We start from the raw sequence: 103,437 nt of genomic DNA, 5'->3' as shown, positions 1-103,437 counted from the left end.
TTTGACCGATGTGGAGGTCTTGCAGGCCTCTTTGGCGACCTGCAGTTTGAAACGCGCGTCGTATCTGTTCATGTATCCCTCGGGGTTGGATCTGATGTCCAACTCCCGGGGGTCACTTCACCATGGGGGCTTGGCCGCGGCATCCATGCCGTGGACACCCCCACAACCTGACCCACCCCGCCTTCGACAGTTTCCTGCGATCTGTCGGAACGGCTTTCTGCTCTCGTCGGCACAAATGAATTCATTCGATATCTGACAGATGTACCGACCAACGGTCGGCACCTACCAACAGCCGAGTGAACCTGTCAGAGGCGGGGCGGTGTGGGTTGGCAGGACCGTTGGCGCCATGGATGGCGCCATCGAGCCCCCATGGACGGGTTTACGGCGTGTCCTGCCAACCCACACCACCCCGCCATCCCAAGGATAGCCCGCTGTTGCTATTGCTGTTGCTGTTGCTTCGGCCCCGGCAGGTGCAGGGCTGCAAGCCCTGCCGACCAGCCCCTTGATTTCGGGACAATCATCCCTACCCCTTGGCGAGGCCGCACGCGCTGGCGCGGCATTGCACATGGAGCCCTATCGATGACCGAGACCACCCAGACCGAAACCCTTGGCTTCCAGACCGAAGTCAAGCAGCTGCTGCAGCTGATGATCCACTCGCTGTACTCCAACAAGGAAATCTTCCTGCGCGAGCTGGTCTCCAACGCTGCCGACGCCGCCGACAAGCTGCGCTTCGAGGCCCTGACCCAGCCGGCGCTGCTGGAAGGCGACAGCGAGCTGCGCGTGCGCGTCAGCTTCGACGCCGCCGCCCACACCATCACCATCGAAGACAACGGCATTGGCATGAGCCGCGCCGAAGCCATCGCCCACCTCGGCACCATCGCCAAGTCCGGCACCGGCGACTTCCTGCGGCAGCTGTCCGGCGACCAGAAGAAGGATTCGCAGCTGATCGGCCAGTTCGGCGTCGGCTTCTACAGCGCTTTCATCGTCGCTGACGAAGTGGAAGTGACCTCGCGCCGCGCCGGCCTGGCTGCAGCCGAAGGCGTGCGCTGGAGCTCGCGTGGCGAAGGCGATTTCGAAGTGGCCACCGTCGACAAGGCCGAGCGCGGTACCCGCATCGTGCTGCACCTGAAGGACGGCGAGCACGACTTCGCCGATGGCTGGCGCCTGCGCAGCATCCTCAAGAAGTACTCGGACCATATCGGTCTGCCGATCCAGATGCCGAAGGAAGGTGGCGAAGAAGGCACCGCCGTCGAGTGGGAGACCGTCAACCGCGCCAGCGCGCTGTGGACCCGCCCGCGCACCGAGATCAGCGACGCCGAGTACACCGAGTTCTACAAGCACGTAGCGCACGACCATAGCGACCCGCTGGCGTGGAGCCACAACAAGGTCGAGGGCAAGCTGGAGTACACCTCGCTGCTGTACGTGCCCGGCCGCGCGCCGTTCGACCTGTACCACCGCGATGCGCCCAAGGGCCTGAAACTGTACGTGCAGCGCGTGTTCGTGATGGACCAGGCCGAGCAGTTCCTGCCGCTGTACCTGCGCTTCATCAAGGGCGTGGTCGATTCCAACGACCTGTCGCTGAACGTCTCGCGCGAGATCCTGCAGTCCGGCCCGGTCATCGATTCGATGAAATCGGCGCTGACCAAGCGTTCGCTGGACATGCTGGAGAAGCTGGCCACCGACAAGCCCGAGCAGTACGCCACGTTCTGGAAGGAGTTCGGCCAGGTGCTGAAGGAAGGCCCGGCCGAGGACTACAACAACCGCGAGAAGGTGGCCGGCCTGCTGCGCTTCGCCTCCACCCGCGGCGACGGCGATGCGCAGAGCGTGTCGCTGGCCGATTACATCGGCCGCATGACCGAAGGCCAGGACAAGATCTACTACCTCACCGGCGAGAGCTACAGCCAGGTACGCAACAGCCCGCACCTGGAAGTGTTCCGCAAGAAGGGCGTGGAAGTGCTGCTGCTGACCGACCGCATCGACGAGTGGCTGATGGGCTACCTGACCGATTTCGACGGTAAGGGCTTCGTCGACATCGCCCGTGGCGATCTCGACCTGGGCGCACTGGAAACCGATGCGGACAAGCAGGCACAGGAAGCGGCAGCAAAGGACAAGCAGGGCCTGGTCGAGCGGCTCAAGACGGTCCTGGGTGACGAAGTGGCCGAGGTGCGCGTCTCGCACCGCCTGACCGATTCGCCGGCGGTGCTGGCCATCGGCGAGCAGGACCTGGGCCTGCAGATGCGCCAGATCCTGGAAGCCAGCGGGCAGAAGGTGCCGGACAGCAAGCCGGTGCTGGAGATCAACCCGGGCCATCCGCTGATCGCCAAGCTCGACGCCGAAGCCGATGGCGCGCGCTTCGACGACCTCGGCCGGGTGCTGTTCGACCAGGCCGCACTGGCCGCCGGTGACAGCCTGAAGGACCCGGGTGCCTATGTGGCGCGCCTGAACAAGCTGCTGCTGGAGTTGTCGGCCTGATCGACAGATCGGGTGCCGGGCAGCGTCCCGATGGAGGCCAACCCTGGTTCACGCGCATTTGTAGAGTCGAGCCATGCTCGACTGCTCCATGAGTGCCGACCAAGGTTGGCACCTGCCAGGGGCAGCGGTTGGCACCGGCCAAAGCGGTGTTGCTCAGGTCTCCCGATCCAGCAGCGAGCCCAGCATCTGATCGTGTCGGCGGATCACCGAGGCATTGGCGGCGAAGGCCACTACCTCGGCTTTCGCCGCCAGCAGATCTCCCAGCAGTGCACCGACATCGACGCCGGCGGCAGTCACCGAGGCCTGCACCCCGCCCTGTCCAGTGGCACCGCGCTGCAACTGCAGGCGCTGCGCATCGGGGGTCGCCAGATTGGCCACGTTGTGCGCTGCAACCTGCACGCCCTGCTGGGCCGCACGCATGCCGCCTAGGGCGATTCCCATCACGTTGTTCATGGCGGTCTCCGGGCCGCTCCGCGCAACCCTCCGGACCGGTTAGCGGCCGGCCGGCCGCGATCTTGAGTCCACATCGGCCCGACAGGCCCGAGTGGTAGCATATCCCTCTGATTTCAGCGCCTTTTGCCAATGCTCAGTTTTTTCCGCCGCAAGAAGCCCCAGGATGCCCCCACCACGGAGGCGCCCAAGACCCAGCACTACTCGGCTGAAGAGCTGGCGGCGGCGTTCCCGCCGGCCGCCCCGGCCGAAGACGCACCCACCGCCGCGGTGGTCGAAGCCAAGGCACCGGAACCGGCCACCGTCGCCGTACAGCCCCCCGTCGCCGAAGTGCCTGCCGTGCCAGCTGCGCAGCCGGCCATTGCGCCCGAGGACGTCCAGGCTGAAACGCTCGCCGCGGCCGCTGTGCTGGCTCCTCTGGCTCCGGTCATTCCGGTCGAGGAACCAACCGCCCCGGCCACCGATCTGCCGGCGCTGGTGGATGCCCTTCCGGCGCCCGCCGGCAAGCCCGGCTGGCGCGAACGCCTGCGCAACAGCGTCATCGCGCGCAGCTTCGGCGGCCTGTTCTCGCGCAACCCCAAGCTCGACGACGATCTGCTGGACGAGCTGGAAACCGCCCTGATCACCGCCGACGTCGGCGTGGGCGCCACCACCGATCTGGTCGAGGGCCTGCGCAAGCGCATGAAGTCGCGCGAGTTCGCCGACGCCAATGCGCTGCTGGCCGCGCTGCGCGCCGAGCTGATCGCAATCCTGCAGCCGGTGGCCAAGCCGCTGGTGATCGACCGCAACGCCAAGCCCTTCGTGGTGCTCACCGTCGGCGTCAACGGCGTCGGCAAAACCACCACCATCGGCAAGCTGGCCAAGCGCTTCAAGGATGACGGCCACAGCCTGATGCTGGCTGCCGGCGATACCTTCCGCGCCGCCGCCGTGGCCCAGCTGCAGGCCTGGGGCGAGCGCAACGGCGTGGCCGTGGTCGCGCAGGGGCAGAACGCCGATGCCGCTTCGGTGGCATTCGACGCACTGCAGGCCGGCAAGGCCCGCGGCACCTCGGTGCTGATCGCCGATACCGCCGGCCGCCTGCACACCCAGTCAGGCCTGATGAACGAGCTGGGCAAGATCCGCCGCGTGCTCGGCAAGATCGATCCCACCGCCCCGCACGAAGTGCTGATGGTGATCGACGGCACCACCGGCCAGAACGCGCTGTCGCAGCTGCGCCAGTTCAATGCCGCAGTGAACGTGACCGGCCTGGTGGTGACCAAGCTGGACGGCACCGCCAAGGGCGGCGTGGTATTCGCACTGGCCCGCGAGTTCGGCATTCCGATCCGCTTCGCCGGCATTGGCGAGCGCCCGGAAGACCTGCGCGTGTTCGACCCGGAAGCCTTCGTCGACGCCCTGCTGCCCGAAGCATTGGGCGCCTGATACACCGTGCAGCCACGCATGGCGTGGCTCTACTGCGATCTGGTAGAGCCACCCCATGGGTGGCTGCCTCCTTCCGGAACACTCATGCCCCGCCAGCCGCACGCCAGCGCCGACACTGCCAAGGAAGACGACTTCGTCGCCCGCCTGCTGCACTGGTTCGACGACCACGGTCGCCATGACCTGCCCTGGCAGCACCCGCGCAGCCCCTATCGGGTCTGGCTGTCGGAAATCATGCTGCAGCAGACCCAGGTGGCCACGGTCATCCCGTACTTCCAGCGGTTCCTGCAGCACTTCCCGACCCTGCCCGACCTCGCTGCCGCCAGCAATGACGCAGTGATGGCGCAGTGGGCCGGGCTCGGCTACTACGCCCGCGCACGAAACCTGCATGCCGCGGCAAAGCGCTGCGTGGAACTGCACGACGGCGACCTGCCGCGCGATTTCGATGCACTGCATGCCCTGCCCGGCATCGGCCGCAGCACCGCTGGCGCCATCCTCAGCCAAGCCTGGAACGACCCGCTCGCGATTCTCGACGGCAACGTCAAGCGCGTACTCAGCCGCTATCACGGCATCGACGGCTTCCCCGGCCTGCCGGCCATCGAGAAACAACTGTGGGCGATTGCCGACGCGCACGTCACGCAGGTGCCGGCCGGGCGCATGGCCGATTACACCCAGGCGCAGATGGACCTGGGCGCGACGGTATGCAGCCGGGCCAAGCCGGCCTGCGTGATCTGCCCGCTGCAGGACGCATGCGTGGCGCGGCGCGAAGGCCGCACCGCTGAACTGCCCACGCCCAAGCCCAGCAAGACCCTGCCCGAACGCGAAGCAGTTGCACTGCTGCTGCGCGACGCCCAGCAGCGCGTGCTGCTGCAGAAGCGGCCGGACACCGGCATCTGGGCGCAGCTGTGGACGCTGCCGCAGGCCGAGGCCGGCAGCGACCTGCAGGACTGGTTCGACGCACATGTCGACGGCTCGCTGGAAGATGCAGAGGAACTGCCGGTGCTGCAGCACACCTTCAGCCACTACAGGCTGCACCTGCAGGTACTGTCACGGAAGGTGCGCGGCCTGCGCGTGGAAGAACCCACGCTGCGCTGGGTCGCCAACGACGAGCTACCCGCATTGGGCCTGCCGGCACCGATCCGCAAACTGCTCGACGGCGCCACGATCAAGACGCCGAAACGAAATTCCAGCAAACCCCGCAACCACGAGTGAATGCCATGCCCCGAACCGTCTTCTGCCAGTACGAACAACGCGATGCCGAGGGCCTGGACTTCGTGCCCTACCCCGGCGAGCTGGGCCAGCGCATCTTCAACAACATCGGCAAGCAGGCCTGGGCCGCGTGGCTGGCCCACCAGACCATGCTGATCAACGAGAACCGGCTGTCGCCGCGCACGCCGGAACATCGTGCGTTCCTTGAAGGCGAACTGGTCAAGTTCCTGTTCGAGAAGGACGCGGAAAAGCCGGCCGGCTTCACCCCGGAAGCCTGACAGGCAGGTCGTGCAGGCCGCTGGCCGGCAATCTGGCATCTGCGCGATGCCGGCCAGCGGCCGGGACTACCGCGCTATTTCGCGTTTTCCTCGCGCTCCTGCACCTGCGCCTGGCGCAGCTCCTGCTCGGACGCGCGCAGCGCCTTCACATCCAGCTTGCGGATGCTGTTGATGAAGCACGGCAGGCGCGGGCCGCCGGTGGGGTCGCGCACCAGCACTTTGTCAAAGCGCGACGACACACGGCCCATGCTGCTGGTCAGGCCGATGGCGGTCGCATATGGCAGGTCCTGGCAGGGGCCATTCAACTCCAGCAGATAGGCTTCGCTGGGACGGGTCCACACCGCCAGCGCACTGTCGCCCAGCTCGGTCCAGCCATTGAGGCTGCCAAAGAACTGCATGTCATTCTGCGGCGCGCCGGCGTGGGCACGGTACAGATCCAGTTTCTCGGTACTGCTGAGCCGGCCGGTGGTCGCACAGGCGGCCAGTGCCAGGCAGAGTCCGGCCATCAGGATCGGGGTCTTCATGGCGATCTCCTCGGGGAACTGTCGCCATCATGCGCCTGGGCTGGCAACGCCGGCGCGACGGCTCGCGCCCCATTCAGCCGCCGGTCGGCGGCTACTGGCCGGACCACGGTAGACGCCAACCTGGTTGGCGCTTGCCCTGCAGGAGCAGCCGACCAAGGCCGGCCTCTACCAGAGCGGTCCCAGCGCTCAGACGTCGGCGTGGGCCAGTGCGTGCAGGCGCCCTTCGCGTAGCTCCAGCACCCGGTCCAGGCGCCGTGCCAGGCTGCGGTCGTGGGTCACCAGCACCAGGCTGGTATGACGCGCGCGGTTGAGTTCCAGCATCAGCTCGAACACGGTGCCGGCAGTGCGGTCATCCAGGTTACCGGTCGGCTCGTCGCCGAGCACGCAGGCCGGATGATTGACCAGCGCGCGCGCCACTGCGGCACGTTGGCGTTCGCCGCCGGACAGCTCGCCCGGCTTGTGGTCCAGGCGATGGCCGAGGCCGACCGCTTCCAGCAGCGTGGTGGCCCGGCTGCTCGCCTCGGCCACGGCGGTGCCGGCCAGCAGCACCGGCATCATCACGTTTTCCAGCGCGGTGAACTCCGGCAGCAGGTGATGGAACTGGTAGACGAAGCCCAGCGCCTGGTTGCGCAGCAGGCCGCGCGCGGTATCCGACAGCGCCGACATGCGCTGGCCGGTCACATACACTTCGCCGGCAGTCGGAATGTCCAGGCCGCCCAGCAGGTGCAGCAGCGTGCTCTTGCCGGCACCGGAGGCACCGATGATCGCCACCGTCTCGCCAGCAGTCACGGTCAGGTCCAGCCCATCGAACACCGGGGTCTGCATGCGCCCTTCGGCATAGGTCTTGCCCAGCGCTTCGGCGCGGATCACTTCATCGCCGCGGTTGACGACCTTATTCATAACGCAGGGCCTCCGCCGGCTGGGTGCGTGCTGCCCGCCAGGCGGGATACAGGGTGGCCAGGAAGCTCATCAGCAGCGCGACCACGGTGATCGCCACCACGTCGCCGGTCTGCATGTCGGTCGGCAGGCCGGTGATGTAATAGACATCCTCCGGCAGCAGCTTGACGTTGAACACGCTCTCGATGGCGCCGAGGATGCGTTCCAGGTTGAGGGTCAGGGTGATGCCGCCGATCAGGCCGGCCAGCGTGCCGAAGATGCCGATCAACGAGCCCTGCACCATGAACACCTGCATCACCCCGCCCGGGGTCAGGCCCAGGGTGCGCAGGATGGCAATGTCGGCCTGCTTGTCGGTCACCAGCATCACCTGCGAGGACACCAGGTTGAAGGCCCCCATGGCGATGATCAGCGACAGCAGGATGCCCATCACCACCTTCTCCATGCGCAGCGAGTGGTAGAGGTTGGCGTTCTGCTGCGTCCAGTCACTCACGCGGTAGGCACCGCCGAGGCTCTGCGCCAGGTCCACGCCCACTTCCAGCGAACGGTCCATGTCGTGCAGCTTCAGCCGCACGCCGGTGGCGCCGTCACTGCGCAGAACACGCTCCAGGTCCTGCATGTTGGCGAAGCCGACGCCGCGATCGACCTCGTTGTACCCGGCCTCGAAGATGCCGCTGACGGTGAAGCGCTTCATCCGTGGCACCGCACCGGCCGGCGTGCCCTGCACTTCGGCAAAGGTCACCAGCACCTGGTCGCCAACGTCCACGCCCAGCCAGATCGCCAGCTCCTTGCCCAGCAGCAGGTTGAAGCTGCCCGGCTTGAGGCTGTCATAGCTGCCCTTGGTGACCTTCCTGTCGATCACCGAGACGTTCGGCTCCAGCGCCGGATCGATGCCCTGGATGATCGCGCCCTGCACGCGCGGGCCGCTGATCATCGATTGGATCTCGATGTACGGCGCGGCACCCGCCACGCGCGGATCCTTGCGGGCGACATCAACCACCCGCATCCAGTCCGGCATCGGCTCGCCATCGCGGCTGATGGTGGTATGGGCGGTCATCTGCAGCAGGCGGCTGCGGATTTCCTTCTGGAAACCGCTCATCACCGCCAGGGTGGTGATCAGCACCGTAACGCCGAGCGCGATGCCCAGGATCGATGCCATCGAGATGAAGGAGATGAAGCCGTTGCGGCGCTTGGCGCGCAGGTAGCGCAGGCCGATGGCCACGGGAATGGGTTTGAACATGCAGGCACGCCGGTCAATTCAGCTTATGGTGCCATTGACCGGGGCCGACGGGAAACGCTGCGTGTGGCCACGGCCAGTCGCAGTTCACGTCGCTGCCCTGAATCGAGCACATCCGGCCAGAACAGCAGGCGCCGGCGGCGCCGATCCTCCCGCCACAGCAACAACAACCATGGGCCACGCACCACCAGCCGTGGCGTATCGACATCCCGTCCGGCCACCTGCAATGCCTCGGGAAGCGGAGGCAGAAGCACCTGCACGCGCGGCCTGCGCTGGCGCCAGGCCAGTTCGGCCAAGCCGACGCCCCAGGCCAGCAGCAGCGCGGGCATCAGCAACCGCGCAGGCAGATCCGAGGCGCGCAACAACCAGGGCGCGGCCAGCAGCACCGCCAACTGGGCGGCGGCCTGCAGCCGCGAGGGGCGCCACTCAAGGCTTGAGGGCGAGGATCTTCTGCATGAGGGGGATCGCGTGCGCATGCGGGCAGGCCTCATAGCCCATGAACCAGCGCCACAACTTATCGTCCTCGCAGTCGAGCAGGAACAGGAAAACCTCGCGCTCTCCGGTCGGTGCAGTGCTCCACTCACGGTCCAGGTAGCGGCCGAACAGCTGGTCCAGTTCGCGCATGCCGCGGCGGCAGCGCCAGCGCAGCTTCTTCAGCAGGACATCGTCTTCCATCGTGCTTCTCCAGATACAGCAAAGCCACGCATGGCGTGGCTCTACTGGGTGGTGCAGCCTCACGTGACGTGGCTCCACCGGGTACTGCCAGGCCTGTATCAGGCGCGGCGCTCCATCATCAGCTTCTTGATCTCGGCGATCGCCAGCGCCGGGTTCAGGCCCTTCGGGCAGGTCCGGGCGCAGTTCATGATGGTGTGGCAGCGGTACAGCTTGAACGGATCTTCCAGATCGTCCAGGCGCGCGCCGGTGTCCTCATCGCGCGAGTCGATGATCCAGCGATAGGCCTGCAGCAGGATCGCCGGGCCCAGGTAACGCTCGCCGTTCCACCAGTAGCTCGGGCAGCTGGTCGAGCAGCAGGCGCACAGGATGCACTCGTACAGGCCGTCGAGCTTCTTGCGGTCTTCCGGCGACTGCAGGCGCTCGCGGTCCGGCGGTGCCGGGGTCTGGGTGCGGATCCACGGCTTGATCGAGGCGTACTGCGCGTAGAAGTGGGTCAGGTCCGGAACCAGATCCTTGACCACGTTCATGTGCGGCAGCGGGTAGATCGGCACTTCCTTCTTGCCGCAGTCCGAGATGGCTCGGGTGCAGGCCAGGGTGTTGGTGCCGTCGATGTTCATCGCGCACGAACCACAGATACCTTCGCGGCAGGAACGGCGGAAGGTCAGGGTCGGGTCGATCTCGTTCTTGATCTTGATCAGGGCGTCCAGGACCATCGGGCCACAGGCGTCCAGATCGACTTCATAGGTATCGGTGCGCGGGTTGCTGTCGTCGTCCGGACTCCAGCGGTAGATCTTGAAGGTGCGCACGTTCTTGCCGCCGTTCTTGACGGGGAAGTGCTTGCCCTTCGTGATCTTGGAATTCTTGGGGAGTGAAAACTCGGCCATGGCTGCTCTCGTTGGCTCAGGCGGCCCGCGCCCGTGGGCGCGGATTGCATGGTAGGCGGGGTCGGATCAGTACACGCGCGGCTTCGGCGGCACCACGGACACGTCGTCGGTCAACGTGTACATGTGCACCGGACGGTAGTCGAAGCTGCACTTGCCCTTCTCGTCGACGCTGACCAGGGTGTGCTTCTGCCAGTTGACGTCGTCGCGGTCCGGATAGTCCTCGTGCGCATGCGCACCACGGCTTTCCTTGCGCTGTTCGGCCGAGTTGATCGTCGCCACCGCGTTGAGCAGCAGGTTGTTCAGCTCGTAGGTCTCGATCAGGTCCGAGTTCCAGACCAGCGAACGGTCGGAGACCTTCACGTCCTGGAACGAGTCGAAGATCTTGTCCATCTTCTCGCAGCCTTCCTTCAGCGTCTGGCTGGTGCGGAAGACGGCCGCGTCAGCCTGCATGGTGCGCTGCATGCGATCGCGGATGACCGAGGTCGGGGTATCGCCGTTGGCGTGGCGCAGCTTGTCCAGCAGGCCCAGCGCCTTGTCGCAGGCATCGGCCGGCAGCGGCTTGTGCGCGGCACCCGGCTTGATGGTCTCGGCGCAGCGGTTGGCCACCGCACGGCCGAACACCACCAGGTCGAGCAGCGAGTTCGAGCCCAGGCGGTTGGCGCCGTGCACGGACACGCAGGCCGCTTCGCCGATGGCGTACAGGCCCGGCACCACGGCGTTGTCGTTGTCGCCGACCTTCTGCACCACTTCACCGTGGTAGTTGGTCGGGATGCCGCCCATGTTGTAGTGCACGGTCGGAATGACCGGGATCGGCTGCTTGTGCACGTCGACGCCGGCGAAGATGCGGGCGCTCTCGGCGATGCCCGGCAGCTTCTCGTCGATCACGCCCGGGCCGAGGTGGGTCAGGTCGAGCAGGATGTGGTCCTTGTGCTCGCCGACGCCGCGGCCTTCGCGGATCTCGATGGTCATCGAACGGCTGACCACGTCGCGCGAGGCCAGGTCCTTGTAGTGCGGTGCATAGCGCTCCATGAAGCGCTCGCCGCTGCTGTTGCGCAGGATGCCGCCTTCACCGCGGACACCCTCGGTGATCAGGCAGCCGGCGCCGTAGATGCCGGTCGGGTGGAACTGCACGAACTCCATGTCCTGCATGGCGATGCCGGCACGCATGGCCAGGCCGCCACCGTCGCCGGTGCAGGTGTGCGCCGAGGTGGCGCTGAAGTAGGCACGGCCGTAGCCGCCGGTGGCCAGCACCACGCCCTGGGCGCGGAACAGGTGCAGCGTGCCATCGGACATGTCCAGGGCCAGCACGCCGCGGCAGGCGCCTTCGTCGTCGAAGATCAGGTCGAGCGCGAAGTACTCGATCATGAAGCGCGCATCGTGCTTCAGCGACTGCTGGTACAGGGTATGCAGCATCGCGTGGCCGGTACGGTCGGCCGCCGCGCAGGTACGCTGCGCCGCCGGGCCTTCGCCGTACTTGGTGGTCATGCCACCGAACGGACGCTGGTAGATCTTGCCTTCGGCGGTGCGCGAGAACGGCACGCCGTAGTGTTCCAGTTCGATGATGGCCGGGATGGCCTCACGGCACATGTACTCGATGGCGTCCTGGTCGCCCAGCCAGTCCGACCCCTTGATGGTGTCGAAGAAGTGGTAGCGCCAGTCGTCCTCGCCCATGTTGCCGAGTGCGGCCGAAATACCGCCCTGGGCGGCAACGGTGTGCGAACGGGTCGGGAAGACCTTGGTCAGGCACACGGTCTGCAGGCCCTTGGCGGCCAGGCCGAACGTGGCGCGCAGGCCGGCACCGCCGGCGCCGACCACGACCATGTCGTACTTGTGTTCGGTGATCTTGTAAGCGGACATCTAATCTGGATTCCTGTGTAGGTGCCTGGGCTCAGGCAACGCCGAGGGCGATGCGGCCCACCGCAAACACACTGACGATCATGCCGAGCACGGCGACGAACTTCACCGCGGTCTGCAGCACCAGGGCCAGCAGCGATTCGTGGATGTAGTCTTCCAGCACGACCTGCATGCCGAGCTGCGCGTGCCAGAACATGGCGATCAGCAGGCCGATCAACGGCACTGCATTCCACGGCTTGGCCACGGCGGCGGCGGCGGTCGCGTAATCCGAGCCCAGCAGGCCCAGCACGAAGACCAGGAACCAGATGCCCAGCACCACCAGCGCGGCGGCGGTCAGGCGCTGGTGCACGAAGTGCTCGGTGCCGGTCTTGGCCGAGCCCAGGCCGCGCACGTTCTTCAGCGGGGTACGGAACTTGCTCACGCGGCACCTCCGAACATCACATAGGCCCACACCAGCAGGGTGATCACCAGGCTGCCGATGACCGACAGCCAGCTGCTGCGGATGAAGGCAGGGATGCTGAAGCCGATGGCGAAGTCCTGCACCACATGGCGGATGCCATTGCACAGGTGATAGGCGAACGACCATGTCCACGCGAACAGGAACACGCGGCCATACCAGGCCCCGGCATGGCCGGTGAAGCAGTTCCAGGACTCGGGCCCCATCATCAGGGCCAGCAGGCCGGCAGCGATGATGAGGGCACCAACAGACAGAAAGATGCCGGTGGCTCGATGCAGGATCGAGGTGGCCATCTGAATCTGCCAGCGATACACCTGAAGGTGCGGGGAAAGTGGGCGTTGTCTGGTCGCCATTCGCTGGGCTCGTTGTCTCGGCTGGGCGGCACGCGGCCGCGTTGGCTCAATGCTGATCAGAAATCGATGCAGCGTCCGTTTTTCTCCCAATCGCCATACCGCACCGGATCAAGTCCGCCGCGGCCGCCGAATTCCTCTGCTTTTTCCTGTTCCACGGGCACGGGTGCCGCGGGGACCAGCGGGGCTTCAGATTCGTCGTCGGGAGTGGGGGTTGTTTGGCCTATCATGTTCGGTCTCGCAACGCACAAATTTTAGACCTCGTTCACGTGCCTGACAACCTGCCCCCTGCTTTCGTCGGATATCCGCGCCTGCCCGGCCACCAGCTGCTGAGCCTGCAGGGCCCGGATGCGGCCGCCTTCGCCCACGCCCAGTTCAGCAGCGATGTCACCGCCCTGCCCCTGCTGCACTGGCAGTGGAGCGCCTGGCTGAGTGCCAAGGGCCGCACCCTGGCAGTGTTCCAGCTGCTCCGGCTGGCCGACGATCACGTGATGCTGGTGCTGGCCGACGGCGATGCCGATGCGATTGCGTCGCAACTGCAGCGCTTCGTGTTCCGTCGCAAGGTGAAGGTACAGGTGCGCAGCGATCTGGCCGTGGCCGGTGCGTTCACTGCACCCGAGGCTGCCAGCGGCGCCGCGATCGCGCACGCTGCAGGTGACGGCTGGGAGCTGGACCTGGGCAGCGACGCCCTGCCGCGCACCCTGCGCATCGGGGCGGCGGATGCCGTTGCATCCGGCAGCGAAACCGATGAGGCCGCCTTCGCCCTCGCCTGGCGCCAGGCCGACCTGCGCTACGGATTGCCGCGCTTGGACGAAAGCCAGCGCGAAGTGTGGACCCCGCAGCAGCTGGGCCTGGACCGCCTGAATGGCTACAGCGTAAAGAAAGGCTGCTACCCAGGCCAGGAAATCGTCGCCCGCACCCACTTCCTCGGCAAGGCCAAGCGCGCGGTGCAGCTGCTGCATACCGCGGCACCGGCACAGGCCGGCGATGGCGTGCTGCAGGACGGCGCGACGCTGGGCACGGTCGCCAGCGTGGCCGGCAACCTGGCGCTGGCGGTGCTGCCGCTGGAAGCCAGTGACGCCGACCTGCAGGTGGGCGGCGCCACCGCCCAGCGCGTGCCATTGCTGGACGGGCTGGCGCGCTGAATGAGTGGTAGTGCCGGTCGCTGGCCGGCAACCTCAACCAGGTGTGGTTGCCGGCCAGCGGCCGGCACTACCGGTTACAGGCGCTCGCCGCTCTCTGCGTTGAAGAAATGCAGGCCCTGCGGGTGAATCGCCACGCGGATCTGCTCGCCCACTGCTGGCAGCGACTGCGGTGCCACGCGCATGGTCAGCGCATGCTGGCCACTGCTCAGATTGACGAAGATCTCGTTGCCGACCGGCTCGATGCCTTCGATGCGCGCGGTGAATGCATGCGCATCATCGGCAGCCGCCGGCTGCAGGTGCTCCGGGCGCACGCCCACCGCGATCGGCTTCTGCAGCCATGCCGGATCGATCGTCGCCTGGCCCAGGGGGGCACGCCATTCGCCGTCGACCACGCTCACGCCGCCGGCATCGCCCTGCAGCGTGCCGCGCAGCACGTTCATCGCCGGGCTGCCGAGGAAACCGGCCACGAACAGGTTGGCCGGGCGGTCGTAGAGCGCCATCGGCGTATCGATCTGCTGGATGATGCCGTCCTTCAGCACCACGATGCGCTGGCCCAGGGTCATCGCTTCGACCTGGTCGTGCGTCACGTAGATCATGGTGGTGCCCAGCTTGCGGTGCAGCTGCGCGATCTCGGTACGCACGCTGTGGCGCAGCTTGGCGTCGAGGTTGGACAGCGGCTCGTCGAGCAGGAACACCGCCGGCTCGCGCACCAGCGCCCGGCCCAGTGCCACGCGCTGGCGCTGGCCACCGGACATCGCCTTGGGCAGCTTGTCCATCATCTCGGTCAGGCCCAGCGTCTGCGCCGCCTCGGCAATGCGCTTGTCGATGGTCGCCTTGTCATGCCCGCGCAGCTTCAGGCCGAAGGCCAGGTTCTCGGCCACGGTCATGTGCGGGTACAACGCGTAGCTCTGGAACACCATGGCGATGTCGCGATCCTTCGGCGCCACGTCGTTGACCACGCGATCACCGATGGTCAGCGTGCCGCCGCTGATTTCTTCAAGGCCCGCCACCATCCGCAACAGGGTCGACTTGCCACAGCCGGACGGACCGACCAGCACCATCAGCTCGCCATCGGCGACCTCGAAGCTGGCGTCCTTCACCGCGACCTGGCCGTTGTCATAGACCTTGCGCACACCCTGCAACTGCACTTTTGCCATATCACCTATCCGGTCCGCCCGAAGCCGGGCTGTCTTTTGGGACTGCCTCGGCCCTCCCGATGGCAGTGATGATTGCGCGCTTGCCGCATGACGGCGAGCACTGCAATCGAATACAGTTGCCCATTCTGCCATGTAAACGTTTTCACGTGGCACTATCCGATGATCGGTGCGCACCGATCTGCGTCGGCGGTTGAACGAAGGTTCCGCCGAGGTAGTGGTTTCGAATGGAACGGTCTTCCGCAACACCGGAGATCGCCCCTGACGAACCTCGGACAGGCAGTTGCGCGGATGTCCCCCGAACCCAGCCATGAAGCGATTGACAACGATGTCACCCGGATCTGAAACTCGAGCGATGCACGACACCCTCTTCCTGTTCGGTGCCACAGGTGATCTGGCCCAGCGCTACCTGTTCCCTTCGCTGCTTCGCCTGCTTGGCGACGGCCTGCTGCCGGAGGACTTCCGCATCCGCGCACTGGCCCTGTCCGGGCATGACACCGAAGCCTTCCATGACATCCTGCGGCCGCGCCTGCAGCAGGCCATGCCGATGGCCACGCAGGACGACATCGCTGCCCTGCTGCGCCGTATCGACTACCGTTCGGTGGACCTGCGCGACGTCGACTCGGTTGCCGCTGCGGTCTCCGACCTGGTGCACCGCAAGTGCGTCAGCTACCTCGCCATTCCGCCGGGCCTGTACATTTCCACCTGCGAAGGCCTGGCCAAGGGCGGCGCCCTCGCCGCGCCGGCACGCCTGATGCTGGAGAAGCCGATCGGCAGCGACAGCGAGAGCGCCGAGGAAATCATCAGCACCATCGGCCAGTGGATCGACGAGGACCGCGTGTTCCGCCTCGACCACTACCTGGGCAAGGCGGCAGTGCAGAACCTGATCGCGCTGCGCTTCGGCAATACGCTGCTGGAAGCGGTGTGGAACCGCAACTACATCGAATCGGTGCACATCCTGGTGGCCGAGAGCGAAGGCGTGGACGGCCGTGACGCCTACTACGCCCGCTCCGGCGCGCTGCGCGACATGGTGCAGAGCCACATCCTGCAGCTGCTGTGCATGGTGGCGATGGAGCCGCCGGCGTCGCTGGAAGCCGACCGCATCCGTGACGAGAAGGTCAAGGTGCTGCGCGCCCTTCGCCCGCTCGACGCGAAGCACGCCGCGCGTGACAGCATCCGCGGCCGCTACACCGCTGGCACCATCAACGGCCAGCCGGCGCAGGCTTACCAGCCGCCGGAAGGCAGCGACGTGGAAACCTTCGCCGGTGTCACCGCGCATATCGACAACTGGCGCTGGAGCGGCGTGCCGTTCCATCTGGTCACCGGCAAGCGCCTGCCCGAGCGCACCACCCGCGTGGTGGTCACGCTGAAGCCGGTCACCCATTGGCTGTTCGAGCGCCCGCAGCGCGCGCAGGCCGCACCGAACCGCCTGGTGTTCCAGCTGCAGCCGCAGGAAAACATCGAACTGGGCCTGATGAGCAGCCTGGCCGGCCCGGAATGGGGCGCGCTGGAACTGCATCCGCTGGAACTGGAACTGTCAGTGCCAACCGGCCTGCATCGCCGCATCGCGTACGAGCGCCTGTTCCTGGATGCCTTCAATGGCAATCACACGCTGTTCGTGCGCGACGACGAGGTGCGTGCAGCGTGGGCCTGGATCGACAGCGTCGCCGACGCGTGGAAGGACGCCAAGCTGCCGCTGGAGCCCTACCCCGCCGGCCAATGGGGCCCGAGCAATGCCTGCGAGTTCCTGCCGCAGGACGTGGACGCACCGGACAGCGGAGCGTCGGCATGAGCGCCAGTTCGCAGCCGGTGCTGGTGGCCGACATCGGTGGCACCAATGCCCGCTTCGCCCTGGCTGACACCTCGCAGGACGCACCTCTGCAGAAGGACAGCATCCGCGAGTACGCGGTGGCGGAGTTCCCTTCGCTGGGTGATGCCGCGCGCCACCATCTGGAACAGATCGGTGCCACCACAAGCCGCGGCGTGTTCGCAGTGGCCGGTCGCGTTGATGGTGATGAAGCACGCATCACCAACCATCCGTGGGTGATCTCGCGCAGCCGCACCGCAGCGATGCTCGGTTTCGACGAACTGCACCTGATCAACGACTTTGCCGCACAGGCGATGGCGATCTCACTGCTGCAGCCCGAGGACGTGGTCCAGGTCGGCGGTGCCGCCTGGGTACCGGGCAAGCCGGGCCAGCCGCGCAACTACGCAGTGATCGGGCCGGGTACCGGCCTCGGCGTGGGCGGCCTGATCATGCGCCACGGCCGCTGCTACCCGCTGGAAACCGAAGGCGGCCATGTCAGTTTCCCGCCGGGAACCCCGGAAGAGATCCGCATCCTCGAGATCCTGTCCGAACAGTTCGGCCGCGTCTCCAACGAGCGCCTGATCTGTGGCCCCGGCCTGGTCAACATCCACCGCGCCGTGTGCGAGATGGCCGGTATCGACCCGGGCCAACTGCAGCCGGTGGACGTGACCGCCCGCGCCCTGCACGGTGATCCGCAGGCAATGCGCACCGTGGACGTGTTCTGCGCCGTGTTCGGCGCCATCGCCGGTGACCTGGTGCTCACCCAGGGCGCCTGGGATGGCGTGTTCCTGACCGGCGGCCTGACCCCGAAGATGCTCGATTCGCTGCAGCACTCCGGTTTCCGCCAGCGCTTCGAACACAAGGGCCGCTTCTCCTCCATCATGGCGCGCGTGCCCTCATTGGCGGTGATGCATCCCCACGCCGGATTGCTGGGCGCCGCCGCCTATGCCACCGACGCCGAACGTGACGCACCAGGAGTTGCCGCATGAACCCCAGCTTCCACGACGATCGCATCGAGTTCATCCAACACGGCGACGCCGACGGCTGGATCGAAGCGGTGGCCGCTGAGATGGCACGCACCCTCAACCACGACATCAATGAAGTGGGCCGCGCCCGCATCCTGCTGTCCGGCGGCACCACGCCGGCCCCGGTCTACCAGGCACTGGCCGAGCTGGACGTGCACTGGGACCGGGTTGAAGTGAGCCTGGCCGACGAGCGCTGGCTGTCGCCGCAGGATCGCGACAGCAACGCCTGGCTGGTGCGCGAGCACCTGCTCAAGCGCACCGAGGGCGCCCACTTCGATCCGCTGGTACGGATCGGCAAGCCACTGCCCGAATGCGTGTACACCGCCAACCTGCAGGCGCAGCACAGCCAGCCGCCGAGCCTGGTAGCGCTGGGCATGGGCAACGACGGGCACACCGCCTCGCTGTTCCCTGGCTCGAAAGACCTCGCACGTGCACTGGAAAGCACCCTGCCCTATGCCGCGCTGGATGCCACCGGCTGCCCAGGCGCGAACCAGTGGCCGCTGCGCATCACGCTGACCCCGCACGGCCTGCGCCAGTGCCGCCAGCGCCTGCTGCTGCTGCGTGGCAAGCAGAAGCTGCAGGTACTGCGCCAGGCGCTGGACAGCAACGACGCCCAGCAGTACCCGATCCTCAATGCGATCAACCTGGAAGGCGCGCGCCTGCGCGTCCACTGGGCTGATTGATGTCGGCGGCGGCGCCGTGCCGCCGCTTGCCTCTCGCCACCACGAACGCCGGTAGCCAATGAGCCTCCATCCTCAACTGCAAGCCATCACTGAGCGCGTCATCCGCCGCAGCGCCGCCTCGCGCGCCGCCTATCTGGCCGCGATCGATGCCTCCCTGCGTGAGGGCCCGTTCCGCAGCCGCCTGAGTTGCGGCAACCTCGCCCACGGGTTCGCCGCCTGCGGCGGCACCGACAAGGGCCGCCTGCGCGGCGGCGTGACGCCGAACCTGGGCATCATCACCGCCTACAACGACATGCTGTCGGCCCACCAGCCGTTCGAGACCTATCCCGAACAGATCCGCGACATCGCCCGCGAGCTGGGCGCCACTGCACAGGTCGCCGGCGGCGTCCCTGCAATGTGCGACGGTGTCACCCAGGGCCGTGGTGGCATGGAGCTGTCGCTGTTCTCGCGCGATGTCATTGCCCAGGCCACGGCCATCGGCCTCAGCCATGACATGTTCGATACCACCGTCTACCTCGGCGTGTGCGACAAGATCGTGCCGGGCCTGCTGATCGGTGCGCTGGCCTTCGGCCATCTGCCGGCGGTGTTCGTACCGGCCGGCCCGATGACCCCGGGCATCCCGAACAAGCAGAAGGCCGAAGTGCGCGAGCGCTACGCCGCCGGTGAGGCCACCCGCGAAGAGCTGCTGGAAGCCGAGTCCGCGTCGTACCACGGTGCGGGCACCTGCACCTTCTACGGCACGGCCAACTCCAACCAGGTGCTGCTGGAAGCCATGGGCGTGCAGTTGCCGGGCGCCTCGTTCGTCAATCCGGGCACGCCGCTGCGCGACGCCCTGACCCGCGAGGCAACCGAACGCGCGCTGGACATCACCGCACTGGGCGACGACTTCCGCCCGCTGGGCCGGATCATCGACGAGCGCGCGATCATCAACGCGGTCATCGCGCTGATGGCCACTGGCGGTTCGACCAACCACACCATCCACTGGATCGCAGTGGCGCGTGCGGCCGGCATCGTGCTGACCTGGGACGACTTCGACGAACTGTCGCAGCTGATTCCGCTGCTGGCCCGTGTCTATCCGAACGGCGAGGCAGACGTGAACCGTTTCGCGGCCGCTGGCGGCCCGGCCTTCGTGTTCGGCGAGCTGATCAAGGCGGGCCTGATGCACGGCGACCTGGTCAGCGTCGCGCGTGGCGGCATGGCCGACTATGCGCGCGAGCCGCAACTGCGTGACGGCCGGCTGGTCTACCTGCCGGGCCTGGAACGCAGTGCCGATGACGAAGTGGTGCGTGGGGTCGACAATCCGTTCGAGCACCAGGGTGGCCTGCGCCTGCTGCGCGGCAACCTCGGCAAGTCGCTGATCAAGCTGTCAGCGGTGAAACCGCAGTACCGGACGATCGAAGCACCGGCGGTGGTGGTCGATGCACCGCAGGTATTGAACAAGCTGCACGCCGGTGGCCTGCTGCCGCAGGACTTCGTGGCGGTGGTGCGTTACCAGGGCCCGCGTGCCAACGGCATGCCCGAACTGCATTCGCTGGCACCGCTGCTGGGCCTGCTGCAGAACCAGGGCCGGCGCGTGGCGCTGGTCACCGACGGCCGCCTGTCCGGTGCGTCGGGCAAGATCCCAGCGGCCATCCATGTGACGCCGGAAGCGGCGCGCGGTGGCCCGCTGGCCAAGGTCCGCGAGGGCGACATGATCCGCCTCGACGGCGAGGCCGGCACGCTGGAAGTGCTGGTGGACGCGGCGGAATGGGCAGCACGTCCGCTGGCGCCGAACACCGCGCCGGCCGCGCATGACCTGGGCCGCAATCTGTTTGCGATCAACCGTCGCGTGGTGGGTCCGGCGGACCAGGGGGCGATTTCGATTTCGTGCGGGCCGGCGGCGGCCGATGGCGGGCCGTGGGACTACGACGCGGAGTATGAGCTGGGGCACGATGCGGCAGCGGCGGCGGCGCCGCATGAGGCGAAAGACGCCTGACGCGAAAAGCCGCGGCAGGCTCCCGGCTTGGGCAGTAGGGCGCCCTGGCCGGGACACGCCGTAAACCCATCCATGGGGGCTCGATCGCGGCATCCATGCCGCTCACGGTCCCGGCCAGGGCGCCCTACTGCCCTTGGACAATTCCCGGCGCGTCATTTGCGCTGCGGCCACTGAATCAAGAAGAGCAAAGGCAAGGGCAAAAGCATGGGTATCGAACAACATCAGGTGAAGGCGGCGGAGCTGTTGCATGCGGCGGGCATCCTGCCGGTGGTGACGATTCATACGCTGGACCAGGCGCGGGCGGTCAGTGCGGCGCTGCTGGAAGGTGGTCTGCCGGCGATCGAGCTGACGCTGCGCACGCCGGTGGCGATGGAAGCGCTGGCGATGCTCAAGCGCGAGCTGCCCGATGTGGTGGTGGGTGCCGGTACGGTGCTGACCGTGGAGCAGATGCAGCAGTCGATCGATGCGGGTGCGGACTTCCTGGTGACGCCGGGGACGCCGCCGGCGCTGGCTGATGCACTTGCCGCTGCGCCGCTGCCGGTGGTGCCAGGTGCGGCGACGCCGACCGAGCTGCTGTCGCTCTACGCCCGCGGCTTCCGCGTGTGCAAGCTGTTCCCGGCCACGGCCGTGGGCGGGCTGGCGATGATCAAGGGACTGGCCGGCCCGGTGGCGGACCTGAAGCTGTGCCCGACCGGCGGCATCACCGAGAACACCGCCGCCGAGTACCTTGAACAGAAGAACGTGGTCTGCATCGGCGGTTCGTGGATGGTGCCGGGCAACTGGATCGCCGACGGCGAATGGGACAAGGTGCGCGCCAGCGCCGCCGACGCGGCGAAGATCATCAAGCGCGTGCGCGGCCACTGAGCCCGAAGCAGGTGTAGAGCCGAGCCCATGCTCGGCTCCACTCCAGCGGAATGGAGAGCAGCCGAGCATGGGCTCGGCTCTACACAGAAGGCCGAAACCCTTACAACGGCCGCGCCGGATCCACCAGCCCGTACTGGCTGGCCATGCGCGCCAGCGCGATGTTGTCGTGGATCCCCATCTTCTCGAACAACCGCGCCTTGTGCGTGTTCACCGTCTTCGCACTCAGGCTCAGGCGCCGCGCGATGTCTTCCTGGCGCAGGCCCTGGGTCAGCAGCAAGGCTACTTCCAGTTCGCGCGGCGACAGGCTGTCGAACGGCGATCCATTGCCCTCCACCGTCGACAGGGCCAGGTTCTGCGCGATGCTGGTGCCCAGGTAGCGACGGCCCATGGCCACATCGCGCACCGCGCGCAGCAGCTCCTGTGCATCGCAGCCCTTGCCGATGTAGCCCGCGGCCCCCGCCTCCAGCAAGCGCTTCGGCAGCGGCCCGTCTTCCAGCACCGATACGATCACCACGCGGGTGTTGCGGTGGCTGCGGACGATGCGCTCGGTCACTTCCATGCCACTCACACCGGGCAGGTGCAGGTCGCAGAGCACCACGTCCGGCAGCAGCTGGCGGACGTCGCGCAGTGCGTCTTCACCGGTCTCGGCTTCGCCCACCACCTCGATGTCGGTCTCCCCCGACAGGATCATCTTCATCCCGGTGCGGACCAGCGCATGGTCATCCACCAGGTAGACTCGAATCGTCATTCACGTACCTCTTCGAATGCGGCCATTGCAGGTCAAGCTAGGCAGGACGCCGATACCCCTGCAAGCGCGTCCGGGACGCGATCCGGGCGTTCTGCCTTGCGCATCACAGTAACGCGCGTTGTGCTTGCCCCCTGTCTTGCAGAACCTGCTGCAACGAAACAACTGATCTATTACGTAGACGCCCCGGAAGGGTCATCCACGTCACCCCCCTGTGATGATGCTTCGCTGGCCGTCGCTGGCGGCGAATCCCGACGTCGCCAAGGATGCCGGCGACTGAACATGACCAGATAGCACCCTACCACCCAAACCAGCGCGGCACACCATCCGGCCAGGATGTCCGAGGGATAATGCACGCCCAGATAGACCCGTGAGACGCTCACCAGCAGGCTGAACGGGGGCGCCAGCAGCAGTACCGGCCAGCGCCAGCGTGTATTCCAGGCCAGCAGCACCAGGGTCACGGCAAGGGTCATCGAGCCCATGGCGTGCCCGCTGGGGAAGCTGAACGTCGATTCCGGCGCAATCGACTCCCACAGGCTGGGGCGCTGGCGCTGGAAGAAGTGCTTGCTGCCCATGTTCAGCAACGCCGATCCCACGAAACTGACCGCGACGAAGGTCGCCTCGCGCCAGCGCCGGTAGCCCAGCAGCGCACCGATGATCAGCACGTCAGCAGGGATCAGGAACCACTCGTAGCCCAGTTTCGAGATGAGCACGAAGAAGCGGTCCAGCCATGGCGAATGCAGGCCATGCATCTGCCACAGCAGCGGCGCATCGAAATGGAACGATTCAAATTCGTGCCCTTCGTCAGCCAGGGCGACGAAGCCCGCCAACGGCAGCAGTACGCCACCGAACAGCAGGACCAGGCGCCAGGCGTTGCGCGCCATCCAGTGGCGGAAACCGGAGGCCGACTCCGGAGCGGCGAGGATCGCAGGCTTATCCGGCGCTTCGGACATATTTGTGTTCGACGTAATCGTCGATCAGGGCGACGAACTCCTGGGCGATGTTGTCGCCACGCAGGGTCACCTTCTTCTCGCCATCGACGAATACCGGTGCTGCCGGCGTCTCGCCCGTGCCCGGCAGGGAGATGCCGATGTTGGCATGGCGCGACTCACCCGGCCCATTGACGATGCAGCCCATCACCGCCAGGGTCATGTTCTCCGCCCCCGGGTGGTGGATCTTCCACAGCGGCATCTTCTCGCGCACATGGTTCTGCACCACTTTGGCCAGTTCCTGGAAGAACTCGGAGGTGGTGCGGCCGCAGCCCGGGCAGGCCGTGACCAGCGGCGTGAAGGCGCGCTGGCCGGTGGTCTGCAGCAGTTCCTGGGCGACGATCACTTCCTGCGTGCGCGACTGGCCCGGTTCCGGGGTCAGCGAGATGCGGATGGTGTCACCGATGCCTTCCTGCAGCAGCACGCTCAGCGCTGCCGACGAGGCGACGATGCCCTTGCTGCCGATACCGGCTTCGGTCAAGCCCAGGTGCAGGGCGAAGTCCGAGCGCTGGGCCAGGTCGCGGTACACCGCGATCAGTTCCTGCACGCCACTGACCTTGGCCGACAGCACGATCCGATCGCGCGGCAGGCCCAGTTCCACGGCCTGCTCGGCCGAATCCAGCGCCGAACGGATCAGCGCCTCACGCAGCACGCGGCCGGCGTCCCAGGGCTGCTCGCGCAGGCTGTTCTCGTCCATCAGCCTGGCCGCCAGGGCCTGGTCCAGCGAGCCCCAGTTGGCACCGATGCGCACCGGCTTGTTGTAGCGGATCGCGAACTCGATCAACTGGGCGAACTGCAGGTCCTTCTTCTTGCCGAAGCCGACATTGCCCGGGTTGATGCGGTACTTGGCCAACGCTTCCGCACATGCCGGCTCGGCGGTGAGCAGCTGGTGGCCGTTGTAGTGGAAGTCACCGATCAGCGGTACATCGATACCCATCATCGCCAGCTTGTCGACGATGCGCGGAATGGCCGCAGCGGCTTCCACGGTGTTGACGGTCAACCGCACCATCTCCGAGCCGGCACGCCACAACTCGGCCACCTGCTTCACGCTGGAGGCCACATCGGAGGTATCGGTGTTGGTCATCGACTGCACCACCACCGGCTTGCCGCCGCCTACGGTGACCCCGCCGATCTGGACGGCATGGGTCTGGCGACGGGGCCAGGCGGTGGCATCGGAGGGGGGAGTCGGGCGGGTGACGGCGTCGTGCATGGGCGCATTCTACCGCCCACTCCCGCATTCGGGGTGACTCGCATTCAGCCTGCGGCACGGCTGCGGCCGATTGTCGCAGGCATGTACACGCATGAACGCATACGATGAGCGTGAATGACCGGTCCCGACGCCCCGTTTCTCCGTACCCTGTGCAGCCTGCGCTGGCTTGCCGTAGGCGGCCAGGCCGCCACCATCCTGGTCGCGACCTGGGTGCTGGGCCTGCCGTTGCCGCAGCTGCCGTTGTGGGCCGGCGTGGCGGTGCTGGCCCTGTTCAACGTCTACACCCAGCTGCGCCCGGAAGCGGCCGACACTGCGCCGCTGACCGCATTCGGCCATATCCTGGTGGACGTGATCATCCTGACCTGGATGGTGGGCTGGAGCGGCGGCATGGCCAACCCGTTCAGTTCACTGTTCCTGATCCTGATCGCGCTGGCCGCCTTCGCCCTGCCCCTGCGCTGGGCACTGGCGGTCGCGCTGGCCTGCCTGCTCGGCTACGCCGCCAGCGGCATCTTCGGGCAGGCGCTGCCGGACGGCTACTTCCGCGCACAGGACCTCAATCGCTGGGGCGTGGTCGCCAACTTCCTGATTTCCGCCACAGTGGTGCTGGCCTTCTCCACCCGCCTGGCACTGGCCCTGCGGGAGCGCGAACTGGAACTGTCGGCACTGCGTGAGCGCTTCGCCCGCAACGAGGGCATCGTCGCGCTGGCCACCCATGCCGCCTCGGTGGCACATGAACTGAACACGCCGCTGGCGACCATGACCCTGCTCGCCGACGATGTCGCCGAGCGCAGCGAAGAGCCGGAAGTGCGCGAAGACATGGAGACCCTGCGCGAGCTGCTGGTGCAGTGCCGTGAGCGCGTGCTGGCACTGGCCGCCCCGGCCTCGGCCGACGCGCCGGGCCGCAGCCATTCCAGCGCCCAGCAGGTGCTGGAGCAATGGCGCCTGGTGCGACCGACCATCGACCTGCATCGCAACGACGATGCGCCGCTGCGGCTGCCGCTCGACCCGGGCGTAGGCCACCTGCTGATGGTCCTGCTCAACAATGCCGCCGATGCCGGCGAGAAGGCCGGCCGGCCGCGCGTGGACCTGGACCTGCGCATCGAGGGCGACGACCTGATCGGCGAAGTACGCGACTACGGCCATGGTTTCGACGCCCGTGCCGCCGTGCTGCCGGGCAAGCTGTTCGGCAGCAGCAAGAGCGAGGGCATGGGCGTCGGCCTGGCCCTGTCCCATGCCACCATCGAACGCCTCGACGGCGAGATGTGGATGCGCCCGGCCCAGGGGGCCGGCAGCCGCGTCGGCTTCCGCCTGCCGCTGGCCCCACGCGAGGAAACCCCATGAGCGCCTCAACCCTTGGTCTGCTGGTCGACGACGACGAGCTGTACCTGCGTACCCTGCAGCGCAGCCTGGCCCGCAAGGGCCTGGAAACACAGACCGCACAGGATGCCGCCAGTGCCCTGGCACTGGCCCGCCAGCATCCGCCGGCGTTCGCGCTGATCGACCTGAAGCTGGGCAGCGATTCCGGCCTGGCGCTGATCCAGCCGCTGCGCGCACTGCGCGCGGACATGCGCATCCTGCTGGTGACCGGCTATGCCAGCATCGCCACCGCAGTGGAGGCGATCAAGCTGGGCGCGGATGATTACCTGCCGAAGCCGGCCACGGTGCCGATGATCCTGCGCGCGCTTGGCGAGGAGGACGACGGCCCGGCCGACGACGGCGAAATGGAAGTGCCGGACGCGATGACGCCGATCAGCCGCCTGCAGTGGGAACATATCCAGCAGGCGATGCACGAGACCGGCGGCAACGTGTCAGCGGCCGCACGCCTGCTCGGCATGCACCGGCGCTCGCTGCAGCGCAAGCTGGCCAAGCGGCCCAGCCCGGAACGCGATCCGAGCCGGTGAGACGCCACGTCGTGCACCGGTAGTGCCGGCCGCTGGCCGGCAACCTCGTGAACGATTGAAGCATCGCCTGGATGCCGGCCAGCGGCCGGCACTACCCGGGCATCAGCCCTTCAACTGCGCCAGGATCTCGCGGGTCATCGGATCGGCAACCGCCACATCCTCGCCCTGCAGCGCCGGCAGCAGGCCACTGGCCAGCTGCTTGCCCAGCTCGACACCGAACTGGTCGAAGGCGTTGATGTTCCAGATCACCGACTGCACGTATACAGCGTGCTCGTACATGGCGATCAGTGCACCCAGCGCCTGCGGGGTCAACGCGTCGAGCAGGATCAGCGTGCTCGGCCGGCCCCCCGGGTAGTCGCGGTGCGGATCTTCGCTGCCCTGGCCATTGGCCAGCGCTTCGGTCTGCGCCAGCAGGTTGGCCAGCAGGGCCTGGTGATTGATCGTATACGGATCATCGTTGTGCACACAGCCGATGAAGTCGGCCGGAACGATGCTGGTGCCCTGGTGCAGCGCCTGGAAGAAGCTGTGCTGCACGTCGGTCCCTGCCCCGCCCCACCACACCGGCACGGTGTCGACGGTGACCGGCTGGCCGTCGCGCTGCACGCGCTTGCCCAGGCTCTCCATCACCAGCTGCTGCAGGTAAGCCGGCAGCAGCGCCAGGCGCTGGTCGTAGGTCATCACCGCGTGCGTGGCATGGCCCAGCAGGTTACGGTTCCAGATGTCGGTGAGGCCGTGCAGCACCGGCAGGTTGCGCTCCAGCGGTGCATCCAGCGCATGCGCATCCATCTGCGCGGCGCCTTCCAGCAGCTGCTCGAAACGCTCGAAGCCGATCGCCAGTGCGATCGGGAAACCCACCGCCGACCACAGCGAATAACGGCCACCGACCCAGTCCCACATCGGCAGCACGCGATCGGCGGCGATCGCGAAGGCCTTGGCGGCGCGCTCCGGATTGGCGCTGACCGCATACAGGCGCTCGCTGCCACCCAGCCAGTCGTGCAGGATCTGGCCGTTGAGCAGGGTTTCCTGGGTACCGAAGGTCTTGGAGATCAGGATGCCGGCGGTCTTCGCCGGATCCAGCGTGGCCAGCGTGCGCTGCATGGCGGCGCCGTCCACGTTCGACACGAAATGCACGCGCAGGCGCGCACCGCTGACCGGGCGCAGCGCATCGGCGACCAGGCGCGGCCCGAGGTCGGATCCCCCGATGCCGACACTGACCACATCGGTCACGCCGCTGTCTTCCAGCGCGCGCACCAGCACGCCCATGCGCTGGCGGATGCCGCGCGCGGTGGCATAGGCCTCGGCCGCCACCGGCGCATCGACCACGTCGCCACGCAGCGCGGTATGCAGCGCGGCGCGGCCTTCGGTCAGATTGACCTGCTCGCCGCGGAACAGGCGGGTGATGGCGCCGCCGACATCACGCTCGGCAGCCAGCGCCAGCAACGCCTGCAGCGCCGCGGCATCGTACTTCTGACGGGCGAAGTTGACGTACAACGGACCGACCCGCAGCGCCAGGTCCTGCACGCGGCCGGGTTCGGCGGCGAGCAGGCTGGGAATGCTTGCGCCCTTCAGGCGCTGGGCGTGGGAATGCAGCGAGTCGAATCCGTTGTTCGTTGTCATGCGGCCTGGGTCGGGATCGTGTCGTTGGTGTGGGTGATCTGGTTGTTGCCATCAACGTACACCAGCTTCGGCTTGAAGCTGTCAGCTTCCTGCTCGGTCATGCTGGCGAACGCGGCGATGATGATGATGTCACCGACCTGCACGTGGCGCGCGGCGCCACCGTTGAGCGAGACAACGCCGCTGCCGGCTTCGGCGCGGATGGCATAGGTCGAGAAGCGCGCACCGTTGGTCACGTCCCAGATGTGCACCTGTTCGAACTCGCGGATGCCAGTGGCAGCCAGCAGGTTGTCATCGATGGCGATCGAGCCTTCGTAGTTCAGCTCGGAATGGGTGACGGTGGCGCGGTGGATCTTGGTCTTGAGCAGGGACAGGTGCATGGGGGGCGCTGCAACGGCAAAGGAAAGAGCGGATTCTAGCACCCGCACAGCGCCGGGCATTACGGCCGGCAACCTGTTCAGGTAGGCGGTGAAACCGGGGTCGGATCCCTTTTCCCTGGGAAAGGGATCTGACCCCATGCATCGCGCGGCACCGCCGGAACTCAGAACTCCAGGTTGTCGATCAGCCGGGTGGTACCCAGCCGTGCGGCGATCAGCGCCACCCGGCCGCCGCCGTCGAAGGTCGGCTCGGCCAGCTCCGGAGTGCGCAGCACCGCGTAGTCAACCTGGAAACCGGCCGCCTGCAATGCGGCAGTGGCCTCGGCCTCGATGCGTTCACGAGCCTGCCCGGCCACGTAGCCTTCGCGCATGCCCAGCAGGGTCCGGTGGATGGTGGTCGCGACCGGACGCTGTTCAGCGCTCAGGTACTGGTTGCGCGAGCTCTTGGCCAGGCCATCCTCGTCGCGCACGATCTCGGCGCCGACGATCTGGACCGGGAACGACAGCTCGGCCACCATCTGCTTGATCACGGCCAACTGCTGGTAGTCCTTGCGACCGAACACGGCCACGTCCGGCTGCACCTGCAGGAACAGGCGTGCCACCACCGTGCAGACGCCATCGAAGTGCCCCGGACGGCTGGCACCTTCCAGCACTTCACTCACGCCCGGCGCGTGCATGCGCGTGGTCTTGTCCACGCCCAGCGGGTACATCGCCTCGACGCTGGGCAGCCACACCGCATCACAGCCAGCCTGCTCCAGCCCGGCCACGTCGGCCTCGGGCGTGCGCGGGTAGCGGCTGAAGTCCTCGTTCGGCCCGAACTGGGTCGGGTTGACGAAGATGCTCGCCACCACCTTGTCGGCGTACTGGCGGGCCAGCGCCACCAGCGAATGGTGGCCCCCATGCAGGTTGCCCATGGTCGGCACCAGCGCCACGCGCAGGCCCTCGCGCTTCCACTGGGCGATCTGCCCGCGCAGCGCGCCGAGCTCGTTGAAGGTCTGGATCATTGGGCGTACGCGTGCTGTTCGTCGGGGAAGCTGCCGTCGCGCACGGCGTCGGCAAATGCGCGGGTGGCACCGGCCACCGAGCCGCCTTCGGCAAGGAAATCCTTGACGAACTTGGGACGGCGATGGCCACTGTCCAGGCCGAGGAAATCGTGCAGCACCAGCACCTGGCCATCGCACTGCGGGCCAGCACCTATACCGATGGTCGGCACATCCACCGCAGCGGTCACTTCGGCGGCGACGGGGGTCGGCACGCATTCAAGCACCATGATGCTGGCGCCTGCGGCGGCCACGGCCCTGGCATCCTCCACCAGCTGGCGCGCAGCATCGCCGCGGCCCTGGATCTTGAAGCCGCCCAGGCGCAGCACCGATTGCGGGGTCAGGCCCAGGTGCGCGCAGACCGGAATCTCGCGCTCGACCAGGTAGCGGATGATGTCGACCTTGAAGCCGGCACCTTCGATCTTGACCATCTCGGCACCGGCCTGCAGCAGCTGCAGCGAGGCATCCAGCGCGCGTTCCGGGGTGGCATCGGCGCCGAACGGCAGGTCGGCCACCAGCAGCGCACGCTGCAGCACGCGGGCCACGGCGCGGGTGTGGTAGACCATGTCGGCCACGGTCACCGGCAGGGTCGAATCATGACCCTGCACGACCATGCCCAGCGAATCGCCGATCAGGATCAGATCGACGCCGTTGGCATCGAAGGTGCGGGCGAAGCCGGCGTCGTAGGCGGTCAACATGACCAGCTTCTGGCCATTGCGCTTGGCCTCGGCCAGGGCGGGAACGGTCCAGGGCTTGCTGTCTGCGTGGGTGCTCATGTGCTGATAACCGGGGGAGATAACCCGGTCATTATCACCCTATCGGCGCAATCCCGCAGGCATCCACCCGCACCACTGCATCCCGCACGCTGCCATGACCGGGAATGGCCAGATCAGGCGCGATTTCGGCCAGCGGCACCAACACGAAGGCGCGCTCGTGCAGGTAGGGATGGGGTACCTGCAGACCGGGCTGATCGAGGACCTGCGTGCCATACAGCAGCAGGTCCAGGTCCAGCGCGCGCGGCCCCCAGTGCACCGCCGGATCGCGCACGCGGCCAAAGCCCCGCTCCAGCGCCAGCATGGCATGCAGCAACTCATCGGCCGCCAAGGTGGTTTCGACCGCAGCCACGGCATTGACGAACGGCGGCTGGTCTTCATTGCCCCAGGCCGGGGTTGCATAGAGCCGCGAGGCCTGTCGCAGGCGCGTTCCCGGCAGGCCGTCCAGCGCGGCAATCGCCGCGCCCACGGTCGCGGCCGCGTCGCCAAGGTTGGCGCCGAGGCCGATCCAGGCGAGGGTCATCGCTTACTCGCCCGCCGCAGCAGCACCGGGACGTCGACGGCGACGGCGGCGCTTGCGCGGTGCCCCGCTCTCGTCATCGCCGTCTTCACTGTGCATCGCATCCAGCGACGACTCCAGCTCGCGACCGGACTGCGCCTGTGCTTCGCGCCAGAACTCGACATCCACTGCATGCTCGGACGAAGCGACCTGGCGCAGGCTGAGGAAATCGAACGCGGCGCGGAAGCGCGGGTGGGTCAGGGTACGGAACACGCGCTTGCGCTGGCGCGAGCTGAAGCGCGACTGCAGCAGCCAGATCTCCTGCATCGGCAGCGAGAAGCGGCGCGGCAGCGCGATGGTGCTGAGCTGCTGCACGGTGACCCGGTCGGCGGCGCGGCGCTGCGCCTCTTCCGGTGCCACCCCCTGCTTGAGCAGGGTCGCCTGTGCGCGGCAGAACGCCGGCCACAGCAGCAACGCGAACAGGAACGCCGGCGAGACCGGCTCGTCGTTGGCCACGCGGGCATCGGTGTTGGCCAGGCCTTCGACCAGCATGCGGCGCAGCGCGCCGGTGCGGTTGGACTTCAGCGCCTTGGCGCTCTCCGGGAACAGCACGTCGAGCAGGCCGTAACGCTCAAGGCCTTCGAAGCTGGCCACGCCGTGCCCGGACAGGAACAGCTTGAGCACTTCCTCGAACAGGCGCGCCGGCGCGGCTTCATTGAGCAGGCCGGCCAGGTGCGGGATGGGCGCAGCGGTCCCCTCTTCGATCTGGAAGCCGAGCTTGGCCGCCAGGCGCACCGCACGCAGCATGCGCACCGGGTCTTCCCGATAACGCTGCTCGGGATCGCCGATCAGCTTCATCAGGCGCGCCTGGACGTCTTCGAAGCCGCCGGTGTAGTCGCGCACCGAGAAGTCCTCGATGGCGTAGTACAGGGCGTTGCAGGTGAAGTCTCGGCGGACCGCGTCGTCTTCGATGGTGCCGTACACGTTGTCGCGCACGAGCATGCCGTTTTCCATCTCGCGGTCGCCGCTGCCGTCATCGCTGTTGGCACGGAAGGTGGCGACTTCGATGATTTCGCGGCCGAACACTACGTGGGCGAGGCGGAACCGACGACCGATCAGGCGGCAGTTGCGGAACAGCTGCTTGACCTGTTCGGGCGTGGCATCGGTGGCCACGTCGAAATCCTTGGGTTGGCCATTGACCAGCAGGTCGCGCACCGCGCCGCCGACAAGGTAGGCGCCGAAGCCGGCATCGCGCAGGCGATAAAGCACGCGCAGGGCGTTCGGGCTGATGTCCTTGCGGGAGATCGTGTGCTGGTCGCGCGGGATGACGCGCAGGCTGAACGGTGATGTAGCAGGGGAAATGATGTTGGCGCTTCCGGTTGAAGTTTCGGGATTGCCCAATGGCATCGAGGTGCATATACTAGCGCTCCTGCCTCGGCAGCGACACAGTTACGCTCCCTTCGTCTAGTGGTTAGGACGTGGCCCTCTCAAGGCTAAAACAGGGGTTCGAGTCCCCTAGGGAGCGCCAGTCGCCGCAGCAGGAACCGAAAAAGCCCGCCTTGTGCGGGCTTTTCTGTTTTCCGGGGTTGCAGTGATTGCGGTCGGATTGGCCGCTTGTGCGCCTCTCTGTTCCTGCGTGGGAGGGGGCGGGCCACCCTGGCCTGGACACGCAAAAGCCCATCCATGGTGCTCGATGGCGCCATCCATGGCGCCAACGGTCCAGGCCAGGGTGGCCCGCCCCCTCCTGACAGTTTCCCGCGAAGGCGGCACGAACAGCCTCGCTCATCCGCAGCCAATTCAATCCCGACGTGCTGTCTTGGATCGGCTGGCCTGCCGCCTCCCCATGAAGAAAGCAGGCGCTGAAACACAGGCCGGCCGTCAGCCTTCCATCTGCTCCAGCTCCTTGCCCTTGGTCTCGCGCACGTAGCGGACCACGAAGACGATCGAGAGGATCGCCGCGACGGCGTAGATGCCATAGGCGCCGGCCAGGCCGATGCCGGCCAGCAGCATCGGGAACGTCACGGTGATCGCGAAGTTCGAGGTCCATTGCGCCGCACCCGCCACCGCCAGCGCCGGGCCGCGGATCTGGTTGGGGAACATCTCGCCCAGCATCACCCACATCACCGGGCCCCAGGACATGTTGAAGAACACCACGTAGACGTTGGCTGCCACCAGCGCCAGCCGCCCCATGCCATCGGACAGCTGCAGGCGCCCATCGACAAGGCTGCCGCTGGCAAACGCCACCACCATCAGCACCAGCGCCACCGACATGCCGACCGAACCGATCCACAGCAGCGGCCTGCGCCCGATGCGGTCGATCAGCAGTACCGTCAGCAGGCAGGCACCGATGCTCAGCGCGCCGGACAACACGTTGATCAGCAGCGCGTCGCTTTCCGAGAAACCCACCGCCTGCCACAGCACCGCGCCGTAGTAGAACACCACGTTGATGCCGACCAGCTGCTGGAAGATGGCCAGGCCGATACCCACCCAGAGAATTGGGCGCAGCTTGCCGGTGGTCTTGTTGCGCAGGTCGCCGAAGCGCGGCTTGTGCTGGTCCTGGGCAAGGCTGGCTTCGATCTCGGCCTGCTTGGCGGTGGCCGCGGCCTCGCCGTACAGCCGCGTCAACACCGCCCTCGCCTGCCCCTGCCGCCCCTTCAACACCAGGAAGCGCGGGCTTTCCGGGATCACCAGCAACAACAGCAGGAACAGCCCCGAGGGCAGCGCCTGCATCCAGAACATCCAGCGCCAGGCCTCATGGCCCAGCCACAGGGGCGCGGTCGAGGCGCCGGCGGCACGCGCCAGCAGGTAATTGCTGAGGAAGGCCGCAAACAAACCGCAGATGATCGCCATCTGCTGCACCGTGGCCAGCCGGCCGCGGTAACGCGCCGAGGCGACTTCGGCGATGTAGGCCGGTGACATCACGCTGGCCGCGCCCACCGCGAAACCGCCCAGCACGCGGGCGGCGATGAACAGCCAGGACGCGTGGGCCGCGCCGGCACCGAGCGCCGAGACAAGGAACATCAGCGCTGACACGATCAGGACACCGCGGCGCCCCAGGCGATCACCCAGCCACCCGGCCAGGAAGGCGCCGATCGCGCAGCCCAGCAGCATCGAGGCGACTTCGAAACCGAGCGCCGCCTCACTGGAGTTGAAGGCCTGGCGGAGGCCATCGACCGTGCCATTGATGACACCACTGTCGAAACCGAACAGGAATCCACCAAGGGTGGCCACGCAGCTGATCAGGACGATGAATGCAGTGTTCTCACCGCCATGCGGCGCGGTGCTGGGCTGGGTTTGGGACATGGACGATCCTGCTGGGAAGGGAGTCCGGCCACGGTGGGCGACCGAGTGCCCCGCAGCGTCGCACAGCCCCCGCCGTGCCGCCAATGACTCCCACGGTCGCGCCTGCCAGACGCCCGTTTTCCGCCCCGCGCCGACACCGGGGGCCAACCTGTTCTAGAATTGGCGGGTTCAGGAATCGATCCACCCCCAAGCCCATGCCCTTTGTCGTCACCGAAAACTGCATCAAGTGCAAACACACCGATTGCGTGGAAGTGTGCCCCGTGGATTGCTTCCACGAAGGCCCGAACTTCCTGGTGATCGACCCGGATGAGTGCATCGACTGCACCCTCTGCGAGCCGGAGTGCCCGGTCAATGCGATCTTCCCGGAGGACGACGTTCCTGCCGGACAGGAAGGCTTCGTTGCCCTCAACGCCGAGCTGGCGAAGGAGTGGCCGGTGCTGACCGTGCGCAAGGACCCGCCCGCCGACGCCGGCGAATGGGATGGCAAGCCGGACAAGCTGAAGCTGCTGGAGCGCTGAGAAGCGCCCACGGCGGTAACGAAAAGGGCGCCCATGGGCGCCCTTTTCTGTTCTTCGGCAGACCCCAACCGTGCGTTCCGGCCGGTGCCAACCGCGCGACCTGGTAGGTGCCAACCTTGGTTGGCACAAAAGCGCCGACCAAGGTCGGCCGCTACCAGAGCGGGTGCGGACCAAGGCCCGCAGCCACCCGACCAGCCCTTACTGGGCGAGCTTCGCCTTCAGCGCGGCGATCAGCTTCACCGGCGCTTCGGCGGTGGCCGGCAGGCCACGCGGGTCAACCGCGGAGATGTAGGCGCCGGCATCGACGGCCACTACGCGGACCAGGAAGTTGCTGCCCTCGTAGGCCACGTCGTACGAACCCAGCAACTGCGCGCGGCTGGCGATGGTCACGCCCTCCACGCCTTCCAGTGCGGTACCGACCTTGGCGAAGGCTTCATCCTTGCCACCGGCAATGGTGAAACCGGTGCTGCCGGCTGCCGGAGCCGCAGCAACCGGCGCCGCCGGCTTGGTGGCCGAGGCCAACGTCGGCACCTTGTTGTCGGTGGTGGCATTGGGCAGGTTCAGGTCCGGCGGCACTTCCAGCGGACGCATTTCCGGGGCCAGGGCGTAGTCGCCCTTGGCGCCGCGCTTGAAGCAGCCGGTGGTGCCGGCAGCGACCGCCACAGCAAGCAGGGCATAGGACAGCACGCGGACGGTGGAAACGGATTGACGCATGTGAATCTCCTGGGTCAGACCAAGACGGAAGGTCAGTGGCTGGAAAGGGCTTCGAGGGCGGCGATGTCGCCGGCAAGATGGTCGGCAGCCGGATGATGCGCTGCCGACAACGGCAGCAGTGGCAGGCGCAGGTCGTGACCGATGCCGATGCGGCGCAGCAGCGCCTTGACCGGGATCGGGTTCGGTTCGACGCCGCAGAAATCATGGAAGGGATGCAGGCGCGCATCCCACGACGCGGTGGCTTCGTGGTCGTGTGCGGCGGCCAGCTCGCACATCCGGCGGTAGGCACCGGGAAGCACGTTGGAACCCACTGAGATCAGGCCGTCGATACCGGCCTGGATCGAACGCGCGGCCGTACCGTCGTCCCCGCTGAGCACGGCGAACTGTGGGCTGCGCAGAGCGAGCAGCGCCTGCACCCGGCCGGTGTCGCCCACCGCCTCCTTGATGCCGACGATGTTGGGGTGGCTGGCCAGCTCGGCCACAGTCTCAGGCTGCATGTCGCAACCGGTACGGCCGGGCACGTTGTACAGCACGACCGGCAGCCCGCCCTGGTCGGCCACCGCACGGTAGTGCGCGATCAGGCCGGCCTGGGTGGGGCGCACGTACGGCGGCGTGACCACCAGCGCGTGGCTGGCGCCGAGGGCGGCGGCACGACGGGTCTGTTCGATGGTCTTGGCAGTGCCCGAAAGGCCGGTACCGGCCATGACCGGAATGCGACCGCCGATGCGCTCGACCGCGCTGGCCAGCAGCAGGTCGTACTCGGCGTCGGTGAGGGTTGCCGCTTCGCCGGTAGAGCCGGCTACGACAACGCCATGGACGCCACCTTCCAGTTGCAGGTGCAGCAGGCGCTGCCAACCGTCGGGATCGAGGGCGCCGTCGGCCCGGAACGGGGTCGCCAGCGCGGTGATGAGGCCGGAAAGGGACAAGGACGTGCTGCTCTTGGCTGGGAAGGGAAAACGCCCGCCACGAAAGGCCGGGGGCGACTTGAATGTTACTTGCGGCGCGAAAGCACGGGCAAGTATGCTGGACACCGGTGAATCCCCGCCTCTGGCGGGCATTCAGACTAACGCATGCATTACCCGGAATCGCCTTGACCGACACCACCCCGCGCCCCGCGCCGAGCGAAAACCACCTCCTGATCAACGCCTATACGACGCATCCGGAGTCCCCCCTGCTGTCCGTCACCCGCCGCATCGCCGACAGCGGCTGCAATCTGGTGGATGCACGCCTGGCCACGGTCGGCCGCGATGTCTCGGTCACCGCCCTGGCCACCGGCTCCTGGGACTCGGTGGCCAAGCTTGAGGCGATGCTGACCCGGCTGGAGCGCGAGGAAGGCCTGAAGCTGGTCTGGTACCGCACCGCCGCCAAGCAGGCGCAGTCCAACCTGCTGCCGTACATCGTCGAAGTGATCGCCGCCGACAAGCCGGGCATCCTGTTCCAGCTGGCCGACTTCTTCGACCGCCAGGGCATCACCATCGAGAACCTGCAGAGCACGCGCTACCGCGCCATGCAGACCGGCGCGGAAATGTTCAGCGCACAGGTCACCATCGGCGTGCCGGCCAACATGCACATCGCCGCGCTGCGCGACGATTTCCTCGAGTTCTGCGATCACCTGAACCTGGACGCGATCATGGATCCGATGAAGTTCTGATTCTTCGCGCGTCTCTCACGGGCGCGTGGCGTTTCATGTAGCTGTAATGGCAAGAACCCAGGCTCGACAGAAGGACCTCATGAACAACGGCGACACCCTGGACAGCACCACCCTCTCCCTGCCACTGGCCCTGTCCGGCGGCGACCAGGCCACCCTCGGCGACTATGCCGGCCAATGGCTGGTGCTGTACTTCTATCCCAAGGACAGCACCCCGGGCTGCACCACCGAAGGCATCGACTTCAACGCCCTGCTGCCGAAGTTCAGGAAAGCCGGCGCCGTCGTGCTGGGCGTCTCGCGCGACTCGGTGAAGTCGCACGACAACTTCTGTGCCAAGCAGGGCTTCAATTTCCCGCTGGTCAGCGATGGCGACGAAGCGCTGTGCAGCGCCTTCGACGTGATCAGGATGAAGAACATGTACGGCAAGCAGGTACGTGGCATCGAACGCAGTACCTTCCTGATTTCCCCCGACAGCCGCATCGTGCAGTCCTGGCGCAAGGTCAAGGTTGCCGGCCATGCCGATGCCGTTCTCGCCGAACTGAAGGCCTCCCAGTCCAAGTGAGTCCCACTGCCTACTGTGTCTGCCATCACCCTGCCCCGCAGCAGGCCGTGGTGGTTTTTCCCTGTCCGTAACCAGGAATCGACGATGACCCGAGGCAAGCGCATCTACGTGCTGGATACCAACGTGCTGATGCACGATCCGACCGCGCTGTTCAAATTCGAGGAGCACGACATCTACCTGCCCATGCAGGTGATCGAGGAGCTGGACAACGGCAAGAAGGGCACCTCCGAAGCGAGCCGCAACGCCCGCCAGGTGAGCCGCTTCCTCAACGAGCTGGTGCAGGAATCGGGCCTGGACAACCTGGCCGACGGCATTCCGCTGCAGCGCCCCAACGGCCTGCAGCTGCGCGGCAAGCAGAGCGCCGGCAAACTGCGCTTCCAGACCAGCCATTTCGACGCGGGCAAGAGCTTTGGCAAGGTCATTCCGGACAATGCCATCCTCGGCGCGATCCTGGCCCTGAAGGAAGAAACCCCCGACCTGCCGGTGGTGTTCGTCTCCAAGGACATCAACCTGCGGATCAAGGCCGCCATCGCCGGCATCGTGTCCGAGGACTACGAGAACGATCGCGCGCTGGACGATTTCAGCCTGCTCTACACCGGCGCTACCGAGCTGCCGGAAGACTTCTGGAAACGCCACGGCGACGACCTGCGCAGCTGGAGCGACAAGGGCCGCTCGCATTACGAAATCCAGGCGCAGGACGGCGAGGAGTGGTATCCGAACCAGTACGTCTACCTGCCGGGCGAGGATGAAGTCGAGCTGCGCGTCAGCCGCGTGGTCGGCGATGGCAAGGTGGTGCTGTCGCTGGTCGATGATTTCCGCCACGGCAGCCACGCCGTGTGGGGCATCAGCGCACGCAACCGCGAGCAGAACTTCGCGCTCAACGCACTGATGGACCCGGAGATCGACTTTGTCACGCTGCTGGGCACCGCCGGCACCGGCAAGACCCTGCTGGCACTGGCCGCCGGCCTAGCGCAGACAATGGACCAGCAGCGCTACCGCGAGATCATCATGACCCGCGCCACGGTCAGCGTCGGCGAAGACATCGGCTTCCTGCCCGGTACCGAGGAAGAGAAGATGACGCCGTGGATGGGCGCGTTGACCGACAACCTGGAAGTGCTCACGCACAACCAGGAAGGCGGCACATGGGGCCGCCAGGCCACCAACGACCTGCTGGCCAGCCGCATCAAGATCCGCTCGATGAACTTCATGCGCGGCCGCACCTTCCTGTCGCGCTACCTGATCCTGGACGAGGCGCAGAACCTCACCCCCAAGCAGATGAAGACGCTGATCACCCGCGCCGGCCCCGGCACCAAGATCGTGTGCCTGGGCAACGTCGAGCAGATCGACACCCCGTACCTGACCGAGACCACCTCGGGCCTGACCTACGCGGTGGACCGCTTCAAGAACTGGCCGCATAGTGCGCACATCACCCTGCGCCGTGGCGAGCGTTCGCGCCTGGCCGATTACGCTTCGGAGGTGTTGTGAACCGCTGCACGCGCCTGTTGTTGCCCACGGCTGCGATCACCCTCGCCGCCGTGCTCGGTGCCTGTACGACCACGCGCGGCCCGGCCAGCGTGCCCACCGCCGAGCGCACCGGCCAGTCCTGGGTGGTCACCCGCCCGATCATCGCCGCGCAGGTGCTCGACACCTGCTCGCGCCCCAGCCCCGGCCGCGAGGCCGGGCGGGTGTCGGGCTACTGGGCGCCCAGCCGGCAGCAGGTCGACCAGCTGGAGGCGAAGCTGTCGTCGCTGGAAGCGCAGGTCCCGAAGGTGCTGGGCTTCGACCGCCAGTACGTCGGCATCGAAAGCGCCGGCAAGCGGCTGATCTACATCAACGCCTTCCACCTGCCTGACGACAGCGGCGTCAATCCGGCCCGCGAAGCGATCCGCGTCTGCGATGGCGGCGCACAGTTCTGGGGCGCCGTGTTCGACCCGGCCAGCAACACCTTCAGCGAGCTGCAGTTCAACGGCGGCTTCGGCGGGCCCTGAGGGGCCTCGCCGATGGGAATACGCCTGCCCACCTGGGTCTGGATCGGCGCGGTCGCACTCTCGTGCGTGGCCGGCATGGTCAACGTGGTCGGCTTCCTCGGGTTCGAGCATCAGGCGGTCAGCCACATGACCGGCAGCACCAGCCAGCTCGGCATGGCATTGGCCCAGGGCGACTGGCGCGCGGTCGGCCACCTGTGGGGCCTGCTGATCGCGTTCTCGCTGGGCGCGATGCTCAGCGGCCTGCTGATCCAGGACAGCACCCTGCAGCTGGGCCGGCGCTACGGCGTGGCACTGGCGCTGGAATCGGCTCTTTTGCTGGTGGCCATTCCGCTGTTTGAAGAGCACCAGATCTGGGGCGCACTGGCCGCCGCCATGGCCTGCGGCCTGCAGAATGCAATGGCTACGACCTTCAGCGGCGCGGTGGTACGCACCACCCATCTCAGCGGCATGTTCACCGATCTCGGCATCGGCCTGGGCCACCTGCTGCGCGGGCTGCCGTTGCAGGTACGACGACTGACCCTCAGCGGCCTGATCATCAGTGGCTTCCTCGCCGGCGGCGTGATCGGCGCCTGGCTGTTCGCGCGCTGGCAGTACGACGCCCTGCTTGCTCCCGCCCTGCTCACCGGCCTGACCGGCCTGGGCTATGTGGTGTACCAGCAGTGGGCGCGTTGGCGGCATTGAGGGCCGCGCTGCGGGGGCCAGATCCCTTTTCCTGCTGAAAAGGGATCTGACCCCGCCTGACGGATCAAAGGCATCCACGCATGGCGTGGATCTACCCTCCCCTGCGGGACCACGGCACAATCGCCTGATGAGCCCGACCACTCCCGTATCCGCCCTCACCATCGCCGGCTCCGACTCCGGCGGTGGCGCAGGCATCCAGGCCGACCTGAAGGCCTTTGCAGCACATCGCGTGCACGGACTCTCCGCGATCGCCGCACTGACCGCACAGAACACCCGTGGCGTCATCGCCGTGCACGTGCCGCCGATCGATTTCCTGCGTGCACAACTGGATGCCTGCTTCGATGACTTCGACATCCATGCGGTGAAGCTCGGCATGCTGGCCAACACCGAGGTGATCAATGCCGTCGCCGATGCGTTGGAGCGCCATCACCCGCCACACGTGGTGCTGGACCCAGTGATGGTCGCCACCAGCGGCGCGCGCCTGCTGGAAGACAACGCTCTGCAGGCAATGCGTGAGCGGCTGATCCCGCTGGCCACGCTGATCACCCCGAACACGCCGGAAGCAGAGCTGCTGGCCGGACGGAAGATCGGCAACGGCGATGACGCCGAACAGGTGGCCTCCGCCCTGCTCGACCTGGGTGCCGATGCGGTGCTGCTGAAAGGTGGCCACCTGCAGGAAGGCAACCGCGTAATCGACCGCTACTTCGACGGCGTGAGCAGCGAAGAATTCATCCACGCCCGCCTGCCGCTGGATGCACACGGCACTGGCTGCACGCTGGCCTCGGCCATCGCCGCGCAGCTGTGCAACGGCCTGAGCCTGGCCAACGCCTGCGAAGCCGGCATCGACTACGTTGCGCGCGGCCTGCAGCAGGGCTATGCCCCCGGCCGCAGCGAGGTACGGGTGCTCGACCACTTCGGCGCGGCACCGCACGCATGAACCTGACGCCGGCCCTCCTTCCAGTGCAGTGCAGCGACGGGCATCGCTACGAAGTGATGGCCTGCATGCCCGCACAGCCCATCGCCCGCTTGTTGTGGCTGCCAGCGCTGGGTGTGGCCGCGCGCCACTACCTGCCGCTGGCACAGGCGCTGGCAGCGAAGGGCGTGGCGGTCTACCTGCATGAGTGGCGCGGCAACGGCAGCAGCTCGCTACGCCCGTCGCGCGCGCAGGACTGGGGCTACCGCGAGGTACTCGAGCAGGATCTGCCGGCCAGCCAAGCGGTCATGGCGGCCGCAGACGAGGAAGCAGGCCCCCTGCCCTGGATCATCGGTGGTCACAGCCTGGGCGGGCAGCTGGCCTGCGTGCATGCCGGCCGCAACCCTCTGCACTTCCATCACTTGTGGTTGGCGGCCAGCGGCTCACCGTTCTGGCGTGGATTCCCGCCACCGCGGCTGGCTGCTGCCACTGGTCTACCGCTTCCTGCCGTGGATCGCGCAGCGCCAGGGCGTGCTGCATGGCCGTCGCCTCGGCTTCGGTGGCACCGAAGCACGCGGACTGATCGCCGACTGGGCACGCGTCGGGCTGAACAACCACTACGCTGCCGCGGGCATGGGTGAAGACCTCGACGCACAGATGGCGCGCGTGCACGGCAGCGCACAGGCCGTACTGATGGAACACGATTGGTTGGCTCCGACCGGATCGATGCAGGCGTTGCTCGCAAAGCTGCCGAATGTGGACGCGAAGCTGCGCGTGCTGTCCGCGCAGGAACTGGGCACGCGCGCCGATCATTTCGCCTGGCTGAAGGCACCGGATGCCGTGGCGGACAGCTTTTTCATTCAGTTGGATGAAAATTTTCACAAAACTGTTGACGGTGTGCGCCGACATCCGCATAATTCCGCTCCTGTCGCAGGGCGCCCGTAGCTCAGTTGGATAGAGTACCTGGCTACGAACCAGGCGGTCGGGAGTTCGAATCTCTCCGGGCGCACCACTCGACAGGTTTTCAGCATCCGCCGCTGGAAATGTTTTAAAATTTGATTGTGTACCGCGCGCCCGTAGCTCAGTTGGATAGAGTACCTGGCTACGAACCAGGCGGTCGGGAGTTCGAATCTCTCCGGGCGCACCATACACAGTCGGCACAACAAGTTTATGTAATTGGCGCCCGTAGCTCAGTTGGATAGAGTACCTGGCTACGAACCAGGCGGTCGGGAGTTCGAATCTCTCCGGGCGCACCATTACACCGAAACAGCAGGCCTCGGCCTGCTGTTTTTTTATGTGTGTTTTTCGGCAGGGCTGCGCCCTGCACCTGCAGAAGCTACGGCCGGAGCAACAGCAACAGCTGGCATTCCGAGGGATGGCGGGGCGGGATGGGCAGGCAGGACACGCCGTAAACCCATCCATGGGGGCTCGATGGCGGCATCCATGCCGCCAACGGTCCTGCCTGCCCATGCCGCCCCACCTCTGACAGATTTCAGCGATCTGATGGATCCACGCCATGCGTGGATGAATCTCCGTCGGAATCGAATATTTCGAATCAAGATCGAAAAGCATCCACGCATGGCGTGGATCTATCGTGTCGACCAAGGTCGACACACACTAACAGCCCCAGGAATGTGTCGAAGGCGGGGTGGGTCCGGTTGCAGGAGTGTCCGCGGCATGGGTGCCGCGGCCAAGCCCCCATGGGTGAGGGCGCTTTGCTTGCGAAGCACTGCTTCGCAAGCGCCCGAACGCACAGCCGCCAGCGGCTGGGCCGGACCGCGGAGCGGGGTCTACGGCGTCTCCCGCAACCGGACCCACCCCGCCATCCCTCAGCAAACCAGCTTCTGCTGTTGCTGTTGCTGTTGCTGTTGCTCTGGATCGTAGCGGGTACAGGGCGCAGCCCTGCCAATCCCCTACCCCTTGGCCATCGCCTGCCACCACTGCGACAGCAGCTCCGGCCTGCGTAGGCGCTCGCGCCACCAGCGCAGTGCCGCGCCATCCTCACCGGTGCGCCAGGCCAGCCAGAACGTTTCCTCCGGCTTGTGTTCCTCCACCTCGCGGATCACCAGCTGGCCACGCGCCACCGCAGCACGCGCGCATGGCTCGGGCAAGAAGCCGAAGCCCACGCCTTCGCACTGCAGCTTCAATTTGCTGGCCATGTCGGGCACGGTCAGCATCTCCTGCCCCATCAACAGGCCCACCGTGCGCGGCAGCAGCCTGCGCGCCGAATCGGAAACGGCGATCGCGCAATGCTCGACCAGCTGCTCACGGCCCAGCACGCCCTGCACGTTGGCCAACGGATGATCGGGTGCCACCGCGAACACGAACGCCACCGTGCCCAGCGGCTCGACCACATAGCCGCCACCACTGGGCCCTTCGCCCGGCGCGCCGACCAACAGGTCGGCACGGCGGTCGAGCAGGGCCTCCCAGGTGCCGGACAGGGCCTCGCCGATCAACCGCAACCGGGTTGGTGCCTCGGCCTCACGGAATGCGGCGATATCCGGCCCAAGCAGCCAGGTCGGGAACACCGAATCCACCGCCAGGGTCAGTTCGGTCTCCCAACCCGACGCCACCCGGCGCACCCGCAGCTCCAGCTCGCGGGCCGCGCGCAGCAGGTGTCGGCCTTCGTCCAGCAGCGCGCGCCCGGCCTCGGTCAGCTCTGCACGTGGGCCGACCCGGTCGAACAGCTGCACGCCCAGATCCTCCTCCAGCTTGGCCACGGTATAGGAGATCGTCGAGGGCACCTTGTGCAGGGCCTTACCGGCGGCGGCAAAGGAGCCACGGCGGTCGATGGCATCCAGGATCTGCAGGGCATCGAGGCTGAGCTTAAGCATTCGAATTTTTCGATGATGGTCGTCAAAACTATCCGTTTTTCAAACCCCGGACGCAAGCGGATACTTCTCTCCAACGGGGAAACACAGCGGTCACTGGTCCACCCCGCCCCATCGAAACCATCGAACAAGGAGATTCCCTCATGCTGCAGATCCGCAAGAGCGCTACCCGTGGCCTGGCCGAGCATGGCTGGCTGTCCTCGCGCCATACCTTCTCCTTCGCCAACTACTACGACCCCCGTTACGTCAGCTTCGGCCCGTTGCGGGTGATCAACGAAGACAAGGTGATCGGCGGCCAGGGCTTCGGCACCCACGGCCACAGCAACATGGAGATCATCTCCTACGTGCTGGGCGGTGCACTGGAACACAAGGACTCGATGGGCACCGGTTCGGTGCTGCGCTACGGCGACGTGCAGCGCATGAGCGCCGGCAGCGGCGTCACCCACAGCGAGTTCAACCACTCCGCCGACGAGACCGTGCATTTCCTGCAGATCTGGATCTTCCCGGACACCGAGAACATCGCGCCGTCCTACGAGGAGACCCACTTCACGCCGGACAGCAAGCGCGGCCAGCTGCGCCTGATCGCTTCGCCGGACGGTGCCGAGGGCTCGCTGCGCATCCACCAGGATGCCCGCATCTTCGCCACCATTCTTGATGGCGGCCAGAAGCTGCACCATGCGCTCGGCAACGGCCGTGGCGCCTATGTGCAGGTGGCGCGTGGCCAGCTGCAGGTCAACGGCATCACCCTGGAAGCCGGTGACGCGCTGCAGGTCAGTGACGAAGCCCAGCTGACCCTGGAAAACGGCAACGACGCCGAAGTGCTGGTGTTCGACCTGCCGCTGTAAACACGCCCTGTCCTGAAGACGTGGCCCGGCGATGCGGAAAGGCATCGCCGGGCCCGCTGCGCCTGATGGACGGCCCGCAATCGTATTCGGCCTTCGGTGACCCGAATGCCCCTTGCCCGATGCGACTGGAAACGCTTTCATGACAGTGTTTATCCGGACCCGCTCTCGCATGACGCCTTCATCTCCGCGTGCCCAGCAGCACGCCACCCGTGCCGCCTTCTTCATTCCTGGATTCGCCACCGCCGCGTGGGCGCCGATGGTGCCTTACGCCAAGGCCAAGGCCGGGCTGACCGACGCCAGCCTCGGCGCCGTGCTGCTGTGCCTCGGGCTCGGCTCGCTGCTGGCGATGCCGCTGGCAGGTGCACTGACGGGGCGGTTGGGTTGCCGCCGGGTGATGGTGATCACCTGCGCGATGATGCTGTGCGCCCTACCCTTGCTGGTGCTGGCAACCTCGCCGGTGTCGCTGGGCGCGGCGCTGTTCGTGTTCGGTGCCGGCGTCGGTGCACTGGATTGTGCGATGAACATGCAGGCGGTGGCGGTCGAGCGCGATGCCGGGCGCGCGATGATGTCCGGCTTCCACGCCTTCTACAGCATCGGTGGATTCGTCGGTGCTGGCTGCATGACCGGGCTGCTGATCCTCGGCACGCCGCTGTGGCTGGCCGCGCTGGTTTCGGTGGTGGCACTTCTGCTGGTTGCGATGCTGTCGGCGCCGCATTGGCGTCCGCAACGGATCCTGCACGAAGGCCCGCTGCTGGCACTGCCGCATGACGTGGTGCTGTTCATCGGCGTACTGGCCTTCGTGGTGTTCCTCGCCGAGGGCTCGATGCTGGACTGGAGCGCCGTGTTCCTGGCCGAAGTGCGGCAGGTGCCGCGTGACCAAGCCGGCGCCGGCTTCGCGTTGTTCACCCTGGCGATGACGGCAATGCGCCTGTTCGGTGACGGCATCGTCGAGCACCTCGGCCGCACCCGCACCCTGGTCTTCGGCGGTATCACGGCCGCGGCCGGCTTCACCCTGGCCACGCTGGTGCCCTCGTTTCCGGTGGCGCTGGCCGGCTACGTACTGGTCGGGCTGGGCTGCGCCAACATCGTGCCGGCGCTGTTCTCGATGGCAGGCCAGCAGCGGGTGATGCCGGAAAGCATCGCCATCACTGCCGTGACCACACTGGGTTACGCCGGCATCCTCGCTGGCCCGGCTGCGATCGGCGCAGTGGCGCACGCCACCAGCCTCGGCTTTGCCTTCCTGTGCGTCGCCGTACTGCTGCTGGGCGTAGCCGCCTCCGCCCGCTCACTGGCCCGACGCGTGGCCTGACAGAAAAAGGGGACGGAGGGGATTAAGTCGCACCTGCCCCGAGTGTGCTGCAAACGACTTAATCCCCTCCGTCCCGTTTTTTCAGCCGTGTGCCAGCCATTCGGCCTGGGCCGGCAGCTGTGGGGCTGGGCACGCGCTCTGCGGGTGGCGCTGGTCGCGCGCCATCCAGTCATCGACCACGCCGGCCAGCAGGTCCAGCCGCAGCGGCAGGGTGATGTGGTCCTCTCCACGCATTTCGATGTAGTGCGCGCGCGGGTTGGCCTGCGCAAGCTGCCGGCCCTGGCTGACCGGAATGTGCTGGTCACCCTGACCGTGCAGCAACAGCACGCAGGCGCGGGTATCGGCCAGCGCACGCGCGACGTCGACGCGGTCCAGATCGACATCGATACGGCGGCTGGCGGCGGCGATCACCTGGTTGATGTCCTGGCCCCCATAGCGCCAGCGTGCGTACGACGCCACCGCCTGCGCCTTCAGCCCCTCCGGCTGCAGTCCCATCAGGTGCGGGATCATCGTGCGGATCGCCGCACCGGCATTGGCGAACGATTCCATCGCCACCACACCGGCTACCTGGTCACCCAGCTTGTCGGCGGTGAACACCGCCGTGGCCGCACCATAGGACACACCGAACAGGTACAGCGGGCCGGTCACTTCGCCGCGCGCGCGCAGCTCGCCGATGACATCGACGACGTCATCCGATTCATAGGTGCCATAGCCGGACGGACCTGCACCGGACTGGCCATGGTTGCGAAGGTCGAGCGTGACCACGCGGTAGCCGGACTCGGCCAGCTGCAGCGACCATGGCAGCATCGAATCACCATTCATCATCCACCCGTGCAGCAGCACCACGGTGCCGCGTGGCGCCTGCGCGCGGAACGGCTGCGGCACGGCCAGACTCAGGCCGGTATCAAGAGGCAGGCCGTTCTCATGACGCTGCGGAAGGTAGTGGTAGTGCGCGCCGTAGTCGCCGGGGTCGAACGCGCGCCAGAAGATCGGCACGCCATCGCGACCCGCTGCGAAGCCATGGCGGTTGGGCAGCCCGGCAATGGCCGCGGCGATGCGCGGGCGATCGAGCAGGGTCGACACGCCGCCTGGCGCGATCAGCCGGTCGGCAAGCGAGGTGGACGAGGCGTTGATCGAGGATGAGCATGCAGCCAGCCACAGGCCGGCGCACGCCAGCAACAACAGCAGCAGGCGCTTCATGGGCAATCGGGAAAGGATGCGACAGCGTGGCAGGTTAACGACGCGGGCGTGGGCCATCTATCGCGCGTGGATGACGGCTTGATGACAATGCGGGATCGATTCAGGTTGTCACAATGGCGCGATCGACCTCGGCATTGATCCGGATCAATGAATACGCCGGCATGCTTGTCCACAGTGCCCCCATGCGCACCTCGTTCAAGCTCGCCATTGCCCTGGCCGCCGCGCTGGCCGCCGCCTATGGCATCGCCCGCAGCACGCCCTACTGGTTCGCACCTCGGCAGGCCGCGCAGGTCGACATCCACGACCCGGCGCTGATCGCACAGGGGCAGTACCTGTCGCGCGCCGCCGACTGTGCGGCCTGCCACACCGCGCCGGGCGGCAAGCCGTTCGCCGGTGGCCTCGGCATGCAGACGCCGATGGGGACGATCTACTCGACCAACATCACCCCCGATCCGGAAACCGGCATCGGCGCCTACGACTATGCCGACTTTGAACGCGCGGTGCGCCGTGGCATCCGCCACGATGGCCAGCCGTTGTATCCGGCAATGCCGTACGCCTCGTACGTGATTGCCCGCGACGCCGAGATCAAGGCGCTGTACGCCTATTTCATGGGCTCGGTGCAGCCGGTGAAGCAGGACAACGCCGACAGCACGATTCCATGGCCAGCCAACATGCGCTGGCCTCTGGCATGGTGGCAACTGCTGTTCGCACGCCCACGCAGCTTCAGCCCGGATCCGTCGCTGGACGCCGGCCAGCAGCGTGGTGCCGAACTGGTGGAAGGCCTGGCGCATTGCGGTGCCTGCCACACGCCACGCGGGCTGGCGTTCCAGGAAAAGGCGATGGCCGATGATGGCAGCCGCCAGTTCCTGTCCGGTTCGGTGCTGGAAGGCTGGTACGCGAAGAACCTGCGCAACGAATCGACCGGCCTGGCCAGCTGGAGCGAAGGCGAGATCGTCGACTTCCTGCGCACCGGCCGCACCGATCGTTCGGCGGCTTTCGGCGGCATGGCCGATGTGGTCGAGCACAGCACGCAGTACCTGTCCGACGCGGACCTGCTGGCGATGGCACGCTACCTGAAGCAGCTGCCCGCCCGCGAAGGACGCAGCGCACAGTGGTCGCCCGGCACCGACACCACCACCGCCGCACTGCGCAGCGGCGACTACCGCGTGGCCGGTTCGCTGGCCTATGCCGAGCACTGCCAGGCCTGCCACCGCGCCGACGGCCGCGGCATGCCTCGCGTCTATCCGGCCCTGGCCGGCAACTCGATCGTGTTCGCCGACGATCCCAGCTCGCTGGTGCAGGTGACCCTGATCGGCGGCCGCACGCCACAGACCCCGCACGACCGCATGGCCTTCACCATGCCAGGCTTCGAGCAGCTGCCGAATGCGCAGCTGGCACAGATCCTGACCTTCATCCGCAGCAGCTGGGGCAATCAGGCCAGCGCAGTGAGCGAGGTCGACGTGGCGCGCATGCGCCGGGTGGTGCGCGACAAGCCGGTGCACTACGTTCCGCAGGAGGCCGCACAATGAAGCGTTCGCGCACGCGTTCCCGCCTGCTGATCGGCAGTGCGATCACCCTGGTGCTGCTGGCCGGCGCCGGTACCCTCGCTTACCGTCATCTGTACCCGGATCTGGATGCCGCCGTGACCGGCACGATCGATATCCTCGATGCACAGGGCAAGGTGGTCGGCGCCTACCATGCGCCGAGCGCCGAAGAAATCGCCGGGCTCGGCAATGCCGAGTCGGTGATGCTCGGCCGCCGCATCCTCAACGAAACCGCACGACTGCTGCCGGACAACGTCGGCAACGATCTGAACTGCAATTCGTGCCACATGGCCGAGGGCAAGCGTCCCTTCGGCAACCACTACTTCAACACCGGTGGCGGCGCCTATCCGCGTTACATGCCGCGGCCTGGCAAGGTGATCGGCCTGACCGAACGCATCAATGGCTGCCTGCAGCGTTCGATGAACGGCAAGCCGCTGCCGAAGGACGCGCCACAGATGCGCGCGATGCTCGACTACATGGCGTGGCTAAACAGTGCAGTGCCGGACGGTGCAAAAGTCGCCGCGCCAAGCGAAGGGCCCATCGACAGCACGCTGGCCCCGGATCCGATCCGCGGCCAGGCGCTGTACGCCGCGCAGTGCGCTGCCTGCCACGGCGACAACGGCGAAGGCCGGCGCGACGCCAGTGGTGACATCGCTTTCCCGCCGCTGTGGGGCGACCACAGTTTCAACATCGGCGCCGGCATGGCGCGCCTGTACAAGGCGGCCGGTTTCGTCAAGCACAACATGCCACCGGCAGTGACCCGCGAACCTCCGCTGGGGCAGCAGGTGATGCTCGACCAGGATGCGGTGGACATCGCCAGCTACTTCATCAACCAGCCGCGGCCGGACTTCGCCAACAAGGGCAAGGACTGGCCGCGCGACCCGAAACCCAAGGACGCGCGGTACTGATGCAGGCAGCAGCTGCGGGCCGTCACACAACACGGTTCCTGCATCTTCGCGTCATGCCGATGTCATTGGCGCTGCCGACACTCCGGGGCTTCCCTCTGCTGAAGGTCCGGTCTCGATGCGAACGTCTGCGCGCTTTCCCCGTGTCTCGCTGCTTGCCCTGCTGATCGCCCCCGCACTGGACGCCCTGGCCGAAGCACCGCAGGGCGAGACTGCCGAAGCGCGCAGCAGCGATGCGCGAACCCTTGACCAGGTACAGGTGATCGGCCAGGCCACCAGCTACGCCAAGACGGCGGTGCGCGCGGAAACGCTGAACCGGCAGACCGTGATGAGCAGCGTCAACGACGCGCTCAATGAAGTGCCCGGCGTGGTGGTCAGCGAAGCCGATGCCACCGGCTCATCGGTGTGGGGCACGCAGATCAGCATGCGTGGCTTCGTCACCAACCGCGATACGCAGCAGATCGGCACCACCATCGATGGCCTGCCCAACGGCGGTTCCGGTTACGGCGGCGGCTCGCTGGCCAACCGCTACATCGACACCCTCGACCTGGAAACGGTGGAAGTCAGCCAGGGCACCGCCGATATCTCCTCGCGCTCGAACGAAGCGCTGGGCGGCACGCTCAACTTCCTCACCAGCGACCCGTTGCAGGACAGCCGCCTGCGCTTCGTGGTCGGTGCCGGTGACAACGATGCGCGCAAGTACTACGTGCGCTACGACACCGGCCTGCTCGGCGGCCACACCCGCGCCTGGGTCAGCGCCTCCTCGTCGAAGGTGCACGACTGGATCGACGGCACCGGGCACGCCAGCAACGACCACATCGCCGGCAAGTTCATCACCGAACTGGACCGCTGGACGCTGACCGGCTACCTGTCCTACAACGATGCGGACGAGCCGGAATACACCAGCGTCTCACCGAAGGGCTTCGCGACCAATCCGGATCGCGACAACCTGGTCGGTACCCTCACCGGCATTCCCTACCTGGACCAGAACTACCGTTCCGGCTCGCGTGCGTTGCGCGCGAACACCTTCGGCTACCTGCGCGCGGCCTTCGACGCTGGCAACGGCTTCAAGGCCTCGGTGGCCGCCTACGGGCACCGCATGCAAGGCCGCGGCGACTGGCTGCCACCGTACCTGGCGCAGGTCAGCGATGACGGTGCCGGCCGCCCCGAATCGGAGTACATCGGTGGAAAGACCGTGTACGGCGGCAGCAATCGTGGCCAGATCTTCTTCGTCAATCCCGACGGCAGCGCCGCGCAGCGCCTGGCCAACTGCACACCGCGGCTGGGTTTCACTGCCGAATATGATCCGAACTGCTACGCCGGCAACGTGCTGGGCGCGCAGTCGTATCGCCACACCCACTACGACAACGACCGCATGGGCGTGACCGCCGACGTCGAGTGGCGGCAGACCTTCGGCACGGTCGACAACACGATCCGTGGCGGCCTGTGGGTGGAGAAGCTGGACCGATCGGCACGCCGCGACTGGCATCGCCTGCTCAACGTCGGCCAGGATATCGCCTTCGACCATCAGCCGTACTGGGTACAGTTCGAGGACAAGTACAAGGTTGACGAGCAGATGTACTACGTCGAGGACGTGGCGAGGTTCGGGCCGTTCAGCGCACGCCTGGGCGTGAAGCAGTTCTTCGTCGACCAGTCGCGCCGCCGCGTGATCGGTGCCAGCGAGCACGTCAGATCCGATTCCAGGTCCGACCCGCTGCTGTCCACCGGCTTGACCTGGGCGCCGGGCGTGGAAGGCATGGAGCTGTTCGCCGGCTTCTCGCAGAACTTCGCCGCGATTCCTTCCGGCGTGCTCGGCGAGACCGACCCGCAGCGCTTCCGCAACGTCGAGCCGGAGACCGCCGACAACATTGAAGTGGGCATGCGCATCAGCCGCTGGCCGCTGACCGCCTCGGTCACGCTGTACAACATCAAGTTCGACAACCGCATCGTCTACCTGCCGGCCGGCTTCGTCAGCGGCATTGACTACCTGGGCGAGACCGACGGTGTCTACGAGAACTTCGGCGGCGTGGAAAGCAACGGCCTGGAAGCGGCGTTCGGCTATGGCTGGGACAACGGCTGGCGCCTCAACGCCGCCTATACCTACAACCGCTCCAAGTACCTGGGCAGTGGCGATGCCGCGCGTGATACCCAGCTGGGCATCGTCGACGGCGCCAAGGTGATCGGCCAGCCCGAACAGACCCTCGTCCTGTCGGCGGACTGGCAGGGTGAGAACTGGAACTTCGGCCTGTCCGGCCGTTACCTGGGCACGCGTTATCTCGACGCCGCCAACGTCAACAAGCTGCCGTCGGCCACCGTGTTCAACGCCAACATCGGCTTCGACCTGCAAGGCCTGTCGCCGCGCCTGAAGGGCATGGGCGCCAACCTGGTGGTGAGCAACCTCACCGACAAGCGGTATCTTGCAGGGGTGGACGGCCGCGACAACGCCTTCATCGGCGCTCCGCGCACCGTCGGCATCTCTTTCCGCGTGGACCTGTGAGTGAGCCCGTGACCGATATCGGCCGACGCCGGTTGTTGCAGGCCGGCGTTGCCGCCGGCTTTTCTCCACTGCTGCCCAGCATCGCCCGGGCCGCCGCGAACGCCCCCGCCGCGCAGACGCGCAGCCTGGAAGACCTGCAGCACATCGTGGTGTTCATGCAGGAGAACCGTTCGTTCGACCACTACTTCGGCACGCTGCCGGGCGTACGTGGCTTCGGTGATCGGTTCGTCGCCCCGGCCGCCGCGCTGCAAGCTGGTGGCCGCGTCCGCAGCCTGTGGCTGCAGCCCGATGCCAGCGGCAAGCGCGCGATCGCGCCGTTCCCGCTGGATACCGCCGCGCATTTCGGCTACATGCGCGTGGAAGGCACGCCGCATACCTGGCCCGATGCGCAGCGCGCCTGGGACCAAGGTCGCATGGGGCAATGGCCGAAGGCCAAGCAGAACCATTCGATGGGCTACTTCCAGCGCAGCGACCTGCCGTTCCAGTGCGCGCTGGCCGATGCCTTCACGATCTGCGATGCCTACCACTGCGCAATGCAGGCCGGCACCAACCCGAACCGGGTGTTCCTGTGGACCGGCCACAACGATCCGCAGGCCCACGCTGGTGGCCCGGTGATCGCCAACTCGCACGACAATTTCCCTGAACAGGGTGGGCACCCGGCGTCGTACCGCTGGACCAGCTATGTCGAGCGCCTGCAGAGGGGCGGCGTGTCCTGGCAGATCTACCAGGACATGGCCGACAACTTCACCGACAACCCGCTGGCGGGTTTCGAGGCCTTCCGTCAGGCACACCGCGCGGCGCCAGGGCATGACCCGCAGCTGCGCGCTCGCGGGGTCAGCACGCGGGGCCTGACGCAGCTGCGCCAGGACGTCATTGACGGGCGCCTGCCGCAGGTCAGCTTCATCATCGCCGACGCGGCCGGCAGCGAACATCCCGGCCCGTCCAGCCCGGCACAGGGCGCGGCCTATACCGCACGCGTGCTGGATGCGCTGACCGCCGATCCGGACGTGTGGAGCCGCACCGCCCTGCTGCTGATGTTCGACGAGAACGATGGCTTCTTCGACCACATGCCGCCCCCTGCCCCGCCTTCGCCGGTGGACGGTGGCTGGGCGGGTGTATCCTCGGTCAGCACCGAAGGCGAGTACCACCGGCACCCGGCACCGGGTGACGAAAAGTACGATCTCGCCGAACTGCGCGGGCGCCCGTACGGTCTGGGACCGCGCGTGCCCCTGTACGTGATCTCGCCGTGGAGTCGCGGCGGCTGGGTCGATTCGCAGGTGTACGACCACACCTCGGTCATACGGCTGATCGAGCGCCGCTTTGGCGTGGCCGCACCGGACATCTCGCCGTGGCGCCGCGCGGTCTGCGGCGACCTCAGCACTGCGTTCGACTTTGCCCAGCGCGATACCCGCCCGTTCGTCCGCGGCCTGCCCGACGTGAGTGCGGTTGCCGCACGCGCCGCTGCCTTGCCGGGACGCACCGTGCCCACGCTGCCAGAGGGGCTGAAACCAGCGAAACAGGAAAGCGGTGTACGCCCGGCGCGCGCCCTGCCCTATCGTCCGCAGGCATCGATTGCCGCAGTCGATGCCTCGGGTGTGGATCTGACGCTGTCCTGCGAAGGCGCGGCGGCCGTGCTGCATGTCTACGATCGGCTGCGGCTGGATGCGGTACCACGCCGCTACACGCTGCTGCCAGGTACGCCACTGCGCGAGCGCTGGCCGCTGGACGCCCAGGGTCGCTATGACCTTTGGCTGCTTGGTCCGAACGGCTTCCACCGCCACTTCCAGGGTGCGGTCAAGGCGCCTGCCGTGCAGGCTTCGATCGAGCGCGCGGACGGCCAGCTACGGCTGCAGCTGCGCAATCTGCACAACAGCGCGCAGAATGTGCGGGTGCAGGCCGGCGCCTATGCCGGGCACATGCCGGAGCAGGCGCTGGTGCTGCCGGCGCATGCTGAGGCCACGGTGGCGTGGGACGCGGCGCCCACCGCAGGGTGGTACGACCTGCGCATCGGTGCGGGCGACAGTGCACTGCGACTGGCCGGCCGCGCCGAGGATGGGCGCCCCGGCACCAGTGACCCGGCAATGGGCAGCGAGCCATTGCGGTTCGAGCACGATTGAGGAGCCCTCTGTAGAGCCGAGCCCATGCTCGGCTGCTTTGTCGGGGCAATGCGACCAGGGCGAGAAGCAGCCGAGCATGGGCTCGGCTCTACGGGGCAGATCGGCAGATTCAGGCCTCCTGCAGCCCCGGCCGGCCGTGCTCCACCGCATAGCGCTTCCAGCTCTGCAGCGCGCCATTCGGCTGCATTACGGTATCCAGCGTCTTCATGTCGCCGATCCACGCATCGCGGGTGACATCGCACAGCACGTAGCCACGCTTGTCGGTGGTCGCCTTCAGGTAGGGACTGTGCGCAAGCTGGTTCATGGCATACGCGTCCACGCCCTGGCCGTCGGCACCGGAAGTGATCGAGGTGGCGAGGAACTCGCTGGAGACCACACCCGAGTCACGGTGGTCCTGTACCAGATCGCTGGCGTAGTGGCGATGCGCGTCGCCGCAAGCGGTCACCACGTTGCCGAAGCCCACCTTCTGGATGTGATCGAGCAGGCGTCGGCGGCTGTCCAGATAGCCCGACCACTGGTCGTCGGACGACTGCACTACCCCGTCCTTCTCGCGCATGTAGTTGCCCAGCGCCACCTGGTGGGCGATGGTATGCCAGCGCGGCGCCGCATCGGCCAAGCCGTCGAACAGCCAGCGTTCCTGCTTCGCCCCCACAATGCTGCGCTCCGGCGATTCCACCTCCTCACGCAGCGCCATGTTCACCTGCTTGCTGCGGTACTGGCGGGTGTCGAGCAGGTGCAGATCCATCAGCGTGCCGTAGCGTGCGCGCCGGTACATCTGTATGTGGCCATCGCGCGGGAATGCCGTACGGCGCAGCGGCATGTTCTCGTAGTAGGCCTGGAACGCCTGCGCGCGCCGCAGCAGGAACACTTCGCTGGGCGTATCGTCCTGGTCTTCGGCGCCGGCCCAGTTGTTGTCCACTTCGTGGTCATCGAAGGTGACGAACCAGGGGGCCGACGCATGCGCGGCCTGCAAGTCGGCGTCGCTCTTGTACTGGGCGTAGCGGCGGCGGTAATCATCCAGCGTATAGATCTGCGGGCCGACGTGGTTGCGCAGGTTGGTGAACGGCTGGCCGTTCATCTTCCGCGGGCCCGGCTGGCTTTCGCCTTCGTAGATGTAATCGCCATAGTGGAAGACGAAATCGAGCGGTTCCTCGGCGATGCGTCGCCACGCGGTGTAGTGGCCTTCTTCGTAGTGCTGGCAACCAGCCACCACAAAGCGCACCCGGTCCACCGCTGCCGTGGCTGACGGCAGCGTGCGCGTACAACCCACTGCGCTGGCGTGGCCGCCTACGGTGAAGCGGTACCAGTAGGGCCGTCCGGGCGCCAGCCCGTCCAGCTCCACGTGCACCGCGTGGCCGAGTTCGGGATGCGCGAGGGCCGAACCCTGGCGTACCACCTTGCGCATGCCTTCGTCTGCTGCCAGCTGCCACTCGACCACCATCGGCCGGGCCGGCATGCCACCACCGAACACCAGTGGCTCGGTCGCCAGCCGTGTCCACAGCACCATGCCATCGGCCGAGGGATCACCAGAGGCCACGCCCAGGGTGAAGGGCGTGCTGGCAAAGCGCGGCGAGGCCAGCAGGTTGCGTGGGTTCAGTGCAGTGGCGTCGGTCTGCGCGGCCAGTGCGCGCGCCGTGCCCATCCAGGCCCCTGCGGCCGACAGGCCGGCCAAGGCCAGGAATCGCCTGCGATTGATCGTCTCCACGGATGCCCCCTCAGTTGTAGATGATGTGGAAATAGAAGAAGCGGCCGTAGTCGTCGATCTCGGTTCGGAAACGCCCGTTCGGACCGGTGCTGTAGGTTGGCTGGGTGTTGAACAGGTTCTTGGCCTCGTACTTCAGCGTTACGTGCTTGCCGACCTTGTGGCTGAAAGCCATGTTGAACGTCATGTATGGGTCGTAGTACGAATCCAGCCATTCGGTGTCACCGAAGTCGACCAGCATCCGGCTGCGGTAGGTTCCGGACAGGCGCAGTTGCGAGCTCTTCCACGGCATGCGCCAGATCACTGACCCATTGAGCGACCAGTCCGGCTGGTACAGCAGGCGGTCCAGGCGCCGCTCGGTGCCATCGGTGATGCGGTAGTTGGTCTGGCCTTCCAGACGCGTCGCGTTGAAGTACATGTCGAAGCGCTGGCGGCCCCACTGCAGATTGCGATTGGCCACCGCGAACTCAACGCCACGCAGCTTCGACTCGTCGGTGTTCATCGGCTGGGTGACCCGGTAGCGGGTGTCCCCCACGTTCTCGAACGTGGTCAGGGTGTAGATATCGTCCTTGATCACCTTGTCGAACAGCGCCACCGAGACCAGGCCATTGTTGCCGTTGAAATACAGGTCCCACGCCAGGTCGACGTTGGTGGAACGGCGCGGCTGCAGGTTGGCGTTGCCCTGCTTGATGGTGCAGAAGCCCCTGCCCTCCTCGTCATCGCCACAGCTGGTGCTGGTGGCCTGGGCGATGTTGCTCGGCGTCGGCCGGCCCAGCGTACGGCTGGCGGAGAAGCGCAGGCGCTGGTCCTCGCTCAGCTTGAACGTCGCATTCAACGAAGGCAGCAGGTTGTTGTAGCCACCGCTCGTGTTGCGGAAGGCGGAGGTATACGTACTGCCGCCATCATCGCTGAACGGGCTGTAGGCATTGAAGCGGGTGTGGTCGTAACGCAGGCCGCCGATCAGCAGCAGCCGGTCCCAGGCGTAGTGAGCGGACACATAGGCATTGGTGATGTCCTCCACGTACTTGTAGTCGCTGGTGAAGTTGGCATTCGGATACGCCGCATTGTTGTTGCCCAGCTTCGGCAGCAGTTCCTCGTTCCACTTGCGGTTGTCGATCAGCGGGAAGCCCGGCACGCTGCCCAGCAGCGTCGAACCCGGATACAGGTAATCGTTGAGCGTGGCACTGCTCTTGAAGTAGTCGAAGTCGATGTCCTGCCAGATCTTCAGGTGGCGGTACTCGGCGCCGGTGGCCAGGCCGAAGCCACGCGCATCGGCGTCGATGTTGTAGCTGAAGTCCGCGCGCAGGTTGTCGATGCTCTCCTTGGCATCGCGTGGGGAGACATAGGCCTGCGCCGGATTGAGCTTGAACGCGGAGCTGGTCAGCAGGCTGGAATCAGAAACCGCTACCGCGTTTGGGAACCCGTGACTGTCATTCTCGTAGTCGACGAACAGATTGCTTGGATAGGCGCGCACGCCCCAGTAGACCTGGTTGTTGTGGAAGGTCTCTTCGGTGTGGCCACCACGCAGGGTCAGGCGCGAACGGTCGCCGATGTCCCAGTTGAAGCTGGCGATGGCGCCACGGTTGCTGCGGTCCCAGCGGTCGTGGCGGTTCTTGATGTAGATGCTGTTGATCTGGGTGGTACCGCTGTCCTCGGTCTGGTTGCGGATCGGAAACTTGGCGTTGCCATACAGATCCGTCTTGTTCATCGTCGAGTTCTCGTAGAACCGGTACGAGTACAGCAGCAGCGATGCGTAGAACGGATCATCCGAGGGCTTCCACTCAAGCTTGGCGGAGCCACCGAAGTTGGTGATGAAGTTGGTATAGGTGCCGGTACTGAAGTTGCCAGGCGCACGCAGGCCGTTCCAACCCTTGGCCTCGTCCGGACCCGTGGTGCCGTCGGTGAGGTATTTTCCAGCGTCGTTGTAGTAGTAGTTCGACTCCACCCAGCGCTTGACGCTGTTGCGTGAACGCTGCTCATAGCGTGCCACCGCAACGATGCCGAATTCCTGGTCGGCGCCGAACTGGTTGGAGAACACCATCTTGGCACTCTTGCCGAAATGGCCCAGGGTCTCGTGGTTGCCGCCGGCACTGCGCTCGACGTTGGTCTCGGCTGTGGAATAGATGCCTGCCACATCGGCAAACACGTACCTGCCCGACCGGTCGAAGGCGCTGCGGCTGATGATGTCGATCACACCGCCGATCGCATCCGGTGCCTGCTCCGCGCTGAAGCTCTTGTAGATGTCGGTTCGGGTACCGATGTCGCTGGGAATCAGCTGCAGATTGTTCATGCGCTCCCCGGAGCCACTGCCCCCCACGCTGGCGATCGCGATGCCATCGATGGTGGTGTAGTTGAGGTTGGCCTGCACGCCGCGCACGGTCACATAGCGTGGTTCGCCGGCATCCTCCACTGCACTCAGGCCTGGAGCGGCCATCAGGCTCTCGGCCAAGGTCTCGTCGCCGTAGCTGTCCATCTCGTCGTAGACCACCGAATCCTTGATCACCGGCGACGACTTCTTCTGGTCGATGACCTCATGCGCGGCAATCACCTTCACCGTGCCCAGGGTCGGCGCCAGCACCGCCCCGGCCTCGCGCGGCATCGGCGCGGCTGGCTTCGGCGCATTGCGTGCGGGTGCCGGATCGATGGCGATGACATTGCCATCCACCACGGTGTAGCCAAGGCCGGTACCCGCCAGCAGTGCGTCCAACGCCTGCTTGACGGTGGCGCCCCGCGGCACAGCCCCGGCCATGTGCGCTTCACCGCTGCCCGAGTACAGGAACTGCACGCCGGAACTGCGCGACAGCTGCTCAAGCGCACGTGCCAGCGGTTGCGCCGCGATCGCCGCCGACACGCGGGCTTCAAGGCCATCGGCAGTGGCCGCGGCCGCGGCCGCCATTGGCACGCTGCAGGGAGACAGGGCGAGGATGATCGACAGGTAGAGCGTGTTGCGCATCACGGGTCCTTGGAAGAGAAAAGGCTGCGAGGTCGCCGCGTGACTTGGCAGCGGCTTCTCCCAAGTAAGAGCCCGCATCCACCGAAGTGGAGAACAGGGATTCGATGAATTTTTTCTGACAGTCCACGACCACACGGGCCTCAGCGACTGCCGACCCGCACTGTGTCGCCTTCGCGCCTCACCACGAAGCGTGGGTCGCGTTCAAGGAAGGCCTGCAGCGCACCGATGCGATGCGCATCAAGGCTGCCGGACAACCGCGCCGATGCTGCGCCTTCGTCCAGCACGCGCACCTGCACCTGGTTGTGCCGGTTGAAGGCAGCTGCCACCTCATCGAGCCGCTCATCGAGGAAGGAGACTTTGCGCTGCTGCCAGTCCAGCAGCATCGACAGCGGCATGTCCACTGGCTCGACGGCATGGCTTCGCGCGTCGACCTGCACCACCCGGCCCTGCTCCAGCTGGGCCAGGCGGCGGGCACCCGCGCCCTGGCTCCAGACCTCGACCTCGCCGGAGACCACGCCGATGCGGGTGCTCTGCAGCCGTCGCGATACATCGAATACAGTGCCGATATCCCGGATCTCCAGGCCGTTCACTTCCACCTCGAACGGACGGCGGTCGCGGGCGATGTCGAACGTGGCCTCCCCCTGCAGCAGCTCCACCCTTCGACTGAACCAGCTCATGCGTACCCGCAGTCGGCTGTCCGCGTTGAGCCGCACCTGGGTCTGGTCGGGCAGCACCAGGTCGCGGAGTTCACCATGCCCGGCACTGTAGAGCTGCTGGGTGGGCATCATCTGCGAAACCAGGCCCACGCCGAGCAGGGCAACACAGGCCGCGGCAGAGACCGTCCACCAGCGCACGCGACCGCGACGCAGCGCGGCGCGGGGCGGCGCGTGCGCACGACCGAACAGCGGCACCACCTTGGCGGCGACCTGCTGCGGTGGCACCAGCGCCGCATCAGCCAACGGCGATTGCAGCGCCTCGCCCACCTGCCGGTGCAACGCGAGCGCGCGCATGTAGGCGCGAACATGCTCGGGCGAGCGCTTCATCCAGTCGAGGAACGCGACACGCCCGGCCTTGTCCAGCCCCCCCTCGCGATTGCACAGGAACCAGTGCGCCGCCTCACGTTCGATCGCGTCGTCAGGCCTGCGTGATGGATACCGATTCATGTGAGCTCCCTGGCGCCCAGCGCCTTCCTGCAGGCCTCCAGCCCCTTGCCGATATGCTTGCGCACCATGTGCACCGACACCTGCAGCTGCTGGCTGATTCCCGGGCAGTCCAGCCCGTCGCGGTAATGCAGCTCCATCACCCGGCGCGTGGTCGCCGGCAACCGCGCGATGGTGCTGCGGATATCGTTCCAGCGCTGCGCACACTCGAATTCGCCCTCGATGTCTTCTTCGCTTTTCAGCACTTCGGCCAGCAGATCGACGTCCTCGAGCGGCGGTAGCGACGACCGCGCTCGTGCATGTTCGCGCGCCAGGTTGGCCGCCACGGTGAACAGGTAGGCTTCCGGGTTCTCGACCGCGTCGGCATCCTCGCCGGTGCTGCGCAGCAGCCGCAGGTAGACCTCCTGCGCCAGGTCTTCGGCATCCTCGCTGGCCGAACCGCGACGCAGGAAGAAGCCACGCAGCAGCCGGCGCCGCAGTTCGTAGCTCTTCTCCCAGATCCTCACGCTGTTCACGGCCGGCCAACCACCCCGAGGCTGGAAAGCCCAGCAGGGTGACGGCCATTGATGACAGGGGCGTTGCAGCAGACGAACGCACCAGGCATTCCCCGCCCGGCACGTCGGCGCACGATACGGCGCGCTGCTCCAACTCTTGCTTGCCAGAAACCGAAGCCGGGCCCGCCTATCGAAGGCGCGAGGACGGGCCTACGCTTGTCTCCTCGGTGGCTGCCACGTCCGCCCTTCGCGTCACGGCATTGCCGTGGCGACCCCGCTCCAGTGCTGTGCGCCCTGATGGTGTTGTCGCCTAGGCAGACGTCCGAGCGGCGCCCTCCGGAGACAGTCATGAACCAATTTCTGATCCCCTTCGATACCGACCCGCTGGAAACGCGGGAGTGGCGTGAATCGCTGCAGGCGGTGATGCAGGCCGGTGGCCGGCCACGCGCGCACTACCTGATCGATCAGCTGAGCGGGCTGGACGCCCCGCAGCACGGCGACCTGCATACCTGCGCATGGACGGCCTACGTCAATACCATCCCGCCCGAACGCCAGCCGGCCTATCCGGGCGACCTGGCCGTCGAGCGCCGCCTGAACGCGATGATCCGCTGGAACGTGATGGTCATGGTGCTGCGTGCTGGATGCAGGACGCCATGGGCAGGTATGGCATCGACACCGGCAAGCGCGACCCGGCCCCGGTGTAAGGCGGCGGTGTTCACCACGCCCGTTGTGCGGGCGTGGTGAACGCAGGATCGCTACGGCATGCGTTTGAACAGGTTGGTCTGCAGGATCGGCGTCCCGTCGTGAGCGTAGAACGCCTTGGTCTCGGTCATCGTCGCCTGGTCATCGGCCACGGTGTAGATACGGGTGGAGGCCGGCGTACCGTGGTCCACCAGCTGCATCACCAGGGTGTTCGGCGCCGGCAGCTTCAGGTTGGCCTTGTCCGCGCCATAGGTACCGGACAAAGGGCCCGGCGTACCGTCCAGCGCCAGCGTGCCGTCGGACTTCATGGTATTGCCATCATGCAGGACGATATCCACGTGCGAGCTCCAGCGCCCACCACCGGCGTCCTTGAACTCCAGCACCACCCGCTTCGGACGCTGCGCCTCGGGCAGTGCCGAGGTCGCGGTGTCCAGCGACCAACGCCCCAGCAGCGGCGACGGGGACGCTTCCACCGCCAGCGCCAACCCGGCCGGCAGCGAACACGCACACAACAACACAGCGGACAACAGCTTCATACGTTGCTCCGTTCCAGTGAAGAAGGTGCTGCGTGACGCGTTGTGGGGCGCAGCGCTTCGGATCGTGCACAGCATCGGGGCCCCGCACAAGGCAGGGCGCTGAACGCGCGGCAACCTCGTTCGCGCCTCCCGCGATTCAGGTCTGGCGGCAAGGCCTCATCACGTCCTTGTCGATACAGATCGTTACGTTATAACATTTCACGCCTATTTCACGAGTCCTGCTATGCGTCGCCACCTGCTTGCTGCCGCCATCCTGCTCGCTGTCCACACCGCCCACGCTGCGGACGCGCCTACCCTTCCCACCCTCCAGGTCCAGGCCTCCCCGCCCTCGCGCGTCGACAGCCGGGTCACCGTCGACAATCCACAGGCGCAGAACCGTACCCTCGGAAGCCTGCTCGAACATGTCTCCGGCGTGCAGAGCAGCGCCTTCGGGCCGAACGCGGGCGCCCCGGTCATCCGCAGCCTCAGCGGCAACCGCGTGCAGATCCTGCAGGATGGCCAGTCCATTCTCGGCATGAACGCGATCAGCGGCGACATCAACATTCCGTTCGATCCACTGTTCGTGCGCAGCGTCATCGTCAACAAGTCCTCCGATACCGTGCGCTATGGCGGCAATGCGATCGGCGGCAGCGTGGAGATCGATTCGGGCCTCATCCCGCGCAGCCTGGAAGACACGGAGCAGTCGATGGAGCTGGTCCTGCGCAAGGGCTTCAATGCCGCCGACGCGCAGGGCTTCCGCATGAACTTCAACAACCAGCGCAACCTCTCGACCAACCTGCAGGTCTCGCGCCAGCGCATCTCGCACTACGACATCCCGGGCAACAGCAAGGCCGACGTCTGCAACACCCGCCTGTTCCCGCCGACCGGCGGCGTCAACTCGGCGCTGGCCGACAGCTGCCAGAAAGAGGCGCGCGTCCAGCAGATCTACAACAAGGCCTCGCAGCCCTACATCGACCAGTTCATGAGCGAGAATCCGGACTGGGCCGATGGTGACTTCTCGTTCTACACCAACCATCCGACCTCGGTCTGGCAGCACCGCACCTACATCAATCCGGCCAACCCGGCCTACGTGCCCGGCACGCCGTCGTACGTGCAGAAGCAGATCAACAACGATGTCACGCCCGACTACCATCACCGGCTGGGCAACAGCTACGCACGCAACTCGCAGGTGGCCTTCGGCTCGACGCTGTTCTTCGACCGTGGCTACGTGGGTGTCAGCATCGATGCCAAGGACAGCGAATACGGCGTGCCGGGATTCTCGATGCAGAACCTGTCGTTCGGTTCGAACTATGCTGATGGCCTGCCGGTGGGCGTGGTGATCAAGCAGGAACGCTACGCGCTGGACGCCCTGCTGCGCGATCCGCTGCCGTGGTTCGAGCGCGCGGAGCTGCGAGTTTCCAGGCTGGACAACACGTCGGGCGAGCGCCTCGGTGCATCCAAGGCCAATGACTACGACTTCGAAAGCTCCCAGGCCGAGCTGCTTCTGAGCCATCAGCGCATCGGTCCGCTCAGCGGCCTGCTCGGCTTCAGCCACCAGTCGCGCCAGGTCACCGGCAGCGGTTCACTGCGCTACCTGCCCGACGTCGACACCCGCAGCAACGCGGTGTTCCTGAAGGAGACGCTGGACTTCGGCTGGGCCAGTTTCGATGCAGGCGTGCGCCACGAGCGCGTTGACCATGACCTGCAACCAAGCCGCTTCAAGACAGCGCGCAATGCCGCCAACACGAAATTGCAGGACCGCGACTACCGGCTCAACAGCTACACCCTCGGATCGTATGTCGAGCTAGGCCCCTTGTTCGCCGCCAAGGTGCGCTACGCATCCTCGCAGCGCGCACCGGAGATCAACGAGCTGTATGCCAGCAACGCACACTATTCGGTGATGACCCAGGAAGAAGGCAACCAGAACCTCAAGCCTGAGCGCGCGAAGAACCTGGAGCTGACCGGCCTGTTCCACATCGGCGGTTTCGAGCTGTCGGCCACCGCTTACCGGATGAAGTACGAGAACTATCTCTACCTCGGCCATTCCGGCCTGCAGACCGCCAACCGTCTGCCGCTCAAGTACTGGAAGCAGACCGACACCACGGTGAAGGGTTTCGAGATCGACGCATCTCAGGTGCTGGACTTGGGCCGGTATGGCACGTTGAACATCTCTGCCTTCGCCGATCTGGTGAAGAACAAGGCCGACCACCCCGATCCGCTGCGCGCCCACAACGATGGCGAGTACCTCCCGAACATGCCGACCAACCGCTACGGTGCCAACCTGCAATGGCAGCGCGAAGGTTGGAAGGCGCAGCTGTCGAGCACCTACTACGACACGCAGAAGTACCTCGGCCGCAACGTCAGCGAGGAAATCCCGCTGGACGCGTTCAACCTGGTTGATCTGCAGGTCAGCCGCGAACTGCCGGTGCGCAGCAGCTACATCGCCGGCATGGAAGTGTTCGTCAACGGCAGCAACCTGCTCAATGAGGAAGCGCGTCCACACAACTCGCCGCTGAAGTACATCGCGCCGCTGCCGGGGCGGGGCTTCCAGGTGGGTGTGACGCTAAAGCTCTGAGGAGAGCCTGATTCGGTCGCCATCAGCGATCTATGATCGCTGGATGGCACGCCGGGACCCTGCATCCGCGCAAAGAAAAACGCCTGCAGATCGAGGATCTGCAGGCGCTTCTTTGTATCTGGCGGAGTGAGAGGGATTCGAACCCTCGATAGAGCTTTTGACCCTATACTCCCTTAGCAGGGGAGCCCCTTCGGCCACTCGGGCATCACTCCGGGGTTTTCTCCGCGTCTGGTGCGTCGCACCTCAGCGGGGCGTGAATCATAACGTTAATCGAGTGCGAAGGTAAAGCGTTATTCGGCAGAATTTTCGCTACCGGTGCCACCGGCTTCATCACCACGCTGGATGCGCTGATAGATCTCTTCGCGATGCACAGCGACGTCCTTCGGCGCGGTGATGCCGATACGCACCTGGTTACCCTTGACGCCAAGCACGGTGACGCTCACCGAGTCTCCGATCATCAGGGTTTCGCCGACGCGGCGAGTCAGGATCAACATTTTTGTAAGTCTCCATGGAACCGTGTGGAAGGGTATCCCCCACCGGCTTGACGCTCCGTCAAGAAGCGCTACCACGACAAAGGGAAAAGATTCGCAATGGTACCGTCAGCCGTCCCGCTCCTACAAGGAGGGGGACGGCCAGGTTCATCACAGGCGGGGGCTGACCCATTCGACGACGGCAGCCAGCGCAGTGGCAAGGGCGGGCCCGTCCTCGCCACCACCCTGGGCGAGGTCCGGGCGTCCGCCGCCCTTGCCCCCGATCTGACCGGCGATATGGGACAACAGTTCCCCGGCCTTGACCTTGCCCATTGCGCTGCCGTTCACGCCTGCGACCAGGGCCGCCTTGCCGTCCTGGGCGCCGGCCAGCACGATCACCGCGTCGCCCAGCTGCTGCTTGAGGCGATCCATGGCGTCACGCAGGGCCTTGGCGTCGAAGCCCTCCAGGCGGGCAGCCAGCACCTTCACGCCAGCGACCTCGACGGCCTGGCCGGACAGGTCGGCCGTGGCACCCGCAGCAACCTTGGCCTTCACGGCCTCCAGTTCGCGCTCCAGCTGCTTCTGGCGCTGGCCGAGGGCACGGATCTTCTCGACCACGTCGGCGGCGCTGCCGCCGAGCAGCTCAGCGGCCTCGGCCAGGCGGGCCTCTTCGGCGTCCACGTAGTCCAGCGCGCCCTGGCCGGTGACGGCCTCAATGCGGCGCACGCCCGCGGAGACGCCGCCCTCGGAGGTGATCTTGAACAGGCCGATGTCGCCGGTACGGTTGACGTGGGTACCACCGCACAGCTCGGTGGAGTAGTCACCCATCTTCAGCACGCGCACGTGCTCGCCGTACTTCTCGCCGAACAGGGCCATCGCGCCGAAGTCCAGCGCTTCCTGCATGCCCATGGTGTGCACTTCGGCGGCGTTGTTGGCGCGCACCTGCTGGTTGACCTTGCGCTCGATCACCGCCAGTTCGTCGGCACTGATCGGCTGGAAGTGCGAGAAGTCGAAACGCAGGCGGTCCGGGGCGACCAGCGAGCCCTTCTGCTGCACGTGGGTGCCCAGCACTTCGCGCAGGGCGGCGTGCAGCAGGTGGGTGGCCGAATGGTTGAGGATGGTGGCGCCGCGGCGCTCGCCATCAACCTGGCCGGAGAGCACGTCGCCGACCTTCAGGCCGCCGCCGGACAGGGTGCCGACATGGCCATGGAACTGGCCGGCGAACTTCTGGGTGTCTTCCACCACCAGGCGCACGCCGTTGCCGGTCAGCACGCCGGTGTCGCCGACCTGGCCGCCGGACTCTGCGTAGAACGGGGTCTGGTTGGTGATGACGATGACTGCGTCACCCGCATCGGCCGACTGCACCGGACGACCGTCCTTGAGCAGGGCCAGCACGCCCAGGCCGTCGGCCTGCAGGCGGTCGTAGCCCAGGAACTGGGTCGGGCTGAGGGTCGCCACCAGCTCGGCTGGCAGGGTCACGCCGCCACCGAACTTGCCGGCCGCGCGCGCGGTCTCGCGCTGCTGCTCCATCGCGGCATCGAAGCCGGCGATGTCGACGGTCAGGTCGCGCTCGCGGGCGATGTCCTGGGTCAGGTCGAGCGGGAAGCCATAGGTGTCATACAGGCGGAAGGCGTCAACGCCCGGGATCACGCCATTGCTGGCCTTGCCGGCCACGTCTTCGAAGATCTTCATGCCGGCATCGAGGGTTTCGGCGAAACGCTCTTCCTCGGCCTGCAGCGCACGGGTGACCGTGTCCACCGCCGCCGGCAGTTCCGGATAGGCCTCGCCCATCTGCTCGACCAGCGTCGGCACCAGCTTGCTGAAGAACGGCTGGCGCACGCCCAGCATCCAGCCGTGGCGCAGGGCGCGGCGGATGATACGGCGCAGCACGTAACCCCGGCCTTCGTTGGACGGCAGCACGCCGTCGACGATCAGGAACGAGCAGGCGCGGATGTGGTCGGCAATCACGCGCAGCGACTTGTTCTCCAGGTCGGCGGTGCCGGTCAGCTCGGAGGCCTTGCGGATCAGCGCCTGGAACAGGTCGATCTCGTAGTTGGTGTGCACGTGCTGCAGGATCGCAGCCAGGCGCTCCAGGCCCATGCCGGTATCCACGCACGGCGCCGGCAGCGGCACCAGGGTGCCGTCGGGCTGGCGGTCGAACTGCATGAACACCAGGTTCCAGATTTCGATGAAGCGGTCGCCGTCTTCATCCGGCGAACCCGGGGGGCCGCCTGCGATATGGTCGCCGTGGTCGTAGAAGATCTCGGTGCACGGACCACACGGACCGGTGTCGGCCATCTGCCAGAAGTTGTCCGAAGCGAACGGCGCACCCTTGTTATCGCCGATGCGCACGATGCGCTCTTCCGGCACGCCGACCATGTCGCGCCACAGCTCGTAGGCTTCGTCATCGGTCTGGTAGACGGTGACCAGCAGGCGTTCGGCCGGCAGCTTCCAGACCTGGGTCAGCAGTTCCCAGGCCCAGGCGATCGCGTCCTTCTTGAAGTAGTCGCCGAACGACCAGTTGCCCAGCATTTCGAAGAAGGTGTGGTGGCGTGCGGTGTAGCCGACCTGGTCGAGATCGTTGTGCTTGCCGCCCGCGCGCAGGCAGCGCTGCACGTCGGCCGCGCGCACGTAGCTACGCTTCTCCGCGCCGAGGAACACGTCCTTGAACTGCACCATGCCGGAGTTGGTGAACAGCAGGGTCGGATCATTGCCCGGCACCAGCGGCGCCGAGGGCACGATGGTGTGGCCTTTGCCCTTGAAGAATTCAAGGAAGTCGCTGCGGATCTGGGATGTCGTGAATTTGGCGGATGCGTTCATTGGGGGCTGGCAGTCTGCGGGCCGGCGGACCCTGACCACCGGCCGTGTTGGCCAGAGTCGCGAGGGACCGCCGAAAACCTAAAGGGTATCAGGCCCGGCGCCGCCAGTCTCAGTCATCCGGGTCGTAGCGGGTCGCACGGCGGATGCTGTCGCCGTCGAAGCCCCGTCGGGCCAGCAGATCGGCGGCCTTGCGCCGCTGCGTCAGGTCCTGCGGACCGGCCTCGCCAAAGCGTCGGCGGACCAGATCACGGGCGTTCTCCTGCCAGTCGCCTTCGTAGCTGTCCATCGCTGCAGCAATCGCGGCACTGTCCAGGCCGTGGGTCCCCAGCTCGGCGCGGACATGGATCGGCCCATAACCGGTGTTGGCGCGCATCCTCACCAGGTTCTCGGCAAAACGGGTGTCATCCTGCCAGCCCGCCTCGGTCAGCTTGGCGACAGCGGCCTGCGCGGCTTCGTCTTCGATGCCACGGGCGGTCAGCTTGCGGGTGAGTTCCTTGCGCGAGTGCTCGCGGCGGACCAGCAGGCCCAGCGCCCGTTGGACGGGAGTCTGCTCACGCTGCCGGCGCTTGCGGCCGGTGGGAATGTCTTCGGCGTCGGACATCGGTGCTCCAAGGGTGGCGCCGTCCTTGGCGCCCTGCCCATCCCTGGGCGATTCGAACCTGCGGGACAGGGCGACGTCACTGACGGCGCCGCCCTGCCCCACAGCAAGCCTTACTCGTCGTCGCCTTCGTCGTCGCCTTCCTCGCGGGCCGCTTCGGCCGGCTGGAATTTCTCACGCAGCTCGGCCTCGAGCTTGGCGGCGACGGTCGGGTTGTCGCGCAGGTAGCCGCGGGCATTGTCCTTGCCCTGGCCAATGCGCTCTTCACCATAGCTGTACCAGGCGCCGGCCTTCTCGACCAGCTTGGCATCCACGCCCATGTCGATCAGTTCGCCCTCGCGGCTGATGCCTTCGCCGTACAGGATCTCGGTGATGACCTGCTTGAACGGAGGCGCCAGCTTGTTCTTGACGACCTTGATCTTGGTCTGGTTGCCGATGATCTCATCGCCCTTCTTGATCGCACCGATACGGCGGATGTCCAGGCGGACCGAGGCGTAGAACTTCAGCGCGTTGCCACCGGTGGTGGTTTCCGGGCTCTGGCCCGGCATCATCACGCCGATCTTCATGCGCAGCTGATTGATGAAGATCACCAGGGTGTTGGAACGCTTGATGTTGCCGGTCAGCTTGCGCAGCGCCTGGCTCATCAGGCGGGCCTGCAGACCCGGCAGCTGGTCACCCATTTCGCCTTCGATTTCGGCCTTCGGGGTCAGCGCGGCGACCGAGTCGACCACCAGGATGTCGACCGAGCCCGAACGGACCAGCATGTCGGCGATTTCCAGCGCCTGCTCACCGGTATCCGGCTGCGACAGCAGCAGGTCGTCCACGTTCACGCCCAGCTTCGCGGCGTAGATCGGGTCAAGCGCGTGCTCGGCATCGATGAAGGCCGCGGTACCGCCCATCTTCTGGCATTCGGCGATGGCCTGAAGGGTCAGGGTGGTCTTGCCCGAGGATTCCGGCCCGTAGATCTCAACGACACGGCCCTTCGGCAGACCGCCAATGCCCAGTGCGATGTCGAGCATCAGCGAACCGGTCGGGATGGCTTCGACGGGCTCGACCACGCGGTCGCCCATGCGCATCACCGAGCCCTTGCCGAACTGCTTCTCGATCTGGCCCAGAGCAGCAGCCAAGGCCCGCTTCTTGTTCTCGTCCATCGTATTGGTCCTTGCAGAGGTCATGTCGTTGGGGGTGCTGTCTTTGGGGGTCTTCTTTGCCATGGGTTCACTTTAAGTCGGACGTATCGCACAGGCTGAGATTCTGCCCGGCGCTCTGAAAAGAATTATCGGACATCCGTACCAACCTCAGTGGAACCAGAGAATCGCCACAAAAGACCGCGGGGTAATGCACTATGGAGCGGGTCAACGATTGGGCCGAAGCAGGCCGCAATAGAGGCCTTCGATCGCAAAATCCTGGTCCGGCAGCACCTCGATCGGCTTGTAATCGGGATTGCGCGGCAGCAGGCGGATGCGGTCCTTGGCGATCTTCAGCAGCTTGACGGTGATCTCGTCATCGATGCGGGCCACCACGATCTGCCCGGAACGGGCGTCGCGGGTACGGTGCACGCCGATCAGGTCACCGTCGAAGATGCCCTCGTCGATCATCGAGTCGCCCTGCACTTTCAGCAGGTAGTCCGGCGCTGGCGAGAAGAACACCCGGTCCAGCACCACGAAATCGTCGGAGCCGATGTCGGCACCGATCGGCAGGCCGGCAGCGACCCGGCCCAGCACCGGCAAGCGCAGCACGCTGTCCGGAAGGCCCGGCTCGGCGAGCTTTTCGACCGGCGGTGCCTGCACCAGACGGATGCCGCGAGCCTGGCCCGGGATGCGACGGATCGCACCGGCCTGCTCCAGGGCTTCCAGGTGGTACTGGGCCGCGCGCACGCCCTTGAAGCCGAACGCACGTGCGATTTCAGTCTGCGACGGCGGTGCGCCTTCGCTCTCGATACGCTCGGCGATCAACTGCAGGATCGCCTGCTGGGTGTCGGTCAGGTCCATGATTAGTAGTATTACTACTAATGCGCACAACTGCAAGTGCCGGGTCTGTAGTGCCGCGCCATGCTCGGCAGTTGGGCCAATGGCCGGGCGGCAAAGGCAAAAAGCAGCCGACCAGCGATTGGCCCTACCGGAATCGCGCAGCGATTCCGCGGTTCCAGTGGGGAACCGCTGCGGCAAGCACACTAGGTATGCTTGCCGCTCCTCCATATCGAGTACAGGATCCACACGCCACAGAAGCCGGCGCCGATGAACCCGCACACCCCCAGCGCCAGCAGCCAGCGACTGGAGACCCCGCCAACGCTGTGCATGACGATCGAGGACCCGATGATCAGCGCGGCGGTGACGATACCCATCACCAGCCGGTTCGCTGCCCGATTCACCTGTTCGCCGAAGCCCTGCAGCGCGGTGGTTTCCACCTTCAGCTGGAGGCGGCCGCGGCGTGCGGCCTGGACCAGCTTGCGCAGGTCGCGCGGCAATTCCCCGGCGAAGTCGACCAGGCCCAGCAGGCTGCGTCGGCCACGCTTGAGCAGCGCATTGGGCGCATAGCGCTGCAGCACCACCCGTTCAAGGAACGGGCGCGCGGCACTGGCCATGTCGAAATCCGGGTCCAGCTGGCGGCCCATGCCTTCCAGGGTCAGGAAGGCCTTGATCATCAGCGCCAGATCGGCCGGCAGGGTCAGGCTGTAGCTGCGCAGCAGCTGGGTGATATCGCCCAGCATCAGGCCGATGCGCAGGTCCTTCAGCGGCACGCCGCGATACTGGTCGACGAACTGGCTGATGTCGTGCTGCAGGCGGTTCTCGTCAACTTCCACGCCGCCGGCCCAGTCCAGCAGCACATCGGCCACGCCCTGCGGATCCTGCTCGACCAGCCCGTGCAGCAGCTGCGCGACCTGGAAGCGGCGCACTTCGGACAACGCGCCGACCATGCCGAAATCAATCACGCCGATGCGGCCGTCACGCAGGTAGAGGATGTTGCCGGGGTGCGGGTCGGCGTGGAAGCAGCCGTCCTCCAGCACCATCTTGAGCACGATGCCGGCACCGCGCCGAGCCAGTTCGCGCCGGTCCAGGCCCGCCGCATCGACGCCGGCCAGGTCACGGCCGGGAATGCCGTCGACGAAGTCCTGGACGTTCAGGCTTTCACAGGTCCACTGCCAGTGCACGCTGGGGATCAGGATGTCGTCACGGCCGTTGAAGTTGCGCGCGATGCGCTCGGCGTTGCGGCATTCGGCGGCGAAATCCAGCTCGCGTCGCAGCGACACGGTGAACTGCTGCACGACCTCGGCCGGACGATAGCGGCGCAGGTCCGGCAGCCGCGCCTCGACGATTTCGGCCAGGCGCGCCAGCAACCGCAGGTCGGCTTCAACCACGTCACGGATGCCGGGGCGGCGCACCTTCAGTACTACTTCGCGGCCGTCGTGCAGCCGTGCACGATGGGCCTGCGCCAGCGATGCGGCGGCCATCGGGATTTCATCGAGGAAGGCGAACACGTCTGCAGGCGAGGCACCCAGGTCGGCCTCCAGCTGCTCGCGGATATCGGCATACGGCAGCGCGGGTACCGCGTTCTGCAGCTCGGACAGTTCAGCGATCCATTCCGGCGGCAGCAGGTCAACGCGCGTCGCCAGCACCTGCCCGAGCTTGACGAAGGTCGGGCCGAGATCCTGCATCGCGCTGCGTACGCGCACCGGCGCGGTCATCCGCAGCAGTTCCTGGCGATCCTCGTTCCAGTGCAACAGGCGCCCTGCGCGCTCCAGCGTGGTGGCCAGGCCGATGCGCCGCACCACGTCACCGAAGCCATAGCGGATCAGGACGACCGCAATTTCCTGCAGTCGGCCCAGGTCGCGGACCGTGCCCAACGTTTCCCACATCATGCGTGCTCCGGACGATTACCGGAGCAGCATGTCACAGCTGGGCGTCGATGCCGCGCAATGCCGCCGCTACGGTTTGCCGGCGGATGGCTTCGCGGTCGCCCTCGAACTGGAACAGCTCGGCGCGGGCGTAGCCGCCGCGCCGCTTCCAGCCGATCCAGACGCTGCCGACCGGCTTGCCAGGGCTGCCACCGCCGGGACCGGCGATGCCGGTCACCGCCACCGCGATGCCGGCACCCGAGTTGACCAGCGCACCGGAAACCATTTCCAGCACGGTTTCGCGGCTGACTGCGCCAAACTGCTCCAGCGTTTGTGCGCGCACGCCGAGCAGGCGCTGCTTGGCTTCGTAGCTGTAGACCACCATGCCGCAGTCGAAGAATGCCGACGAACCTGCGATGTCGGTCATGCACTTTGCAATCCAGCCACCACTGCAGCTTTCAGCGGTCACCAGCTGCAGCGAGGCCTGCTCCAGGCGCTGCCCAAGCGCGGCGGACTGGCTATTGAGTTCAGCGTCGGTGGGGATGGACATCGGCATGACGGTGGGGTGAAGAACCTGCACGTTGTACCGCAGATGACAGCCAGATGTCGCGCCCATCCGGATGGTTGCGCTGCCGGCCGGCGGCCGGCACTACCGGGCATCGGCCGCTACCTCACCACTCCGGCGGTTTTTCCGGCAGCAGCGCCCGGATCGGGGCGCCATCGGCACTGGCGGCCAGCTTCTCAGCTTCGGCGATCGGCAGGTCGACCTGCAACAGCCAACCGTCTTCATCAGCCTGCTCGCTACGGATCACTTCCAGTTGGTGCAGGCGCGCGCGCAGGCGGCCGGCATCCGGCGGCAGGCGCAGTTCGCCGGAGACATGCTGCAGGCCCAGGCGCTTGCCCAGCACCGCCTGCAGCAGCTCCAGCCCCCGCCCGTCACGCGCGGAAATCCAGACCCGCTCACGACGCGACTCATCCGGGATACCGTCCTGGCCGTCGTGGCGCACGTCGGCGCCGTCAATGCGGTCGATCTTGTTGAACACCAGCAATTGCGGCAGGTCACCGGCACCGACTGCGGTCAGCACCTCGTCGACCTGGGCGATGCGCTCCTCGCGGTGCGGGTCGGCAGCATCGACCACGTGCAGCAGGAAATCGGCCTCGCGCGCCTCGGACAGGGTCGAGCGGAACGCAGCGACCAGGTCATGCGGCAGGTCGCGGACGAAGCCAACGGTGTCGGCCAGCACCACGTTGCCGCCCGGCACCGCGATGCGGCGCACGGTCGGATCCAGCGTGGCGAACAGCTGGTCGGCGGCATAGGCCTCGGCGCCGGTCATGGCGTTGAACAGGGTCGACTTGCCGGCGTTGGTGTAGCCCACCAGTGCCACACGGGGCAGCTCGCTGCGCACACGCGCACGACGCATCTGGGTGCGCTGCACTTCCACCTTTTCCAGGCGCTTCTGCAGCTGCTCCACCCGCTTCTGCAGCAGACGGCGGTCGGTTTCCAGCTGGGTTTCACCCGGGCCGCGCAGGCCGATCGAACCGCCGCGCTGGCGCTCCAGATGGGTCCAGCCGCGCACCAGCCGCGTAGCCAGGTGGCGCAGCTGTGCCAGTTCGACCTGCAGCTTGCCTTCGTGGCTGTGCGCACGCTGGGCGAAGATGTCCAGGATCAGGCCGGTGCGGTCGATCACCCGGCGCTCGAGGAAACGTTCCAGGTTGCGCTCCTGGCCCGGGCTCAACGCATGGTTGACCAGGATCAGGTCGGCCCCGCTGGCGTCGGCCGCAGCCTTGATCTCGTCCAGCTTGCCGCTGCCGATCAGGGTCGACGGATTCGGACGGTCCAGGCGCGCAGTGATCGTCGCGGCGATGCTGGCCCCGGCCGAGCGGGCCAGATCACCGAATTCTTCGAGCACATCGTCTTCCAGCTTGCCGAAATGGGGCTGGATCAACAGGGCGTGTTCACCCTTTTTCGAGCGGTCAAACATTCACCGCTCCGGTATTACTCGTCTGCTTCATCACCTGCCTGACCGCCTTCACCCGACTGCACGTAACCGCCGCCCGGACCGACCTTCACGTTGCGTGCCGGAACGACGGTGGAAATGGCGTGCTTGTAGACCATCTGACTGACCGTGTTGCGCAGCAGGACCACGAACTGGTCGAACGACTCGATCGTGCCCTGCAGCTTGATGCCGTTCACCAGGTACACCGAAACCGGCACGCGTTCGCGCCGCAGTGCGTTCAAGAAAGGATCCTGCAGCGATTGCCCCTTGGACATTGCACACTCCTGATTATTGTTCTTATTGGGTTGCCGACGGTTGCCGCGGCCCCCGAGCCGCCCGCCGACCGATGATGTTACACGGCTGGCGGGGATTCAGCGTGCGACGAAGGTCGACACCGCGCTGGCCAAGCGCTCACCATCAACATGGGGGTCGAACCAGCGCGCATCAAGCTCGCCGCGCAGCCAGGTCAGCTGGCGCTTGGCCAGTTGCCGGGTGGCAAAGATCGCCTTGTCACGGAAACGGGCGGCATCCTCCTCCCCGTCCAGGTACTCCCAGGCCTGCCGATAGCCGACCGCACGCACTGCCGGCAGGTCCAGGGGCGCCGCCACGGCAGCCATTTCCGGCATCGCGCGCAATGCCCGCACCTCGTCGAGAAACCCCTGCCCCAGCATGGCGTCGAAGCGCGCCTCGATGCGCTGGTGAAGAACCGCACGGTCGCGTGGGGCGAGGATAAGCTTGAGGGTGCGCACCGGCAATGGCGCTACGCCCGGCCGGCGCTGCCATTCAGTAATGGGGATACCGGTCAGGCGATAGACCTCCAGCGCCCGCTGGATGCGTTGCGGATCGGTGGCATGGATGCGTGCGGCGGCGGCCGGGTCGACCTTGGCCAGCTCGGCGTGCAGTGCCGCCCAGCCACGCTCGGCCGCCTCGGCGCTGAGCGCTTCGCGTATTGCCGGGTCGGCCTCCGGCATCGGCGACAGGCCCTGCAGCAGCGCCCGGAAGTACAGGCCAGTGCCACCGGCCAGGATCGGCGTCCTGCCACGCGCCACGATGTCGGCCACGACCCGCCCGGCATCGGCGGCGAACTCGGCCGCCGAGTAGGTCTGCCAGGGGTCACGCAGGTCCAGCAGATGGTGCGGCGCCTGCGCGCGCTCCGTCGCATCGGGCTTGGCCGAACCGATGTCCAGGTGGCGGTATACCAGTGCCGAGTCGACGCTGACGATCTCACCGTCCAGCTGCCGCGCCAGGGCGATCGCCGTGGCGGTCTTGCCACTGGCCGTCGGCCCCATCACGGCGATCGCCAGCGGCCGCCGGTCGATGCCCATCAGTCTTCGTCCGGCCAGCGGATCGTCGGCGCAGCGTCGGCGCGCGGCGTCGGTACGGCTTCCACCGCCTGCCAGATCTTCAGCGCATCAACTGTGGCCGCCACGTCATGCACGCGTACGATGCGCGCGCCACGCTGGACTGCGATCAGGTGCGCGGCCACCGAGGCCGCTACCCGCTCGGACGGCGTATCGCGACCGGTCAGTTCGCCCAGGCTGCGCTTGCGCGACAGGCCGGCCAGCATCGGCACGCCCAGCTCCAGGAACCGCTCGGAGCGTGCCAGCAGGGTCATGTTGTGGGCAGTGGTCTTGCCGAAACCGAAACCGAGATCGATCAGCAGGTTCTTCTTCGCAATGCCCGCCATCTCGGCAGCGAACAGACGCTGCACCAGGAAGCCGTGCACCTCGGCGACCACGTCGTCGTAATGTGGATCGACCTGCATGTGGCCTGGCTCGCCCTGCATGTGCATCAGCACCACCGGCACGCCGGTTGCAGCGGCGGCGTCCAGCGCCCCTTCCTGACGCAGGCCGAAGATGTCGTTGATCATGCCAGCGCCAGCCGCCACGGCCGCGCGCATCACTTCCGGCTTGAAGGTGTCGATGCTGATCGGCACCCGGGTGCGTGCGGCCAGCTGCTCGATCACCGGAATCACCCGGCGCAGTTCCTCCTCCACCGATACCGGCGCAGCGCCCGGCCGGGTCGATTCGCCGCCGATATCGAGAAGGTCCGCGCCCTCCTCGACCAGCTTCAGGCCATGAGCGACTGCGGCCTCGGTGGTGTCGTGCGCGCCGCCATCGGAGAAGGAGTCCGGGGTGACGTTGACGATGCCCATGACCTGGGCACGGTCGAGGCGCAGGATGCGGCCGGCGCAGTCGAGCTGGGGCGAGGTATCGAACATGGGCAATCCTGCAGGGACAACGGTGGGTAGTTTAGTTCGGCAGGGCTGCGCCCTGCACCCGCAGAGGCAACGGCCACAGCAAAAGCCCAGGCCACAGCAGAAGCTGGTTTCCTGAGGGTAGGCGGGGTGGGTCCGGCTGCGGGAGACGCCGTGAACCCCGCTCCGCGGTCCGGCCCAGCCGCTGGCGGCTGTGCGTTCGGGCGCTTGCGAAGCAGTGCTTCGCAAGCAAAGCGCCCTCACCCATGGGGGCTTGGCCGCGGCATCCATGCCGCGGACACTCCCGCAACCGGACCCACCCCGCTTTCGACAGATTTCCGCGATCTGTTGGAACAAATACCGGGGTCAGATCCGTTTTCCGGAGGAAAACGGATCTGACCCCATATTGATTTCGATATCTGACAGAGATTCATCCACGCATGGCGTGGATCTACCGTGTCGACCAAGGTCGACAGCCACCAACAGCAGCAGGAATCTGTCAGAGGTGGGGTGGTGTCGGAGGGCAGGGTGTCAGCCGCATGGATCCGGCTCCAAAGCTTACAGGGACGTACGTGCAGCACGCCCGCACTACGACACCGCCCCGCCATCCTACGCAAAGCCCGCTGTTGCTGTTGCTGTTGCTGTTGAGGTTGACGGCCAGCGGCCGGCACTACCGCGGGTGCAGGGCGCAGCCCTGCCGACACCCCCTCAACGGCGGCGGCGCTTGCGGTCCACGTACAGGGTCTTGGCGATGCTCAGCACGATGCCAACGGCGATACCCACCACGCAGCCCAGCAGCAGATTGTCGGCTCCCAGGCCCACACCGACGCCGACCACGGTGGCGATCACCATCTCGGCGGTGTGGGAAATCGGTTCGGGCTTCGGGGCGGACATGCGGGCTCCAGCGTCAGTTCGGTTCTTCGGAATGGGCCGGTAGCCCGGAAACGACGAAGCCGGGTTGCCCCGGCCTCGTCTGGTGTCACGCGCAGCGGGCCGTCAGTGCGATTCGGCCGGGCCCGCGATCGGCGGCAGCGGACGGGCGTCGCCGCCCTTGTCGTTGCCACCATCCTTGTTCGACTTGCTCCAGCCGGCCGGCGGCGGCGGATCGCGGCCTTCCATGATGGCGTCGATCTGCGGCGCGTCGATCGTCTCGTACTGCAGCAGCAGCTGGGACATCGCGTGCAGCTTGTCCAGGTTGGCCGTCATCAGCTCGGTGGTGCGCGCGTAGGCTTCGTCGAGGATCTTGCGCACTTCCTCATCGATGCGACGCGCGGTGTCGTTGGACACGCTCTTGTGCTGGGTGACCGATCGGCCCAGGAACACCTCGTCATCCTCTTCGCCATAGGCGATCGGGCCGAGCTGGTCGGACAGGCCCCACTTGGTGACCATGTTGCGGGCCATCTTGGTGGCGCGTTCGATGTCGTTGGAAGCGCCCGTGGTGACCTTGTCGGCACCGAAGATCAGCTCCTCGGCCACACGACCACCGTACAGCGAGCACAGCTGCGACTTGATCGCCACGCGGTTCATCGAATACTTGTCGCCTTCCGGCAGGTACATGGTCACGCCCAGCGCACGGCCGCGCGGGATGATCGTGACCTTGTAGACCGGGTCGTGCTCGGGCACCAGGCGGCCGACGATGGCGTGGCCGGCTTCGTGGTAGGCGGTCAGGGTCTTCTCTTCTTCGCTCATGGCCATCGAGCGGCGCTCGGCACCCATCAGGATCTTGTCGCGGGCACGGTCGAAGTGGTCCATGCGGACTTCCTTCTCGTTGCCACGCGCGGCGAACAGGGCCGCCTCGTTGCACAGGTTGGCCAGATCAGCACCGGAGAAGCCCGGGGTACCCCGCGCGATCACCATCGGCTCGACATCGTCGGCGAGCGGCAGCTTGCGCATGTGGACCTTCAGGATGTGCTCGCGGCCCTTCACGTCCGGCAGGCCAACCACGACCTGGCGGTCGAAACGGCCCGGACGCAGCAGCGCCGGGTCCAGCACGTCCGGGCGGTTGGTCGCGGCGATCACGATCACGCCTTCGCCACCTTCGAAACCATCCATTTCGACTAGCAGCTGGTTCAGGGTCTGCTCGCGCTCGTCATGACCGCCGCCCAGACCGGCGCCACGGTGGCGACCGACGGCGTCGATTTCGTCGATGAAGATGATGCACGGAGCATGCTTCTTGGCCTGCTCGAACATGTCACGCACGCGGCTGGCGCCGACGCCGACGAACATTTCCACGAAGTCCGAACCGGAGATCGAGAAGAACGGCACCTTGGCTTCGCCGGCAATGGCCTTGGCCAGCAGCGTCTTGCCGGTACCCGGCGGCCCGACCATCAGCACGCCGCGCGGAATCTTGCCACCGAGCTTGGTGAACTTGGACGGGTCGCGCAGGAAGTCGACCAGCTCGCCCACTTCTTCCTTGGCCTCATCGCAGCCGGCGACGTCGGCGAAGGTGACCTTGATCTGGTCTTCGCCCTGCAGCTTGGCGCGCGACTTGCCGAAGGACATCGCGCCCTTGGCACCGCCGCCCCCGCCCTGCATCTGCCGCATGATGAACAACCAGAAGCCGATGATCAGGATGACCGGCAGGAAATTCATCAGGATCGCGCCCAGGGAGATGCCGCTGGACGGCTCCTCCTGCACGATCTCCACGTTCTTGGTGCGCAGCACGTTGATCAGGTCGCGATCGAACGGTGCGGTGATGGTGGATGTCTGCCCGCCGCGGGTGGTGTAGGTCAGCTGGCTGGTGCCACCGCGCATGTCGCCGCCGAAGGCGACCTTCTGCACGTTGCCGCTGTCCACCTGGTCCAGGAACTGCGAGTACGACGCACCCTGCGCGCCGGCTCCGGAGGACTTCGGCGAGAAGCTCTGGAAGACCACCATCAGCACGACGGCGACGACCACCCATAGCAGGAGGTTCTTGGTCAAGTCGTTCATCCTCATTGGCTCCGGTGTTCCTCTCAGTGCTGGCGTTGCGTGGGGGTCGAACTTGCGTACATTGCGAGCTTACTTCATGTGGGCGCGTTTTCCCTGACCCAAGGCGTACACCTCGGGAGAGCGCTTGCGCGAGGCTTCCGGCTTGCGGATGGAGACCTTGTCGTACCGGCGGCGCATGTCGCGCACGTAGTCGTCAAAGCCTTCACCCTGGAACAGCTTGATCAGGAACGCCCCACCGGTCTTGAGGTGGTTGTCGGCAAAATCCAGGGCCAGCTCCGCCAGATGCATCATCCGCGGCTGGTCGACCGCGCCCACACCACTCTTATTGGGGGCCATGTCCGACAGCACAAGGTCTACCGGCTGGTCCCCGAGCATGGCTTCAAACTGCGATAGGACGGCTTCTTCCCTGAAGTCACCATGAAGGAACTCCACGCCGGCCAGCGGCGGCATGTCCAGGATATCCAGGGCCAGCACCCGGCCGGTATCGCCGATCTGTCTCCGCACCTGTTGAGACCAGCCGCCCGGGGCCGCGCCGAGGTCGACCACCACCATGTGCGGCTTCAGCAACCGGTCACGTTCCAGCAGCTCTTCGAGCTTGTAGGCGGCACGCGAGCGCATGCCTTCGGCCTGGGCCTTCTTCACGAAGGGGTCGGAGAAGTGTTCCTTGAGCCAGCGCTGGCTGCTTTTGCTGCGGGTAGCCATTGAAAATAGGGGCTGATGGGGTCCTCATGATACCCTGATCGCCCCATTCAACCGTCTTTTCCTGCATGTCCATCGCCCTGACCGCCTCCCAGACCCGTTTCCTGCGCGGCCAAGCCCACGACCTGAAGGCCCTGCTGCAGACCGGCGGCAAGGGTGTGACCCCGGCCTTCATTGCTGAGCTGAACGAAGTGCTGGAGCGCCACGAGCTGGTCAAGGTGAAGGTCGCTGCCGAAGACCGCGAGGCCCGTGACGTGATGATCGGCGAGATCGTCGAAGCCACCGAAAGCGCGCTGGTGCAGCGCATCGGCCACGTCGCCGTGCTGTACCGCCCGAGCAGGGAACAGCGCCAGATCGTGCTGCCGCGCGGCTGATCGCCCTACCGTCATGCAGCTGAACCACGAACCGCCCGACTACGCCTACAGCCTGCGCGCCGCCGATGGCCGCTCGGCCAAGGTCAATGACCAGGTGCTGGACGGCAGCTTCTTCCTGACCCCGGACCAGCTGGTCGCGCATTGGCCGGTGGCGAGTGCCGCTGCGTTGCAGCTGGCGGACCTCGAGCCGATCCTGGCGCTGAATCCGGCGCTGATCGTGCTGGGTACCGGTGACCGCCAGGTGTTCCCGCCGGCGGTGGTAATGGCCGCCTGCCTGTCCCGCGGCATCGGCCTGGAAGTGATGAACAATCCGGCTGCTGCACGCACCTTCAACATCCTGGCCGGCGAAGGCCGCAAGGTTGCGGCTGCTTTCATCCTGGAAGGCTGAGTTCTCGAGCCACCGGCGCCTCCGGCCGCTAGCGGCCTGAAGGCGCGCAGCGGAGTGCCGAGAACTCCTGGAGCCGGCCGATCAGGTGGCCGCCCTGCCCCCATCGGATATCCATGACCTTCCAGTCGCGGTCCTGCCGCTGCAGCAGGACCCGGTCGGTCCAGCGATAGTCGCCCACTGCCATGTCGACGCGGACCCAGGTCGCGTCACCCCTCGATTCGGGCATTCCCACCGCTACCGTGTCCGGTCGATCCGGCGCCAGCAGATACGGACTCTGGTCGAGCATGTGCGGTTTCTCATCGTGCGCGGCCAACGCGGTACAGGCCCGCTCGTAAGCATGCTGCGCATCGACCGCTGAGCGCAGTGCATCGCCCAGCAGCGAAGAAATGGCCGTTTCGTTCGACGTCGGCGCCTGGATGGCGTCGTAGAGACGGGTGACCACGTCACGTGGATCGCTGGCGGCGGTCGCCAAAGGCGCGACGATGAGCAGCACGAAAAGGGCTGTTGGTCGAGACATGCGGCACCGGATCGGGGGGGGGCTGGTTCCGTTGAAGCATGCCGCTTCCCTGGCTTGCCGGGAAGCTTGAGATGCGCCACTGAAGATCGCAGATGGCCACTCGCGGCGGCCAGCGTACAGCGAGTCGAGCATGGTTCGACTCTACAGGTCAGGAACGCCAGGCATGGCCCGGCATTCCCTGTTCCAACCGCGTCACCGTGCCGGCAGGTACTGCTGCGGATCGACCGGCTTGCCGTTGTAGCGAATCTCGAAGTGGACCATGTCGCGGTTCGCACCGGTGCGGCCCATTTCGGCGATCTGCTCGCCAGCCTTCACGCTCTGCCCTTCATTCACCAGGCGCTTGCGGTTGTGACCATAGGCGGACAGCCACTGGTCGCTGTGCTTGATGATGATCAGTTCGCCGTAGCCGACCAGGCCGGCACCGGAGTACACCACCACACCGTTGGCGGTTGCCTTGACCGGCTGGCCGCTGGTGCCGGCGATGTCCACGCCCTGCTTGGTCGCGTCACCGGCCACGTAGCGGCCGACGATCGCGCCATCGGCTGGCCAGCGCCAGGCGATGTTGCTCTTGACCGGCCCGACCGGCGCCGGGGCCGGCGCGGTGCTGCCGCCACTGCTGCCAGCCGAACGCGGCGGGGTGACCACCGTGGTCGGCGCACGGCCGCTGGTGGCCCCCTGCGGATACAGGCGGATCACCTGGCCGGGGTAGATGGTCGACGGGTTGTCCAGACGATTCCAGGCAATCAGGTCGGCCGGGGTGATGTCATGGATGCGGGCCAGCGCATAGATGGTGTCGCCCTTGCGCACCACCACGGTCTGCCCAGGCTTGGGTACCGAGGTCTTCGGCGTGGTCACGCCACCAGCGTTGCCGCCGCCCGGGCGGACCACGGTGGCGGTACCGCAGGCGGCCAGTGTGGAAACCAGCAACGCCAGCGCGCCGATGCGCACTCCCTTGCTCAGACGATCAGGATTCATGCGAACTTCGACCTCCATACAAGCCAGGCGATCAGCACCACCACCAGCACGGTGGCGATCCAGCCCAGCGGTTCAATCCAGCGACGCAGCGCCGCTTCGGCACGCGCACCACCGATACGGATGACCGCGGCCAGCACGAACACGCGCTTGCCACGACCGATCAACATGCTCAACAGGTACTGCGGCATCGGTACGCCGACGATACCCGATGCCCACGTGAAGACCTTCATCGGGATCGGCATGAAGCCGCCCAGCACCAGGAAGGTGAACACCGCCCACGGTGATTCGGCCATCTTCGCCTGCACGGTGGTGATGCCCTGCTCGATCGCTGGAAGCATGCCCAGCGCCTCGAACACTGGCTTGATCGCCTCGAAAGCGTAATGACCCAGCGCGTAACCCACCAGCGCGCCGACCATCGAGCCCGCCAGGCTGAGGGTGGCGAACCACCAGCCACGCTTGGGCTGGGCCACGCACATCGGTGCCAGCATCACTTCCGGCATCACCGGGAAGATGATCGCTTCAAAGAAACTCAATACCGTCAGATAGGTCGGCGCGCGTTCGTGCGCCGCCCACTTCATCGCCCGCTCGTACAGCGGCCCGAAAATCTTCATGCAACCCTGCTCCGTGGATTAGTCGAGCATGCCAGACAGCAGCGGCACGAACGTGACCGGCGCCAGCACGCGTTGTTCGATGCTGCCATCGGGCTTGCGGTCCAGCTGCACCAGCGACTGTCCGCCCGGGCCACCCACCGGCGCCACCAGGCGCCCCCCTTCAGCCAGCTGCCCGACCAGTTCATCGACCAGTGCAGGCGCCGCGGCGGTGACCACGATGGCATCGAACGGACCGTGCTCGGCCCATCCGGCGCGACCGTCATCATGCTTGGTGCGGATGTTCATGCCCAGTGCGCGGAAGCGCTTGCGTGCCTGCCGCAACAGGTCACCGATTCGCTCCACGGTGTAGACCTCCAGGCCCAGCGCGCCCAGGATGGCGGCCTGGTAGCCCGAGCCGGTGCCGACTTCCAGCACGCGCTTCGGCGCGACCTGGAGCACTGCCTCGGTCATCCGGGCGACCACCCAGGGCTGCGAGATGGTCTGGCCATGGCCGATCGGCAGCGCGGTGTCCTCATAGGCACGCGAGGCCAGTGCTTCATCGATGAACAGGTGGCGCGGCACTACCCGGATTGCGTTCAAGGTGGACTCGTCGACGATGCCAGCTTCGCGCAGGCGATCGACCAGACGGTCACGCACGCGCTGCGAGGTCATGCCGATGCCGACAGCTTCCGGCTGCAGTCGCAGGCGTGGACTCATGCCGGCCGGTCCAGCGCGGCGCTGAGGCCACCCACCCAGCTGGCCACTTTCTCCAGCGCCTGGTAGCGGGTCAGGTCCACCTGGATCGGGGTGATCGAGATGTGGCCGGTGCGCACCGCGTGGAAGTCGGTGCCCGGGCCGGAGTCCTGCTCGCGCCCGGCCGGGCCGATCCAGTACACCTCGTTGCCGCGCGGATCCTTCTGCGCGATGCAGCCTTCGGCACGATGGCGGTTGCCGAGGCGGGTGACCTCGAAGCCCTTGACCTCGCTCCACGGCAGATCCGGCACGTTGACGTTGAGGATGGTGTCGGCCGGCAGCGGATCGGCCTTGAGCCGGGCGACGATCTCCACTGCGGCACGCGCGGCGGTGTCGAAGTGCTTCGGATCGTGGTTGCGGGTGACCAGCGAGACCGCCACCGCCGGCAGGCCGAGGAAGCGGCCTTCCATCGCCGCCGAGACGGTGCCGGAATAGATCACGTCGTCGCCGAGGTTGGCGGCGTTGTTGATGCCTGACACGACGATGTCCGGCTCGAATTCAAGCAGGCCGGTCAGCGCCAGATGCACGCAGTCGGTCGGCGTGCCCGCCACCGAGACGGTGTAATGGTCGATGCGCTTGAGCCGGATCGGCAGGTCCAGGGTCAGCGAGTTGCTGGCACCGGAGCGATCGCGGTCAGGCGCGACCACCGTGACTTCGTGTCCGGCCTCGCGCAGGACCGAAGCAAGCATCCGGATGCCTGCGGCGTCGACACCATCGTCATTACTGACCAGGATTCGCATCTTCGATTTAACCGCTTGATTTTCCAAGAATTCGATTCCGTCACCGTGCAGTGTGGGCGGGACCGTCGTACTCCCCTGCGGAAGCCGTCGACCCTGCAAGGGCATCGTCTATTGTGCCGCATGCGAGCCGCCGGTCCTACCCTGCCGGCGGTCACGACCGACATCGAGCCGTCATAGGCAGACCCGCGCCGGCGGTTTACCCTGTGCGCATGTCGCACCCTGAAGACGAAGATCCGGCCGCGCTGTTCCGTGCGGCCATCGGTGAAGTGACGCCGCTGCGCAAGGATGCCGAACCGGCGCCTGCTGCGCCCCGGCCGAAGCCGCGCGCACGCATGGCCGAACGCGACGACGCCGAAGCCGCGGGCGAGTTCGCCCGGCTGCTGCGCGACAGTACGCCGCTGGAAGCGGGCGACGTGGCCAGCTACCGCCGCGACAACCTGCCACCGCGCCTGTTCCAGCGTCTCAAGCGCGGCCAGTATTCGGTGCAGGATGAGCTGGACCTGCACGGCGCCACCGCCGCGCAGGCGGAAACCCTGCTGCGCCAGTTCCTGCTGGAAGCGCATGCACACGAGTATGGCTGCGTGCGCATCATCCACGGCAAGGGCCTGCAATCCGATGGCGGTGCACCGGTGCTGAAGAACCTGGTCGATCGTCTGCTGCGGCTGCGCAACGACGTGCTGGCGTTTCATTCGGCGCCGGCCGGGCAAGGCGGCACCGGCGCGGTGCTGGTGCTGCTGGCACGGCGTTGAGAAACAGGGACGGAGGGAATCAAGTCGTTTGTGCCACAAACGACTTGATTCCCTCCGTCCCCTTTTTCTATCAGGCCTGCGCGGCGTCTTCGACGGGGCCGAGTTCGTGCAGCACGGCGGTGGCGTAGCAGCCCGGCGGCAACGCGAACGAGAGTTCCAGTACATCACTGGCCAGCCACTGATGCTGCAGCAATGCCGGGCGCAGGCGCAGCGCGCGGCGCTCCTGCTTCAGCCGTGCGTCTTCCAGGCCAGCGCGCAGCGCCTTCGATTCCTCGTCGTCCAGCGCGGCCAGCTCCAGCTCACGTGCAGCGTCGGCGCTGCGCAGCTCGCCTTCGCCCCACAGCGGAGCGCTGGGATGGATGTCGAAACGCGCCAGGCGCTCGGCCAGCACGTCGGTGTAGGGTTCGGGGCCGAACACGCTGCGGCTGCCATCGAGCATCCACACTTCACCGTCCAGCGGTTGATCCCAGTTGCCCTGCTCCACGCGCGCGGCGAGCACACGATTGAACAGCGCCGAGCGCGCGGCTGACAGCAGCAGCGAACGCTGGTCCTTGCGCATGCGGCGGCCACCGAACATCGCCAATGCCGCCGGCACGTTGCCGCCGTCGCGGCCGAAGCGCTGCTCGCCAAACCAGTTCGGCAAGCCGCGCCCGGCGATCTGCTGCAGGCGCTCGCTGATCGCCGCAGCATCGCCCTGCACCTCGCGCAGCACCAGCCTGAAGCGGTTGCCGGCCAGTGCACCACGCTGCAGCTTGCGGTTGTGCCAGGTCGCTTCGAGCACTTCGATCTCGTCACTGGCCAGCTCGGCCAGGTCCGGCGCGATGCGCTTGGGCAGGTGCACGCTGAAACGCTGGGTGGTGACCGCATGGCGATCCTTCATGCCTGCGTAGCTCACCGCCAATTCCGGCAGGCCCGCCCACTTGGCCAGCAGCTTGGCCACATGCACGGTGTTGGCGCCGCGCTTGCGGATGTGCAGCAGCAGGTGCTCGCCTTCACCGGTGGCCTCGAACGCCGGCAGTTCATCCACCTGGAAATCGTCCGGCGTGGTGCGGATGCGCGCCGTCAACAGCGGCGCACCAAACGCCAACGGCAGCGGGATCATGCCGCCACCAGCAACACGACCGCCTGCGCGGCGATGCCTTCACTGCGGCCGGTGAAGCCCAGCTTCTCCGAGGTGGTGGCCTTGACGCTGACCGCGTCCAGCGGCAGCTGCAGCAACCCACCAATGCGCTCACGCATGGCCAGCGCATGCGGGCCAACCTTCGGCCGCTCGCAGATCACGGTGATGTCGGTGTTGCCAACACGCCAGCCACGCTCGCGCAGCAGGCTGTCGCAATGGCGCACGAAATCGCTGCTGTCGGCGCCCTTCCAGCGATCATCGCTCGGCGGGAAATGCTGGCCGATGTCGCCCAGTGCCAACGCACCGAGCATCGCATCGCACAAGGCGTGCAGGATCACGTCACCGTCGCTGTGCGCCAGCACGCCGCAGCTGTGCGGCACGTTCACCCCGCCGAGCATGATGTGATCGCCTTCACCGAAGGCATGGACGTCGTAGCCCTGGCCGATACGGACGGGCGGGAACGGTGCGGTGCTCATGGATGCAGCCCTTGCAGCAGGGCCGCGCAGGCAGTCAGCCGGCGCGGCGGGAAAGTACGAATTCGAACCGGTCCAGATCGGCCGGGGTGGTGACCTTGAAGTTGTCCTCGCTGCCTTCCACCAGCAGCGGGCGCTGGCCCTGGCGCTCCATGGCCATGGCCTCGTCGGTGACTTCAACACCGGCAGCGGCGGCGTCAGACAGCGCGCGGCTGAGCTGGTGGCGGCGGAACAGCTGTGGTGTCAGCGCACGCCACAGCCGCTCGCGCGGTTCGGTGCCATCGATGCCACCGTCGTCGCCCGCACGCTTGAGGGTGTCGCGCACCGGTGCGGCCAGGATCGCCCCGACCGGATCGGCACGCCCGACTTCAAGCAGGCGGCCAAGATCAGCCAGCGACAGGTTGGGTCGCGCGGCGTCGTGGACCAGCACGAATTCGTCGGCGCGCACCGAGTCCGGCAGTGCCTGCAGCCCGGCCAGCACCGAGGCGGCACGGGTCGCGCCGCCGATGCAGGTCAGCACCGGTTTGCCGGCCCATTCGCTCCAGCCCGGCCAGTCGCCGTCGTCCTGGCCGATCACCACCATTGCGCCGGCCACGGCCGGATGCGCCAGCAGCGCGTCCAGGGTATGGGCGAGCAGGATCTGCCCGCCCGCCTGCAGGTACTGCTTGGGCAGCGGCGCACCAAAGCGGGCGCCACGGCCGGCAGCCGGAACCACCACCCAGATCGCCGCGCTCATGGCACGTCCGCCGGGTGATCGCCGGCCTGGACAGTGACGCCTGCAGCGGGCTGCGCCGGACGGACCGGCGCATCCTCGACCACGCGGTAGAACTTCTCGCCGGGTTTGATCATGCCCAGCTCGCTGCGCGCGCGTTCCTCGATGGCGGACTGGCCTTCCTTGAGGTCCTTCACTTCAGCGGCCAGCGCGTCGTTGCGCTGCTGCAGGCCCTCATTGTCCCGCTCCTGGTTGGCGACCTGGGCTTCGAGCATCATCACTTCACCCGAATTGCCCGGACCGAACCAGAAGCGGTACTGCAGCCAGCCCAGCAACAGGGCCAGCACCAGCAGCATCCAGCGCCAGTCGCGCATCGGCTCAGCGCTTCAGCGAAACGAACGCGTCACGACCGGCGTAACGCGCGCCGGCGCCGAGGGCTTCCTCGATGCGCAGCAGCTGGTTGTACTTGGCCACGCGATCGCTGCGGCACAGCGAGCCGGTCTTGATCTGGGTGGCGGTAGTGGCCACCGCGATATCGGCGATGGTGGTGTCTTCGGTTTCGCCCGAGCGGTGGGAGACCACGGCGGCATAGCCGGCGCGGTCGGCCATGGCGATCGCTTCCAGGGTTTCGCTGAGGGTGCCGATCTGGTTGACCTTGATCAGGATCGCGTTGGCGGTGCCCGAGTCGATGCCTTCCTGGAAGATCTTCGGGTTGGTCACGAACAGGTCGTCACCGACCAGCTGCACCTTCTTGCCGATGCGGTCGGTCAGCAGCTTCCAGCCGGCCCAGTCGTTCTCGGCCAGGCCGTCTTCGATCGTGATGATCGGGTACTGCGCGGCCCAGTCGGCGAGGAAGTCGACGAACTGCTCGGAGGTCAGGCGCTTGTTCTCGCCGACCAGGTTGTACTTGCCGTTCTCGAAGAACTCACTGGAGGCCACGTCCAGGCCCAGCAGCACGTCTTCACCGGCGGTGTAGCCAGCCTTGCCGATCGCTTCGAGGATGGTGTCCAGCGCTTCGACGTTGCTGCGGAAGTCCGGCGCGAAGCCGCCTTCGTCGCCCACCGCCGTGCTCAGGCCGTGGCCCTTCAGCACCGACTTCAGCGAATGGAAGATTTCGGTACCAGCGCGCAATGCTTCGGAGAACGAGATGAAGCCCACCGGCAGCACCATGAACTCCTGGAAGTCGACGTTGTTGTCGGCATGCGCACCGCCATTGATGATGTTCATCATCGGCACCGGCAGCGACGGCGCCACGCCTGTCCGGGCGGCCAGGTACTGCCACAGCGCCTGCTTGCTGGATGCGGCGGCGGCGTGCGCGGCGGCCATCGAAACACCCAGCAGCGCGTTGGCACCCAGCCGCCCCTTGTTCTCGGTGCCGTCCAGATCGATCAGGCGACGGTCGAGGCCGGCCTGGTCGGTGGCTTCGAAGCCCTTCAGCGCGGCGGCAATCGTGGTGTTGACGTTGTCCACGGCCTTGCGCACGCCCTTGCCCAGGTAACGGGTCTTGTCGCCGTCACGCAGCTCGACCGCTTCCTTGGTACCGGTCGAGGCGCCGGAGGGAACCGCGGCGCGACCGAACGAACCGTCCTCCAGGATGACTTCGGCTTCCAGCGTGGGATTGCCACGGCTGTCGAGGATTTCACGGGCGTGGATGCTGCGGATCGTACTCATGGTCGGGCCGGTTACCTGTCTGGAGAGGGGGCGACAAAACGAATGCCGCGTGATTATCCCCGGCTGCCTGCCACTTGCCAAATGGCGCAGGCGCCGTCAGGCCAGAGTGGCCCCGATCACCATCAGGATCAACGACACCAGTACCACCAGCAGGCCACCGGCAATGGCGGCCAATACGCCGCCGCGGCGGCAACGCCAGGCCATCACCATCGCCACCAGGCTGCCAACAAAGGACAGCACGAGCATGGTCAGTGCAGCCAGGATCCAGTACTGCATGGCCTGCATGCCATGGCTGCCATCCCCGGGCGAACCGAAACTGGCGGCGAAGGCGAATACAGCTGTCATCAGGCCGGCCCAGGCAAGAACAGCCAGCGCCAGCGCGATCAGGCCCCAGGGCCGATCACGGGTTGCCAGGGTCGCATTCATCAGAACAGCCCGTAGAACAGGGCACCAAGCCACAGCGACAGCAGGACGATCGCCAACCCGGCGGCCACCTTGCCACGGTTCAGGCGCCAGGCCAGTACGGCGGCAGCGACGCACCCCACGGCGCCGACCAGCTCTGCCACCAGCAGCGCAATGAAGTACGCCCGAAGATCGGGCGCGCTGCTGCCATCACCCGGTGGCCGCACCGATGCAGCACCGATCAGCACCAGGCAGAACATGCCCACGGTGAACACCACGGACAGCCCCAGCGCGAGCAGACCCCACGGCCACTGTCTCCAGTGCCGGCGGTGACGCTGGGTTTCCAGCGCCATCCACGGGTCACGACTCACGCGAAGCGCGAGAAACCGTGCTTCTTGGTCACCGCGTCGAGTTCCATCAGGGTCTCGAGCAGGGCCTCCATCTGGTCCAGCGGCCACGCGTTGGGACCATCGGACAGCGCCTTGGACGGGTCCGGATGAGTCTCGGCGAACAGGCCGGAGATGCCCACCGCCACGGCGGCACGGGCCAGCACCGGCACGTGCTCACGCTGGCCACCGGAACTGGTGCCCTGCCCGCCCGGCAGCTGCACCGAATGGGTGGCGTCGAACACCACCGGGCAACCGGTCTCGCGCATCACCGCCAGCGAACGCATGTCGCTGACCAGGTTGTTGTAGCCGAAGCTGGCACCGCGCTCGCAGACCATGATCTGCTCGTTGCCGGTGGCCTTGGCCTTCTCCACGACCGGCTTCATGTCCCACGGCGCCAGGAACTGGCCCTTCTTGATGTTGACCGGCTTGCCGGCCGAGCACACTTTGCGGATGAAGTCGGTCTGGCGGACCAGGAAGGCCGGGGTCTGCAGCACATCCACCACCGAGGCCACTTCATCCATCGGAGTGTACTCGTGGACGTCGGTCAGCACCGGCACGCCGATCTGCTTCCTGACCTCGGCCAGGACCCTCAGGCCCTCTTCCATGCCCGGGCCGCGGAAGGCGGTGCCCGAAGTACGGTTGGCCTTGTCGAAGCTGGACTTGAAGATGAAGTTGACGCCGAGCTTGTCGGTGATCTCCTTCAACTTGCCGGCGGTATCGAGCTGCAGCTGCATCGACTCGATCACGCAGGGGCCGGCGATCAGGAACAGGGGCTGGTCCAGCCCGACCTCGAATCCACACAGTTTCATGGCGTTTCCTTGTTGTCCGCAGCACCGGCCGGGCCGGTGCGCTGGGGGTTGAAGCATGCAGGATGGGGGCCGAAGCCCCCATTCACAAGTCAGGCGCGCGCTTCGGAAAGCAGCTTGCCGCCGGCCTTGCGCTCGCGCGCGGCACGGATGAAACCGATGAACAGCGGATGGCCGTCACGCGGCGTGGACAGGAATTCCGGGTGCGCCTGGCAGGCCAGGAACCACGGGTGGGCGTCGCGCGGCAGCTCGACCACTTCCACCAGGGTGTCGTCCATCGACTTGCCGGCGATCACCAGGCCCGCATCTTCCAGCTGGGTGCGGTAGCGGTTGTTGAACTCGTAACGGTGGCGATGGCGCTCGGCGACCACGTCCTTGCCGTACAGCTCGCGGGCCAGCGTGCCCGGCTTCAGGCGTTGTTCCTGCAGGCCCAGGCGCATCGTGCCGCCGAGGTCGCTCTTGTCGTCACGCTTCTCGACATCGCCGCTGGCGGTGCGCCATTCGGTGATCAGGCCGATCACCGGGTTCGGCGACTGGCGATCGTTCTCGGTGCTGTTGGCACCTTCCAGCCCGACCACGTTGCGCGCGTAATCGACCACCGCCGCCTGCATGCCGTAGCAGATGCCGAAGTACGGCACCTGCTGCTCGCGGGCGAACTTCGAGGTCAGCACCTTGCCTTCGAAACCACGGTCACCGAAACCACCCGGCACCAGGATGCCGTCGACATCGGCCAGTGCGGCCATGTCGGTGCCTTCCAGGTCCTGTGCTTCCAGCCACTTCAGGTTGACCTTGGTGCGCTGGCGCAGGCCACCGTGCTTGAGGGCTTCGCCGACCGACTTGTAGGCATCCTGGTGATCGACGTACTTGCCGACCACGGCGATGGTCACTTCGTCCAGCGGGTGCAGGGTCGCATCGACCGCGTCTTCCCACATCGACAGATCGACCGGACCGGCCTTGTCGGCCAGCTTCAGCTGGTTCACCACGATTTCGTCCAGGCCCTGTGCATGCAGGCCGGACGGGATGCGGTACAGCACGTCCACGTCCGGCACGCTGATCACCGCACGCTCGGAAACGTTGGTGAACTGGGCGATCTTGCGGCGCTCCGAATCCGGCACAGCCTGCTCGGAGCGGCACAGCAGCACATCCGGCTGGATGCCGATCGAACGCAGCTCCTTCACCGAGTGCTGGGTCGGCTTGGTCTTCAGCTCACCGGCGGCGCCGATGTACGGCACAAGAGTGAGGTGCATGAACAGCGCCTTCTCCGGGCCACGTTCGGTGCGCACCTGGCGGATCGCCTCCAGGAACGGCAGCGACTCGATGTCGCCAACGGTGCCGCCGATCTCGACCAGCGCCACGTCGTAACCTTCCGTGGCTTCATCGATGCAGCGGCGGATCTCATCGGTGATGTGCGGGATGACCTGCACGGTCGCGCCCAGGTAGTCGCCACGGCGCTCCTTGCGGATCACGTTCTCGTAGATGCGGCCGGTGGTGACCGAGTTCTTGCGGCTCAGGCGGGTGCGCACGAAGCGCTCGTAGTGGCCCAGGTCGAGGTCGGTCTCGGCGCCGTCGTCGGTGACGTAGACCTCACCGTGCTGGAACGGGCTCATGGTGCCCGGGTCGACGTTGATGTACGGGTCGAGCTTCATCATCGTGACCTTCAGGCCACGGGCTTCGAGAATGGCGGCCAGTGACGCAGCGGCAATGCCTTTGCCGAGCGAGGACACCACGCCGCCGGTTACGAAAATCAAGGGAGTCATGGCTGCAAGCATCCTGTCTGGAAATGGAAAACGGCAGCACCACGCGCACCCGGAGGGCGGGCATGGAGCTTGAAGGGGGTTTTCCGGTTCGCTGGGGCAGCGAGGGAGGTGCTGGGCCGTGCGGCGGCAGGCGCCGGACGGGGACCACCCTGCGAGGTCGGGGCGGCCGTGCCGGTCAAATCGACCGTCACCTGCGACCCGCATTGCTGGCGACCACGCATGGTCGTGCCAGCCCATTCGCAAAGGGTGGACACGCACTTACTCCCGGAAAGCCATAGTTTACAGATTGATGGGCGCCAACCCAAGGGGCAGTTGCGGCCGTCACTCAAAAGAAACGCCCCGCTGGGCGGGGCGTCGGGGGGCGAATCCCTTGCGGCAAGGGCTTCGGAGGGCGGAAGAATTACTTCTTCTTCCGCGCCTCTTCTTCCTCTTCCTGCTGCGGGGCCGGCTGGCCCTGCGCCTTCATTTCGGCATTGGCCTGGGCGCGGCGCTTGGCCTTGGCATCGGCTTCGGCCTGCGCCTTGTCGGCCTGGCCACCCTGCTGCGGGGCCGGCTGGCCGGCGTTCTGCGCCACCACCAGCGGCACTGCAACGGCGGCAGCGGCCAGGATCGCAATGGTCAGCAACTTCTTCATGAGGTCCTCCTCGCGGTATGGCTTGGACGTTCAGACCCAACGGGGCCGCCGGCGTTCAGATTCCAGCGGCTGCCATTTTACCCCCTCCCCGCCGCCGAGGCTGAACCGCAGGCGTGCAAATTCCCTTGCCAGACCCCACACTTGCCCGTCGCTCCAAGCTTTCGAAGACAGATGAACGCCCGCTATAACGCCGCCGATATTGAAGTCCTGTCCGGCCTTGACCCGGTCAAGCGCCGTCCCGGCATGTATACCGACACCGCGCGCCCGAACCACCTGGCGCAGGAAGTGATCGACAACTCGGTGGACGAGGCCCTCGCCGGCCACGCCCGCTCGATCGAGATCACCCTGTACAAGGACGGCAGCGTGGAGGTCAGCGATGACGGCCGCGGCATGCCAGTGGACATCCATCCGGAGGAGAAGATCCCGGGTGTCGAGCTGATCCTCACCCGCCTGCACGCAGGCGGCAAGTTCAGCAACAACAACTACACCTTCTCCGGCGGCCTGCACGGCGTCGGCGTCAGCGTGGTCAATGCGCTGTCGACCCTGGTGGAGGTGCACATCAAGCGCGACGGTGCCGAACACCGCATCACCTTCCGCAACGGCGACCGTGCCACGCCGCTGGAAGTGGTCGGCAGCGTCGGCAAGAAGAACACCGGTACCCGCGTGCGCTTCTGGCCGGACCCGAAGTACTTCGATACGCCGAAGTTCGCGGTGCGCGCGCTCAAGCACCTGCTGCGCGCCAAGGCCGTGCTGTGCCCGGGCCTGACTGTGAAGCTGACCGATGAAGCCACCGGTGAAGTCGATACCTGGTACTACGAAGACGGCCTGCGCGATTACCTGAAGCTGGAGCTGGGTGATCGCGAGATGCTGCCGGCCGAGCTGTTCGTCGGCAGCCTGAAGAAGGACACCGAGGTCGTGGACTGGGCAGTGGCCTGGCTGCCGGAAGGCGAGCTGGTGCAGGAAAGCTACGTCAACCTGATCCCCACCGCCCAGCACGGCACCCACGTCAACGGCCTGCGTACTGGCCTGACCGAGGCGCTGCGCGAGTTCTGCGACTTCCGCAACCTGCTGCCGCGTGGCGTCAAGCTGGCCCCGGAAGACGTGTGGGACCGCGTGTCGTTCGTGCTGTCGCTGAAGATGACCGACCCGCAGTTCAGCGGCCAGACCAAGGAGCGCCTGTCCTCGCGCCAGGCGGCCGGCTTCATCGAAGGTGCCGCCCATGATGCCTTCAGCCTGCTGCTCAACCAGAATGTGGAGCTGGGCGAGAAGATCGCGCAGATCGCCATCGAGCGTGCCAGCGCGCGCCTGAAGACCGAGAAGCTGGTCGTCCGCAAGAAGGTCACCCAGGGCCCGGCCCTGCCCGGCAAGTTGGCAGACTGCATCAGCCAGGACCTGTCGCGCACCGAGCTGTTCCTGGTGGAAGGTGACTCGGCAGGCGGCAGCGCCAAGCAGGCCCGCGACAAGGATTTCCAGGCGATCATGCCGCTGCGTGGCAAGATCCTGAACACCTGGGAAGTCTCGTCCAACAGCGTGCTGGCCTCGGAGGAAGTACACAACCTGGCCATCGCCATCGGCTGCGATCCGGGGAAGGACGACATCAGTGGCCTGCGCTACGGCAAGGTGATCATCCTGGCCGACGCGGACTCCGACGGCCTGCACATCGCAACGCTGCTGACCGCGCTGTTCCTGAAGCACTTCCCGGCGCTGGTCGATGCCGGCCACGTGTTCGTGGCGATGCCGCCGCTGTTCCGCATCGACGTAGGCAAGCAGGTGTTCTATGCCTTGGACGAAGAAGAAAAGCGCTCGATGCTGGACAAGATCGAACGCGAGAAGATCAAGGGCGCCATCAACGTGACCCGCTTCAAGGGCCTGGGCGAGATGAATCCGCCGCAGCTGCGCGAGTCGACCATCCACCCGGATACGCGCCGCCTGGTACAGCTGACCGTGGACGATGGCGAGCAGACCCGCTCGCTGATGGACATGCTGCTGGCCAAGAAGCGCGCGTCCGACCGCAAGGGCTGGCTGGAGAGCAAGGGCGACCTGGCGTCGCTGGAAGTCTGATCCAGCCCCATCATCCGGTAGTGCCGGCCGCTGGCCGGCACCCTCGGCATCCGCGTGATCAGGGCAGATCCGCCGGCCAGCGGCCGGCACTACCGGTTCATGCGCCCTTGGCATTACGCCGCCATCGGCAAACCCGGCGGAGCCATAATGCGCGTCCACCCGTGTGGACCATCGTATTGGCCAGCCACTCGTTGCTGTTCCCCGCCCTGCCGCTGCACAGCGCGCGGTTGGTGCTGAGCCCGATCCGCCGTGACGACGCGGCCGCGCTGTTCGCGCTGCAATCCAATCCGGACGTGATGCGCTGGTGGAACCATCCGGCCTGGACACGACCGGCCGAAGCCCGCGAACAGATCGACGACGACCTTGCCGCGCACGCGATCGGCACCCAGTTGAAGCTGGCCCTGCGCGAATCACCCAACGGCCCACTGCTGGGCGTCTGCGTCGCATTCGCCATTGATCGTGAGGCCATGCGGGCCGAGATCGGCTATCTGCTGGCGCCCGACCGCCAGGGCCAGGGCTACATGCATGAGGCCCTGCAGCAGATGCTGGGCTATCTGTTCCGCACCTTGCACCTGCACCGCATCGAAGCCGAGATCGATCCACGCAACGTACCCTCGGCACATGTGCTTGACCGCCTCGGCTTCCACCGCGAGGGGGTGCTGCGCCAGCGCTGGCGCATCCAGGGCGAGCTTTCGGACTCGGCCGTCTATGGCTTGCTGGCCAACGACGAAGCGGCAGCCGCCCTGCCCGTTTGATCCAATCTGGCCACAAGCCGCTGCAGAACGTGGCCATGCCTTTGGACACATACGGCACGGCACTCCACCGGCCTAGCATCGGAACCCCCTTCCGCTGCCGATCCGGTGCCATGAAGTCCCTGCTGCACACTGCCGCGCTCTGCGTCGGCCTGCTCATCGCCCCCACCAGCGTGCTGGCCGCGCCCGCCGCTGACACCAAGCCCGATTCGAAAGACGACAGGACCGACGCGCCTGCGCTGCCCGCCGATGCGTCGGCGCGCCAGAGCATGCGCCTGGCCGGCCGCACCCTGGACTACACCGCCACCGTCGGCACCCTGCCGGTGCGCGATGAGAAGGGGAAGGTCATCGCCGATGTGGTGTTCACTGCGTACACGATGCCGGGCAAGGACCGGCCGGTGACGTTCGCGCTCAATGGCGGCCCCGGTGCCTCGTCGGTGTACCTCAACATGGGCGCGATCGGGCCCAAGGTGGTCACCTTCGGTTCGGAAGGCGACAGCGCCTCGGCGCCCGCCACCCTGCATGACAACCCCGGCACCTGGCTGGACTTCACCGATCTGGTGTTCATCGATCCGGTCGGCACCGGCTTCAGCCGCGCGCGCATCGGCGACGATGAAGCGAAGAAGGCGCTGTACAACCCCAGCGCCGACATCGAATACCTGTCACGCTCGATCTACGACTGGCTGCTGCGCAACCAGCGCATGGCGTCGCGCAAGTACCTGACCGGCGAGAGCTACGGCGGCTACCGTGGCCCGCGCATCACCCACTACCTGCAGACCCGGCTGGGAGTGGCGATGAACGGCCTGGTACTGGTCTCGCCGTACCTGAGCCCGACCCTGGAAGACAACGCCGATGTCTCGCCGATGGCGTGGATGCAGACCCTGCCGTCGATCGCCGCCGCGCACCTGGAGCGCCAGGGCAAGCTGACCGATGCAGCGATGCGCGACGTGGTGGAGTACACCCGTGGCGACTACGCCACCGCGTTGATGAAGGGCCGCAGCGATCCGCAGGCGACCGAGGCGATGCTGCGCCGGGTGACCGAACTGACCGGGCTGGACCCGCAGTTCGTGCGCCGTGCCGGTGGTCGGCTGGAAACCCAGGCCTACCTGCGTGAAGTGTTCCGCGACAAGGGCACGCTGGGCAGCCGCTACGATTCCAACGTGACCGCGTTCGATCCATTCCCGAACGATCCGGAGCAGCGCGCCAACGATCCGCTGCTGGACAGCATCATCGCGCCGACCACCACCGCGATGGTCGACTTCGTGACGCGCGTGGTCGGCTGGAAGGTGGATGCGCGGTACCAGGCGCTGAACTACGACGTGAACCGGCTGTGGGACCGCAATGGCGAGCTGCGCGATGGCGCGGTGACCCAGCTGCGCCAGGCCGTGGCGATCGACCCGCACCTGCAGGTGCTGATCGTGCATGGCTGGAACGACCTGTCGTGCCCGTTCATGGGTTCGATCCTGACCGTGGACCAGATGCCGACGATGGGCAGCAATCCGGACCGGGTGCAGGTGCGCAGTTATCCGGGCGGGCACATGTTCTACAGCCGGGCGGACAGCCAGGCGGCGTTCCGCAGGGATGTGCAGGCGCTGTTCCAACGCAATTGAGGAGGGTCGGCCGGGCCTGCCGCTGGCCCGGCACCCGCCGGATCAACGGCAACGGCAACGTCAAAAGCAGAGTTTCCGTGGGTTGGCGGGCCGAGGTGGGCAGGCGGGGGACGGCAAAAAACCGCTCCTGCGTGCCTCGTAGAGCGCCATCCATGGCGCTCTGCGCCCCCGCCTGCCCACCCCGGCCCGCCTTCGACAGATTTCTGCGAGCCGTCGGTGGGTGCCGACCGTTGGTCGGCACGGGATCCGAACCTGATTCTGCTTTTGGTAGGTGTCGACCTTGGTCGACACGATGGGTGCAGAAGTAATGTTCTTCCCATGAAAAAGCCCGCCGGAATCCGGCGGGCTTTTTCGTGTGCACCTTGGCGTGGCGATCAGGTCCAGCCGAACAGCTCGAACAGCTTCAGGATCAGGTACGCACAGCCGCCTGCCGCGGGAATGGTCAGGATCCAGGCCCAGACGATGCGCTCGATCACGCCGAACTTCAGCGAACGCGGGTTCTTGGCGAAGCCCACGCCCATGATCGCGGTGGAGATGCTGTGTGTGGTCGAGACCGGCATGCCGAAGTGGGCCGCCAGGGTCAGGATGGTGGCCGAGCTGGTCTCCGCGGCGAAGCCGTGGATCGGGTGCAACTTGACCATCTTGTGGCCCAGGGTCTTGATGATCTTCCAGCCGCCCGAAGCGGTACCGGCGGCCATCACCACCGCACAGGTCAGCACGATCCACATCGCGATGCCGTCACCGGCGTGGGCGTCCGGGTGCATGAAGGCCAGCCAGGACGGCAGATCGTTCAGTGCGCCGGTGGCTTCGGCACCAATCAGGGTCATCGCGATGATGCCCATGGTCTTCTGCGCGTCGTTGTGGCCGTGGGCGAAGCCCATGTAGGCCGCCGAGGCGATCTGCGCCTTGCCGAAGAAGGCATTGACGATGCGCGGACGGGCCAGGCGGCCGATGGCGCCACCGACCTTGGCCAGGCCGGCGATCAGCGCCCACAGCAGCACCATCACCACGATGCCGAGCAGGAAGCCGGCGATCGGCGAGGTGATCATCGGCACGAACACCTTCCACAGCAGGCCCTTGTTCTGCGCCCAGCTGCCCAGGCGCTCCGACCAGATCAGCGCGTCCCAGTTGTTGTGGGCCGCGGCCAGACCGGCACCGCAGAGGCCACCGATCAGGGCGTGCGAAGACGAGGACGGCAGGCCCTTCCACCAGGTGATCAGGTTCCAGATGATGCCGCCCAGCAGGGCGCACAGGATCACCTGCGGAGTAACCTCGACCACGTTGGTGTTGAGCAGGCCCGAGGCGATGGTCAGCGCCACCGCAGTGCCGGTCAGCGCACCGATGAGGTTCATGAAGGCGGCCAGCATCACCGCCCAGCCGGGCGAGAGCACCTTGGTCGCGACCACGGTGGCAATGGAGTTGGCGGTGTCGTGGAAGCCGTTGATGAACTCGAAGACGAGTGCGGCCAGGATCACCACCAGGACAAGGGTCAACATGCGGCGGCGTCCGTCAGCTGTTCTTCAACACGATCTGGTACGCCACCACGCCGGCCTCGCGGCAACGGTCGATGGCCTTTTCCAGGATCTCGAAGAATTCCTTCAGCAGGAACATCTGCAGGTTGTCCAGGCGACCGGAGTAGATGTCGCGGTACAGCTCGAGCATCAGGCGGTCGGCCTCGTTCTCCAGCGAGCGCAGCTTCTCGTTCAGCGCGGTCATCCGGTCCAGGTTCATGTGGCGCAGGTCGGCCACCATCTCCACCACCACGCCGGCGGCCTGTTCCAGCATCGCCGCGCGCGGCGCGAAGTCGATGTGCTCCAGGTGGGTCGTGGCCAGCGAATAGCGATCGGCGAACTTCTCGATCTGCTTCGGAATCTTGTACAGGGCCGAACCCAGCGCTTCGATGTCTTCGCGCTCGATCGGGGTCATGAAGCTGTCCACCAGCGCCTGGCTGATCTTGTCCGAGGCCGCGCGTTCGCGCAGGCGGGCCAGCTTGAAGGCGTCCAGCGCGGGCTGGCGATCGGCCTCGCGCAGCATGGAATGCAGCGCCTTGGCGGCATCGGAAGCCGCGACGGCAGCCTCATCAAGCAGGGTGTAGAACTGTTTGCCGGAACCGAAAATGGTCTGCAGAGAGAACATTGAGAAACCTGTCAGCCGTCGCGGGAAGGACGGCACCAGAGCGAATTATGACGGCTAGATGACCATCACGGGTATCCCCGCCCCCTTTCCGGGGCTTGGAACCCCGAACCTGAACAAGCGGTTGCCACCCTGCCACGCCCCTTTGCTAAGATGCCAGCGCGCCTTCGGGCGCACCTTATGGACGACGACCCTTATCCCCCTGCGCCGCGCCGGACCCCGTTCCTGAGCGCCTGCCGCCATCGCAAGCACCCGCCCTCCCTGCCACCAACCGGGGACGACGCCCGTGTTTGAAATGATCCTGATTGTCTTCGCGCTGGTTCTACTGAACGGCTTCTTCGCCATGTCCGAGATGTCGGTCATGACCTCGCGCAAGAGCCGCCTGAAGCAGATGGCCGCCACCTCCAAGCGCGCCGCCAAGGCGCTGGAGCTTTCGGAGAAGCCGGAGAGCTTCCTGTCCACGGTGCAGATCGGCATCACCGTGATCGGCGTACTGACCGGCTACCTCGGTGGTGATGCGATCGGCGACGCGATCGCCGGCTGGCTGCAGGGCCTGATGCCCGGCTTTGCGTACGCGCGCGAAGTAGGCACCGCCCTGGCGGTCTCGCTGATCACCTTCATCACGCTGATCTTCGGCGAACTGGTGCCCAAGCGTCTGGCCCTGACCCGCTCCGAGGCCATTGCCGGCCTGGTCGCGATGCCGATGAGCTGGCTGGCCAGGCTGGCCCTGCCCTTCGTCTGGCTCCTGTCCAAGACCACCCAGCTGGTACTGAAGGTGCTGGGCCTGGGCAAGGACGAGGCCGCGCAGGTGACTGAAGAAGAGATCCGGATGCTGGTGGCCGAGAGCCACGAAGCTGGCGTGATCGACGCCCACGAGCGCGACATGATGAACCGCGTCATGCGCCTGGGCGACCGCACCGCCGACAGCCTGATGACCCCGCGCAACCGCATTGCCTGGCTAGACACCCAGGCCGGGCTGGAGCGCAATCTGGACATCATGGCCGAGCACGAGTTCTCGCGGTACCCGGTGTACCGCGACAACGACATGGACGTGGTCGGCGTGCTGGAGCTGAAATCGCTGGCCACGCGCATGGCGCGCGGCGACAACGCGCTGTTCCAGACCCTGCGCGAACCGCTGTACGTCTCCGAATCGACCCACGCGATGAAGCTGCTGGAGATCTTCCGCGAGGAGCAGCAGTCGATGGCGCTGGTGGTGGACGAGTACGGCGAGATCCAGGGCCTGGTGACCATCAGCGACCTGATGGGCGCCGTGGTCGGCCGCCTGCAGGCGGTGGAGAATGCCGATGAAGATGCACTGGTGGTGACCCGCGAGGACGGCTCGCTGCTGGTCGACGGCTCGCTGCCGATCGAGGACCTGCGCGAGCTGATCGGAAGCAACGACCTGCCCGATGCCGAGGATGGCGACTACTACACGCTGGCCGGCATGTGCATCCATTACTTCGGCCGCATCCCGCACGCAGGCGAGTACTTCGACTGGGCCGGCTGGCGCTTCGAGGTGGTCGACCTGGACGGTGCGCGGGTGGACAAGCTGCTGCTGCGCACGTTGTCCGACGAGCAGGCCGATGAGCTCACCGCCTGAGGCCGGCCAGGGCCAGGGCGCGCAGCGCCCGACCTACCGCAACGAGGGCATCCGCACCCTGCTGGAGATGTTCGCCTCCGGCGATCCCGCCGAGCACATGCCGCTCGGCCAGATCCTCAGCAACCTGCAGCAGAGCGCGTTTGGCGTGTTCCTGTTCGTGGCGATCCTGCCCTCGTTCATCCCGATCCCGGGCATGGGGGGTGCGGTCAGCGGCCCACTCGTGGTCCTGATCGGACTGCAGATGCTGTGTTGCCTGCGCCGGCCCTGGCTGCCCGGTTTCATTGCCCGACGCGGGCCGAAGCGCGGCACCATGCACCGCTTCCTGGACCGTATCGATCGCCCGTTGCGGCGGCTGGACAGGATGCTGAAGCCTCGCCTGCCGCAGTTGCTGACACCGCTGCCCGCGCACGCCTTCAGCGGCCTGCTGCTGGTGCTGCTGGGCATCCTGCTGTCGTTGCCGATTCCGTTCACCAACTTCCTGTTCGGCTTCCAGCTGCTGCTGTTCTCGCTGGCGCTGCTGGAGCGCGATGGTGCATTGATGCTGTTCAACTGGATCGCAGCGCTGGTGGCGATCGCGTTCTTCGGCTTCAGTTCCGGGCAGCTGGTGGGCTATACAGTGGAGCTGTTCCAGCGCTGGTTCTGAAGCGGCATCCGGTAGAGCCGGCCGATGGCCGGCTGCCACGTTTCCAGGGTTGCCGGCCAACGGCCGGCACTATCGGCATCCGCTAGATCCACGCAACGCGTGGATGCGGCAATCACCGAAGGTCGACGAATCCGTTGTCCGCCAGCGGTGCCGGATCGTCCTGCACCGCCGACAGCACGAAGCTCAAGGCCTTGCCCAGCAAGGTGCCCGGGCCATCCCAGTATTCGGCGCTATCGGCGCGCACGTGGATCAGGCGAAGGTTGGGATCTTCCTTGCCGGCGGGGAAGAACAGCTTCATCGCCGGCGACCACAGCTCTTCGATCTTCGCGCGATCATCGACAACCCGCGCCCGCCCCGCCACAGACACATAGGTGTTCTTCGATGGCGAGGCATAGGCCACATTGACGCGCGGGTCGAGCGCGATCTCGGCCACCTTCGGGCTGTCGGCGGTGATCACGAACCACAGGTCACCGTCGAAGGCGACCTGCTGGGTGGCCAACGGCCGGCTGTAGAGCCGCCCATCGACGCCGGTGGTGGTGAACATCGCCACCTCCACGTCCTTGATCAGTTCAGCCAGCTGGGCAATGTGTTCGGCACGGGTCTCGGCCATGGTGGGAACTCCAGAAAGGGGAGCTCCCATCAGACGCGGATCGGCCGCAACGGGCCGTGACGCGATTGTTCAGCCCGCGTGGCGGCCATGCCAGGCGTTCATCGCCAGCTCGAAGGAACGCAGGCGCGCACGGTGGTCATACAGGTTGGCAGTGAGCATCAGCTCGTCAGGCTTGTGCCGCTCAACGAAAGCGGCGATACCCTCGGCCACCTGCTGCGGATCGCCCAGCACGGTGCAGGCCAGGGCCCGTTCCACGCCGAGCTTTTCGTGCGGCTCCCAGAAGGCTTCAATGTCGTCGATCGGCGCCGGGATCTTGCCCGGCCGGCCGCGGCGCAGGTTGACGAAACTCTGCTGTTGGCTGGTGAACAGGCGACGCGACTCGGCCTCGCTGTCGCTGGCAACAACATTCAGGGCCAGCATCGCGTGCGGCTGCTTCAACGTGGCCGAGGGGCGGAATTCGCGGCGGTACACCGCCAGCGCTTCGTCCATCACGTCCGGCGCGAAATGCGAGGCGAATGCATACGGCAGGCCCATCGAGGCGGCCATGCGTGCGCCAAACTGGCTTGAACCGAGGATCCAGGTCGGCACCCGCAGGCCACCACCCGGAACGGCCTGCACTGCCTGTCCAGGCTGGACCGGCTCGAAGTAGTGCAGCAGCTCGCGCACGTCCTGCGGGAACTGGTCGGCGCTATCGAAATAGCGGCGCAGTGCTCGCGCGGTCGGCTGATCGGTGCCCGGCGCACGGCCCAGGCCAAGGTCGATGCGGTCCGGATACAGCGAGGCCAGCGTTCCGAACTGCTCGGCCACCTGCAGCGGGGCATGATTGGGCAGCATGATGCCGCCCGCGCCGACACGGATGCGTCGGGTGCCACCGGCAACATGGCCGATCAGCACGGCGGTGGCGGCACTGGCGATGCCGGGCATGTTGTGGTGTTCGGCCAGCCAGTAGCGGCGGTAGCCCAGCGCATCGGCGTGCTGCGCCAGTTCCAGCATGTTGGCGAAGGCGGCGGTGGTGTCACTGCCCTCGCAGACCGGGGCCAGGTCAAGGATCGACAACGGGATCATCAGGCGTTTTTCCGTCACAGGATCACCCTTGCATGGGGGCGGCCGGGCGCAGCGGCCAGTGACGGTGGCGGGATGCTGATTCCCGTAGGGCAGGTTCAGCACCCACCGGATCGTGTGGAGCCGAGCCCATGCTCGGCTGCCTTTCGTCGACCAACAGCAGCCGAGCATGGGCTCGGCGCTACAGAAGCG

At 66.5% G+C, this 103,437-nt stretch carries 100 protein-coding genes, 5 tRNA genes and 1 pseudogene; 41 read left to right on the top strand and 65 right to left on the bottom strand.

Going from position 1 to position 103,437, the window contains the following annotated elements:
- Positions 1-579 precede the first annotated feature (579 nt).
- Complete coding sequence (htpG, locus tag AC5P8U_RS11865; protein WP_088496300.1) at positions 580-2,472, top strand: molecular chaperone HtpG; 1,893 nt, start codon at positions 580-582, stop codon at positions 2,470-2,472.
- 153 nt (positions 2,473-2,625) lie between these two features.
- Here the strand turns inward: htpG and AC5P8U_RS11860 are convergent, their stop codons facing one another.
- Entirely contained in the window at positions 2,626-2,925 is a 300-nt protein-coding gene (locus AC5P8U_RS11860) for a hypothetical protein (protein WP_088496299.1), read from the bottom strand.
- Positions 2,926-3,054: 129 nt separating this feature from the next.
- Here AC5P8U_RS11860 and ftsY point away from each other — a divergent pair, with 129 nt between their 5' ends.
- The 3 genes from ftsY to AC5P8U_RS11845 all read left to right on the top strand — a co-directional run bounded on the left by ftsY (position 3,055) and on the right by AC5P8U_RS11845 (position 5,825).
- Positions 3,055-4,341 (top strand): signal recognition particle-docking protein FtsY, encoded by a 1,287-nt coding sequence (gene ftsY, locus AC5P8U_RS11855; protein ID WP_111007574.1) that lies wholly within the window; start codon positions 3,055-3,057, stop codon positions 4,339-4,341.
- Positions 4,342-4,425: 84 nt separating this feature from the next.
- Positions 4,426-5,550, top strand: a complete 1,125-nt coding sequence (gene mutY, locus AC5P8U_RS11850; protein WP_088496297.1) for an A/G-specific adenine glycosylase — start codon at positions 4,426-4,428, stop codon at positions 5,548-5,550.
- Positions 5,551-5,555: 5 nt separating this feature from the next.
- Complete coding sequence (locus tag AC5P8U_RS11845; protein WP_014036808.1) at positions 5,556-5,825, top strand: oxidative damage protection protein; 270 nt, start codon at positions 5,556-5,558, stop codon at positions 5,823-5,825.
- 74 nt (positions 5,826-5,899) lie between these two features.
- Here AC5P8U_RS11845 and AC5P8U_RS11840 read toward each other — a convergent pair whose 3' ends face one another.
- The 10 genes from AC5P8U_RS11840 to AC5P8U_RS11795 all read right to left on the bottom strand — a co-directional run bounded on the left by AC5P8U_RS11840 (position 5,900) and on the right by AC5P8U_RS11795 (position 12,930).
- Positions 5,900-6,349, bottom strand: a complete 450-nt coding sequence (locus AC5P8U_RS11840; protein ID WP_065195830.1) for a DUF6491 family protein — start codon at positions 6,347-6,349, stop codon at positions 5,900-5,902.
- Between the two features lie 186 nt (positions 6,350-6,535).
- Positions 6,536-7,249 (bottom strand): lipoprotein-releasing ABC transporter ATP-binding protein LolD, encoded by a 714-nt coding sequence (gene lolD, locus AC5P8U_RS11835; protein WP_032954095.1) that lies wholly within the window; start codon positions 7,247-7,249, stop codon positions 6,536-6,538.
- On the bottom strand, positions 7,242-8,483 hold the full coding sequence (locus tag AC5P8U_RS11830) for a lipoprotein-releasing ABC transporter permease subunit (RefSeq protein WP_005416136.1): 1,242 nt from the start codon (positions 8,481-8,483) through the stop codon (positions 7,242-7,244). Before AC5P8U_RS11830 ends, lolD begins: the two co-directional genes overlap by 8 nt.
- Before the next feature lie 23 nt (positions 8,484-8,506).
- On the bottom strand, positions 8,507-8,956 hold the full coding sequence (locus AC5P8U_RS11825; RefSeq protein ID WP_072168330.1) for a hypothetical protein: 450 nt from the start codon (positions 8,954-8,956) through the stop codon (positions 8,507-8,509).
- Positions 8,907-9,155, bottom strand: a complete 249-nt coding sequence (locus AC5P8U_RS11820) for an FAD assembly factor SdhE (RefSeq protein ID WP_049413478.1) — start codon at positions 9,153-9,155, stop codon at positions 8,907-8,909. Before AC5P8U_RS11820 ends, AC5P8U_RS11825 begins: the two co-directional genes overlap by 50 nt.
- A gap of 98 nt (positions 9,156-9,253) precedes the next feature.
- Positions 9,254-10,039, bottom strand: a complete 786-nt coding sequence (locus AC5P8U_RS11815; RefSeq protein WP_005409079.1) for a succinate dehydrogenase iron-sulfur subunit — start codon at positions 10,037-10,039, stop codon at positions 9,254-9,256.
- Positions 10,040-10,105: 66 nt separating this feature from the next.
- On the bottom strand, positions 10,106-11,896 hold the full coding sequence (gene sdhA, locus AC5P8U_RS11810; RefSeq protein ID WP_014036803.1) for a succinate dehydrogenase flavoprotein subunit: 1,791 nt from the start codon (positions 11,894-11,896) through the stop codon (positions 10,106-10,108).
- 31 nt (positions 11,897-11,927) lie between these two features.
- Positions 11,928-12,314 carry a succinate dehydrogenase, hydrophobic membrane anchor protein gene (gene sdhD / locus AC5P8U_RS11805; protein ID WP_005409077.1) on the bottom strand — a complete coding sequence of 129 codons (387 nt, stop codon included), beginning with the start codon at positions 12,312-12,314 and terminating at the stop codon, positions 11,928-11,930.
- Positions 12,311-12,703: a succinate dehydrogenase, cytochrome b556 subunit gene (gene sdhC / locus AC5P8U_RS11800; protein WP_005416132.1), complete on the bottom strand. Its 393-nt coding sequence runs from the start codon at positions 12,701-12,703 to the stop codon at positions 12,311-12,313. The genes sdhD and sdhC overlap by 4 nt, the downstream gene beginning before the upstream one ends.
- Before the next feature lie 56 nt (positions 12,704-12,759).
- Complete coding sequence (locus tag AC5P8U_RS11795; protein ID WP_005409075.1) at positions 12,760-12,930, bottom strand: DUF1674 domain-containing protein; 171 nt, start codon at positions 12,928-12,930, stop codon at positions 12,760-12,762.
- Between the two features lie 39 nt (positions 12,931-12,969).
- Between AC5P8U_RS11795 and ygfZ the strand changes: the two genes are divergently transcribed.
- Complete coding sequence (gene ygfZ / locus AC5P8U_RS11790; protein ID WP_088496296.1) at positions 12,970-13,845, top strand: CAF17-like 4Fe-4S cluster assembly/insertion protein YgfZ; 876 nt, start codon at positions 12,970-12,972, stop codon at positions 13,843-13,845.
- A gap of 74 nt (positions 13,846-13,919) precedes the next feature.
- Here ygfZ and AC5P8U_RS11785 read toward each other — a convergent pair whose 3' ends face one another.
- Positions 13,920-15,002, bottom strand: a complete 1,083-nt coding sequence (locus tag AC5P8U_RS11785) for an ABC transporter ATP-binding protein (RefSeq protein WP_072168333.1) — start codon at positions 15,000-15,002, stop codon at positions 13,920-13,922.
- A 352-nt stretch (positions 15,003-15,354) separates the two neighbouring features.
- Between AC5P8U_RS11785 and zwf the strand changes: the two genes are divergently transcribed.
- The 5 genes from zwf to eda all read left to right on the top strand — a co-directional run bounded on the left by zwf (position 15,355) and on the right by eda (position 21,353).
- Positions 15,355-16,791 carry a glucose-6-phosphate dehydrogenase gene (zwf, locus tag AC5P8U_RS11780; protein ID WP_495214155.1) on the top strand — a complete coding sequence of 479 codons (1,437 nt, stop codon included), beginning with the start codon at positions 15,355-15,357 and terminating at the stop codon, positions 16,789-16,791.
- Positions 16,788-17,795: a glucokinase gene (glk, locus tag AC5P8U_RS11775; RefSeq protein ID WP_072168335.1), complete on the top strand. Its 1,008-nt coding sequence runs from the start codon at positions 16,788-16,790 to the stop codon at positions 17,793-17,795. Before zwf ends, glk begins: the two co-directional genes overlap by 4 nt.
- Entirely contained in the window at positions 17,792-18,514 is a 723-nt protein-coding gene (gene pgl, locus AC5P8U_RS11770) for a 6-phosphogluconolactonase (protein WP_049413491.1), read from the top strand. The genes glk and pgl overlap by 4 nt, the downstream gene beginning before the upstream one ends.
- 58 nt (positions 18,515-18,572) lie before the next feature.
- Positions 18,573-20,489: a phosphogluconate dehydratase gene (gene edd / locus AC5P8U_RS11765; protein ID WP_447897437.1), complete on the top strand. Its 1,917-nt coding sequence runs from the start codon at positions 18,573-18,575 to the stop codon at positions 20,487-20,489.
- A 204-nt stretch (positions 20,490-20,693) separates the two neighbouring features.
- Positions 20,694-21,353, top strand: a complete 660-nt coding sequence (gene eda / locus AC5P8U_RS11760; RefSeq protein ID WP_049429315.1) for a bifunctional 4-hydroxy-2-oxoglutarate aldolase/2-dehydro-3-deoxy-phosphogluconate aldolase — start codon at positions 20,694-20,696, stop codon at positions 21,351-21,353.
- A 100-nt stretch (positions 21,354-21,453) separates the two neighbouring features.
- Here the strand turns inward: eda and AC5P8U_RS11755 are convergent, their stop codons facing one another.
- The 3 genes from AC5P8U_RS11755 to ispG all read right to left on the bottom strand — a co-directional run bounded on the left by AC5P8U_RS11755 (position 21,454) and on the right by ispG (position 24,297).
- Entirely contained in the window at positions 21,454-22,101 is a 648-nt protein-coding gene (locus AC5P8U_RS11755) for a response regulator (RefSeq protein WP_005416124.1), read from the bottom strand.
- A gap of 170 nt (positions 22,102-22,271) precedes the next feature.
- On the bottom strand, positions 22,272-23,051 hold the full coding sequence (locus tag AC5P8U_RS11750) for a phosphatase PAP2 family protein (RefSeq protein ID WP_495214154.1): 780 nt from the start codon (positions 23,049-23,051) through the stop codon (positions 22,272-22,274).
- Positions 23,032-24,297 carry a flavodoxin-dependent (E)-4-hydroxy-3-methylbut-2-enyl-diphosphate synthase gene (gene ispG, locus AC5P8U_RS11745; protein WP_049414673.1) on the bottom strand — a complete coding sequence of 422 codons (1,266 nt, stop codon included), beginning with the start codon at positions 24,295-24,297 and terminating at the stop codon, positions 23,032-23,034. Before ispG ends, AC5P8U_RS11750 begins: the two co-directional genes overlap by 20 nt.
- Before the next feature lie 114 nt (positions 24,298-24,411).
- Here ispG and AC5P8U_RS11740 point away from each other — a divergent pair, with 114 nt between their 5' ends.
- On the top strand, positions 24,412-25,638 hold the full coding sequence (locus tag AC5P8U_RS11740; protein WP_049414674.1) for an ATP-binding protein: 1,227 nt from the start codon (positions 24,412-24,414) through the stop codon (positions 25,636-25,638).
- Positions 25,635-26,198, top strand: a complete 564-nt coding sequence (locus AC5P8U_RS11735; protein WP_005409063.1) for a response regulator transcription factor — start codon at positions 25,635-25,637, stop codon at positions 26,196-26,198. The genes AC5P8U_RS11740 and AC5P8U_RS11735 overlap by 4 nt, the downstream gene beginning before the upstream one ends.
- 102 nt (positions 26,199-26,300) lie before the next feature.
- Here the strand turns inward: AC5P8U_RS11735 and pgi are convergent, their stop codons facing one another.
- The 6 genes from pgi to pcnB all read right to left on the bottom strand — a co-directional run bounded on the left by pgi (position 26,301) and on the right by pcnB (position 31,902).
- Positions 26,301-27,815, bottom strand: a complete 1,515-nt coding sequence (pgi, locus tag AC5P8U_RS11730) for a glucose-6-phosphate isomerase (protein ID WP_072168337.1) — start codon at positions 27,813-27,815, stop codon at positions 26,301-26,303.
- Entirely contained in the window at positions 27,812-28,192 is a 381-nt protein-coding gene (gene panD / locus AC5P8U_RS11725; protein WP_006432456.1) for an aspartate 1-decarboxylase, read from the bottom strand. The genes pgi and panD overlap by 4 nt, the downstream gene beginning before the upstream one ends.
- Positions 28,193-28,353: 161 nt before the next feature.
- Complete coding sequence (panC, locus tag AC5P8U_RS11720) at positions 28,354-29,193, bottom strand: pantoate--beta-alanine ligase (RefSeq protein ID WP_061480289.1); 840 nt, start codon at positions 29,191-29,193, stop codon at positions 28,354-28,356.
- Positions 29,190-30,005: a 3-methyl-2-oxobutanoate hydroxymethyltransferase gene (panB, locus tag AC5P8U_RS11715; RefSeq protein WP_014646749.1), complete on the bottom strand. Its 816-nt coding sequence runs from the start codon at positions 30,003-30,005 to the stop codon at positions 29,190-29,192. The genes panC and panB overlap by 4 nt, the downstream gene beginning before the upstream one ends.
- Before the next feature lie 34 nt (positions 30,006-30,039).
- On the bottom strand, positions 30,040-30,525 hold the full coding sequence (gene folK, locus AC5P8U_RS11710) for a 2-amino-4-hydroxy-6-hydroxymethyldihydropteridine diphosphokinase (RefSeq protein WP_072168338.1): 486 nt from the start codon (positions 30,523-30,525) through the stop codon (positions 30,040-30,042).
- Positions 30,526-30,528: 3 nt separating this feature from the next.
- A complete protein-coding gene (gene pcnB, locus AC5P8U_RS11705) occupies positions 30,529-31,902 on the bottom strand; it encodes a polynucleotide adenylyltransferase PcnB (protein ID WP_049411322.1) in 1,374 nt (457 codons plus the stop codon).
- A 52-nt stretch (positions 31,903-31,954) separates the two neighbouring features.
- On the opposite strand from pcnB, the gene AC5P8U_RS11700 reads away from it, so the two are divergent.
- A tRNA-Glu gene (locus AC5P8U_RS11700) sits at positions 31,955-32,029 on the top strand.
- 350 nt (positions 32,030-32,379) lie between these two features.
- Here the strand turns inward: AC5P8U_RS11700 and AC5P8U_RS11695 are convergent.
- Positions 32,380-33,804 (bottom strand): sugar porter family MFS transporter, encoded by a 1,425-nt coding sequence (locus tag AC5P8U_RS11695; protein WP_072168339.1) that lies wholly within the window; start codon positions 33,802-33,804, stop codon positions 32,380-32,382.
- Positions 33,805-33,998: 194 nt separating this feature from the next.
- On the opposite strand from AC5P8U_RS11695, the gene fdxA reads away from it, so the two are divergent.
- Entirely contained in the window at positions 33,999-34,322 is a 324-nt protein-coding gene (gene fdxA, locus AC5P8U_RS11690) for a ferredoxin FdxA (RefSeq protein ID WP_005409054.1), read from the top strand.
- Positions 34,323-34,520: 198 nt separating this feature from the next.
- Here the strand turns inward: fdxA and AC5P8U_RS11685 are convergent, their stop codons facing one another.
- Positions 34,521-35,036 (bottom strand): hypothetical protein, encoded by a 516-nt coding sequence (locus AC5P8U_RS11685; protein WP_005416115.1) that lies wholly within the window; start codon positions 35,034-35,036, stop codon positions 34,521-34,523.
- 32 nt (positions 35,037-35,068) lie between these two features.
- Positions 35,069-35,962: a 4-hydroxy-tetrahydrodipicolinate synthase gene (gene dapA / locus AC5P8U_RS11680; RefSeq protein WP_061480294.1), complete on the bottom strand. Its 894-nt coding sequence runs from the start codon at positions 35,960-35,962 to the stop codon at positions 35,069-35,071.
- Between the two features lie 164 nt (positions 35,963-36,126).
- Here dapA and AC5P8U_RS11675 point away from each other — a divergent pair, with 164 nt between their 5' ends.
- The 11 genes from AC5P8U_RS11675 to AC5P8U_RS11625 all read left to right on the top strand — a co-directional run bounded on the left by AC5P8U_RS11675 (position 36,127) and on the right by AC5P8U_RS11625 (position 42,084).
- The gene (locus tag AC5P8U_RS11675; RefSeq protein WP_005409051.1) at positions 36,127-36,687 is read left to right on the top strand and encodes a glycine cleavage system transcriptional repressor; all 561 of its coding nucleotides are present in this window, start codon (positions 36,127-36,129) and stop codon (positions 36,685-36,687) included.
- A gap of 79 nt (positions 36,688-36,766) precedes the next feature.
- Positions 36,767-37,246 carry a peroxiredoxin gene (locus AC5P8U_RS11670; protein ID WP_049411307.1) on the top strand — a complete coding sequence of 160 codons (480 nt, stop codon included), beginning with the start codon at positions 36,767-36,769 and terminating at the stop codon, positions 37,244-37,246.
- Positions 37,247-37,330: 84 nt separating this feature from the next.
- Positions 37,331-38,731, top strand: a complete 1,401-nt coding sequence (locus tag AC5P8U_RS11665; protein ID WP_005409049.1) for a PhoH family protein — start codon at positions 37,331-37,333, stop codon at positions 38,729-38,731.
- Positions 38,728-39,234 (top strand): hypothetical protein, encoded by a 507-nt coding sequence (locus AC5P8U_RS11660; RefSeq protein WP_439426769.1) that lies wholly within the window; start codon positions 38,728-38,730, stop codon positions 39,232-39,234. The genes AC5P8U_RS11665 and AC5P8U_RS11660 overlap by 4 nt, the downstream gene beginning before the upstream one ends.
- A 12-nt stretch (positions 39,235-39,246) precedes the next feature.
- On the top strand, positions 39,247-39,915 hold the full coding sequence (locus AC5P8U_RS11655) for a YoaK family protein (protein ID WP_053500054.1): 669 nt from the start codon (positions 39,247-39,249) through the stop codon (positions 39,913-39,915).
- A 127-nt stretch (positions 39,916-40,042) separates the two neighbouring features.
- Positions 40,043-40,852 (top strand): bifunctional hydroxymethylpyrimidine kinase/phosphomethylpyrimidine kinase, encoded by an 810-nt coding sequence (thiD, locus tag AC5P8U_RS11650; protein WP_252744887.1) that lies wholly within the window; start codon positions 40,043-40,045, stop codon positions 40,850-40,852.
- Positions 40,849-41,469: an alpha/beta fold hydrolase gene (locus tag AC5P8U_RS11645; RefSeq protein ID WP_495214153.1), complete on the top strand. Its 621-nt coding sequence runs from the start codon at positions 40,849-40,851 to the stop codon at positions 41,467-41,469. The genes thiD and AC5P8U_RS11645 overlap by 4 nt, the downstream gene beginning before the upstream one ends.
- Positions 41,462-41,773, top strand: coding sequence for a hypothetical protein (locus AC5P8U_RS11640; protein WP_447897439.1), 312 nt, complete (start codon positions 41,462-41,464; stop codon positions 41,771-41,773). Before AC5P8U_RS11645 ends, AC5P8U_RS11640 begins: the two co-directional genes overlap by 8 nt.
- Positions 41,764-41,840, top strand: a tRNA-Arg gene (locus tag AC5P8U_RS11635). Before AC5P8U_RS11640 ends, AC5P8U_RS11635 begins: the two co-directional genes overlap by 10 nt.
- Positions 41,841-41,898: 58 nt before the next feature.
- Positions 41,899-41,975 (top strand) — tRNA-Arg (locus tag AC5P8U_RS11630).
- Positions 41,976-42,007: 32 nt separating this feature from the next.
- Positions 42,008-42,084: transfer RNA gene (locus tag AC5P8U_RS11625), tRNA-Arg, on the top strand.
- Positions 42,085-42,741: 657 nt separating this feature from the next.
- Here AC5P8U_RS11625 and AC5P8U_RS11620 read toward each other — a convergent pair.
- On the bottom strand, positions 42,742-43,662 hold the full coding sequence (locus AC5P8U_RS11620) for a LysR substrate-binding domain-containing protein (RefSeq protein WP_188218083.1): 921 nt from the start codon (positions 43,660-43,662) through the stop codon (positions 42,742-42,744).
- 140 nt (positions 43,663-43,802) lie between these two features.
- On the opposite strand from AC5P8U_RS11620, the gene AC5P8U_RS11615 reads away from it, so the two are divergent.
- Positions 43,803-44,504 carry a pirin family protein gene (locus AC5P8U_RS11615; RefSeq protein ID WP_005416106.1) on the top strand — a complete coding sequence of 234 codons (702 nt, stop codon included), beginning with the start codon at positions 43,803-43,805 and terminating at the stop codon, positions 44,502-44,504.
- Positions 44,505-44,673: 169 nt separating this feature from the next.
- Positions 44,674-45,813 (top strand): MFS transporter, encoded by a 1,140-nt coding sequence (locus tag AC5P8U_RS11610; RefSeq protein ID WP_447897575.1) that lies wholly within the window; start codon positions 44,674-44,676, stop codon positions 45,811-45,813.
- Between the two features lie 81 nt (positions 45,814-45,894).
- Here the strand turns inward: AC5P8U_RS11610 and AC5P8U_RS11605 are convergent, their stop codons facing one another.
- The gene (locus AC5P8U_RS11605; RefSeq protein WP_188241246.1) at positions 45,895-47,013 is read right to left on the bottom strand and encodes an alpha/beta hydrolase; all 1,119 of its coding nucleotides are present in this window, start codon (positions 47,011-47,013) and stop codon (positions 45,895-45,897) included.
- Between the two features lie 182 nt (positions 47,014-47,195).
- Here AC5P8U_RS11605 and AC5P8U_RS11600 point away from each other — a divergent pair, with 182 nt between their 5' ends.
- From AC5P8U_RS11600 to AC5P8U_RS11585, 4 genes are all read left to right on the top strand, one after another.
- Entirely contained in the window at positions 47,196-48,542 is a 1,347-nt protein-coding gene (locus AC5P8U_RS11600) for a c-type cytochrome (RefSeq protein WP_495214158.1), read from the top strand.
- The gene (locus AC5P8U_RS11595; RefSeq protein WP_227837788.1) at positions 48,539-49,465 is read left to right on the top strand and encodes a c-type cytochrome; all 927 of its coding nucleotides are present in this window, start codon (positions 48,539-48,541) and stop codon (positions 49,463-49,465) included. The genes AC5P8U_RS11600 and AC5P8U_RS11595 overlap by 4 nt, the downstream gene beginning before the upstream one ends.
- Before the next feature lie 115 nt (positions 49,466-49,580).
- Positions 49,581-51,959: a TonB-dependent receptor domain-containing protein gene (locus AC5P8U_RS11590; protein WP_495214152.1), complete on the top strand. Its 2,379-nt coding sequence runs from the start codon at positions 49,581-49,583 to the stop codon at positions 51,957-51,959.
- Between the two features lie 8 nt (positions 51,960-51,967).
- Positions 51,968-54,076: a phosphocholine-specific phospholipase C gene (locus AC5P8U_RS11585; RefSeq protein ID WP_495214150.1), complete on the top strand. Its 2,109-nt coding sequence runs from the start codon at positions 51,968-51,970 to the stop codon at positions 54,074-54,076.
- Positions 54,077-54,185: 109 nt separating this feature from the next.
- Here AC5P8U_RS11585 and AC5P8U_RS11580 read toward each other — a convergent pair whose 3' ends face one another.
- The 4 genes from AC5P8U_RS11580 to AC5P8U_RS11565 all read right to left on the bottom strand — a co-directional run bounded on the left by AC5P8U_RS11580 (position 54,186) and on the right by AC5P8U_RS11565 (position 60,406).
- Positions 54,186-55,781, bottom strand: coding sequence for an alkaline phosphatase D family protein (locus AC5P8U_RS11580; RefSeq protein ID WP_088497753.1), 1,596 nt, complete (start codon positions 55,779-55,781; stop codon positions 54,186-54,188).
- Positions 55,782-55,791: 10 nt separating this feature from the next.
- Positions 55,792-58,731 carry a TonB-dependent receptor gene (locus tag AC5P8U_RS11575; RefSeq protein ID WP_188241242.1) on the bottom strand — a complete coding sequence of 980 codons (2,940 nt, stop codon included), beginning with the start codon at positions 58,729-58,731 and terminating at the stop codon, positions 55,792-55,794.
- A gap of 140 nt (positions 58,732-58,871) precedes the next feature.
- Positions 58,872-59,894 (bottom strand): FecR family protein, encoded by a 1,023-nt coding sequence (locus AC5P8U_RS11570; RefSeq protein ID WP_188241241.1) that lies wholly within the window; start codon positions 59,892-59,894, stop codon positions 58,872-58,874.
- Entirely contained in the window at positions 59,891-60,406 is a 516-nt protein-coding gene (locus tag AC5P8U_RS11565) for an RNA polymerase sigma factor (protein ID WP_495214149.1), read from the bottom strand. The genes AC5P8U_RS11570 and AC5P8U_RS11565 overlap by 4 nt, the downstream gene beginning before the upstream one ends.
- A gap of 327 nt (positions 60,407-60,733) precedes the next feature.
- Between AC5P8U_RS11565 and aceE the strand changes: the two are divergent.
- Positions 60,734-61,072: pseudogene (aceE, locus tag AC5P8U_RS11560) on the top strand (pyruvate dehydrogenase (acetyl-transferring), homodimeric type); the annotation flags it as partial.
- Between the two features lie 68 nt (positions 61,073-61,140).
- Here the strand turns inward: aceE and AC5P8U_RS11555 are convergent.
- On the bottom strand, positions 61,141-61,623 hold the full coding sequence (locus AC5P8U_RS11555; protein ID WP_061480151.1) for a hypothetical protein: 483 nt from the start codon (positions 61,621-61,623) through the stop codon (positions 61,141-61,143).
- Between the two features lie 223 nt (positions 61,624-61,846).
- Here AC5P8U_RS11555 and AC5P8U_RS11550 point away from each other — a divergent pair, with 223 nt between their 5' ends.
- On the top strand, positions 61,847-64,177 hold the full coding sequence (locus AC5P8U_RS11550) for a TonB-dependent receptor (protein ID WP_227837800.1): 2,331 nt from the start codon (positions 61,847-61,849) through the stop codon (positions 64,175-64,177).
- A 119-nt stretch (positions 64,178-64,296) separates the two neighbouring features.
- On the opposite strand, the gene AC5P8U_RS11545 is transcribed toward AC5P8U_RS11550, so the two are convergent.
- The 15 genes from AC5P8U_RS11545 to rlmE form a co-directional block, all read right to left on the bottom strand.
- Positions 64,297-64,389, bottom strand: a tRNA-Ser gene (locus tag AC5P8U_RS11545).
- Positions 64,390-64,467: 78 nt separating this feature from the next.
- Positions 64,468-64,671: a carbon storage regulator CsrA gene (gene csrA / locus AC5P8U_RS11540; protein WP_004152909.1), complete on the bottom strand. Its 204-nt coding sequence runs from the start codon at positions 64,669-64,671 to the stop codon at positions 64,468-64,470.
- Between the two features lie 147 nt (positions 64,672-64,818).
- Positions 64,819-67,467 (bottom strand): alanine--tRNA ligase, encoded by a 2,649-nt coding sequence (alaS, locus tag AC5P8U_RS11535; protein ID WP_447897265.1) that lies wholly within the window; start codon positions 67,465-67,467, stop codon positions 64,819-64,821.
- 109 nt (positions 67,468-67,576) lie between these two features.
- On the bottom strand, positions 67,577-68,068 hold the full coding sequence (gene recX / locus AC5P8U_RS11530; RefSeq protein WP_061480154.1) for a recombination regulator RecX: 492 nt from the start codon (positions 68,066-68,068) through the stop codon (positions 67,577-67,579).
- A 110-nt stretch (positions 68,069-68,178) separates the two neighbouring features.
- Positions 68,179-69,216 (bottom strand): recombinase RecA, encoded by a 1,038-nt coding sequence (gene recA / locus AC5P8U_RS11525; protein WP_005416046.1) that lies wholly within the window; start codon positions 69,214-69,216, stop codon positions 68,179-68,181.
- A gap of 204 nt (positions 69,217-69,420) precedes the next feature.
- The gene (gene lexA / locus AC5P8U_RS11520; protein ID WP_005416045.1) at positions 69,421-70,056 is read right to left on the bottom strand and encodes a transcriptional repressor LexA; all 636 of its coding nucleotides are present in this window, start codon (positions 70,054-70,056) and stop codon (positions 69,421-69,423) included.
- A 182-nt stretch (positions 70,057-70,238) separates the two neighbouring features.
- A complete protein-coding gene (gene ubiB, locus AC5P8U_RS11515; RefSeq protein WP_088497764.1) occupies positions 70,239-71,921 on the bottom strand; it encodes a 2-polyprenylphenol 6-hydroxylase in 1,683 nt (560 codons plus the stop codon).
- A gap of 34 nt (positions 71,922-71,955) precedes the next feature.
- Complete coding sequence (locus tag AC5P8U_RS11510; RefSeq protein ID WP_088497763.1) at positions 71,956-72,450, bottom strand: CinA family protein; 495 nt, start codon at positions 72,448-72,450, stop codon at positions 71,956-71,958.
- 121 nt (positions 72,451-72,571) lie between these two features.
- A complete protein-coding gene (gene hflX / locus AC5P8U_RS11505) occupies positions 72,572-73,882 on the bottom strand; it encodes a ribosome rescue GTPase HflX (protein ID WP_061480155.1) in 1,311 nt (436 codons plus the stop codon).
- Positions 73,883-73,896: 14 nt separating this feature from the next.
- Positions 73,897-74,172: an RNA chaperone Hfq gene (gene hfq / locus AC5P8U_RS11500; protein WP_004152891.1), complete on the bottom strand. Its 276-nt coding sequence runs from the start codon at positions 74,170-74,172 to the stop codon at positions 73,897-73,899.
- A gap of 96 nt (positions 74,173-74,268) precedes the next feature.
- Positions 74,269-75,222, bottom strand: a complete 954-nt coding sequence (gene miaA / locus AC5P8U_RS11495; protein WP_227837856.1) for a tRNA (adenosine(37)-N6)-dimethylallyltransferase MiaA — start codon at positions 75,220-75,222, stop codon at positions 74,269-74,271.
- Positions 75,222-76,118 carry a dihydropteroate synthase gene (folP, locus tag AC5P8U_RS11490; protein WP_072166686.1) on the bottom strand — a complete coding sequence of 299 codons (897 nt, stop codon included), beginning with the start codon at positions 76,116-76,118 and terminating at the stop codon, positions 75,222-75,224. Before folP ends, miaA begins: the two co-directional genes overlap by 1 nt.
- Before the next feature lie 684 nt (positions 76,119-76,802).
- Positions 76,803-76,988, bottom strand: a complete 186-nt coding sequence (locus AC5P8U_RS11485) for a hypothetical protein (RefSeq protein ID WP_049482998.1) — start codon at positions 76,986-76,988, stop codon at positions 76,803-76,805.
- A 102-nt stretch (positions 76,989-77,090) separates the two neighbouring features.
- Entirely contained in the window at positions 77,091-79,025 is a 1,935-nt protein-coding gene (ftsH, locus tag AC5P8U_RS11480; protein ID WP_005416038.1) for an ATP-dependent zinc metalloprotease FtsH, read from the bottom strand.
- A 69-nt stretch (positions 79,026-79,094) separates the two neighbouring features.
- Positions 79,095-79,727: a 23S rRNA (uridine(2552)-2'-O)-methyltransferase RlmE gene (gene rlmE, locus AC5P8U_RS11475; protein ID WP_005409014.1), complete on the bottom strand. Its 633-nt coding sequence runs from the start codon at positions 79,725-79,727 to the stop codon at positions 79,095-79,097.
- Between the two features lie 65 nt (positions 79,728-79,792).
- On the opposite strand from rlmE, the gene yhbY reads away from it, so the two are divergent.
- Together yhbY and AC5P8U_RS11465 are read left to right on the top strand one after the other, a co-directional pair.
- The gene (yhbY, locus tag AC5P8U_RS11470) at positions 79,793-80,098 is read left to right on the top strand and encodes a ribosome assembly RNA-binding protein YhbY (RefSeq protein WP_019658872.1); all 306 of its coding nucleotides are present in this window, start codon (positions 79,793-79,795) and stop codon (positions 80,096-80,098) included.
- Between the two features lie 13 nt (positions 80,099-80,111).
- The gene (locus AC5P8U_RS11465) at positions 80,112-80,486 is read left to right on the top strand and encodes an Mth938-like domain-containing protein (protein WP_061480160.1); all 375 of its coding nucleotides are present in this window, start codon (positions 80,112-80,114) and stop codon (positions 80,484-80,486) included.
- A gap of 28 nt (positions 80,487-80,514) precedes the next feature.
- On the opposite strand, the gene AC5P8U_RS11460 is transcribed toward AC5P8U_RS11465, so the two are convergent.
- The 5 genes from AC5P8U_RS11460 to surE form a co-directional block, all read right to left on the bottom strand.
- Positions 80,515-81,003, bottom strand: coding sequence for a hypothetical protein (locus AC5P8U_RS11460; protein WP_072166688.1), 489 nt, complete (start codon positions 81,001-81,003; stop codon positions 80,515-80,517).
- 192 nt (positions 81,004-81,195) lie between these two features.
- Complete coding sequence (locus AC5P8U_RS11455; protein ID WP_005416034.1) at positions 81,196-81,978, bottom strand: peptidoglycan DD-metalloendopeptidase family protein; 783 nt, start codon at positions 81,976-81,978, stop codon at positions 81,196-81,198.
- The gene (locus AC5P8U_RS11450; RefSeq protein WP_005416033.1) at positions 81,975-82,589 is read right to left on the bottom strand and encodes a YqaA family protein; all 615 of its coding nucleotides are present in this window, start codon (positions 82,587-82,589) and stop codon (positions 81,975-81,977) included. Before AC5P8U_RS11450 ends, AC5P8U_RS11455 begins: the two co-directional genes overlap by 4 nt.
- Positions 82,590-82,607: 18 nt before the next feature.
- Positions 82,608-83,285 (bottom strand): protein-L-isoaspartate(D-aspartate) O-methyltransferase, encoded by a 678-nt coding sequence (locus AC5P8U_RS11445; protein ID WP_005416032.1) that lies wholly within the window; start codon positions 83,283-83,285, stop codon positions 82,608-82,610.
- A complete protein-coding gene (surE, locus tag AC5P8U_RS11440; RefSeq protein ID WP_005416031.1) occupies positions 83,282-84,061 on the bottom strand; it encodes a 5'/3'-nucleotidase SurE in 780 nt (259 codons plus the stop codon). Before surE ends, AC5P8U_RS11445 begins: the two co-directional genes overlap by 4 nt.
- A 209-nt stretch (positions 84,062-84,270) precedes the next feature.
- On the opposite strand from surE, the gene AC5P8U_RS11435 reads away from it, so the two are divergent.
- Complete coding sequence (locus AC5P8U_RS11435; RefSeq protein ID WP_072166690.1) at positions 84,271-84,810, top strand: Smr/MutS family protein; 540 nt, start codon at positions 84,271-84,273, stop codon at positions 84,808-84,810.
- Positions 84,811-84,880: 70 nt separating this feature from the next.
- Here the strand turns inward: AC5P8U_RS11435 and truD are convergent, their stop codons facing one another.
- The 10 genes from truD to AC5P8U_RS11385 form a co-directional block, all read right to left on the bottom strand.
- Positions 84,881-85,912 carry a tRNA pseudouridine(13) synthase TruD gene (truD, locus tag AC5P8U_RS11430; RefSeq protein WP_447897264.1) on the bottom strand — a complete coding sequence of 344 codons (1,032 nt, stop codon included), beginning with the start codon at positions 85,910-85,912 and terminating at the stop codon, positions 84,881-84,883.
- The gene (ispF, locus tag AC5P8U_RS11425) at positions 85,909-86,406 is read right to left on the bottom strand and encodes a 2-C-methyl-D-erythritol 2,4-cyclodiphosphate synthase (protein ID WP_061480165.1); all 498 of its coding nucleotides are present in this window, start codon (positions 86,404-86,406) and stop codon (positions 85,909-85,911) included. The genes truD and ispF overlap by 4 nt, the downstream gene beginning before the upstream one ends.
- Before the next feature lie 34 nt (positions 86,407-86,440).
- Positions 86,441-87,139, bottom strand: coding sequence for a 2-C-methyl-D-erythritol 4-phosphate cytidylyltransferase (ispD, locus tag AC5P8U_RS11420; RefSeq protein WP_005416029.1), 699 nt, complete (start codon positions 87,137-87,139; stop codon positions 86,441-86,443).
- On the bottom strand, positions 87,136-87,489 hold the full coding sequence (gene ftsB / locus AC5P8U_RS11415) for a cell division protein FtsB (RefSeq protein ID WP_005416028.1): 354 nt from the start codon (positions 87,487-87,489) through the stop codon (positions 87,136-87,138). Before ftsB ends, ispD begins: the two co-directional genes overlap by 4 nt.
- 4 nt (positions 87,490-87,493) lie before the next feature.
- Positions 87,494-88,786, bottom strand: coding sequence for a phosphopyruvate hydratase (gene eno, locus AC5P8U_RS11410; protein ID WP_447897263.1), 1,293 nt, complete (start codon positions 88,784-88,786; stop codon positions 87,494-87,496).
- A gap of 96 nt (positions 88,787-88,882) precedes the next feature.
- Positions 88,883-89,212 (bottom strand): hypothetical protein, encoded by a 330-nt coding sequence (locus tag AC5P8U_RS11405; RefSeq protein WP_188241102.1) that lies wholly within the window; start codon positions 89,210-89,212, stop codon positions 88,883-88,885.
- Positions 89,212-89,559: a hypothetical protein gene (locus AC5P8U_RS11400; protein ID WP_072166696.1), complete on the bottom strand. Its 348-nt coding sequence runs from the start codon at positions 89,557-89,559 to the stop codon at positions 89,212-89,214. Before AC5P8U_RS11400 ends, AC5P8U_RS11405 begins: the two co-directional genes overlap by 1 nt.
- The gene (gene kdsA / locus AC5P8U_RS11395; RefSeq protein WP_334271586.1) at positions 89,556-90,386 is read right to left on the bottom strand and encodes a 3-deoxy-8-phosphooctulonate synthase; all 831 of its coding nucleotides are present in this window, start codon (positions 90,384-90,386) and stop codon (positions 89,556-89,558) included. Before kdsA ends, AC5P8U_RS11400 begins: the two co-directional genes overlap by 4 nt.
- 89 nt (positions 90,387-90,475) lie before the next feature.
- On the bottom strand, positions 90,476-92,140 hold the full coding sequence (gene pyrG / locus AC5P8U_RS11390) for a CTP synthase (protein WP_005416023.1): 1,665 nt from the start codon (positions 92,138-92,140) through the stop codon (positions 90,476-90,478).
- Positions 92,141-92,540: 400 nt separating this feature from the next.
- Complete coding sequence (locus AC5P8U_RS11385) at positions 92,541-92,774, bottom strand: hypothetical protein (protein ID WP_005408997.1); 234 nt, start codon at positions 92,772-92,774, stop codon at positions 92,541-92,543.
- 171 nt (positions 92,775-92,945) lie between these two features.
- On the opposite strand from AC5P8U_RS11385, the gene parE reads away from it, so the two are divergent.
- The 3 genes from parE (at position 92,946) to AC5P8U_RS11370 (ending at position 97,197) form a co-directional block, all read left to right on the top strand.
- Positions 92,946-94,835: a DNA topoisomerase IV subunit B gene (parE, locus tag AC5P8U_RS11380; RefSeq protein ID WP_061478449.1), complete on the top strand. Its 1,890-nt coding sequence runs from the start codon at positions 92,946-92,948 to the stop codon at positions 94,833-94,835.
- Between the two features lie 176 nt (positions 94,836-95,011).
- Positions 95,012-95,590 (top strand): GNAT family N-acetyltransferase, encoded by a 579-nt coding sequence (locus tag AC5P8U_RS11375; RefSeq protein WP_072166935.1) that lies wholly within the window; start codon positions 95,012-95,014, stop codon positions 95,588-95,590.
- A 110-nt stretch (positions 95,591-95,700) separates the two neighbouring features.
- Positions 95,701-97,197 carry a S10 family peptidase gene (locus AC5P8U_RS11370; protein WP_151354698.1) on the top strand — a complete coding sequence of 499 codons (1,497 nt, stop codon included), beginning with the start codon at positions 95,701-95,703 and terminating at the stop codon, positions 97,195-97,197.
- Between the two features lie 374 nt (positions 97,198-97,571).
- On the opposite strand, the gene AC5P8U_RS11365 is transcribed toward AC5P8U_RS11370, so the two are convergent.
- Both AC5P8U_RS11365 and AC5P8U_RS11360 read right to left on the bottom strand, forming a co-directional pair.
- Entirely contained in the window at positions 97,572-98,693 is a 1,122-nt protein-coding gene (locus tag AC5P8U_RS11365) for an inorganic phosphate transporter (RefSeq protein ID WP_019658889.1), read from the bottom strand.
- Positions 98,694-98,706: 13 nt separating this feature from the next.
- Positions 98,707-99,333 carry a DUF47 domain-containing protein gene (locus AC5P8U_RS11360; protein WP_004152833.1) on the bottom strand — a complete coding sequence of 209 codons (627 nt, stop codon included), beginning with the start codon at positions 99,331-99,333 and terminating at the stop codon, positions 98,707-98,709.
- Positions 99,334-99,625: 292 nt separating this feature from the next.
- Here AC5P8U_RS11360 and AC5P8U_RS11355 point away from each other — a divergent pair, with 292 nt between their 5' ends.
- Together AC5P8U_RS11355 and AC5P8U_RS11350 are read left to right on the top strand one after the other, a co-directional pair.
- On the top strand, positions 99,626-100,930 hold the full coding sequence (locus AC5P8U_RS11355) for a hemolysin family protein (protein WP_005416017.1): 1,305 nt from the start codon (positions 99,626-99,628) through the stop codon (positions 100,928-100,930).
- Positions 100,914-101,573 (top strand): exopolysaccharide biosynthesis protein, encoded by a 660-nt coding sequence (locus AC5P8U_RS11350; RefSeq protein WP_053501113.1) that lies wholly within the window; start codon positions 100,914-100,916, stop codon positions 101,571-101,573. Before AC5P8U_RS11355 ends, AC5P8U_RS11350 begins: the two co-directional genes overlap by 17 nt.
- 112 nt (positions 101,574-101,685) lie before the next feature.
- Here AC5P8U_RS11350 and AC5P8U_RS11345 read toward each other — a convergent pair whose 3' ends face one another.
- Positions 101,686-102,183: a pyridoxamine 5'-phosphate oxidase family protein gene (locus AC5P8U_RS11345; protein WP_005416015.1), complete on the bottom strand. Its 498-nt coding sequence runs from the start codon at positions 102,181-102,183 to the stop codon at positions 101,686-101,688.
- A gap of 69 nt (positions 102,184-102,252) precedes the next feature.
- Entirely contained in the window at positions 102,253-103,248 is a 996-nt protein-coding gene (locus tag AC5P8U_RS11340) for an LLM class flavin-dependent oxidoreductase (protein WP_447897261.1), read from the bottom strand.
- Between the last annotated feature and the right edge of the window lie 189 nt (positions 103,249-103,437).

It is taken from the genome of Stenotrophomonas sp. YJH_SMC_81 (genome assembly GCF_059370875.1).
The sequence above is the reverse complement of the archived record's forward strand: the minus strand, read 5'-3'. Positions and strand labels throughout refer to the sequence as shown.

Coding starts and splice junctions, on each gene's coding strand:
- htpG (WP_088496300.1), top strand. CDS start 580: ATGACCGAGACCACCCAGACCGAAACCCTTGGCTTCCAGACCGAAGTC.
- AC5P8U_RS11860 (WP_088496299.1), bottom strand. CDS start 2,925: ATGAACAACGTGATGGGAATCGCCCTAGGCGGCATGCGTGCGGCCCAG.
- ftsY (WP_111007574.1), top strand. CDS start 3,055: ATGCTCAGTTTTTTCCGCCGCAAGAAGCCCCAGGATGCCCCCACCACG.
- mutY (WP_088496297.1), top strand. CDS start 4,426: ATGCCCCGCCAGCCGCACGCCAGCGCCGACACTGCCAAGGAAGACGAC.
- AC5P8U_RS11845 (WP_014036808.1), top strand. CDS start 5,556: ATGCCCCGAACCGTCTTCTGCCAGTACGAACAACGCGATGCCGAGGGC.
- AC5P8U_RS11840 (WP_065195830.1), bottom strand. CDS start 6,349: ATGAAGACCCCGATCCTGATGGCCGGACTCTGCCTGGCACTGGCCGCC.
- lolD (WP_032954095.1), bottom strand. CDS start 7,249: ATGAATAAGGTCGTCAACCGCGGCGATGAAGTGATCCGCGCCGAAGCG.
- AC5P8U_RS11830 (WP_005416136.1), bottom strand. CDS start 8,483: ATGTTCAAACCCATTCCCGTGGCCATCGGCCTGCGCTACCTGCGCGCC.
- AC5P8U_RS11825 (WP_072168330.1), bottom strand. CDS start 8,956: ATGCGCACGCGATCCCCCTCATGCAGAAGATCCTCGCCCTCAAGCCTT.
- AC5P8U_RS11820 (WP_049413478.1), bottom strand. CDS start 9,155: ATGGAAGACGATGTCCTGCTGAAGAAGCTGCGCTGGCGCTGCCGCCGC.
- AC5P8U_RS11815 (WP_005409079.1), bottom strand. CDS start 10,039: ATGGCCGAGTTTTCACTCCCCAAGAATTCCAAGATCACGAAGGGCAAG.
- sdhA (WP_014036803.1), bottom strand. CDS start 11,896: ATGTCCGCTTACAAGATCACCGAACACAAGTACGACATGGTCGTGGTC.
- sdhC (WP_005416132.1), bottom strand. CDS start 12,703: ATGGCGACCAGACAACGCCCACTTTCCCCGCACCTTCAGGTGTATCGC.
- AC5P8U_RS11795 (WP_005409075.1), bottom strand. CDS start 12,930: ATGATAGGCCAAACAACCCCCACTCCCGACGACGAATCTGAAGCCCCG.
- AC5P8U_RS11785 (WP_072168333.1), bottom strand. CDS start 15,002: ATGGCAAAAGTGCAGTTGCAGGGTGTGCGCAAGGTCTATGACAACGGC.
- zwf (WP_495214155.1), top strand. CDS start 15,355: ATGCACGACACCCTCTTCCTGTTCGGTGCCACAGGTGATCTGGCCCAG.
- glk (WP_072168335.1), top strand. CDS start 16,788: ATGAGCGCCAGTTCGCAGCCGGTGCTGGTGGCCGACATCGGTGGCACC.
- pgl (WP_049413491.1), top strand. CDS start 17,792: ATGAACCCCAGCTTCCACGACGATCGCATCGAGTTCATCCAACACGGC.
- edd (WP_447897437.1), top strand. CDS start 18,573: ATGAGCCTCCATCCTCAACTGCAAGCCATCACTGAGCGCGTCATCCGC.
- eda (WP_049429315.1), top strand. CDS start 20,694: ATGGGTATCGAACAACATCAGGTGAAGGCGGCGGAGCTGTTGCATGCG.
- AC5P8U_RS11755 (WP_005416124.1), bottom strand. CDS start 22,101: ATGACGATTCGAGTCTACCTGGTGGATGACCATGCGCTGGTCCGCACC.
- AC5P8U_RS11750 (WP_495214154.1), bottom strand. CDS start 23,051: ATGTCCGAAGCGCCGGATAAGCCTGCGATCCTCGCCGCTCCGGAGTCG.
- ispG (WP_049414673.1), bottom strand. CDS start 24,297: ATGCACGACGCCGTCACCCGCCCGACTCCCCCCTCCGATGCCACCGCC.
- AC5P8U_RS11740 (WP_049414674.1), top strand. CDS start 24,412: ATGACCGGTCCCGACGCCCCGTTTCTCCGTACCCTGTGCAGCCTGCGC.
- AC5P8U_RS11735 (WP_005409063.1), top strand. CDS start 25,635: ATGAGCGCCTCAACCCTTGGTCTGCTGGTCGACGACGACGAGCTGTAC.
- pgi (WP_072168337.1), bottom strand. CDS start 27,815: ATGACAACGAACAACGGATTCGACTCGCTGCATTCCCACGCCCAGCGC.
- panD (WP_006432456.1), bottom strand. CDS start 28,192: ATGCACCTGTCCCTGCTCAAGACCAAGATCCACCGCGCCACCGTCACC.
- panC (WP_061480289.1), bottom strand. CDS start 29,193: ATGATCCAGACCTTCAACGAGCTCGGCGCGCTGCGCGGGCAGATCGCC.
- panB (WP_014646749.1), bottom strand. CDS start 30,005: ATGAGCACCCACGCAGACAGCAAGCCCTGGACCGTTCCCGCCCTGGCC.
- folK (WP_072168338.1), bottom strand. CDS start 30,525: ATGACCCTCGCCTGGATCGGCCTCGGCGCCAACCTTGGCGACGCGGCC.
- AC5P8U_RS11695 (WP_072168339.1), bottom strand. CDS start 33,804: ATGTCCCAAACCCAGCCCAGCACCGCGCCGCATGGCGGTGAGAACACT.
- fdxA (WP_005409054.1), top strand. CDS start 33,999: ATGCCCTTTGTCGTCACCGAAAACTGCATCAAGTGCAAACACACCGAT.
- AC5P8U_RS11685 (WP_005416115.1), bottom strand. CDS start 35,036: ATGCGTCAATCCGTTTCCACCGTCCGCGTGCTGTCCTATGCCCTGCTT.
- AC5P8U_RS11670 (WP_049411307.1), top strand. CDS start 36,767: ATGAACAACGGCGACACCCTGGACAGCACCACCCTCTCCCTGCCACTG.
- AC5P8U_RS11665 (WP_005409049.1), top strand. CDS start 37,331: ATGACCCGAGGCAAGCGCATCTACGTGCTGGATACCAACGTGCTGATG.
- AC5P8U_RS11655 (WP_053500054.1), top strand. CDS start 39,247: ATGGGAATACGCCTGCCCACCTGGGTCTGGATCGGCGCGGTCGCACTC.
- thiD (WP_252744887.1), top strand. CDS start 40,043: ATGAGCCCGACCACTCCCGTATCCGCCCTCACCATCGCCGGCTCCGAC.
- AC5P8U_RS11645 (WP_495214153.1), top strand. CDS start 40,849: ATGAACCTGACGCCGGCCCTCCTTCCAGTGCAGTGCAGCGACGGGCAT.
- AC5P8U_RS11640 (WP_447897439.1), top strand. CDS start 41,462: ATGGGTGAAGACCTCGACGCACAGATGGCGCGCGTGCACGGCAGCGCA.
- AC5P8U_RS11620 (WP_188218083.1), bottom strand. CDS start 43,662: ATGCTTAAGCTCAGCCTCGATGCCCTGCAGATCCTGGATGCCATCGAC.
- AC5P8U_RS11615 (WP_005416106.1), top strand. CDS start 43,803: ATGCTGCAGATCCGCAAGAGCGCTACCCGTGGCCTGGCCGAGCATGGC.
- AC5P8U_RS11610 (WP_447897575.1), top strand. CDS start 44,674: ATGACGCCTTCATCTCCGCGTGCCCAGCAGCACGCCACCCGTGCCGCC.
- AC5P8U_RS11605 (WP_188241246.1), bottom strand. CDS start 47,013: ATGAAGCGCCTGCTGCTGTTGTTGCTGGCGTGCGCCGGCCTGTGGCTG.
- AC5P8U_RS11600 (WP_495214158.1), top strand. CDS start 47,196: ATGCGCACCTCGTTCAAGCTCGCCATTGCCCTGGCCGCCGCGCTGGCC.
- AC5P8U_RS11595 (WP_227837788.1), top strand. CDS start 48,539: ATGAAGCGTTCGCGCACGCGTTCCCGCCTGCTGATCGGCAGTGCGATC.
- AC5P8U_RS11590 (WP_495214152.1), top strand. CDS start 49,581: ATGCGAACGTCTGCGCGCTTTCCCCGTGTCTCGCTGCTTGCCCTGCTG.
- AC5P8U_RS11575 (WP_188241242.1), bottom strand. CDS start 58,731: ATGCGCAACACGCTCTACCTGTCGATCATCCTCGCCCTGTCTCCCTGC.
- AC5P8U_RS11570 (WP_188241241.1), bottom strand. CDS start 59,894: ATGAATCGGTATCCATCACGCAGGCCTGACGACGCGATCGAACGTGAG.
- AC5P8U_RS11555 (WP_061480151.1), bottom strand. CDS start 61,623: ATGAAGCTGTTGTCCGCTGTGTTGTTGTGTGCGTGTTCGCTGCCGGCC.
- AC5P8U_RS11550 (WP_227837800.1), top strand. CDS start 61,847: ATGCGTCGCCACCTGCTTGCTGCCGCCATCCTGCTCGCTGTCCACACC.
- csrA (WP_004152909.1), bottom strand. CDS start 64,671: ATGTTGATCCTGACTCGCCGCGTCGGCGAAACCCTGATGATCGGAGAC.
- alaS (WP_447897265.1), bottom strand. CDS start 67,467: ATGAACGCATCCGCCAAATTCACGACATCCCAGATCCGCAGCGACTTC.
- recX (WP_061480154.1), bottom strand. CDS start 68,068: ATGTCCGACGCCGAAGACATTCCCACCGGCCGCAAGCGCCGGCAGCGT.
- recA (WP_005416046.1), bottom strand. CDS start 69,216: ATGGACGAGAACAAGAAGCGGGCCTTGGCTGCTGCTCTGGGCCAGATC.
- lexA (WP_005416045.1), bottom strand. CDS start 70,056: ATGGACCTGACCGACACCCAGCAGGCGATCCTGCAGTTGATCGCCGAG.
- ubiB (WP_088497764.1), bottom strand. CDS start 71,921: ATGTGGGAAACGTTGGGCACGGTCCGCGACCTGGGCCGACTGCAGGAA.
- AC5P8U_RS11510 (WP_088497763.1), bottom strand. CDS start 72,450: ATGTCCATCCCCACCGACGCTGAACTCAATAGCCAGTCCGCCGCGCTT.
- hflX (WP_061480155.1), bottom strand. CDS start 73,882: ATGTTTGACCGCTCGAAAAAGGGTGAACACGCCCTGTTGATCCAGCCC.
- hfq (WP_004152891.1), bottom strand. CDS start 74,172: ATGTCCAAGGGGCAATCGCTGCAGGATCCTTTCTTGAACGCACTGCGG.
- miaA (WP_227837856.1), bottom strand. CDS start 75,222: ATGGGCATCGACCGGCGGCCGCTGGCGATCGCCGTGATGGGGCCGACG.
- folP (WP_072166686.1), bottom strand. CDS start 76,118: ATGTTCGATACCTCGCCCCAGCTCGACTGCGCCGGCCGCATCCTGCGC.
- AC5P8U_RS11485 (WP_049482998.1), bottom strand. CDS start 76,988: ATGTCCGCCCCGAAGCCCGAACCGATTTCCCACACCGCCGAGATGGTG.
- ftsH (WP_005416038.1), bottom strand. CDS start 79,025: ATGAACGACTTGACCAAGAACCTCCTGCTATGGGTGGTCGTCGCCGTC.
- rlmE (WP_005409014.1), bottom strand. CDS start 79,727: ATGGCTACCCGCAGCAAAAGCAGCCAGCGCTGGCTCAAGGAACACTTC.
- yhbY (WP_019658872.1), top strand. CDS start 79,793: ATGTCCATCGCCCTGACCGCCTCCCAGACCCGTTTCCTGCGCGGCCAA.
- AC5P8U_RS11465 (WP_061480160.1), top strand. CDS start 80,112: ATGCAGCTGAACCACGAACCGCCCGACTACGCCTACAGCCTGCGCGCC.
- AC5P8U_RS11460 (WP_072166688.1), bottom strand. CDS start 81,003: ATGTCTCGACCAACAGCCCTTTTCGTGCTGCTCATCGTCGCGCCTTTG.
- AC5P8U_RS11455 (WP_005416034.1), bottom strand. CDS start 81,978: ATGAATCCTGATCGTCTGAGCAAGGGAGTGCGCATCGGCGCGCTGGCG.
- AC5P8U_RS11450 (WP_005416033.1), bottom strand. CDS start 82,589: ATGAAGATTTTCGGGCCGCTGTACGAGCGGGCGATGAAGTGGGCGGCG.
- AC5P8U_RS11445 (WP_005416032.1), bottom strand. CDS start 83,285: ATGAGTCCACGCCTGCGACTGCAGCCGGAAGCTGTCGGCATCGGCATG.
- surE (WP_005416031.1), bottom strand. CDS start 84,061: ATGCGAATCCTGGTCAGTAATGACGATGGTGTCGACGCCGCAGGCATC.
- AC5P8U_RS11435 (WP_072166690.1), top strand. CDS start 84,271: ATGTCGCACCCTGAAGACGAAGATCCGGCCGCGCTGTTCCGTGCGGCC.
- truD (WP_447897264.1), bottom strand. CDS start 85,912: ATGATCCCGCTGCCGTTGGCGTTTGGTGCGCCGCTGTTGACGGCGCGC.
- ispF (WP_061480165.1), bottom strand. CDS start 86,406: ATGAGCACCGCACCGTTCCCGCCCGTCCGTATCGGCCAGGGCTACGAC.
- ispD (WP_005416029.1), bottom strand. CDS start 87,139: ATGAGCGCGGCGATCTGGGTGGTGGTTCCGGCTGCCGGCCGTGGCGCC.
- ftsB (WP_005416028.1), bottom strand. CDS start 87,489: ATGCGCGACTGGCGCTGGATGCTGCTGGTGCTGGCCCTGTTGCTGGGC.
- eno (WP_447897263.1), bottom strand. CDS start 88,786: ATGAGTACGATCCGCAGCATCCACGCCCGTGAAATCCTCGACAGCCGT.
- AC5P8U_RS11405 (WP_188241102.1), bottom strand. CDS start 89,212: ATGAATGCGACCCTGGCAACCCGTGATCGGCCCTGGGGCCTGATCGCG.
- kdsA (WP_334271586.1), bottom strand. CDS start 90,386: ATGAAACTGTGTGGATTCGAGGTCGGGCTGGACCAGCCCCTGTTCCTG.
- pyrG (WP_005416023.1), bottom strand. CDS start 92,140: ATGACTCCCTTGATTTTCGTAACCGGCGGCGTGGTGTCCTCGCTCGGC.
- AC5P8U_RS11385 (WP_005408997.1), bottom strand. CDS start 92,774: ATGAAGAAGTTGCTGACCATTGCGATCCTGGCCGCTGCCGCCGTTGCA.
- parE (WP_061478449.1), top strand. CDS start 92,946: ATGAACGCCCGCTATAACGCCGCCGATATTGAAGTCCTGTCCGGCCTT.
- AC5P8U_RS11370 (WP_151354698.1), top strand. CDS start 95,701: ATGAAGTCCCTGCTGCACACTGCCGCGCTCTGCGTCGGCCTGCTCATC.
- AC5P8U_RS11365 (WP_019658889.1), bottom strand. CDS start 98,693: ATGTTGACCCTTGTCCTGGTGGTGATCCTGGCCGCACTCGTCTTCGAG.
- AC5P8U_RS11360 (WP_004152833.1), bottom strand. CDS start 99,333: ATGTTCTCTCTGCAGACCATTTTCGGTTCCGGCAAACAGTTCTACACC.
- AC5P8U_RS11355 (WP_005416017.1), top strand. CDS start 99,626: ATGATCCTGATTGTCTTCGCGCTGGTTCTACTGAACGGCTTCTTCGCC.
- AC5P8U_RS11350 (WP_053501113.1), top strand. CDS start 100,914: ATGAGCTCACCGCCTGAGGCCGGCCAGGGCCAGGGCGCGCAGCGCCCG.
- AC5P8U_RS11345 (WP_005416015.1), bottom strand. CDS start 102,183: ATGGCCGAGACCCGTGCCGAACACATTGCCCAGCTGGCTGAACTGATC.
- AC5P8U_RS11340 (WP_447897261.1), bottom strand. CDS start 103,248: ATGATCCCGTTGTCGATCCTTGACCTGGCCCCGGTCTGCGAGGGCAGT.